The organism is Sorangium sp. So ce117, assembly GCF_051524395.1.
In the GTDB taxonomy this organism is placed as follows: Bacteria; Myxococcota_A; Polyangia; order Polyangiales; family Polyangiaceae; genus Sorangium; species Sorangium cellulosum_B.
Genome location: NZ_CP150309.1, coordinates 12103414 through 12218756 on the forward strand (window position 1 = coordinate 12103414; position 115343 = coordinate 12218756).

Sequence of the window (115343 nt, forward strand, 5' to 3'; positions counted from 1 at the left end):
ACGCGAGGGCGGCGCCCGCGCTTCGCCACGCGATCGGCGATCGGCGCGGTCATGCGGCCTCCAGGTCGGCCAGCGCCTTCGCGACGGCCGCGGCGGCGTCAGGGAAGGGCGCCAGCGCCTTCGAGATGGCGGCCTCGATGCGCTTCCACTTCGGCGAGTCGACGATGATGAGCTCGGACGCCGGCCCGATTTCGCCGGTGAACCTCCCGAGCAGCTCCAGGGCCCCCTTTGCGGCGACGATGAGCGACGCCCGGTCGCGCCAGCTCGCCTCCTCGTCTTCCACGGCCTCCCGGACCAGGAGCTCGACCTTCTCGACGAGCGACAGGCAGCGGGCCCGCGCGTTCGCCACGGCCTTGAGGTCCTCGTCGCTGCCTCCCGTGCGCCGCAGCGCGCCCTTCAGGCACCCCTCGGCGTGGAGGCGCACGGCCGCCGCATCGACGAGGTGATGGCGCCCGATGGTCTTCCACGTGTCGCCTGCGGCGACGGAGGCTTCGATGGCCGCCCGCTTGGCGTGAGCACAGATCGGGCAGGTGCCCGCCCCCGTCTTCGGGCGGGGAAGGAAGACTACGTTGGAGGCCTTCTCCCGGCCTGAAGGCGGAGCTGCCGGTGCAGCAGGGCTATCCGAGCATGACGGTGCCTCCTTGGTGCGATGGGCATCGTGTCGGCGCAGCGCCACCTTCGTGATGCCGAACCGCTGCGCGATCTTGATGACGTCCTCGCCAGCCTCGAGAGCAGCATCCACCGCCGCAAGCTTCTTGTGCTTGCAGACGACGCAGCTGCCGCTGTTCTGCGAGGAATCGGCCACACCCCAAGAAAAGCACGCCCCGCTATAACAGGTGTAATAGCCTTTCGGGACGGGGGGAGCGCCGAGTCGTAAGAGCCAGCCTTTAACACTTCGAAAGTTCCCGCACTGTTCGGAGGCGATTCGCGCGAAACACAGCGGCTCTGTGGCGTCAATATCCTGCGGAGCTACCGGAGCACAGCGGATATATGCGCGTCAATCGTAGGATTTGTGCTGGTGAACGCAGCGTGGAGGACACCGAAATGCCTGCCGCAGGTACGGGGAGAGGCAGCCCGCCGCAGGCGTGGTGGCCGGTCTACCTGGGATGGGCCCGTCGTGGCACGGAGCGGTATTGTCCTAGAGCTAGCGGCGTGTGGCGGCCATGGGGGTAGCTCGACTGGCGCCGAACTCCAGAGAGGGCCAAAAGGAGGGCGCTCTCGGGCGATGGTCCGCTTCGGGTGGGAGGTGCTCCTACCCCGCGGATGGCTGGCTGGGTGGGTCCGGTGGGGCGGGCAGGACTGCTCCCGTCCGTTGCTGCTGAAACAGGCGCACTCCGCGTGCACGCCCGCATATGCAACGCGCATAGCAAAAGACGTGCCGTGACGACTTGACAGCTTAAGCAATCAACGTACCATATAATATCTGCAGGAGACGGGACCGAGAGCGTCCCTCCGATCCCCTAGTGCTATCGGTCAGGAAATCCGCCCTGGGTGGATTGTTGTCCTGTGCCACAAAGATCGAATCGGCTGCGCTTGCGGGTACACATAAGATGCGCATAATACCCGTGTGCTGCTTGGAACTGCAGCGTGGAACTGCAGTTGAGTAGCACGATGTAAGCGACCGCACAGGAGAACCGACTTATGCGATCAAAGCTCCCAGCATGCCGGGGCCAGCCTCAACCTTACCGGCATATAACCACTACAATTTAAACTCCGGAGGGGCTCAGGCTGGTCAACAGGTTGACTGAGCACCTACACGGAGCAATCGGGAGCCATTCAATATGATGGCGCCTCTCGTTGCTCGTGTGTTGTCCTCCGCGAGTAGGCGGAGTGGCAATGCCCGAGCGGAACACTGGTGTTGATCGAAGGATTCGAGAGAACCGCGAGATTTACGGTGAGATGACCGGCACGGAGCTGCCTGCGCATTACGGGCTTGGGGCATTGCTTCTGCGCACTGCTTCTGGGTTTGGTGGCGCGTGCTTCGTTGGGGTCGTGTCGCTTGCTGTGATTGCTGCGTTCGGACTGATGGAGGTGCAGAATTACGCAGCGTATGCGACCGCCACGATCGTCAGCTTGAGCAGCCTGATCGCCATGGTCCTCACCCGAGGTAAGGATGCCGAGACCGGCAAGCAAAGAAGCCAAGGTCCGGCTCAACCTGGATCTGCCCGAGCGAGTCCGCGAAAGACTCGAGCGGGTTCGGGAACTGAGCGAGGCTGATAGCCTCACGGAAGTCATTCGGAGAGCGCTGTCGGTGTACGACGCGCTGCTCGTAACAACGCGTGAAGAGGGAGGTAAGGTAGTGCTCCGTAACGCGGACGGCACCGAACGAGAGCTGCTGATTTCGTAGATTCAGTGTACAAACATGGGCCTGTTCGCCCGGCAAACTTGCCGTGCAGCAGGCTCAGTTTGTTTTGTCCACGACCGAAGCCGTTGCCCGCCGGAAACCCGAGCAGCGTCCTCGTGCCGACGACGCGTGAGCAGAGCCTGGCGAGCTTGTTCCACGAGCGCGTCGGAGCGGGAAGCGGCCCCCGGCCTGGTGGGCGCCAGGAACTCGATCACCTCGCGCGGTTCGTCGACGCCGGTTGGCGAGAACTGCTGCCCACGCAGGGGGTGCAGGGGAGCGCAGGGGGGTACCGCGTCGCTTGGGCCGGAAATGTCAGGACTCTTTCCCGCGCGCGCCCGCGTATGTGACGCGCGTAACAAGAGACGTGCCATATGACATCTTCGGGCGTACCGGCCGGGAGACCCCCTGCATCCCCCTGCACCCCCTGCATGCCCCGCGATAAGCGGGCGAACTAGGGTACGATAATGTGGGCGGCGTCGTTCCTCAAGCTTTGTGGTTGCAACATCAAGGTTTGAGGTTATCCTGTCGGCCATGGATGCACCGGTGACCGCAAAGGCGGCCCTACTCCAAGCCCTCGTCTCGGGGCCCGGATACGGGCTCGACCTCATCGAGCGGGTGAAGAAGCAGACGAACGGCGGGCTCGTGCTCGGCCAGGGCAGCGTCTACCCGGCGCTACGAGAGCTCGAGCGTGATGGGCTCCTCGACAGCTACGAGTGTGAACCCGTCCCTGAGCGCGGGGGGCGACCACGCAGGTACTACAGGCTCAACGCTCTCGGGGCGAAGGCCGCGATGGAACAGCGCGAGGTTGTCTGGGGACTCTTCTCGCCGGTAGGGCAGGTGGGCCAATGAAGGTTCTAAAAAAGAAGACGGGCATTGGACGATCCATCTGTCTGGTGGAGCTCACGGTCGGTCGTGATCCAAAGGATGGTTCAAAACAGACGGTGTACCGGTGGCACAATGTCATGGACGGGACCCATAAGAACGGGCTCACGATAAAGCTGGGGGTGCACGCAGATGATGTCGGCCATTCTGAACACACTGAGACACTGGCTCGGGTTCACGATCAGCACCCCTGGATTGCGAGTTTGCCTGCTGAACGGGTCGCTCGTGCGCAGCGTGCGATGCTCTTGGTTGAGCGCGTGGTCGGCGTGGTCGCACTGTGTGTCCCGAGGCGAATCGTAAATGAAGAGATCGGTGACGCCTGTGAAGTCATCGCTGAGCACTTCAGGCGTTCGTCGGCTCTCTGGCCTGCGTATGTCAAGCTGGTGACGACCGTGTTCTGGATCGTGGCTCATGCTATCGGATATTTCACCTCCCAGTTGCGAGGTTCAAAGAGAGCCTCCGGGGAGTGAAGCCCGTGGATGATAAAGAGGCGGAGGGTGTCGATTGGGCGCTGGTGAGATCGCGGCTGTTAATAAAATCAAGGAACGAGATTCCGGGCGGTGAAGAGAACCGCCTAGTATCCTGTGGATGTTTCTTTATTCAATTTGCGCCTCACGTTGAGCTTAGGCCTGAGCTGATCGAGAAGGCCCGCGAGTTGGTAACAGCGGCTTCGAAGGAGTGGGAAGACCGCATCCGCGATAGGCCGCTGGTTCAGGCCCATGAAAAGTATTCGTGGGTTGCTAAGTTGCCTGTTGAACGTGCCGCCTCTGCTCAATCTGCAATAATCTTGATAGAGCGCACGTTTGCGGTGGTTTCGGTATGCGTCCCAAAACGTATCGCAGACGAGGAGATTGGGGACGCCTGTGAAATTGTTGTTGAGCACTTCAAGCGCTCATCTGCGCTCTGGCCTGCGTATTGGAAGCTGGTGACCGTCGTACTTTGGGTGATGGTCAATACCATTGGATACTGTTTCTTTCGGCTGCGAGGCTCAAGGAAAGCATCCGGAGAGTAGAACGTGGAGCGGCGACGTCTTGCTCATCCGTTTCCCCTGTTCGTGGCTACGACCTGCCACCTGTTCGCACCGGAGCGGGTCTTGGTGGGCGTAACCTCAAGCTTGTGCTGACCTACAACCCTCCCTCGCAGTTTCCCGAGCTCGAAGCCGAGGCGGCTCGCGTCTGGCATGCTGCCCGACCTCGTTCTCACCAGGAGCTCGATAGTCTCTCGCAGGTCGTCGTAGCCGTCCGGCGGGACGTGCTGCCCCCGGAGACGCTCGACCGGGTAGAGCGCTTGGAGGATCGTTTTCGCAGTCAACCCCGTCTTCTGAGCGTCGAGGCGAGGCAGATCCCGCAGGATGACGGCAAGCGCTAGCTTCTCGGGTTCTTCTCGCCCCTCAACGCTGGGCCGGGTGAGCATGGGGTCAGCACCACCGGCAAAGGCGATGGCGGCGGGAACGAGCTGAGACCACGGGCTGAAAGAGCCCCAGGGTTTGATGCCGCCCTGCGGGCAGCCGGCGACGAAGAAGGCGCGGAGGAGCGTCAGCGCGGCGGCGACGAGGCGCGTCCGTTCGGTGCGGACCCACCCGAGAAGGTCGGGGTGCATGAACTCGGCGCGGTCCTCCGGGTTCTCGAGGTCGCTTTCCAGCCGGGAGATGAGCACCCGGCGCGCGGTGTCGCCGGTCAGGGTGATGTTGTTCCCGGTCGCCACGATCACGGAGCGCCAGCGCAGGGTCGGGATCTCGCTCTTGCCCAGGATGCGGAGCTCCACGGTGTCCTCGGCGGTCAGGCAGCGGTCGAGCGGCCCGCCCCCAAACTGCCGGGTGATGTTGTCGAAGTTCACGAGCGCGGCCCCGCGCAGGGCGTAGGCTCCGAGGACCTTCTCTAGCTCGGCGTCGTCGACCGGGTAGTTCATCTTCGCCGTGGTCCGGCCGGTTGCGATGAGGGACACGACGTCGCTCTGGAGGGTCTTGCCGCTGCCCCTCGTGGATGCGTCGAACAGGAACGCCGGGACGGCTCCCCGGATCGCGGGCCTGGCGATGAGCGTGAGGATCGCGGCGATCGCCGTGTACCGGTGCTCCTCGGATTTGTAGGGGAAGTCGCAGAAGCACTCGGCGAGCTCGGCGAGAGCGCGCTTCGCGTCCTCCTGGGTCGGCGCCTCGGGCACCTCGGGGAACTCCGCGTTGGGCAGGTACAGGTAGCCCGTGGCATCGTCGTAGCCCGGCGAGGTGAGGACGGACCCGTCAGGGCGCAAGGCTGGCGTCTCGATGATGCCGACGATGTGCCTGATGCCGACCCACTCTCCCCGGTTCAAGATCGCGTGCACCACGGCGTCGCTGGGGATTGTGCGCACCCAGTCATCGGCCCGCTTGTCGAAGCGCTCCCAGCGTGCGGCGCGCGTGAGCCGCTCGCGAAGGGTAGCGAGGGCCAGCCGTCGGATCTGCGGCGAGCCCGAGAACTTCGAGGAGTCCTCCGCGTCCGCATGGGTGACGTGCACGAGAGCGCCGTCGCGCTGGTAGAGGTCTTCGTCCGCGCGGAGCGCCTCAATGCCGCGGTCGGCCAGCTCGTGGAGCTCAGGGCCAAGCCGAATGAGCGGACGCGGATCCTCGCTCGTCGGGGCAATGTGCAGGTTCCCGCGCCGGCCGTGGTCCTGCTCGTTCTGGATCGCGGCGCGTTCCTCCGCGAGGTACCTCTTCTCCGAGGTGCTCATGCCTGCTCGGGGCCCTTCTCGGCCGCCTTCTTGGCGAACCGGCACAGGATCATCTCGGCGACGCGCGCGGCCTTGGCGTGGTCGCCTGCCCAGATTGTCGGGACGCCGTAGTCGACGTGGAACGCGACGGCGGACGCCACGATCGCCTTGGGCAGCGCCCGCGAGCGGTACCGGTGCGCCGCGACGTCGAGCAGGGAAGCCTCGACGACGATCGCCCGCAGCTCGAACGCGCGGAGTTTGTCGAGTTCGCGGACGAAGCGGTCACGCTCGCGGGTGCAGCAGTTCACGAAGTCGCCGAGCTCCTTGCGCTCGATCCGGATGCGGTCCTCGAAGCCTTGGACCGAGTAGTCCCCGGCAGAGAGCGTCGCCCTGTTGACGCTCAGGCTGGCTGATGGTCCGCCGAGCAGGCCGCTTGATGGTCATCGCGGGCGTGCGCGGTTGCGGTCAAGGAGAGCGATGGCCATCGTTCGGACGCGCGCCACAGGGCAGCTCGCAATGGCCATCATGGTTGGTGGCCGTCGGCGCCGACGAGGTGTCCCTTCGCCAGCGCCGAGGGGGCGCCCGTCGTGTCGGTCAGCGTCAGCTACCGTCCGTCCCCAGGTCGCCGACGATGCGCGCCATCACGTCACGCTCGACGAGCTTCTTCTTCCGTCGCGCCGCCTCGCGCAGCGCGGCGGTGGCCATGCGGTCGATCTCGCGCAGGCTCGAGCCAGCCGCCTCGTGGAGCAGCGTCAGAGCGTCCGAGGTGAAGACATCGCGATCGGCGCCGGCGCGGCTCATCCGGAGCCGCACGTACTCTCCGGTATCGTCGGGGACCATCGCACCAATGGACAGACGGCGCTCGATGCGGGAATATAGCGAGCGGTTTTTGCGCAGCTCAAGCCGGTCTTGGAGGTCAGAGAGCCCTACCAGGATCAGCGACAACAGTGCGCGGCTGTCCCATTCGTAGGTGGGTGGGCGGCCGGCGCCGTGTCTGGCTTGCGCCAGATCGGTCTCCGGCCGCCCCCCTCCGAACCCGGCGTGCACCTTTCGTTATGCACCGGGCTCTCTATCGACGTTTGTAGCGAAGTACGGCGCGTGCATCCACCCCAGCTTGTATTGCTCAACAGTGAGCTGGGAGGTCTCGAAGAGGGTAACCTCTCCGTCCTTCCAGCGCACGCATCGGCCACCTGGCTTTCGCCAGCCGTAGCGTCTGGCGAGGCGCTTCAGGGAGAGCCGATGCTTCTTCGTGAGCCAGCGGGCGACCGTCCACCAGACATAGTGGTCGAGGAAGTTGAACACCTTCTTCGCACCCCAAGCATGCCGGTAGAAGTTCGCCCAGCCTCGCAGCATGGGGTTGAGCTTCCGGAGTTGCTTGCTCAACGACTGGTTCTTCGTGGAGTTCGAGAACAGCCGCTTCACGCGCTCCCGGAAGAGCTTGCTGCGTTCCTTCGGAACGAGGCTGGCGCTCACCATCCGGCGGTGGCCGGGATGTCGCCGTACCAGGATATGGTGGCCCAGGAAGCGCATGGGTCTCGTGACCGGGGTCACGAGCGTTTTCGCTTCCGACAGCTCCAATCCTAACTCGTTCTTCAGGAAGGCGGCCAGCGCAGACTTCTCCTCGTTTGCATATCGCTCGGCGTCCGCTTGTTGCTGCGGGCCGGGCGGTGCGCCGACGAGAAGGATGAAGTCATCCGCATACCGAATAGGGACGAACACCGGGAGACCGCGCCGCCTGTCGGTGGTACGTCTCTCGTTGGCCCGCCGTGTAATCGTCTCCGGATCGGTACGAAGCGTCGGCGTGCGGCGTGGCCACACGTGTCGCTCGTACCGTTCCTCGATCACGCTGAGCGCGATGTTCGCGAGGAGGGGAGACAGGATCCCTCCTTGCGGGGTGCCTGCCTCCGTCCGGGAGAATTGCTCCTCGGACAGGACGCCCGCCTTCAGGAAGGCGCTCACCAACCGATTCACCTTGAGATCGCCGATGCGCCGGCGCACCCGGTTCATCAGCGCGTGATGGTTGATGTTGTCGAAGCACCCCTTTATATCTCCCTCAATGGCCCATTGGTATGGAAGCCGATTCGCAGCCTTGCCCTGTTCGCGGATAGGCCGGGGACGCAGAAGCATCCGGAGATGCTCAAGCGCTCCATGGACGCCGCGCCCAGGGCGGAAGCCGTATGAGACGGGGAAGAAGTCCGCCTCAAAGATCGGCTCGAGGATGCTCTTCAACGCTGCCTGCACGACACGATCCTGGACGGTGGGGATGCCCAGCGGACGGTACTTACCAGGCTGACCTGTCTTCGGGATGAGCACCCGACGCACTGGACTCGGCCGGTAGGTTCGGCACCTCAACTCCTCCCGCAGTTTCTGCGCGAAGAGCTCCGCGCCGATGTCCCGGATGAGGCTCCCCATCGTGATTCCGTCTACGCCCGCCGTGCGGCTCCCACGGTTGCGAGCCACGCGGTGAAGGGCGCATCGCAACGTGCGAGGATCGACAATGAACCCCCACAGCTTGCGAAATACGTAATCCGGATCTTCGCTACTTCGCCGGTGTAGCTCACGTTGTACGCTCCGGAGCCAGTCCAAATCGGACTGAGATGCCGCATACACGGCTTTCCCCGGCGCAGCGTGAGCCGTCCCCATCGACTGCCCCCCTTCGCCTTGTACGCGGCTTTCCCGCGCTCCGACTACTACGGGGGCTCCGCCCCTCGTCCGAGACATGGCCGGACCTGTCGGCTTGCCAACGCTTGCGGCGCTGGCGCCCGGATCGAGGTTCCCGTGTTCACTGATACAACCCGTGGTGCGGTAGGTGGTCGGCTTTGCCCCTGGCAGCGCGGACCGGTCTCCCGTTCGAGGCTGGGAGCCGGCGTGCCCAGGCTGGGCACACCCAGTCGTTTTCAACTGACAACCAGGCTCTGGCTGCAAACCCGCGCGAGGCGGGGCATCCTTCCGTACAGAGGGTTCCAACACCGACTTCGATTTGCCTGAACGATCGTTCATGCGGCTCTCACCGTGGCACCTTCGGTCACCGGCCTCGGTCGCCAATGGCTCCCTGCGCCGGCTCTTCACGCCGCTCGGCTGTTGCAGGCCTCCGGTCCAGTCCCCGGAGACGTTCGCGGCGCCCTTCTTCACCCAGCTCGACCCAGGTGAGGGGGACCCCTTGTGGTCCCCGGTCGTATCAGCGCCTCACGGCGCACGTTCAACAAGATGTGGAGATGATCGAGCGTGTCTTGGTGGAGCAGGTGCGCTTCATCCAGCAGGAAAACCGGGTGGATGCGCTCGCGGCCGAGGGTCTCGATATGCGCGCTGACAGCGTAGAATACGGCCGCCGCGGTCGCAGCGGGGTTGAGGCCGAGGGCATGGCAGAGCTGGCGATAGAAGTCGCGGCGACCCAGCGTGGCGTTGTGGCAGTAGGTCAGCCGGAAGCCTGCCTGCGGCAATCGATGACGCACTGCCCGCAGCACACACGTCTTTCCGGCACCGGGCTCGCCGACCAGCAGCACTTGGGCGTGCTCGTGCACGGCCTCGCACACCTCCTCGACGAGCTGCTCCTTGGAGGGCGGCAGCCACAGGTCGCCGTCCTGGATCTCCTTGGAGAAGGGTGCGGCGGAGAGGGTGAAGAAGCGGACGTAGGACTCGCTCACGTCTCACCTCCGCGCTCGCTCGTGTCGGCACCAGTGCCCGTCGAGCGGCCGAGAGTCCACGCGGGGTTGAAGTCCACCGGGCGTGTCGGCTTGTCCACCGCAGGCCCGCCGCACGGCAGCCGCTTGCGCCGCGCGTTGCGCTGCGGGTCGACCGGATGCAGCACCAGGCGCTTGCCCTCGTGCTCGACCCACGGCGGCTCGTCGGGCGCGACGAAGCACCGGGCGACGGAGACGATCTGGCCAGCGAGGTAGCCTTGATCGAGCTGCCAGGCGACGCCGTCGACAGAGACGATGTTGTCGCCCGAGACGCGGCGCCGGGTGCGCTCGGTGAGCGCCACGCGCAGCGCCTTTTCGTCGACGCCGCCCTCGGCGGCCGGGCGGGCCGCATAGACCTTCGCTGGGGTCTGGCCGAGCAGGCCAGCGTGCGGCGCCGGGTGGTAACGCCTTTCGAGGAAGGCGCGGAGCGTCGTGTTGATGTCCACGAGCGACGCCACGGCGCCGAGGTACGTAAGGCACCCTTCGCGCAGCGTGCGCCAGAAACGCTCCATCTTGCCACGCGCCTCTGGGTCGTACGGTTTGGCGTGCAGGAGGGCGATGCCGAGCCGGGCGCACGCGGTTTTGAGGACGTCGCCGCGGTAAGTGGAGCCGTTGTCGAGATAGAGCGCGTCGGGCTTGCCGTGGCGGCGCAGGGCGTCGACGGTCATGGCGAGCATGTCGACCTCCTTCTCCGTCGTGTGCGCCTCGAGCGCCACGACGTAACGAGAGGCGTCGTCAAGCAGCCCGTGGATGCGGAGCGGCATCGCTTTGCCACCGACGGTGCAGCCAGTCACGTGGCAGACGTCGCCGTGCCAGAGCGCGCCGGGGCGCTCGGCTTGCCAGCGCAGCCGCGTCTTCGGCTCTCCCTCGGCGCGCGCGGCGCGGCGGCGAAGGCCGTGCGCCGCGTACAGTCGGCGTACGGTGGGCTCGGAGACCTGGGTTGCTTCGAGCCGCCCCTCGTCGACGAGCGTCTTGAGGATGAGCGGCACCGAGGCGTAGGGATGCTCGCGCCGGATGTCGAGCAGCAGCGTGCGCAGCTCCTCCGACAGGTCCTGCGCGAAGCCGCGATCGCTGCGCGGCTGCGGGCGCAGGCCGTCGAGGCCAGCGGAGCGATACGCATACAGCCAGCGCTCGAGCGTGGGCACCGAGTAGGTGCGCGTGCTGTGCGCGCCCGGCGGTCGAAACCGCTGCTCGCTGAGCGTGCGCAGCTCGGCGGCGAGCTGGCCGTGGGTGAGCACGCGGTGCATGAGAGGGCCGATGACCGTGGCGCGATAGAGCGCGACGGTCTCGGCGTGGTCGGCGGGGCCGAGGGCCATTCGGACAGGTCCTTTCTGCGCCTTGCTGGCGCGCGGTCCTTGTCCGGGATCGACGGCGTTTTCGGCAGGGATCCTCTCAGGTGGGCTGTACGAGGGGGTCTCCTCGGGGGCAAAGACCATCACGCCGCACGCGCGGCGCCGAAGAAGGCGCGCTGCTCGAGCGGCAGCGCCCGGGTCGTCGGGTCCGCGCTTGCCGCGAGCGATGTCGCGACGGCGGCTGCGCTCTTTCGGAGCGAGGCGGACGGGCCTGGGTCGGGGGCATCCGAAAACAGACGTCGCTGCGCGACATCGCGCGCCCACCGGCGCAGCGTGGCCCAGCCGGCGACGGCGCTGTCGCCGAGGATCTTCGCCGGGCCCACGCGCCGACGGACCTCGGCCGCCGTCGCGAGCACCAGGCCCCAGAGCGCGAGGGCGAAGCCGATCGCGGCGGCGCTGTACACGCGAAGGCCGAGCACTCCGCGAGGAACGACGAGGAGCACAGCGCCGCAATCGAGGCAGCGGTAGCGGCGGGCGGTCACCGAGAGCACCTCGGGGGGTTGGTCCGGGCTGGTGGGGCCCCAGACCTGCCGCTCACGCCTGCCGTGGCCTTGGAGCCGGATCGCGCCGCCCAGCGGACAACTCGCAGCGCCGCAGACGGGGCAGCGCGCAGGCCGCGCTTCGACGACCGTGGGCGGCTGCTGCTGCCAGCGCTTGATGTCGATGGCGCTCTGGATAACACTGCGACCGCTTCGATTCCTGGGCACAAGAACCGGAGCACGACGAGGAGGCTGTCCGCCAAGATCAGGTCTCCTCGTCGCCTATTTTGTGGCCGGCACCGCGCCGCTGCTCCGCTCCAGCGGCCGGCCTACCCCGTCGTGAGGCAGGCGTGGGAGCGACGAGGGGTGGTAATTTTCGACCGGTGAACGGAAGTGGGGCGCCCGCGCAGGAAGGGCTTCTTTGAGCCGACGTAACCGTGCTCAGAGGGAACAGAGATGAGAATCTTAAGAGTCTGGAGGTAATGCATCGTGCGCCGCGGCGCTCCGGAGTCGTCCTCCCGGGCTGCGTACGCGGAGCGAGCACTCTCCGTGATGGCCAGCCTCGTTGGGCAGAACCCCTCACCATCAACCAGCATGCTCGATGCGATGCGCTGCCGCATCAATGAGAGGGCGCGGTAATACCCAGTCCCGTAGGAGCGCTTCCTGCGCGAGGTCCTCGGCGTGTCGCGCGGGGACACCGACCCGCCTGACGAGGCGGCGGAAGCGCTCGAAGTGGGGGGGAGTTCGTGCTGGCTTGCCCACAGCTGGTAGCACCCCTGAGCTGGCCGGAAGGGTTCAAGAAAGAGAAGGATCGGTCAACTTTGGTAGGATAATGTGCGCTTTTGTGGAATGCGTACCTGGGCGGCTCCACTGCTCGGAGGGTCGACGGGCGTCGTTACGTCGTCGGGCCGATCTTTGCCTGGCAAAACGTTCATTCCCTTCGAATTTGTCGCCGTTGACGCCGCGCGCCGGGCGTAAGTACGTTCCGCGCATGCGTGACGTTGCGCCTTTGTTGTTGTTCTGCCTGATGCTTGGCGCCGCTGGTGTCTACACGAGCCCCGCCAGCGCCGAGGACATCTATTCGACGCTGGAGCGAAGCGGCAGCTCGACGGTGAAGGACCATGTTCGCCGTGCGCAGAGAGCCCGTGACGCAGGTCGGTGGACCGAGGCACACGCGGCCTACAATGCGGCGCTCGATGCGACAGACCCGGCGTCGAACACGGAGAAGGAGCGCGCGGAGCTAGCCGGAGAGCTCGGCCTGTGTGAGCTCGAGCTGCGCAAGTACCGTGATGCTGCCGAGCATCTCGCCTGGAGTCTCGAGCAGCGCAACGTCCTGCCCCTTGAACTACAGCTGCGGTTCGAGGCCGGGCAACGCAAGGCAGCGTCGCATGTCGCGACCCTCTACCTGTCTGTCGACCCACCGGACGCGGAGGTGCTCATCGACGGCAAGCCCATCAGCGCGCCTGCACGGACCTACAGGCTATTCTTGGAGCCCGGTCAGCACATGGTGCGGGCCCGGTTGGCGGGCCATGAGGAGGCGTTCGCATCGTTCGACGCGCAGGCCGGGAAGCCGACGACCATCTCGCTGCAGGTACCGCGCGCCGCAGCGCCGGGCACCCCTGCGAAGGGAACCTCAACCAAGAGCTCCGCGCGAGGAGCGCAGGCGTCGTCTTCCGTGGCGCCCTCCACCACCGCGTCGATGCTGCGCATCGGCGGCGCGGTCGTGGCGGGGGCAACCATGGCAGCCGGCGGCGGGTTGCTGATCTGGAGTGCTTACACCGAGGATGAGCTCCACGATCGAGCTACCGCGCTGCGTGGCGCAGACGAGGACGCAAGCCGATGTGCCCGCCCGAACGCACCGCGCGCGTGCTCGGAGCTGCGCGACCTGCAAGAGGAGCGTGATCTCCTGAAGAAAGCCGGCTGGGTGACCCTGGTGTCGGGCGGCGCGATCGGTGCGCTGACGCTCGTGTCTCTGCTCGTGGACCGAACCTCACCGTCCAGCGATGGGGTGCGTGTTGTGCCCACGGTGAGCGGGCAGCGCATGGGGCTTATGATGGCGGGTGTGTGGTGACGAACGTGGAGCTTCGGAGTATGGATATCTCATCGAAAGGTCGACGCGGGGTGGCTGTGGCCACCTTGGTGCCTATCGCGTTCGGGTTCGGAATCGCTTCTGTCGTGTACGGGTGTTCCTCCGGTCACGAGGATCCCATCTGTGTCGACGACCCCACGGTGGAGCCCCCGCAAGATGGGTGCGGCCTGTTCGTCAGCGCAAGTCTCGGCGACGACGCGAATCCAGGAACGCGCGCAGCACCCCTGAAAACACTGCGCAAGGCCCTCGAGCTCGTGGAGGCGGGCGGTCACCCCCACCATGTCTACGCTTGCGCTGAAACCTTCGACGAACGTATCTGGTTCTACGACACCAGCATCTGGGGCGGGTTCGACTGCACGAACGGCTGGCAGCACCTCGGTGCCGATGCGAAGACCGTCATCGCCCCGAAGCAGCCCGAGCGCGAAGTCGTGACGTTCGGAGGGCGGGGAATCACGCTCGCGAACCTGCGGATCGTGGCGCCCGATGGTAACGAGGTGGACCGAACAGCAGCGTGCTCGATCGGAATCGTCGCTGTGCGCGATGAGGCCGAGCTCAAGCTCGTTGCGAGCGAAGTCATTACAGGACGGGGCGCGATGCCGGGCGGCAACTCGATCGGGATCTACCTCTCCGCTGGCAGCGAGATCGAGGTGATCGACAGCCGCATCGTCGCAGGTGACGGAGCCGACGGTGAGCCCGGAGCTCCGGCGGAGGATGCAGCGGCGGCCGATGGGCGGCCTGGACACGCGGGAGCCGACGCGTGCACGGTCGATGACGTGCCTGCAACCCGAGAGGTCACAACGGAGTGTGACGACGAAACCTCGGTCAGCGGCCAAGGCGGCCCCGGTCTGCCCGATGAGGGCTTCAGCGCAGGTCATGGGGAGCCGCTGCCCGACCCGAACCCGACAGGCGCCGGTACCGGGGGCGTCGGTCAGCAGGGAAGCATGGCGTGCACCGACGGCCAGCGCGGCCTCGACGGTGCGGCGGGTGTGCACGGTGAGGGGGCAAGGCTTCCCGGCGTTGTGGGATGGGTCCGCTCGCTGGGCAAGGGTCAGGGCGGGACCCTCGGACGCCCGGGTCAGGGAGGCGGAGGTGGTGGCGGCTCGCGCGGCGGTGCGACCGCCTGTGGTGCCGGGCCGGTCGGGGGGGCGTTCGGCGGCTCGGGTGGTTCCGGCGGTTGTGGCGGCAAGCAGGGGACAGGCGGTTTCGCTGGAGGGGTGAGCGCTGGCATCGTCACAAGAGGTTCGAAGGTCACCATTCGCGGATCGACCCTTCAGACCGGCCGCGGTGGTCGGGGTGGCGCGGGAGGGGCGGGACTGCCAGGAGGAAGCGGAGCTCCCGGCGGTGAGGGAGGCGGAGGCGTGCCCGGGGCGCTCGCGGGATGCCGCGGAGGCGATGGCGGCAACGGGGGGCCCGGCGGTGGCGCAGGCGGCGGGCTCGGCGGTCATTCGGTAGCCATCGCGTACCTGGAGACCGCGGAGGTCACGCGCGAGAACGTCCAGGCGACGTTTCTCCTTGGAACTGCTGGGGAGGGAGGGGACGGCGGCGATCCGAATGTCACGGAGAGCAAGGGCAACGATGGCGTGGCGGCCGAGTTCCTGCCGTTTGCGGCCATTGATCCGAACGACCCAGACTCTCATGAGCTGCAGTAGGGGGCGCCATGTGGGATGAGATGACGAGATGGGAATCGGGCTTCCGCGCGCTGGGTGCCCGGCCTTTGCTGTTCGGAGTCGCTTTGTTCAACGGGGGTGCGGCGCTCGGATGCGGTAGCGAATCGGGGGTGTGGGAACGTTGCGAGGAGACCCTCACATGCGCGCCGGTGGAGTCCTGCAACGCGGATCCCGGCAACGCCGATCGTCCGGTCGACTGCGAGGGCGTTTATGTGGCAGACAAAGGCGATGATGTTTGGCCTGGCACGCCGAATCTGCCGGTAAAAACGTTTGCGCGGGCGTTCGAGCTTGCCCGCGAGCGTGGCATGCGGGTGTACGCATGCGCCGACACATTCTCTGTCGAAGTCCGTGTGCCGGCAGGAATGGACGTGTGGGGAGGTCTCGACTGCCGCGGTCTTCCAAGTCATTGGCCGTTGCATCCACTCGGCGAGCTCACCACGATCGCGCCAGGTCCGAACCTGATCCCGCTCACCGTCGTGGACCAGGCGGCGGAGCCCTCGCCCGAGGCCGACGTGATCACGGCGCTGACGAGAATCCGTATGATCGCACAAGATGCCACCGTGCCGGGCGGCTCCTCCATCGCCATGCGCGCCCTGCCGGGAGTGACGGTACAGCTGCGCTTGAGCGAGGTCGTAGCCGGGGACGGTGCAGATGGAGCTCCTGGCGCGGATGGAGGCGTCGATGCAGCACAAGAGGGGGCACCAGGGAACCCGGGAGCGATGGCGTGCTCTGCCGATACGGTGACGGGAGGGGCGCGAGTCACAAACTCGTGTGACGATGGCATCTCGTCGGGAGGGATGGGTGGTATCGGCACAAACGATGATGGTGGCAACGGGGAAAGTGGTTCCCCTCTGCCAATCACGAATCCGATGAGCCACGGTCTGGGTGGAACTGGGCAAGCCATCCTGTCCTGCACAGAGGGGAGGGGCGGGCTGGCGGGGGATGACGGCGCGAACGGGAACGGCGCATCAGGGCCGGGTCGGGTCACAGACACGGGGCTGGAAGGTGGCGCAGGCGAAGATGGTCAGGCAGGGAAGCACGGTTACGGGGGCGGCGGTGGAGGCGGCTCGCGTGGCGGCTCAGCGTACTGCGGCGCAGGAGCGGCACAGGGCGGCGCTTCTGGTGGTTCCGGCGGTGCTGGCGGCTGCGGCGGCAAGCCTGGGAGGGGCGGCGGCCCAGGCGGATCCAGCATCGGGATTCTGTCTTACCACGCCAGCGTCCGCGCAAGTAAAACCAGCATCATCACGGGTCGTGGCGGAAACGGTGGACGGGGCGGGGACGGCCAGTACGGCGGCGTGGGTGGGTACGGGGGCACCGGCGGAGGCAACAGGGCTGGATCGCAGCCAGGCTGCCGTGGCGGCGACGGCGGGAAGGGCGGCAACGGAGGCCGGGGCGGTGGAGGCCACGGAGGACACTCACTCGCGGTGGCACATACCGTCGATCAGGGCCCTGACGTCGAGCCCGACTCTCCGATCAAGTTCGGCATCCCTGGTGACGGCGGAGGTGCCGGCGATCTGAACGCGAACTCGGGCAAGCCCGGTTCCGCAGCCGTCTCGATGGGCTTCCTCGATTAGAGGCGCGACGCTCCTGAGGCGCCGGCCCGCCGGCCCGGTATCGTGATCTGCCCCATTGCCGACCTCGGGGGCAAGCGCCTCGTTGCCGCTGCCGTCCAGCCTGACCTGGCGCCGGCGTGGCGAGGCACCGTGGCGATCCGGCGCGGGCTCGTCCGGCGGACCGTCAGCACGCCGCGACACGGCGGTGCGGCGCCCAGAATGACGCACACGGAACGGGAGCGCCACACGGGTGACCCTAGGAATCAGGAGTTTTCTGACCATGTGCATGCGATGAGCGCACGATTGCGACGCTGGGTATCCGTGGTACCGATCCGCGCCAGGCGCGCGACCGCTCCGTCGGAGACGCGCGCAGCCAAGCAATCGACCAAGCGCCAGACCGCACAATAAATCGATAACCGCAGCAAACGTCCTCGCTGTGACAGTATCGCGCAGCAAGCCCTGCTGTCCCCACTGTGACGCTCTTCCTGCTGAGATTGATGCTGTCTAAGGCGTCTCATCAGGTGTAGCGTCGCTGGTGGAGGCGAGCTGTCCACCGTCGCCGCCTGACCTTTGCCAGCAGCCAGCATCGGGGGAAATCGATGGAACCTCACGAGACGGTTCTCCAACCGCATCATGGCGAGCTTGCCGCCCTGCGCGCTCGTGTGTCCAGGCTAGAGCAGATCGAGCGGGACCTGCGTGCCGAGCTCAGCCGTACAAACGCCGTGCTACAGGCAATTCCGTACCTGCTCTGCGTCCACGATCCGGTCGAGCAGCGCAAGCTCTACGAGAACCGCTCGCTGGCCGACGAGCTCGGATATGCGGCGGACGAAGCAGGCCTCGCGGGCCTCGATGCGTTCGTGACGCTCGCGCACCCCGACGACCAGACCCGGGCTCGCGAGCAGCTCGATCACGCCGGAGAGGGCCAGGCGAGCGACTCGGAGGAGCTCGCGTATCGGCTGCGCAAGGCCGACGGGTCGTGGTGCTGGGTCACGAGGCGCGAGATCGTCCTCGCGCGGGATGGCGCCGGCAAGCCGCGACAGGTCATGAGCGTAGTCCAGGACATCACAGGTCGAAGGGACATGGAGGTGGAGCAGCGCCGCCAGGCCGAAGAGCTCGGCGTGTCGAAGACATTGATTGACAATGCGCTAGATGGCATCACATTGACGTCCATGAGCGGGCAGGTCGTCTATGCCAACACCGCCTTCAAGGCGATGAGCGGCTTCGGCGACGGCGCGGTCGGCTGCGGGCTGACCGACTTCTATGCTCCCGAGAGCTTCCGCCGGCTCTCCAGCGAGGTCTTGCCGATCCTGATGAAGGACGGCGCATGGCGCGGCGTCCTCAAGATCCGGCGCCCCGACGGGAGCGAGTGGATGGGGCAGACCAGCGCCTTCGTGGTCATGGGCCCGGCGGGCGAGCCGACGGGCATGGCGGCGTTCTTCAGGGACATCACGGAGCAGCTCCGGTACGAGGAGGAGACGCTCGCCCAGATGCGGGTGATCCAGGCGCAGCAGGCGGCGCTCCGGGAGCTCGGCACGCCGCTCATCCCGATCGCCGACGGCGTGATCGCGATGCCCCTCATCGGGACGATCGACCGGGAGCGCGCGCAGCAGATCCTGGAGACGCTCCTGAACGCCCTCGGCGAGAAGCAAGCCGCGGTGGCGATACTCGATATCACCGGCGTGAAGGCCGTGGACGGAGAGGTGGCGGCCGCGCTCGTCCGCGTCGCGCAAGCGGCGAGGCTGCTCGGCGCCGACGTCGTGTTGTCAGGCGTCCGCCCCGTCGTCGCACAGGCGCTCGTCGATCTTGGCACCGAGCTCAGAGGGCTCGTCACCTGCGGCACCCTGCAAAGTGGTATTGCCTACGCGCTGAAGCGCAAGGCACGCTCGATGACCGTCTGAGCTCCCACGCATCGTCCTCTGCAGTTCAACGGGGGGGTTCGATCATGCGCGCTCACGCGACACAGGCACGTCTGTCCCACGCACCGGGGGAGCTCCCGCGCGAGCTCCCCGCGCTCGATCTCGCGACCGATCGCCCACGCCCGCCCGCGCCTTCGCCATCTCGCGCGTCGGCGTCGCGAGAGCTGCCGCCTCGGCTCGCCCTGGATCTCGACCGCGTGCGCCGGGGCTCGGGCGCGACGCTCTTCGTCACCCTGCTCTCTGCTTATGCGGCGCTGCTCTACCGCCATACCGTTCAGAGCGAGATCCTGATCGGGACACCCTGGCCTCGCCGCGGCGGCCCGTCGGGCTGGCGCGCGGCACCAGAGCCTCGCCATCCGCTCGTCCTTGGCGCTCGCATCGACGAGGAGCTCGGCTTTCGAGACCTCCTCGCGCAGATCGCCGCGCAGATCGCCTCGGCCGAGGCCCGCGGCCACGTGCCTCTGGACCAGCCGCTCGCGGGGCTCGAGGCGGCGGAGGACACAGGCGATCACCCGACGTTCCAGACCACCTTCGAGCTCGTGCGACCCGGGGATATCCTGCGGCGCGCCGCGATCAGGGCGGCTACAGCGGCGCGGCGCTCGTGCGCCCGCCCGGCCGCGCCGGTCGATCTGTCGCTGTCCGTCACGGCGCTGCAGCGAGGGCTCGTCGCGACGATGACGTACAGCACCGACGTGTTCGATCCCGGGACGATCGAGCGGATGCTGGACCAACTCGGCCTCCTGCTCGCGGGCGTCGCGGAGGACGCCGAGCGGCCGATCGCCGAGATTCCGCTGCTCACGCCGGAGGAGCGGCGCCGGATGACCGTCGTCTGGAACGCGACGCAGACCGCCTATCCGCGCGACGCGTCTGTTCATGCGCTCTTCGAGGAGCACGTCGCGCGGACGCCCGACGCCATCGCCGTCATCGAGGGCGACAAGGCGCTCACCTACCGCGAGCTGAACCGCCTCGCCAACCGGCTCGCTCATCGGATCTCCGCGCGCCGCGCCGGCCCCGACCTGCGCGTGGCCGTCCTCGTCGAGCGGTCGTCGCGCGCGCTCGCCGCTCTGCTCGGCGTCCTCAAGGCCGGCGGCGCCTACGTGCCCCTCGATCCGAGCGTGCCAGACGAGCGGCTGCGCTTCATGCTGGAGGACGCGGCGGTGGGCCTCGTCCTCGGGCAACGAGCGCTGGTGACACGGCTCGACTTCCGCGGGGACGTCATGTGCCTCGACGAGGACGACGGCGCGCCCGGCGACGACAGAAACCCTGCCATCCCTGCTGCCGCGACCGATCTCGCCTACGTGATGTTCACCTCGGGCTCGACCGGCCGGCCCAAGGGCGTGGCTGTCCCGCATCGAGGGGTCGTCCGCCTCGTAAGGGACACCGGGTATGTCGCGTTCGGGCCGTCGGATCGCGTGGCGCACGCCTCCAGCCTCTCCTTCGACGCGTCGACGCTCGAGATCTGGGGCGCGCTGCTCAACGGCGCTTGCCTCGTCATCGTGTCTCACGAGACGCTGCTGTCGCCGGAAGCGATGCCCGCGCTCCTCCGGCGCGAAGGCATCTCCGTCCTGTTCCTGACCACGGCGCTCTTCCACCACCTCGCGCGGGTGAGCGCAGACGCGTTTCAGGGGCTCTCCTACCTCGTCGTCGGCGGCGACGTGCTCAATCCGAAGCTGTCCAGAGAGGTGCTCCTGAAAGGCGCCCCGAAGCACCTCGTGAACGGCTACGGACCTACCGAGAACACGACGTTCTCCACGGCTCACCTCGTGCGCGCGGTCCCGGAGGGCGCCTCCCGCGTGCCGATCGGACGGCCCATCTCGAACACGCGCGCCTATGTCCTGGACCGCCGGCTCCAGCCGGTGCCGGTGGGCGTGCCCGGTGAGCTCTACGTCGCCGGCGACGGGCTGGCCCGAGGCTACCTGAACCGACCCGATCTGACCTCCGCGGCGTTCGTCCAGAACCCCTTGCCCGAGGAGCCGGGAGAGCGCCTGTACAAGACGGGCGATCAGGTCCGTTATCTGGCCGATGGGTCGCTCGATTTCCTTGGGCGGATCGACTGCCAGGTGAAGATCCGTGGTTTCCGCGTCGAGCTCGGGGAAATCGAGGCGGCGCTGTGCGCGTGCGCCTCCGTGCGCGAGGCCGTGGTCGTGCTCCACGAGCACGCGCCCGGCGACATGCGTCTCGTGGCGTACGTCGTCTCGGACTTCGGCCTGGGCGGCCCTCCGTCACGCCCCGCGGGCGCGGATCGATGGCAGGGAGCGGAGGCCGGCGTGGACAGCTGCGGCCCCCCGAGCAGCGGCCCGGCGTCCCGCGACCTGTCGAGGAGCCTGCGCCGGTCTCTGCAGGAGAAGCTGCCCGACTACATGATCCCGGCCGCGTTCGTCGTGGTCCCCTCGCTGCCGCTCGCCGCGACAGGGAAGGTCGATCGCCGGGCGCTGCCGCCGCCCGATGCCGGCCGGCTGCACACCGGAGAGCCGGAGAGCACTCGCTCTCCGATCGAGCGCCGGGTGGCCGAGATCTGGGCGTCCGTCCTCCATACCGACCGCCCGGAGGTGGACGATGACTTCTTCGAGCTCGGCGGAAACTCCCTGCTGGCGGCGCAGGTGCTCCTCCAGGTGCGGACGGTCTTCCACGTCGACGTGCCCGCGCGCCGGCTGTTCGAGTCACCCACCCTGGCGGGGCTCGCCCGCGCCGTCGAGGAGGCGCGGCGCTGGAAGGCGCGCGGCGCCGCGGCGTCGATGGGCGCTATCGACCTCCGCGCGGAGGCCGCCCTCGCTCCCGACATCCGCCCTTGCGGCGCGTTCGTCGACACGGGCGCTCCGCCTCGCCATGTCTTCCTCACCGGCGCCACGGGGTTCCTGGGCGCCTTTCTGGTGCGCGAGCTCCTCACGCAGACGCGCGCCACGATCCATTGCCTGGTCCGCGCTCCCGACGCCGCCGCAGGCCTGGCGAGGATCCGGCGGAGCCTTTCGGCCTATTCGCTCTGGGATCCCGCGGTGAGCGCGAGGATCGTCGCCGTGCCCGGCGACCTGAAGGAGCCGCTGCTCGGGCTCACCCCGGCTTGCTTCGAGGCGCTCGCGCAGCGCGTCGACGCGATCTACCACGCCGGCGCCGAGGTCAATTACATCAAGCCGTACGCGTCCCACAAGGCGGCGAACGTGCTTGGGACACAGGAGATCTTGCGGCTCGCTTGCCTGGGCCGGACGAAGCCCGTGCATCACGTCTCGACGATCGGGGTCATCGGCCAGATCGGCTATTTCACCGGCGCCCAGACCGTGCGGGAGAGCGACGATCTCGATCGCTGGGTGGACCACCTCCACACGGACATGGGGTATTCCCAGAGCAAGTGGGTCGCGGAGAAGCTCGTGTGGATCGCGCGCTCGCGCGGGGTGCCCGTCACCGTCTTCCGCCCCGGGTCCATCCTGGGTCACAGCCAGACGGGCGCCGCCAACGTGACCGACTTCGTGAGCAGGATGATCAAAGGCTGCGTCGAGATGCGCTGCGCCCCCGACCTCCCCGCGCAGAGCAAGGAACTCGTGACGGTCGACTACGCCAGCCGGGCGATCGTGCACCTGTCGTGCCTGCCAGGTTCGCTGGGGAAGGCGTTCCACCTGGTGCCCCCGCCGCGTCAGCGGCTCGATCTGAACGGCTTCTTCGATCTGCTCGTCTCCCGCGGCTATCCGCTGGCGCGGCTGTCGTACGCGCCATGGTGCGAGCAGCTGCTGGCGCGGATACGGCGATCGGTCGACAGCCCGTTCCTTCCCCTCCTGCCGATGCTGACCGAGAAGGTCCACGGCGACCTGACCCGATGGGAGCTGTACGCGCGGATGCCCGCCTTCGACTGCCAGAACACGATCGAGGGGCTGGCCGGCACGGCGATCGCGTGTCCCCCCATGAACGCCCGGCTGCTGGACACGCTCCTGGCGTATTACCTGCGCAGCGGGCACCTGCTCGCCCCGGCGCCGGCCGAGAGCGGCGTGCGCCTGGCCGCGCCGAGGGCCCGCAGCCCGCTGCGATGGCAAGACGTCGCGCGCCTGCCGCGGCGGGGCGCGACCGGCTGAGCGCGCCTCCCACGCGCGGCGCTACCCGCGATCCTCTTCCCGACGCACCTTCACCGCGCAGGCCTTGTACGACGGCTGCCGGGAGTACTGGTCGAAGGCCGGGAACGTCAGCTTGTTCGTGATCTCGTAGTGCATCGGCACGAAGATCTCCCCGGGCTTCACCGAGTTCGTGACGAACGCCCGCGCCTTGATCTCCGCGCGGCGGGACGCGATGACCACCCACTCGTTCATCTCGATACCGATCTTCTTCGCGTCGACAGGGCTCAGCTCGACGTAGATCTCCTTCGGATAGAGCCGCTGCAGCACCGCCGACTTCTTGGTCCGCGTCTGGGTGTGCCACTGGCTGGAGCTCCCTCGCCCCGTGAGCAGCGTGAACGGATACTGCTCGTCGGTCGGCTCCGGCAGCTGGCGGGGCGCCTGGAAAGCGAACTTCGCCCTCTGATCCGGGCGGTAGTACTGGCCGTCCTCGAACAGCCGCCGCTCGTTCGTCTCGAAGGTTGCCCCCTCGGGGTAGGGCCACTGGATGCCGCCGCGCTCGTCGAGCATCGTGTAGCCGTCGATGCCCGTGATGTCGCACGGCTGCCCCTTCGAGAGCCGCTTCATGATCTGGAAGACCGCCTCCGGGCTCTTCCACTCCTTGAGCAGCTCGCCGCAGCCCCAGTACTGGGCGACCAGCTGGAAGATGTGAAAGTCCGCCAGCGCCTGGCCCGGGGCCCGCGCGACCTTCTTGACGAGGCCGATGCGCCGCTCCGAGTTGATGAACGTGCCCTCCTTCTCGGCCCACGAGGCCGCCGGGAGGACGAGGTGGGCGCGCTCCGCCGTCTCCGTCGTCGTGTACATGTCCTGCACCACGAGGAACTCCAGGCGGCCGAGGAGCTCGTGCAGATCCTCCTGGTTGATCCAGGAGTGGGCCGGGTTCGTCGCGATGATCCAGAGGCCCTTGATCTTCCCCTTCAAGATGCCTTCGATGATCTGGTCGTAGGCCAGGCTGTTCCGGGTCGGGATGACCTCCTCCGGAACGCCGAGGATCCCGGCGATCTTCTTCCGGTGCTCCTCCTTCGTGAAGTCGTGGCCGGCGAACAGGCCCGTCGTGTTGCTGAACATCCGCGAGCCCATCGCGTTGCACTGGCCCGTGATGGAGTTCGCCCCGGTGCCGGGACGGCCGATGTTGCCCGTCATCAGCGCCAGGTTGATGAGCGACTGCGCGACCCGCACGCCCTCGTGGCTCTGGTTGACGCCCATGGTCCACCAGAACGACACCCGCTTCCCGTTATGGATCTTCTCCGCGAACGACGCGAGCTGCGCCTCGCTGAGCCCCGTCGCCTCGGAGACGCGCGCCGGCGTGAAATCCTCGACGTGCGCCTTGAACGCCTCGAAATCGACCGTGTGCGCCTCGATGTACGCCGGGTCGATCCACCCGCGCTGGATGAGGATGTGGGCGATTCCGTAGAACAGCGTCAGATCCGACTTCGGCGCGAGCGCGTAGTGCGCCGTCGCCGCCATCGCCGTCTCGGTCTTGCGCGGATCCACGACGAGGATCTCGGGGCGGTTCTTGTTCTTGCAGAGCCGCTCCCACATGATCGGGTGGGCGATGCAGAGGTTCGAGCCGACGAGCACCACGACGTCGGACTCCTCGAAATCGCGGTACGTGTAGGGCGGCGCGTCGAACCCGAACGCCTCCTTGTACGCGACAACCGACGTCGCCATGCACTGCCGGGTGTTGCCGTCCCCGTGCAACATGCCCATCCCGAACTTCGCGAGCGCCCCGAGGAAGGCCATCTCCTCGGTGACGATCTGCCCGGTGCTGATGAAGGCGACCGACTCCTTGCCGTGCGCCTCCTGGATCGCCTTGAACCGATCGACGAACGTGCGGAGCGCGACGTCCCACTCCACGCGCTCCAGCTTCCCGCGCGCGTTCCTGAGGAGCGGCGTTGTCGCGCGATCGGTCGCGCGGAGCGGCGTGAGCGCCTCCCAGCCCTTCGGGCACGCCATCCCGAGGTTCACGGGATAGTCCGTGTTGGGCGAGAGGTTGATCGCCTCTCCGTCCTTGAGGTGCACGTTCAGCCCGCACCCGGTCGAGCAGAACCCGCACACGACCGTCGTCGTCTGGTCGGGCTTGAGCCGCGCAGGCACCCTCCCGAGGCCGAACTCGCCGGGCGTGAGCAGCAGCTCGCGCGTCAGCGGCCCGTTGCGCTGCAAGAGGAGGTTGTCCGCCTGCTTGGGCGCCGGAGACGTCTTCTTTACATCGCTGGTCGTCATCAGGAGAGCCCTCCGGGCATCTTGGAGGCGGGCGCCGCTGCGAAGAAGAGGTACCGCTCGAGGAACTCGCCCGCGAGGCAGAACAGGAACGCCACGACCGCCATCGCCATCAGAACTTCAGAGCTCACGCCGCTGTTCGGCGCCGAGAAGAGGCTGAGCGCCGGCAGGACGATCCCGCCGAGCGCCCCGCAGGCGAAGCGCCAGCCCGTCGCGCCCTTCAGCTCCCCCGTCATCAGGATCGCGCTCCGCTTGAGCGTCGAGTGGCTCCGCTTCCGGAGGTGCCGGAACATCGACAGCTCCACGAGCAGCTTGAGCGCCGTCGTCACGCACAGGAACGCGCTCAGCGCGCGGAAGCCCCGGGTCAGGAGCAGCGCCGCGTGCTCGGCGCTCAGGAGCAGGCCGATCATCAGGACCGTCGAGCTCCCGAGGATGGCCGCCGTCGTCGCGAACTTGAAGCCCGTCAGCCCCCCGCGCCAGTGCTCCCGCTGCGTCGCGGCGTACACCATCACGGAGCAGAAGACCCCGAGGATCCCGCTCAGCGCGACCGCATACGAGAGCGGCGCCTGCAGGTGCTCGATGGGGGGCAGCGCCGAGAGCACAGGGAGCGCGGAGATCGACGGAAGCGCAGGCAGCCAGAAGGACGCCGCGTACAGCGTCGCGGCCCCGGCGAAGAGCGAGAACCCCAGGATCTCCCGGCTGAGCCACGATGTCTTGAGCCCCAGGAAGGCCCGGAACGCGAACTGCGGCCGGCCAAGGTGAAAGAGGCTCGCCTTCAGCGCGGCGATCCCGAAGATCAGCGCGAACGTGGCGCTGTGGCCGCCGAAATCCCGCGTCGCCTGCGCGCCGAGCAGCTCGTTGAGGGCGAGGCTCACGCAGAACGCGCCCACCGAGAGCTGCGTCAGCACCAGCATCGCGACGAGCGGAGGGTGGGAGTGCTCCCGGCTCACCTGGTAGAAGTCCGCGGGGAGCATGTTGCGCGGCAGCGACTTCTGCGTCTTGTAGCTCGTCGTCGGGATCGTGATCTCCGGCGCCGCCGCCCCCGGCAAGAACAGGCTCGTCTGGCTCTCTTGCACGGCCTGCTGCTGGTCGACCATCGTGATCCGGATGGCGCCGTTCGGGCACGACTGCACGCACGCCGGGGCCTCGTCGTTGGCCAGCCGATCGCTGCACATGTCGCACTTGCGCACGATCCCCCGCTCCGGGTTGAACTTCGGAGCGTCGTAGGGACACATCAGGATGCAGTACTGGCAGCCGATGCACTGGTCATCGAGGTGCTTGACGATGCCGGTGACCGGGTCCTTCTCGTAGGCCTTGACCGGGCACCCGGTCATGCACGCCGGGTCCAGGCAGTGGTGGCACGCCGTCGTCACGCTCTGCTGCGCCGGCGCCTGGGGCGTGCCGCCGTGGAGGAGCCCGACCGAGCGCCACACCTCGTTGTCGTCGAGGCCGTTCAGGCTGTGGCAGGCGGTGACGCACGCCTTGCAGGCCGTGCACGCGTCGAGGTCGACCTCGAAGCCGTACTGCTGCCCGGGCTTCGGCTTCTCGAGCGGGATCAGGTCGCGGTAGTACTTGGACTGCGCCGGGAGCGCGTGCTCCTCGTGCATCCTGGAGAACTTCTCGACCGCCGTGAGCTTCTGCTGGTCGGCCAGGAGCGAGTCCAGCAGGCTCTTGTTGTTGTCGTGGATCTTCGGCGTCGAGTTGACGATGGGTAAGCGAAAGTGAGTGTCCGAGACCTTAGCAACGCTCATCGAAATTCCCTGTCTACCCGGCGCGGAAGCCCAGCCCCGAGAACTCCAAGAGAGACACAGCGAACGGCGGCGCGTCCGCCGCACGGAAGCGCCTGGCGCTGGCTCGCCAGGTCATCCCGTCAGCTCGCCGCCGCGAGCGGCTCCGCCGCGGCCTGGATCTCGACCCGCCCGTTCCGGACGCGGGTGGGATACACGGGGATGAGCACGTTCGGGTCGTCCAGGCACTGACCCGACCGCAGATCGAAGTTCTGCTTGTAGATCGGAGAGGCGATCTTGGGGACGCCCCCCTTGTCCCCGACGATGCCGCGGGAGAGGACGAACGCCTTGCTGAACGGGTCGAAGTTGCTGATGGCGTAGATCTCCTCGCCCTCGCCGACCCGGACCACCGCGATCTGGCGCTTGCCGACGAGCGCGCAGACCCCCGTGTTCGGGATGATGTCCTCTACCCCGCAGACGTCGACCCAACCCTGGGCCGTTGTCTCGCTCCGAGGCGCCTTCGAAGTGTGCAGCTCGCTCATGACGGTTTCCCTCAGACAAGGCCCCTCGGCCCTGCCGTCAGATCATCTCCTCGACGACGTTCGACTTCTCCTGCCACGCCGCGGGGCGGTGCTGCGCGCGCTCGCTGACGAACACGATGCTCCGGTCGGGCTCGCCGACGTTCACGAACTGGCGGAACTGCTTGAGCTTCTCGGGGTCGTTGACCGCGGCCTTCCACTCGCACTCGTAGGTCGCGATGAGGTGGGCCATCTCCTTCTCCAGCTCCTCGCAGATGCCGAGCGAGTCCTCGATGATGACCTGGCGGAGGTAATCCATGCCGCCCTCGAGGTTGTTGAACCACACCGACGTGCGCTGGAGCCGGTCCGCCGTGCGGATGTAGAACATCAGGAACCGGTCGAGGTACTTGATGAGCGTCGCCTCGTCGAGATCCGAGGCGAAGAGCTGGGCGTGCTGCGGCTTCATCCCGCCGTTGCCGCAGAGGTAGAGGTTGTAGCCCTTCTCCGTCGCGATGATGCCGAAGTCCTTGCCCTGCGCCTCGGCGCACTCGCGCGCGCAGCCGGACACCGCGGACTTCAGCTTGTGGGGGCTGCGCAGCCCCTTGTAGCGGTTCTCGACCGCGACCGCGAAGCCCACCGAGTCCTGCACGCCGTAGCGGCACCAGGTGCTGCCCACGCACGACTTCACGGTGCGCAGCGCCTTGCCGTACGCGTGCCCCGACTCGAAGCCGGCGGCGATGAGCTCGCGCCAGATGTCGGGCAGCTGCTCCAGCCGCGCGCCGAACAGGTCCACGCGCTGGCCGCCGGTGATCTTCGAGTACAGGTTGTACTTCTTCGCGACCACCCCGAGGGCGATGAGCTGATCCGGCGTGATCTCGCCGCCCGCCACGCGCGGGACCACCGAGTAGGTGCCGTCCCGCTGGACGTTGGCCAGGTAGCGATCGTTCGTGTCCTGCAGCGGGAGGTGCTTCTTGCTCAGGATGTGCTCGTTCCACGTCGACGCGAGGATCGACGCCACCGCGGGCTTGCAGATCTCGCAGCCCTTGCCCTGGCCGTGGCGGGCGAGCAGGTCGTCGAACGTCTTGATCTGGTGGATCCGGACGAGGTGATAGAGCTCTTGACGCGAGTGGTTGAAGTGCTCGCAGATGTAGTTGTTGACCGCGACGCCGGCCTTCTTGAGCTCCTTCTTCAGGATGTCGGAGATCAGCGTCGTGCACGATCCGCAGCCCGTGCCGGCCTTGGTGTGCCCCTTGATGCCGGCGACCGTGACGTGCTTGTCGTCGCAGATGGCCGAGCAGATGGCCTTCTTCGTGACGTTCAGGCACGAGCAGATCATGGCGGTGTCGGGCAGCGCGTCGACGCCGAGGCCCGCCGGCTTCGCGCCGTCCCGCGCCGTGACGATGAGGTCCTCCGGGTGCGGCGGGAGGACGATCTTGTTCTGCACGAGCTGGAGCAGCTGGCCGTAGTTCGCGGCGTCGCCGACCAGGATGCCGCCGAGGAGGAGCTTGCCGTCCCCGCTGACGACGAGCTTCTTGTAGACGTTCGACGTCGCGTTCATGAAGCTGAGCACGCGCGCGCCCTGCTGCGTCGCGAACGCGTCGCCGAAGCTCGCGACGTCCACGCCCATCAGCTTGAGCTTCGTGCTCATGTCGAAGCCGCTGAAGGTCTCCTTCCCGCCGGTGATGGCGTCGACCGCCACCTTGGCCATGTGGTAGCCGGGCGCAACCAGGCCGTAGAGCTGGCTGTTGTAGCTGGCGCACTCGCCGATGGCGTAGATGTCCGGATCCGACGTCTGACAGCGCTCGTTGATGGCGACGCCGCCGCGGTTCCCGAGCGCGAGATCACACGCCCTCGCGAGCTCGTCCCTCGGGCGGATACCGGCCGAGAAGACGATCATGTCGGTCGAGAGCTCGCTCTGGTCGGCGAAGACCATCCTCGCCACGCGGCCGTGCTCCGCGACGATCTCCGTCGTCGACTTGCTCGTGTGCACGCTCACGCCGAGCGACTCGATCTTCGCCCGGAGGATCGCGCCGCCGGCGTCGTCGACCTGGAGGGCCATCAGGCGCGGCGCGAACTCCACGACGTGGACCTGGAGGCCCATGTTCTTGAGCGCGTTGGCCGCCTCCAGCCCGAGCAGGCCGCCGCCGATGACCGTGCCGACCTTCGCGACCTTGGCGTAGGCGTCCATGGCCTCGAGGTCGTCGATCGTGCGGTAGACGAAGCAGCCCTTCGCGTCTTTGCCCTTGATCGGCGGGACGAACGGATACGAGCCGGTGGCGAGGATGAGCTTGTCGTAATAGACCGTCTTCCCCTTCGCCGACGTCACCGCCTTCTTCCGCCGATCGATCGAGACGGCCTTGTCGTTGAGATGGACCTGAATGCCCGCCTCCTCGTAGAGGCCGGGCTTGACCATCGACAGATCCTCGGCTGATTTGCCGTTGAAGAAGGCGGACAGGTTCACCCGGTCGTAGGCGAGCCGCGGCTCCTCGCAGAAGGTCGTGACGTTCCACTCGCGCAGGAAGCCGCCGAGAACCATGTTCTCGATGAGCTTGTGCCCGACCATGCCGTTGCCGATGACGAGGAGGTCCTTCTTCTTGCTCATGAAACCCACCTTTGGACCCGGTGAGTCCTTCTCACCGTCACTGCCGCGCTGCCGTCCGAACCAGGCGTCAGCCACAGTCCCGGACCAAAAACTGTGTACTGTGGGCTCTGTTTCGCAACTGTTTCGCAGGAATAAATTGTCGGCCCGACGGCGCGCTGGGCCTCTTACACAATGGCCTCTGCCACCTCTGCCACCTCTGTTTCATGCATGTTTCGCGGCCTTTGACGGGCACAACAAGGCCCGGAGCGAGCCTGGACGCGACAGCGCCGATGAAAGGAAATGGGCGCAACGTTCAGAACTGGAAGAGCCTGTTTCAGCGATGTATCGCGCGCCTGGCGGGAGGCGCGGCTGCATTGCACTTCTGAAATGGAGCGGGCCGATCAGCCGCGCGGGGCGGCTTCGGCGAGCAAGGACAGGAGCTGCTCCGTCGCGACCGGCTTGGTGAGGTGCGCGTCGAAGCCGGCTTCGCGCGAGCGGCGGCGGTCCTGGTCTTGCCCGTAACCGGACAGGGCGGCGATGTAGGAGCGCGTGAGCTCGGGCTCGGCGCGCAGGCGCCGGACGACCTCGTAGCCGTCCATCCCGGGCAGGCCGATATCGAGCAGGACGAGATCGGGCTTCGACGCCCGCGCGGCCTCGAGCGCCGCCGGGCCGTCGTGGGCCATCGAGACGGCGTGGCCGTGGAGCTGGAGGACGCGCCGGAGGCCGTCGGCGGCGTCGACGTTGTCGTCGACGAGGAGGACGTGGAGGGGGCGCGTCCTGGGGCGCGGAGGGGCGGCTTCGGGCGCTTTCGGAGCGGGGGCTTCGGCGGGGGCGCTCGGCGCGCCGGCGAGCGGGAGCCAGACGCTGATGGCCGTCCCCTCGCCGGGGCCCCCGCTCAGCGCTTCGACGCGGCCGCCGTGCAGCTCGGCGAGCCGCTTGACCAGCGTGAGCCCGATCCCGAGGCCGCCCTGGGAGCGGTCCAGCGTGCGCCGGGCCTGCATGAACGGCTCGAAGACGCGCGGGAGCAGCTCGGCGGAGATGCCGACGCCGGTGTCGGTCACCCGGATCCGCGCGTCGCCGTCGACCGCGGCGCAGGCGAGCGAGACGCGGCCGCCGGGGTTCGTGTACTTGATCGCGTTGTTGAGGAGGTTCACGACGACCTGCTCGAGCCGGACGCGGTCGCCGTGCACGAAGACGCCCGGATCCACCGACAGGACGAGATCGTGCCCGCGCTGGACGAGCAGCGGGCGGACCGACTCGACAGCGGTCTCGACGACCGAGGCGACGTCGAGCCGCTCCCGCTTCAGGTCGATCTTGCCCCGCGTGATCCTGGAGACGTCGAGGAGATCGTCGACGAGCCGGACGATCGTCTTCACCTGCCGCTCGAGGGTCGCCAGGATCTGCCGGTCGTCGCGATCCACGCGCTCGCCGGCGCTCATCTGGGCGCTCATCTGCAGGAGCTCGAGGCCGGTGGTGATGGGCGCCAGCGGGTTGCGGAGCTCGTGCGACAGCATCGCGATGAACTCGTCCTTGCGCCGGTCCGCCTCGTGGGCCTCGCGGTAGAGCCGGGCGTTCTCGAGGGCGACGCGCCGCTCGCGCTCGACGAAGGCGGCGCGCTCCTCGTGCAGGCGGGCGCGCTCCATGGCCTGCGCGCACTGGCGCGACACCGCGACCAGGAACTCCTGCTCTTCCTGGTCGAACGGGCGCGGCTCCGCGAAGCTCAGCCCGAGCACGCCGATGGGCCGCTCCTGGGCCACGAGCGGGAGACAGCAGAGCGACACGGTCGCGCCGGACAGCACGGCGCTCGCGATGCGCGGGTAGCGGGCGGAGCACTCCTCGCGCGAGCGCAGCCAGACGGGCGCGCCGGTCCGCAGCGCGTCGGTGAGCGGGAGGGCGGCGTCGAGGGGCATCTGCCGGAAGCGCTCGACGGTCTCGCGCTCGTAGCCGACCTCCTTGAGGCACTGGAGCTCGTCGCCCGCCGTCACGACGATGGTCCCGGCGTACGCGCCCGCGGCGGCGACGCCGATGTCGACGACGACCTGCGCCACGGCCTCGCTGGTGAGCGCGTCGGCGAGCGCCGCGGTGATCCGCTGGAGGCCGGCCATGCGCTGCGCCGCGCGCTCGGCGGCCCGGCGCGCCTCCTGCTCGGCCAGGAAGCGCCGCCGCGCCTCGGACTCGGCGTCGCGGGCGATGTCGTAGAGGCGCACGCGCTGCAAGGCCACCTCGATGCGCTGCGAGAGCTCCTCGGCGAAGGCGAGATCGGCGGCGTCGCAGGTGCGATCCACCTCTGCGGACGCGAGCGTGAGCGCCGCGAGGACGCACCCGTCGCCGCGGATGGGCACGATCACCGCGGAGCGGCAGCCGAGCTCGCGCAGGGCGGCGAGGTGGTCCGCGCCGGCCAGCGCGTGGTCGGCGAGGTCGGGGAGGAGCCGGCCGTGGCCGCCGTGGAGCACCTCGTGCAACAGCGACGTCCGCGTCCCGGGCTCCGGCAGGGGGCGGCCGAGCCGAGCCAGCCGTGCTGCGAGCTCCGCCTTGGCCGGAACGGCGTGCGCGACGACCCGCGCGTGGACGGAGCCGTCCGGTTCGATCGTGTGGATGGTGCACAGATCGGCCACCGAGGTGACGGCGAGGGCCGCGACGCGCTGGAAGCCCGCGTCGCGGCCCTGCGCCGGATCGAGCGCGGCCGACGCGTCGGCCAGGAAGCGCCGCGCGTCCTCGGCGCGCTTCTGCTCGCTGACGTCCGAGACGAGCGCGAAGAAGCCGCGCACGTCGCCGCTCGCGCCGAGGTGGGGGATGTACTGGATGCGCACGTGGCGCCGGCCGCCCTTCCGGTAGGTGAGCCGCGACTCGAAGTCTTGCGGCCGTCCGGCGAGCACCGCGGTGATGTGCGGCTTCACGGTGGCGTAGGCGGCGTCGCCGATCACCTCACGGACCTGCCGGCCGACGATCGAGCCGCTGTCTTCGCCGAACCAGCGCTCGTAGGCCCGGTTGACGACGCCGTAGCGCTCGTCGCCGTCGATATACGAGATGAGCGCCGGCAGGGCGTCCAGCAAGCGCTGGAGCTGCTCGGCTTCCATCGTCACGCTCGGCTCGCCTGCGCTCATGAGGCCGCTCTCGTGCGCCGTGGCGGGGGCTTCCGGCCTACGCATGTGGGCGTAGGCATATCCGCAATCCTCGCTGGTCGCCACTCGCCGGTTCGCTGCGGTCCGGCTCGAGCGTGCTATGGTCGCCGCCGATGCGGATCCTCGTTGTCGGCGCGGGCGCGGTGGGCGGCTATTTCGGGGCGCGGCTCACGCTCGCCGGGGAAGACGTCACCTTCGTCGCGCGGGGCGCGCACGCCGAGGTGATGCGGTCCCGCGGGCTCATCGTCCGCACGCCGTCCGGCGAGCTGCGCACTCCCCCGCTCCGTGTCGCCCCGCTCGACGGGGCGCGCGGGCCGTTCGATCTCGCGCTCATCGCGGTGAAATCGCCGTCGCTCGCCGCGGTGAGCGCGAAGCTCGCCGGGCTGCTCGCCGCGGACGGCCTCGCCGCGCCCCTCCTGAACGGGCTCGACTCCGAGGACGTTGTCGCGCGCGACGTCGGCGCGCCGCGCGTGATCGCCGCGATCGCGTACATGTCCTCGGGCGTCGCCGGGCCTGGCGAGATCGAGACGCTCGCGCCGACGCGCGCCGGGCTCGCGCCCTACCGGCCCGGGCAGGAGGCGCGGGTCGAGGCGACCGCCGCGCTGCTCGAGCGCGCGGGCATTCCGGTCCGCCGCGGGGCGGACCACCGCGCCATGCTCTGGGAGAAGATGGTCTGGAACGCCCCCTTCAATGCGATCTGCGCGCTGACCGGCCAGCGCGCCGGCGTGGTGGCGGAGCGGATGGAGGACCTCACCCGGTCGGCGATGCTCGAGGTGATCGCGGTCGCGCGGGCGGAAGGGGCGGAGATCTCCGAGGCGACCGCGGACGCGATGCTCGCCCTCACGCGCTCCGAGTTCCCGCTCACCGAGCCCTCGATGCTGCAGGACGTGCGGGCCGGCCGCGCGACGGAGGTCGATATCCTCCAGGGCGCGGTGGTCGAGCGCGCGCGCCGGGCCGGGGTCGACACCCCGGTGCTGCGCACGCTCGCGACCCTCGTCCGCGGCCTGTCGCCGCGGGCGAGCGCGCCCTCCGCGGGCCGATAGACAGACGTCGCGCTCGCGACGGAGAGGGGAGGGCGACGGCGGCGCGCGCCGCTCCCTGGGCGCGTGGGAGCCCCGGGAAACGCGTCGTCGCGGCCGCCACCGCGGTGTCTCGGGTGCTTCGAAGAACGGGAGTTGAGCGCGAGGCGCTCATCTCACCTCCTGGAGTCGAGAGGAGAGGAGATGAGATGAGTGCCTGTCTTGAGACTCAGCGATCAGGCGCCGCCGGTGCCGCCCGCGCCGCCGGTGCCGCCCGCGCCGCCAGCGCCGCTGGTGCTGGCCGCGCTGCTGGTGCTGGCCGCGCTGCTGGTGCTGGCCGCGCTGCTGGTGCTGCCCGCGCCGCCGGTGCCGCCCGTGCCGTCGCTGCCGCCCGCGCCGCCGGTGCCGCCCGCGCCGCCGGTGCCGCCCGCGCCGCCGCTGCCGCCGGCGCCACCCGCGCCGCCGCCGCCGCCAGTGCCCTCGTTGCTCAGCGGGAACGCCGGGTCGAGGCAGAAGAAGCCCTCAGGCGTCTCGGCGCACTCGTCCGGTGCCTTGCAATCGCTGTTGTCCTCGCACGGCAGCTTCGTGAAGACGCAGAAGCCGTTGTCCGGGAAACCGATATTTTGGCAGCGGGCGTTCGGCAACAGGCAATCGTCGTGCGCCGTGCACGCCCTGGTGCAGGCGCCGAAGTCGCCGGCGCCGACGACCTCGTCGAACTGGTAGAGGCAGATACCGTTCTCGGACCCGCCGCAGTCGGACTCGAACGGATCGCCGCCGAAGCCGCAGAACTCGGTGCACGCGGTGACGCCGCCGGGGAAGCCCGCGCACCATCCGGCGCACGGGTCCTCGTCCGCGTCGCGGTCGCACGCGGTCCCCATCGGCAGGCCCTCGTGCGGCGTGTCGACGCACGCGTTCTGCCTGGGATCGCAGCTGCGGCCGGAGTCGGAGCACTGGGAGTCGGAGCCGCAGTTCGGCATGCAGACCGTCACGCCCTCCGCATCCTCACAGCGCAGATCTTCGCGGCCGTGGCACTTGAACGGGTCGAGTTCATCGTTGATGAACTCCAGCTCGGGCTCTCCGAAGACGCAGCCCAGGTAACAGATGCCCCCGAGGCAGGCGCTGCCCTCGCCTTCACAATCGCCGTCGTCGATGCACTCCATCGTGCAGTACCCGCCCGCAGGACCGGCCTCCCCGTCCGACTCCAGGGCGCACACGCCGTCCGGCCCGCAGTCGGCGTCGGCCGTGCAGCGGGTGCCGAGGAACTCGGCCCTGCTCCCGCCCCCGCTGGTGCTCGCTGCGACTCCCGATGACGAGCTCGTGGTCGAAGAGGAAGAGCCGCCGCCTGCGCCCCCGTCCGAATCGTCGTCCCCGCAACCGATGAAGCCTGCAGAGAAGGCGACCGAGGTGAGCAGGATCGCCGAAATGCGTTGCACTTTCATTACTGTCTCCCGAGCCAGGAGGCCCTGCCCACATCGGGCGCGCCTTCATGTGATTTCGGGACGGTAACGGAATCGGTGCGGCTCCGCCATACCGGACGGGCGGGGGCGCGCTCGATGTCACGCTCCGCGGAAAGCCCCCGTGGGAGCGGATGGCGCTCCAGGTGGGCCGGGATCAGGACGTCAGTGCGACGACTGATGGTCTATTTTTCAGGTGATACCCGACTGGACCGCTACGCGGATTTCGTGATTTTTGACACGTACCGTAGGGCCCTCGGGTCGGCGCCGGTGAGCGGCCAGCGATACCTTGGGTCGATCGCGGGCTCCCGCGCCAATCGCCGTCCGCAGGAATGCGACGCGCTTCTGGCCCGCGGCCACCAGGCCGGCCGGGATCACCGCGCGCGGCGCGGGCGCACAGGCTCGCGCCGCGCGGGCCCGCGCTCTGCGCCGGCGTCGCCGAGCGGCAGCGCGCGCTGCGCGCCGACGTCGTAGATCAGGTGGCCGGCGCCGTCGGGCCGGGCGGCGGGGTTCAGCGCGTGCTGGGCCTGCGCGCCGGGGCCGAGCAGGTGGACGACCGCGAGCCCGCGCGCGACGAGGGCGTCGGCGATGAGGCGGCGGTGACACCGCCACCAGAGCGTCTCGGCGCACAGGAGGGCCATTCGCCGTCCAGCGCGCGCTTCCGCCTCGAGCTCGGAGAGCGCGCGCTGGAACGCGGCGGTCTCCATGTGATCGGCGTAGGCCCGGAAGCTCGCGTTCTCCCAGGCGACGTGCGGCGAGTCGGCCCGCCCGGTCCGCCGCCCGCCGAGGGCGTCGCCGCGGAAGACGTAGGTCACCCCGAGCCGGGGCAGCGCCTCGGCGAGCGCGGCGCGGCCGAGGTGAGGGGAGCGGCTCGATCCCGGGAACCTCCGGACATCGACCAGCGTGTCGGCCGGCCCCTCGCCGAGCAGCTCGACGAGCTCCTCCACGCTGCGGGTGCCGTGGCCGACGGTGAAGACGGTGTCCACGGGGAAGAGCTTTGCGCCCCGGCGGCGCGCGGGCAACGCCGGGGGCGGGGCGCTCGCGCGCGCTACCCGATGGAACGCAGCAGATGATCGAGCGCCCGGCGCTCCTCCGCGTCGGTGACCGACCTCAGCGCCCGGTTCACCTCGCCGACGGCGGCCGCCGCCAGCAGCGCGACGGCCGCCGGGTCGGGTGCCCCGCGCGCGCGCAGCCACGCGAGCGCTTCGTGCTCGGTGTTGACGACGATGTGGCTCCGGCTCGCGTCGTAACGGATCGGCCGCCCTGAGCGGCCCTCGACGACGGCGCGCACCGGGGACCCCTCGAGGTTCATCCGGACGATGGCCTCGTGGAGCGCGGCCGCGAGCGGGCTCCCGGCGGCCGCCTCCTGCCCCTCGGGCGTGGCGCCGGGCTCCGGCCCCGCCTCGCCGCCGAGCAGGCCGAGCACGCTGCGCCACAGCGCGATCGCCCAGGCCCGCGCGCCGCTCGAGTCGGGCGGCGCCTCCGCGGCGGGCGCCTCCGCGCCGCCGGTGGCCGCGGGCGCCTCCGCGGCGGGCGCCTCCGCGCCGCCGGTGGCCGCGGGCGCCTCCGCGGCGGGCGCCTCCGCGCCGCGGGCGTCCGCGGCCGGGAGGCCCGTCCCGGAGGCGGGGCCGATCTCCTCCGCGATCGCCACGGCCGGGGCGGGCGTCGCCGCGAGGGCGCCGAGCTCGCGCAGCGCGCCGGGGGCGGCGCGGTGGCGCAGCACCTCGACGAGCGGCGAGCCGTCGTCGAGCAGCACGAACGGCGGCGAGCCGTCCGGGAAATCGCCGTCCGCGCTCCCCCGGCGATCGGTGATCCACAGGCAGCCGCTCGCCGCGAGCTCGGCGCGGACCGCCGCCGGGCCGACGCTCTCCCCGGAGGCGGTCCGCGCCGCGAGCTTGCCGCCGGAGAGGCGGCCGAGCAGGTGCAAGTTCCACAGGTACGGCGCCGCGGCCGCCTGATCCGAGAGCTCGGCCGCCATGGAGGCCGCGGCCTCCATGGCGAGCTCCGCGATGGCCTCCCAGCGCGCCTCGCGCGGCGGCCACACGAGGAGCCTCCCCTCGACCGGCGCGAGCGGGGCCACGCCGGTCGTCCCGGAGCCCACGCCCGTCCCGCAGCGCAGCGCGAGCGGGGTAAAGCCGCCGTCGCCGCCCTCGCCGAGGATCGCCGCGGAGGGCGCGGCGACGAGCACCTCGGGCGCGCGCGGCCACCGCGCGGGCAGCCACAGCGCGCCGGTCACGAACAGCGGCCGGGGCCAGGTGGTGGCGATGTCGATCCACCGCGTCGCGAGCGCGTCGCCGGGCGGCGCGAGCCGGGCGCGCAGCCACCTCGCGGCGGCGTCGCGCACCGCCTGCCGCAGCCTCGACGCGTCCCCGCGGCCCTTGAGCCCGTCGAAGGCGCGGTTCGGCTCGAGCGCGTCGTCGTTGATGGCCGCGCACAGGGGCCACCCGTCGCCGGCGTCGAGCGCGCAGAGCGGGCGGCGCCCCACGTGCACCGCGATGCCCGCCGCCCCGGCGTGCTCCGGGGCGAGCAGGCCGATCTCGCCGTGCGCGGGCGGCGCGCCCTCCTGCGCGCCGCCCGGCTGCTCGAAGGGCAGGATCGCGAAGCACGCCGCGCGCGCGGCCGCGTCGAGGCCGACGGCGGCGAGCGGCGGCGCCGTGAGGCGCTCCTCGGCCGCGCGATCGCGCGCGACCGCGTCGGTGAACTCGTTGACGATCACGGCGGTCGCGAGCTGCAGCCGCTCGGGCCTGCTCAGCGCGAGGACCGGCCGCTCGTAGCGCTGCTTCGGGTAGGGCGGCGGCGTCGAGGTGCACAGCCACTCGGCGCGCGGGTCGCGCCGGAGGTCGTCGAGCGAGAAGAGGTTCCCCTCGATGTCGTGGAAGAGCGGCGCGCGCGCCGCCTCCGCGACGACGCGCTTGCCCTGGGCCAGCGTCTTCAGGACGGCGCGGCGCGCGTGGCCCCGCGCGAACGGCGGCAGCTCGTCGAAGCGCGGCGCCAGCGCGATCAGGTGGCGGCCAGCGGCCTTCGCGAGGCGCGTCAGGATCGCGCGCAAGGCGTCCCTCGACGGGTCCGCCGCGCCGGCGCGCACGAGGAGGCGGAGCGGGATCGGCAGCTCCACCTCCACGCGCCGCTCCGCGCCGTCGGGGCCGACGAAGCGGGCGTCCGACACCGGCCCCTCGACGATCTCGATCTCGCCCTCGAGCCCCTGCACGCCGAGCGCGGCGGCGCTCACCCGCAGCAGCGGGTGCGAGGGCGCGCCCGGCAGCGCGAGCGGCGCGCGCGGCGGGACAGCGGCCCCGCGCGGGCCATGCTCCTGCAGCGCCTTGCCGGCGGACGCGCGGCGCTCCTGCTCGGCGGCGGCGCGCTGCCGCCGCGCCGGCACCCCGCTCTGCGCCAGCAGGGCGCGCCCGCCGGCCCACCGCATCAGGGCCGCGCGCTCTCGCGGGTTGCGGGCGACGAGGGGATGCCAGGAGAGGGTCTCGAAGCCGGGCGCCGCGTCGAGCACCGGGATCGGCGCGGGCGCCGGGTGCGTCGCGTCGAGGGTCTCGAGCGAGCACGCGACCTCCTGGCCGCGCGCGTCGAGCATCCCGAGCAGCGGCAGGCGCCGGATGCGGGCGGCGAGCTCGCTCCGGGCCGCCTCGAGGGGCGCGCTTCCGGGCGCCCGCGCGCGCGCCTGGAGCGCCTGCACGCTGTCGAGAAGGTAGACGCTCACGCGGGCGTCGGGCCTGCCGCGCGGATCGCCCCGCAGGCCGAGCCGCGCGCGCGCCGCGGCGTCGCCCTCCAGCGCGGCCACGAGCGCCTCGAGGAGCGCGCGCTCGACCGCGTGGACGGCGGCGTTGTTGCGTGGCGACAGGAGGCCGTCCCAGCCGCTGTTCGGCGCCGCCGTGTCGTCGTCGATCGCGATGGCGGCGGGGCTGAACAGCGGCGCGGCCTCCAGGGTGGCGAGGGGCCGCGACGCGTGGTGCCACACCTCCACCGTCGCGTCGCTCGGCGTGGCGAACGCGAGGAAGCCGGGGCCGCTGAGCTTGAGGACCGGCGCGCCGGCGGGGATCGCCCCGAGCCTCTCCAGGGACGCCGCGAGCGCGCGCCGCCGCGCCGGCCCTCGCACCGCGAGCTCGTCCTCGGTGAAGAGCCCCGGGCCGTAGGGGACGAGCTCGCGCTCCGGGAGCGCGGCGGCGAGCCAGTCGAGCTCGCGCTGCGAGACGGCGAGCACCATCCTCCGGTCGGCCGCGCGCCCCCGCGCCTCGGGCGGCGCCGTGCAGAGGCCGCGCGTCGTCCGGGAGAGCGCAGAGAGGCCGTTCACGCTCACGAACAACCCCGCCGTGAGCGTGGGCCAGATCTGCGCGTCCAGGAGGCCTTCGAAGCTCAAAGGCGCGAGGCCGTCGTCCGGGGCCGGCGCCGCGCCGCCTCCGCGCCCGGAGCCGCCGTCCCCGGCGCCGAGGCGCTGCGGCGCGCAGAACGCCGCGCCGATCGCGGCGCGCAGCGCGGGCCTCACGCGCGCGAGCTCGCTCTCGGGCGCAGGCGCGGGCGTCGTCGAGCGCGCGCCTGGCTGAGCGTCCCCCGGGCTGAAGAGCCGCTTCGCCTCGCGGTCGGCCGCGGCGAGCGCGACCTTCAGCGCGTGGCGGACGGCGCGCCAGAAGCGCGCGTCGCGCTCGACCCCGTCGTACGCGAACCGCGGCCGCACGCGCCCCTTCCACGCGAGCGCGATCTCGACGGGCAAGGGGACGGCGGCGGGATCGAGCTCCACGGTCTCGAGGTGCCGCCCGTCCACGAACACCCGGACCTCCGCGCCGCGCGGGGGCTCGCGGGCGTCGGCGAAGACCGCGAGCTCGCCGCGGAGGCCGGCGAGCGGCCCTTCGTTCACCTGGAAGGCGTCGCGGAACGCGTGCTCCGGGGAGGGCGGCACGACGGGATCGCCGGTCGCGTGCAGGAGGAACGCCCTGCGGCGCTCGGCGCCGAGCTTCACTTGTTCGATCATGGCCTCGGCGTCGGAGAGCGGGAGCCCAGCGAGCGCGCGCTCGACGAGGCCCCCCGGGCTCCAGACCACGTCGCCGGCCCAGGGGGCGAGCTCCTTCGGGAGCCTCGCGTCGCCGCGGAACAGGAAGAGCCGCGGCGCATCGTGCGCGTCGAGCGCCGCGAGCGACGTCGGCCGCCCCCGCCCGTCGCGGAGCAGAGGGAGCTCGCGCACGGCCTGCGCCTCGGCGGGCAGCTCGGCGCCCGCCCGCGCCGCCCCGGTCGCGACGCAGGCGAAGGCCGCGAGCGCGTCCGCGAGCCGGCCGCGGTCCTCGTCGACGACGACCGCGCCGTCGGGGACCGCGCCCTCGCCGCAGACGAGCGCGGCGAGGGCCTGGATGGCGTCGAGCAGCGCGCCGGCCGCCGCCTCGCGGAGCCGCGCGCGGAGGGGCGCGTCCTCGCGCACCGCCGAGCGCGACGCGTTGGTGGGCAGCGCGTCCGCGTCGACGACGACGCGGACCGGGAGCTCGACGCCCTGGTAGGGCTCCGAGGGGAACCGCGGGGCGAAGCTCCAGCGCTCGCGGACGAGCCGCACGCCGTGCTCGAGGTAGTCGACGGCGGGGAGGCCGGAGGGGAGGGGAGCGGGAATGGGCGCGGCGAGGGGGCGCGAGCGGGGCGCCGAGCTGGCCGGACCTCCTTCGGGCTCGGGGGGCGCGACGATCTCCAGCGCGGCGCGGCGCGCGCCGCGCACGTGGAAGGGCACGCGCACGAGCACCTGGAGATCGCTGCTCGGGAGAGCGCGGCGCAGCGGCTCGCCGGCGAGCGCGATCGGGATCGGGAAATCGCCGGTGGCCGCGGCGAGGTGCGCGAGCTCGGGCGGGCTATCGCCCGTGATGGCCCGGCGGAGCACCGACCAGCCGAGCCTCCGCCGCACCTCGATGCGCAGGCCGGCCGCGGGCATTCCGGGCGGCCTCGGGACCTCGTCGCAGGCGGGGCCGGCGGCCGGCGCGGGCGCCTCGGCGGGCGCCTCGATCAGGGCGGGCGTGAAGCGCACGCGCGTGCAGCTCGCGCCGCTGGCCTCGCTGGACGGCCCGGTCGTGAGCAGGTCGACGCGCGCCGGGCGCAGCCCGAGCGCCGCGTTCACGCCGAGCGCCAGCAGGCGGAGCCTCCGGGACGCGGCGTCGGGCGCGGCGTTGAGCACGTGGTCGAGGAGGCGCTCCAGGGCGGGCCCGTCGGGCGGCTCTCCGTCGAAGGTCACGACGACGTCGTCGGCGTCGTAGCGGAGATCGATCTGCGTCGCGCCCCCGGCCGCGGCGGCGCGGACGAGCTCGAGCAGGTAGAGGTCCAGGTCGACGAGCAGGTGCTCCCTGAGCTTCTGGACGGCGCGGCGGGCATCGACGCGGATCGCGCCGCGGGCGACGACCCGGCTCACCGCTGCGACCCCCTCGGCGCGGGGCGCGCGCCGCCTGCGGTCGCCCTCTCGCCGCGCGCCGCCCCAGCGCGCGGCGGCGGGCTCGCCGAGAGGTCGAGGAGCCGGTCGCTGTCGTCGGGATCGAGCGGCCCCTTGGCCTCGACGAGCAGCGCGCGGGCGAGCAGGTTGCCGGCGGTCACCGCGTCGACGGCGGCGCGCCTGCGCGCGAGGGCCACGGTGTCGCTCTCGACGTTGAGGTAGAGGGCGTGTCCTGGCGGGAAGCGCGCCGCGCGGCGCACGACCTCGCGCGCCGCGTGGCAGCTCTGCTCGGGCCCGGCGCGCTCCCCGCTCCCGGGCAGGAGGAACCCGCTGCGCTGGCGTAGGGCGCCCTCGACCTGGCAGAGGCTCACCCGGGCGACCCCGTGCCGGGCGCGCGCGAGCGCGTCGGCGATCACCTGGAGGAGCGCGGCGTCGGCCGCGCGGGCGCGTTTCGGCTCCTCGCGCTCCTCGCGGACGAGCAGGTAGGCGGCGTGCGCCTTCTCGACGCGCGCCGCCGGGAAGCACCGCTTCAGCAGCGTCCTGGTCGCGGGGTGGTTGCACAGCACGACGGGCAGCCCGCCGCGGGCCATGGCCGCGGTCAGCGCGTCGGATCGCCTGGCCACCAGCAGCGGCTCGCGCCCCGGCGCGAGCGCCCGGAGCCCCGCGCGGCTGCGGTCGCCGGCGACGGGGCTCGCGAGCGGGAACGGGATCTCGTCCGGATCGAGCGCGGTCGGCGGCGACAGCGCTGCCTCCAGCATCGCCGCGTAGGCGGCGGCGCCCTCGGCCTCGCCGGCGGCTGCCGCGGCCGCGGCCTCCGGGAGGCGGGCGGCGAGCTCGCGCCGGAGCGGACCTTTGACGAGCTCGCGCACGCGCGCGATCGCCTCCCAGAACGCGTCGTCGCGGCGCACGTTATCGCGGCTCAGGGTGTGCTGGAGGTGGGGGCTCATCACCTTAAACCGCACGCCCGAGAGCCCGCTGAAGAGCTCGTCCGCGGCCTCGAACAGGGTGAGCCCGCGGTTGTAGAAGCCGGCGAAGCTCTGGCCGTGCTCGACGGCGGGGTCCCCGCTCGTGGGCTGCGCGAGGTGCTGAGCGCCGGCGGAGGGACCGACAACGACGGTGGTCTCTTCCTCGACGGCGGTCACGGAGACGGGCGCTGCGATGGAGAGCGGCGCGTCGATGCGCAGGGCGCCCGTCCGGGAGCCCCCCTCGTGGTCTGCGATGCTGAGGGTGATCTCGCGGTCGGCGTGGCGGCACCACCGGCGGAGCGCGGCGTGCGCGCGGCGCGCGTGCTCGACGAACGCTTCCCGGTCGAGCCGCTGGAGCAGGGTCACGCGCGTGCCGCTGCCCTGGCGCGGGCCGGCGTCCTCGAGCTCGTAGCTCGTGTCGCTGTGCAGCCGGAGGAGCCATGCCTGTCCGTCGCACCACGTCTCCACGTCGACCTGCTCCGGCTGGAGGGCGAACACGGAGACGAAGCCGACGCCGTATTTCCCGATCTTCGTCGCGTCGCCTTCCTTCGACGAGCTGAAGAGGGTGAGCAGCGGGCCCTCGATGTCCTCGCGGCTCATGCCGCACCCGTCGTCGGTGACCGAGGTCGCGCACGCGCCGGGCAGCGTCTCGACGCGCACGTCGATCTTCCGCGCGCCGGCGTCCATGCCGTTCTGCACGAGCTCCCGCAGGAAGGCGTACGGGTCGGCGAACTGCTGCACCATGTCGGCGACCGGGCCTGGGGGCGGCGGCGGGGGCGCGGCGCGGTCCTCGCGAGAGGAGCGGTAGGGTGCCATGCGTCCTGCGAGGTTATCACACGGCGGGAGCCGCGGTTGGAAGGGTGCTTGCGGGGCTGGAGGGGTGGAGTCTGTGGGAGCGGAGACCGGCCCTATGGCAAGCGCAGGTGCGACAGGTGCAGAGCTCGACGTGGAGAGAGCGGGGGAGACTCTCCGTCAGGACATGAGGCCGAGTACGAAGAGGGCGTCGGACCAGAGCGGCCAGAGCGTGCGGAAGGGGTGGGTGACCAGCATCAGGCCGCCGTTCGGAAGGCGCCGGACGTAGTGGGGCGAGTGGCGCTCGATGAACCGGACGTGTCTCCCCGTGGCGACCTGCACCTCGTAGGAGGCCTCGCCCTCCCTGGGCTCTTCGATGATCTCCTGGACGAGCTCGCGCGCGCGAGGCTCGACGGCGCGCCATGCTTCGTCCGGCACCGCCGAGGCTTCGAGCGCGCCGACCAGCGTGGCCGGCGGCATGGAGAGCGCCGCGAGCACTTGTTCGCGCGTGAGATCCTCGTCACCTACGAGGCGGGCGCGTGGGACGCGCCGAATGGCGTCCGGGCGGGTCGGCCGCTCGGCCCGCGATCGGGACGCATCGCGGTCGAGGTCGTCGTGCTCGTCGACGCGCTCGACGGTGCTTGCGACCCCGACGCGCGCCCCTCTGGGAGCCGCTTCGACGCGCGCACGCAGCGCGTCCAGGGACAAGCCCGCGGCGCGCCGCACGATGTCGCCGTCGTGGATGTGCACCCACGACAGGGCGAGATCCCGCGCGATGCTCGCGGCATCGGCGTGGTAGGTCGCACACGCCTCGACGGGCGCGGGCCAGCTGGAGACGGCCGCGCACGAGCCGGTCGTCACGCGGGGACGCGCGTCCGGCGCGCACAGGCCGAGCAGGATCTCCTCCATGTCCTGCTCGAACTGCATCGAGATCATCGCCGCCTCGGCCTCCACGGAGCGCGCCTCGTTGCCGATGGCGATCTCGAGGCAATACGGGTAGAGCCCCTTCCACTCGTAGGTGTGTATGCGCAGAGGGCCGCTGGCCCACCGGCGTTCGTGTTCTTCACCATAGCAGTCCAGGCTCAGACCATACCTGGCCAGCCATCTCCACTTCGTGCCGAAATCCACACATATCTGCGAGCGTGCCTTGAAGGCGGGACGTGTCGCCGCGATGACCTCGTCGAGGGGAACCCTGCTGCGCCACAGGTGTTCGGAGGATCCAGGCGTGGAGAGGCTGACATCGCAGAGTCCCCCCGGGTAGACGAGCGCGGAGAGGGCCGCCGCGAAGGCGTCGAACCGGTCCGCCTCGTCGCACCACGCATAGAAATCGGGTCCCCGTTCACTCCGCGCTTGATTCATAGACCGACGCATCGAGAGCACCTACCTGACTTCCAGAGCTCCGACCACCGCTCTTCACACGTCGCGCCGCGAGACCACGCCGCGCGTCTCTTGCCGCGAAGAATAGTACAAGCTCAGCGCGTGGAGCATGTCACGATGAGAGGCCCGCCCGTGTACCGCCGAGCCAGCAGGCACAAGGCAGCCGCTCCCCGTGAGAAATTTCGGCACAACAACGCAATGCTTCCGCACGAACCCGGTGATCCGGTTCTGCGCCTTGAGGAACGCGTTCGTCTCCGCCAGCGACACGCCCATCCGGTCGCGCAGCGCGATCTCCAGCGCCGCGCTGTTGGCTCGCCACGCCTGCACGTTCGCCACGAAGTCCGCCCGCGCGACGACCACCCCGCCGCCTGAGGATTGATCACATTTCCCCCTTAATTTTCGCTGTGTTGGCGAGGGCGGCGTTCCAGCCCGTCTCCAGCATGAGCAAGGTTTGCATTCCGCGTGCGAGCGTCAGCCAGCCGGGGGGACCGTTGCGCTTGAGGTGTCCACCAAGACCGGCAACGGCGTAGAGCGCATCGACTACCGTCGCCCCCTGAGCCGGCAGCTTCTTGGGCTGGTGCTGGTGCAGCAGCTTCAGCTGCGTGGGGTTCAGGGCTCGTTCCGCGGGCGCGTTGGGCTCAAGGCGTGACAGAGAGCGCAGCAGCAGCATCTGCCACGCGATCGGGGCGAACAGCGCCATCGCGTTCGTCAGGCTCCGGAAGCTCTCGAGCTGGCGCGTCTCGAGGGCGCAGCCGGTCTTGAGCGCCTTGAAGAACTCCTCGATGAGCCACCGTGCCCGGTAATGGTCGACGATCGCTGCGATCTGGTCGGGCGTGTCGACGGGCTCGTTGGTCGCCAGCACCCACGCGACCGGCTCTTCGCCCGCTGGCGTGTCGATCTCCTGCACCAACACGACGTTGACCGCGAGCTCTTCGGCCAGCTCGGGCAGGTAGTAGGGACGGCGCAGCGCCACGCGCCGAGCGCCGACGCCCAGCGTGGCGCTCCGCTCCGAGCGCGCGGGGTGCGCGCGCTTGCTCGCAGGTACCGGTCCGGCGCGGCGTTGGGTGAGCACAACCTCGCGACTGAGCCGGATCGGCAGCTCGACCAGCGCCTCGCTCAGCCGCAGCGGAGCGCTGTCGTCGAGCGATTCCTCTTCGTCCTCGGCCAGCTCCGACACGTTCCGATCGCGCGCCATGCGCACGACGAAGCGGTGGCCCTGCTCGACCATGGCGCACAGAAGCGGGTAGGCGTCGGCCTCGCGGTCCATGACGTGCAGCAGCGACGTGCGGTCGCCCACGGCCTGCTCGGCCGCCTCTACCTGCCGCAGCCAGCGCGTCGACTCCTTGTCGGTCACGCGCGCATAGTCGCTGCCCGTCCTGTTCTTCTTGCGTGGGCTCTTGGAGAGGGCGGAGGCTTTGCGGGCCCAGCAGGCAAGGCCCAGCAATCCGAGCGGCTGGTTGATCGCGTCGGTGGCCACGGCGAGCGTCGCGTGCGCCAAAAAGCCCTGCGTGTCCTTGCCGTTGAGCGGACCGAGCCCTTTGCGTGCTCCGTCGCCGTCGAAGGCGACCGCGGTGGTGTCATGCACCGCGCGAACCGTGTCGTGACCGGCCATGCGCTCGAGGGTCTGCTCGCTGTGGGCTTGCACCAGCGCACCATACGACACGCGCTTGTTGCCAAGGAGCCGGTAGAAGCCCTCCAGCTCTGCCTCTGTCTTCAGCGAGTCCGGGAAGCTCTCGCCCGGCGCGACGCTCAGCCGCGCCACCACAGCCCGGACCCGCTGATGCAGGCGCGCATCGCCCAGCTGCACCGTCTCGAACTCGCGAACGATCGAAGGCGTCGTTTCCGGCACATCGGGATTTCCCATGACATTTCAGACGCTTGGCGCGTCCGAAACGGATCAAAAAATGTGCGGGATCCTCAGACCCCGCCGCTCACGTCGGCCTCCAGCGCCGCGATCACCGCGTCCGCGTACGCCGCGTACGGGTCCCTCCCCTCGTCGAACGCTCCGTCCACCTCCGAGATGTCCGGCACCTCGACCCACGGCACCTCGCTCTCCCCGAGCGCATACGCCTGCGGATCATCTGGATTCCACCCCTCGGTGTTGGTCGTCGATGACGAGGGTTCTGAAACGGCGGAGGACGGCTCCGAGAGAGCGGATGCCCACCCCCGGCCCGTGCTCGGCGCTCCGCGCCTGCGCGCGGTCCGCCCCTCCCAAATCGCGCGCTTCGCGCGCTCAGGGAGGGGTGCGCCGTCCCGCAACTCCAGGTGGAGACCTGAGAGGGAGAGCAGGCGGGCAACTCGCGTCAGGACGTGATGCCCAGCAAGAAGAGGGCGTCGGCCCAGAGCGGCCAGAGCGTGCGGTACGGGTGCGTCGCCAGCACCACGCCGCCGCTCGGGAGGCGACGCACGTGGTAGGGAGCATGGCGCTCGATGAACTGGACGTGCTTGCGCGACGTCACGTCCACCTCGCACGTCGGCGCGCCCTCCTTCGTCGCTGCGATGGTCTCAAGGGTGGCCGATTCGACGGTGCGCCATTCCTCATCCGCCACCGCGGACGCTTCGAGTGCGTCGAGCAGCGCAGCCGGTGACTCCGTGAGCGCCTTGAGGACCGCTTCGCGCGAAAGCTCAGCGCCGTCCTCAACAACGACGCGCGCTCCGCGCGGCGCGGCGTCGACGCGCGCGTGCAACACGTCCGTTGGCATTCCCGCGGAATGTGCGACTTTGTCACCATCCCGCAGGTTTACCCACGTAAGGGCGAGATCGTGTGCAACCAACGCCGCGTTGGTGTGATAGGTCGCGCACGCCTTGGTGGGCGGGCCCCAAGTCGCGAATTCCGTCCAGGCGCCGGCCGTCACGCGCGCACGCGCATCCGGCGCGCAGAGGCGGACCATAAGATCTTCGAGATCCTGCTGGACCTGCATCGCCAGGATCGCCGCCTCGACCTCGACAGAGCGGGTACCGCCGAGGGCGATGCGAAGGCTCCAGGGAAGTAGATCGCTGCGATCGCCGGGGCGTGCGCATAGAGGACCGGAGGGATACCGGCGCTCCCACTCTTCGCCATTGCATTCGACAGCGAGTTCGATTGCGCTGCCGGAGTTCAGCTTCACGCCGAAGGATGCGAAGACATGCGTCCCTGCGGTGAATCCTGCGCGCACCGCCGCGACCGTCTCGCTGAGGGTGACCGTATCGCGCCATCGCCAGGTGCTATCGGGATGGTCGATGGACTCGATGTGGAAGCCGCACGTCCCCCCCGGGATGAGGAGAGCAGACAGAGCCGCCGCGAGCGCGTCGACCCTGTCCGTCTCGTCACACCACGCATAGAGCCAGGGACCTGATACGCTCATAACTGGATCACCATGACCAGGTTCCTAAAGCCTTCAAGCTTGATGCGCTTACCCGTGAGCGCGTCGACCAGATAGCCGTCCTTGACGATCTTATTCTCGTTCTTGAGCGGCGCACCCTTGGGGATGATGAACTCGATCCGCTCGACGTCGCTGGCGAGTCCTTCTTTGCTCAGTTTCTTCATCGCGTTCTCCAGCTGCGTGAGTGCGTGGTCGATGTCGACCTTCCCGGTGGCACGCTCAATATCCTTCACCTCCGTCAGGGCCAGCTTGTTTCCCTTGGTCACGGTGAGGAAGTCGGGAGCCCTTCCCAAGGCCGTATTTGGCGGGGACTCCTTCGGTATGTCCAGCACCCGGCGCACTCCGTCGTCGCCGACGCCAATCAGCGCCCGCCCGTCGTCCAGCATGAACTTTGCCGCCTTCTTCTCCATCGCGTCGAGCGGCTTGCTCGTGACTGCCCCACGCAGCGTCTTGTACCAGGTGCGCCGCGGTGCGCGCAGGGCCGTGGCGAGCTCCTCGCCAAACTGCGCGATCTCCTCGGCAACCCGGATCGCATCCGGTGTCAGCCCGCCGGCGCGACTGACCGCGCGCCACATCGGCCCGACCGCACCGAGCCCGAACCCCACCCCCGAGAAGATCCGCTCCTCGGTGCTGAGCTCCTGCCCCGACGGCAAGCACCACGCCTTGCCCGTCACGGCCTCGCACAGGTCGAGCGCCGGCCCCACCACCGGCACGAAGCCCACGCCGATGCGCGTCGTCGCGTGCACCAGCGTCTGCATCACCTCCGCGTACGCCCCGAACCCTTCGGCGACGGTCGACATCGCCCCCGCGAACGCGCTGATCGTCTGGTAGAGCTGCGTCTGCTCCAGGTCGAGCCCGTCCCCCGTCCACTGGTTCAGGCTATCCTTCATCTGGTCGGCGAGCGCGTCGAACCGCGGCTTCAGCACCGTGTCGACCTGCGCCCGCAGGTCCGCCGGCACCGGCGTGTCCACGAACCAGTCCGACGCATCCATGAACTGCCGCACGAACCCGGTGATCCGGTTCTGCGCCTTCAGGAACGCGTTGGTCTCCGCGAGCGACACGCCCATCCGGTCGCGCAGCGCGATCTCCAGCGCCGCGCTGTTCGCCCGCCACGCCCGCACGTTCGCCACGAAGTCCGCCCGTGCGACCACCACGTCGCCGCTCACGTCCTTCTCCAGCGCCGCGATCACGCCGTCCGCATACGCCGCATACGGGTCCCTCCCCTCCTCGAACGCTCCCTCTACCTCGGCGATGTCCGGCACCTCGACCCACGGCACCTCGCTCTCGCCGAGCGCGTACGCCCACGGGTCGTCCGGGTTCCATCCCTCGGCGCGCGCGTCCTGCGTCGCGAGGTCCGCCACCTCGTCGGCCTGCGCGCCGAACTCGTCCATCAGCCGCCCGAGCTCGTCCTCCAGGTCGCTGACGCTCTTCTTCAGGTCGTCGACGAGCTGCTCCATCGCCGCCCGCGTCTCCGCGTCGACAACGTCCTTGTACCGGTCGAGGATCGCGTCGAGGTCGGTCCGCGAGATCTCGTCCAGCGGCCGGTTCACCAGGTCGTGCAGCTCCAGATCGAGCTGCCGCAGCAGGTCCATCCGTGCCCTCAGGTCGGCGACCCTGGCGGCGTTCCGGAGGATCGCCTCCATCAGCTTGCCGAGCGCGACCTCCAGCTCCGCGATGTCGCGCGCGAGCGCGGGGTTGATCTCCGCGAGGCCGAGGTCGGCCACGGTGCTGCCCTCGAAGCCGGTCCCATCGCGGCGGATGTCGAAGAGCGGCTTGTTGAGCCCGAGCGGCTCGGAGACGAGGTGCACCACGTCGTGCGCGTGGGTACACCAGTCGCTGCCGTTCGCGGTGTGGACTCCGAAGTAGAACGCGTTGGTACCCGTGCGGAGCAGCACCGAGTCGAACCCCGCCTCGAGCGTGTTGCTCAGCGAGCCGTCGCCTTCGACCTGCAGCGCGCCCGGGATCCCGTAGGTGGGCAGGGGCGTCTGGTTCACCTCGAACATGGCGTCGCCGTGAGGACCTGCCTTCGTGACCCCCCTACCGCCGCGCCCCGCGACAGGGCAGGCTGATCTCGGCATCACGCGGCGTTACACTCCCGGTCAAAGTCGCACAGGCAAGCGAGTTCATCCATGGAATCCAGCCCGAACAGCGATCTCTATGTTGCCGTTATACTCTACGAGTCTTGGTCACCGGACCCATCGTACACACCCATGTACGAAGAGTGCTTCGCGCTGGTGCGCGCCGAAAGTGAGGAGCAGGCACGCGCGCGCGCCGAGCAACACAGCCGTGCGCATGAAACGTGCTTCAAGAATGTTCTAGGGCAGGAGATTCACTGGAAGCTGAAGCACGTTGTGGATGTAAGCCGTGTTCTTTCGGACACTCTTGATGACGGCGCTGACATCTACGCGCGGCACTTCAAGAGCTATGAGGCTTACCACGCGTTCGAGCCGTTGCTCGGCGGCAGGTTCGACTGACAGATGAATTGGAAGGGGGTGGAGCGCGCGCAGGGCCGTCATTGTCGGGATTGTGCTCTCAAGCCTATTTGGGATTCTTGCGCCGATTCCGCCCTTGTTTGGTCCCTCGCTCGCGCTGGCTCAGAGCTGCGACACGAACGAAAACCTCGACGATATTGCGATGTTGTTCATCGGCGGGTGTTGCAAGGGATCCATTCTTCGTGAGTTCCCAGGCCAGCTGCTGTGGACAACGATCCGAGAGATCCGACGTGGAACAACATCGGACCACAAGAAGGCTTGGAAGCTGCTGAACGACCGTCGTTTCAGGAGGTAGCTTGAGGGGCGAAGGCTAGCGCACCGAAGCGTCGCCGATCACCGGTGCGACCAGGACGACCGCAGCCACGGCGGCAGGCGCCCACGACAGGGAGATAGTGTGGTGACCTTATTCAGGAAACCTCCGAGAACCTGCCGGCGCCGGACGTGATCGCCGGAGAGATCGTGGAGGACCTGGGGTCCGCGCTCGAGCACCGCACCTCTCACCACGTCTCCCGCTCCGGTCCACGCAAGCGGCGCCTTCCCGTCCTCGGCCCACCTCGCCGTAGCTCATTCAGCGGCGAGCCGGCTCACCGTCTTGCCGCGCAGCGCTCGCCACGCTAGCGCTAGCGCCCCCACGTCGTGGCGCGTTTCTCCCGGCTCAATCGCATGACGGCCTCCAGGGAGCTCTTTCGCAGCCTGCTCCGTTCACGATACACTTATCCTTCTCTGCTCTCTGAGGAGTCGTGAGACTGATGGAATCTGCCCCCAGTGTGTTGCTCGGTGAGCTCTTCGCCCGCTCTCCCGATCTGCTCTTCATCGCCTCGGCCGACGGAGCGCTGCTCCACGGGAGCGGCGGACTCCGCGAGGCGCTGGGCCCCGGGATCGACGGGGGCGCGCGCCTCGCGGATCTCGCGCACCCGGACGATCGCGCCGCGCTCTCGGCGGCCTGGTCGTCGCTCCTTCAGAGGGACGAGCCCGTCTCGTTCAGCGTGCGCCTGCGCGACGGCGGCGGCGCCTACCGGCCGCTGTCGTGCAGCGCCAGCCGATCGTCCGACCGGAGCGCCGTCCTCGGCTCGCTCCGCCCGGCGCCCGCGGCCGCGCCCGCGCCGTTGGCCGTCGCGACCCCGATGGCCGACGACGAGCTGAACACGCTCCGGCTCAAGGCACGCATCCTCGACGGCCTCGTCGAGCACGTGGATCCCATGACGATATGGGCGCTCGACCGCGACGGGATCTACGTCTATCACGACGGCAAGTCGGTCACGAAGGCCGGGATGAAGCGGGGGCAGCACGTCGGGCACAGCGTGTACGACCTCTATGCGGCCACCCCGGAGATCGAGGCCGACATGCGGCAATGGTACGACGGCCAGGTACGCCGCGGTCGCGGCGAGGCGCACGGCGCCGACTGGGACACCTGGCTCATCCCGCTCCGCAGCGAGCCCGGCGGCGGCATCGACGGCGTGCTCGGGGTCTCGCTCGACGTGTCGGAGTCCAGGCTCGTCGAGAAGGAGCTGCGCATCCAGCTCGACCAGATCGCGGCGCAGCAGAAGGTGATCCGCGATCTCTCGACGCCGATCATCGAGGTCTGGGACGGCGTGCTCACGCTCCCCATGGTCGGCACGGTCGACAGCGTCCGCACGGCCGAGGTCATGGACAGCCTGCTCGCGCAGATCGTCGAGAAGCGGGCGCGCTTCGCCATCCTCGACCTCACCGGCGTCGAGGTCGTCGACACCAGGGTCGCGAGCCACCTCATCCAGCTCATCACCGCCATCCGCCTCCTCGGCGCGGACGGCATCGTCGCCGGCATCAAGCCGACGGTCGCCCAGACCATGGTCGCGCTGGGCCTCGACCTCACCCAGCTCAACACGCAACGCAACCTGCGCGCCGCCCTCAACTACGCCATCCGGGCCATGACAGGCGCCCAGGGTGCCTCCTCCGCCTCGGGCCCCGCGCCCGGCAAGAAGCCAGCTCCCTGAGCGGCGTCATCGAGGCGGCTCACTCGTCCACGAGATCGAAGACGATGCCTCCCTGCGTCTTGATCCGGTGAGTCGACCGGTTCGCGCTGTTGACCGGAGAGGGCGTCAGCGGGTTGGGCGCGGCGCCCACGATGACCGGCCGATCCGGGTCGCCGTTCACGAAGGCGATGAGCACCTCGGTCCCCGGCTTGAGCGGGAAATGCGTGCCGTAGTTCGCTCCAGCGTGGTTCTGGAGCATGCGCACCGGCCTGGACGACACGCCGCCGGCCGCCCCCGTATCGAACAGGAACCGGATCATGTACCTGCCCTGATCGTCGATCTGCGCGTCGTTGCCCCCGCCCCCCGGCCCGGCGTCGACGATCCCCGTGACGACGCCGCTGATCCGGGGCGCCTTCGTGACGCGCGGCGGCCGGTACGTGTTCTTGCCCGGGATCGCGCGGAAGGTGTTCACGTAGCGCCGCGGCTCGTCGCCGCCGCCCTGGCCGCCGGCCGCCTGTGACGCGCGGTGCTCCACCTCGACGACGAGCAGATCGAGCGACTCCAGGCTCGGGTGCCCTTCCAGCACCGATCGCCCGCCCGCGGTGATCGCGCACACCGAGCTCCTGCCCGCATACACGAGCTGCGTCGCCTGCCGCTCCTCGGCCCGGACCTGCGCCAGCGCCTTCCCCTCCGCCGGCGTCTTGTAATGGCCGCCATACTCGACGACGCCGCCCGCATACCCGGTCGAGAGGACGTGCTCCGACGTCAGATCGAGCATCGGTTGCCGGTAGTTGTAGTCGCGGGCCACATACACGCTCGGCACGAGCCGCGATCTCGCCTCGATCTCGAAGACGTCCCGCGTCTCGCCCCGCTCGCGGAAATGGACGGACTCGGCGCCGGCCGCGGGGTTGAACCCGGCGCCGTCGGTGAAGACCATCGTGTCCTGCCCGTCCTGGTGCTCGAAGAAGAAGCTGATCCCGGCGTGCTCGGCCAGGCGGCTGATGAAGGCGAGATCGGTCTCCTGGTACTGCACCGTGAACTCCCGCGGCGGGTAGGTGCCCGAGAGCCTGAGCTCCACGTCGCTCCCGCTCAGGCCCACGAGCTCGAGCTTCTGCTTGATGAGGTCCGGCACCGCCTTGTTCATCGAGATCTCGGTGGTCTCGACCAGCGTCAGCCGGAAGGCGCGCGGGACGATGTGCAGCCGGTACGCGCGGTAATCGCGCAGGTTCCCGAGGAGGTCGTGGACCTCCGCGATCATCCCGTGGACGCGCCGCTGCTCGACCCCGTCCTGCTCGAAGACGATCGCGACGCTCTCGCCCGTGAAGGTCTGTCCGTCGACCCCGGCGTCGCTCGGACAGGCCACCTCGACCTCGAACGTGAAGAGCTGAGAGATCGCCTCGCGCCCGGACAGCCTGTTCACCTGGAGGAGGTCGGACGAGAAGCCGGAGAGCTCTAGTCGAATGTCTAGTGAATCGGATCGGGTGGTCATCGTCGCAGCTCCATCCTTCGTGCCGTGGGAGAAGATCTCCTGCCTTGGGGCGCGTCGCGCGCGGGCGCCCCTCGCGCTCGTCGAGGTGGGCTCGGCGAGCTACCGTTTGCGCGAGCTACCGTTTGCGATCGAAGCGTTCGTAAAGGCTCCTCCTCAATGAGGGGGAAGGGGTCGGCAGCGCCGGGCGCTCCGGCGGTGGAGGCGGCGGCCGTCGGGGCGGCGGGGCCGGCGGCGGCTCGTCCGGCTCGGGGGAGCGCGCCGGCGAGGCGCTGAGCACCGGCCTCGGCGGGGGCTCCAGCAGCGCGGGCTCCGGCTCCGGAGGCGGCGCGGCCGGCTCCAGCTCCGGAAGCGGCGCGACGGCGGTCTCCGCCGCTTCCGCGCGAGCAGGCGTGATCGCAGGCGAGGCCGCGAGCGCGCCATCCTCGGAGGCGCGGGAGGGGCCGGGCGCGCCGGCGGCCGGCGCCCAGTCGTCGTCCAGCGAGAGGGCGAGCGTGCCAGAGCCCGCGCGCTCCTCCGCCGCGGCCGGCCCCCGGGCGATCATCGAGGCAGGCAGCGCCGCGCCCGGGGGCGCCGGCTGGAACGGGAGCGCCGGCTGGTCCGTCGCCTCGGCGTCCTGCTCGGGCATCAGGGCCAGCGTCGTGGCGGGAGACCCCTCCAGGCCTTCTTCCACCGAGGAGATCGAGAGGGTCCCGGTGTCGATCCGCGGCCCGGGCGCGCCCGCGGCCGGCCCGGCGACGTCGCCGGGCGCCGACCCGGGGCGGAACGGCGTCGCCGCCGCCGAGGCCAGGGCAGCCGCCGCCACGCCGACGTCCGCGAGGCTCAGCGTGCGCGCCCCGGCGCCCGGATCAGCCTGGGTCTCCCCCAGGCCGCCGTCGTGGTCGTGGTCGACGCCGCGCGCGGCGCCCTGCTCCGCGGGCAGCTCGGGCCACTCGAGCGGCTCGCCGGGGAGCTCGACCCCCGCCACGAGGGTGGCCGCCGCGAGCGCGGCCTCGTCGGGGACGACCAGGCTGCCCCGGAAGACGAGGGTGCAGCGCTGCTCGTCGCCGTCGATGCGCAGCGTGTCCGCGTTCAGCTCGAGCGGGTGGCCCTCGCTCACGCCGAAGGCGGAGAGGCCGTGGACGCGCGCCCGGCCGCGCGCCTCGGGCAGCCGCGTCCGGAGCCGCGGCAGCGTGGGGTGGAGCCCGTGGAGCTCGATCCACTCGCCGCCGCGCAGGTAACGCGTCCGCTGATCGGGGGGCGCCGCCTGGTAATAGGCCCACTCGAAGGGATCGGGGATCTCGGCGATGGCGGCGTCGAGCGCCTTGCGGGGCGTGGCTCCGAGCAGCCGCCTGCGCGCGGGCCAGGCGCGCGCGATGGGCCCGAAGCCGGCCGCGCGCGCAGGCTGGAGGGGATCGACGATGTTCGCCTCGGGCTCGGACGCGTCGCTCGTCGCCTGTACGCCGAGGAAGTTCTCCTGGTCGTTCTCGCCGCGGAGCGCCCGCTCGTACACGAGCGGCATCCGCTGGAACCCGGCCCTGTCCTTGACCAGGAGCTCCTTGTCGAGGACGGGCCCGTCCTCATCGGAGATCGTGAGTCGCACGGGCAAGGCGTGCACGGGCGCGCCGGGCGGCGGCGCGTGGGCGTGGCCGGTAAAGAGCACGTCGGCGCGCTCCAGGTGCGGCGCCAGATCGCTCGTGAGCCGGACGCTCCGCCCAGGGTTGTTGCCGTGATGGACCTCCCCCTGGACGACCTGCTGCGGCTCGACCCTGGCCATCTCCGCGTCCACCGCGAAGGCGAAGGTGGCCTTGACGATCACGGTGATGTGGAGCTCGCCCCGGCTGCGCCACGCGACGGCGGCGGCGGCTGCTCCGTTCAGCGGCGTGACCCTCACGGGCCCGGTCGCGCCGTTCGTCCCACGCGTCATCGCGCTCTTCGCCGCGCCCTTCTCCGCGCCCTTCTCCGCACCGTTCGCCATTCCGCGGCGTTATAGCACGGCTCTCGTCACGAACTTGCCGCCGCACTGCGCCCATGCCACCCACGGCGATCATGAAGCCGGCTGGAAACGCTCGTGCGCTGGGATCGGCGCTCGCCCTCCTCGTCATGATTGCCTCGTTCGGCTGCGACACGGTGGCGACGCTCGTCGCGCCCGCGGTGCCGGTGGTCATCGAGAAGGCGACCGCGCCCGGGGAGCCCGCCGCGCCCGAGGATCCCGCCGCGCCCGAGGCGCCCGAGAGCCGGAAGTGCTGCTTCCGGAGCGGCGAGGGCGCCGCGAAGGTGTGCGAGAGCCAGGAGCGCTGCTGCTCCGGCAGGTACGACCGCAGCGCGTGCGAGGACTCGGGCGGTCTCTGGTTCAACAGCGCCGACGGCTGCGCCGGCGCCTGCTGAGCGTCTGGCTCGTTCCGCCGGCGTAGGAAAGGGTGTGCGCGAGCTCGACACCGACGCCCTGCTCCGGCTCGTCCAGCGGGCCACGGGCCATGTCCCGTCGTCGATGGTCCCGCTGCGCGGGGGCGTGTCGTGCCGGCGCTATCTGCGCGTCGTGACGCCGGCCGGGACGGCGGTCGCGATGTTCGCGCCGAGCCCGGGGGCCGACGGCGTCGCGGTCGGCGCCGCTCCCCCGCGGTGGCCGTTTCTCGAGGTGCACGCGCTCCTCCGGGAGCGCGGCGTCCGGGTGCCGGCGCTGCTCGCCGAGGACTGCGAGCACGGCCTGCTCCTCCTGGAGGATCTCGGGGACGCGACGCTCTCGGCCTTCGTCGAGCGCGCGCCCGCCCGCCGCGCCGAGGTCTACGCGCTGGCCACGCGCGATCTCGCCCGGGCGCAGCGGGCGCTCGCCGCGCTCCCGAGCGGCTCGATCGTCGACTCGTGCGCGCTCGACGAGACGCTCCTGCGCTGGGAGCTCGACCATTTCCGCGCGTGGGCGCTCGACGCGCGCGGGCTCCGGCTGGGCGACGCCGCGCGGGCCGAGCTCGACGCCGTCTCGGAGCGCCTCGCCCGGCGCATCGCCGCGTGGCCGCGGGGCTTCGTTCACCGCGATTACCAGAGCCAGAACCTCATGGTCGTGGACGCGGCAGGCGGGGGCCTCGAGATCGCCTGGCTCGACTTCCAGGACGCCCTGCTCGGCCCGCGCGCCTACGATCTCGCGACGCTCCTCAATGACAGCGCGCAGGACCTGGATCGCTCCTTCGTCGAGGCCCGGCTGGACGACTACGCCGCCGCCGCCTCGCTCGACAGGCCGGCGCGCGACGCGCTTGGCCGGGAGTTCGAGGTGCTCACGGTCCAGCGCAAGCTGAAGGACGCCGGCCGTTTCGTCTTTCTCGACCGCATCGGCGTGGATCCTACGTACCTGCGCTATGTCGAGCCCGCGCTCGCGAGGGCGCGCGCCGCGCTCGCGAGGATGGGCGACGACGAGGACATGCGGGTGCTGGCGCGGCTCATCGCTCAGGCGTGAGAGAATTGAACGCAAAGGCGCAAAGACGCAAAGACGCAAAAAAGACGAGAGAAAAAGGGGGAATGTGGCCCTCGAATGCCATGTCGACGACCGTGGCCATCTCGTGGCGCTCAACCCCGTCTCTTTTTTGCGCCTTTGCGTCTTTGCGCCTTTGCGTTTGAATCTGACATGCCCGGTCGTCGGCCGGCCGGATCTCGGCCTCGGTGCGGCTCAGAGCTCCGACTGCTCCAGAAAGCGCTGGAGGAACGTGACGGCGGCTTGCTCTCCAGCCTCCGGGAAGCCCCCGAACATCGCGAACTGGTGCCATACCCAGCCGGCGTTCAGATAGGTATCCTTCTCGCTCGCCTCGAGCGAGGAGCACACGTGATCCCAGCGCGGGTTCGCCCCGGGGAGATAGCCGCTCTTGTCGGGCGGCAGGCGGGTCAGGCGCGCTTCCCTGGAGGGGCCGGGGAGCCTCTGCTGGAGCGCCGCGTTCGCGTCGAGCTGGTGGCCGCCGGTCATCCGCAGGCGGCGCGAGGCGTCGCCGCCGAGCCAGCGCACGAGCAAGGCCTCGTTCTTGGCGATGCCGCGGGCGTCGAACGCGAACACCTCGCTCACGCAATCCTTGTTGGCCGCGAGCGCCTGCCACAGGGCCAGTCCGCCGGCGCTGAAGCCCGCGAGCCCGAGCTTGCCGAGCCGCGGCCCGCCCTGCCCCGTACCGATCTTCTGCGCGCCGCAGAGGAAGCGGAGCGCCGCCTCGGCGAGGCCGGGCAGGCTCGCGGTCGTGGCGGCGCCGAAGCTCGCCCCGCTCGGCCACGGGTGCAGCATGACCGCCGCCCTGCCGCTCGCGGCGAGCGCCTCCTCGAAGCCGCAACGGACATAGACCCAGCGGGACTGGTCGCGCGGATCGCGCTCGAACACGTCGCGCGCCCAGAACGACGCGCCGGGAGACGGGTCGGGCGTGAGCAGGTATCGATTCAGCCCGAACATCTCGTGGCGCTGGTCGACCCGGGTATACGGGTACCCTTCCGGCCGGTAGAACACGAGGGCCGAGATCCCATCGTCCGGCGGGGCCTTGCAGGCCTCCGGGATGCTCGCGAACCAGATCTTCGGATCCCCCGCGGTGGCGCCGAGGGCCACGAGCTCGGTCCCGGGCCGGTGCTCGCGCCGGTACTCGTCCGCATACCCGGCGTAGGCCATCCAGAACGGGGTGATATCGACGAAATCCGTCCTGATCTGGGCGAGCGCGAGGCCGGGCGCCGATTGCACGTCGACGAGCGGGTGAGCCTGCCCGAGCGCCGGGTCAGGGGCGGGGCTGAGCGCCGTCCCGCCGCTCGCCACGTCGAACGCCTGGTCGACCGACAGGACCTCTTCCTCCAGGGCGGGGACGTCCTCGAAGGCGTCGAACGCCGCCGAGAAGCGCGCGCTGAGCGCGACGCGCGACGCCCCGGCGGGGATCACGAACTCGCGCCGCCCAGGGCTCGAGCCGGCGAGCGGCAGCGGCGCGTCGTCGGCCGTCGCCTGCACGTCGGCGAGCGCGTCGGGCAGAAGCGGGCTTCCCGCATTGCGCCAGGTGACCCGGAGCTTCAGCGCCATGCGGCGCCCCGGACCGGAGGGCGCGCCCGGCGAGAAGGGTGCGCGGCGGCGTGGAGGGGGTCGGCCGGGCCATTGCCGGCGAAGGGGGAGCGCTGCGGGGCAGAGGGCACGGGGCGCCCACGGTACCAGAGGGCGCGGCCCGCGGGCGAGCTCGACCGGGCGCGGAGGCCGCGCCGGGCGCCTCGACAAGGGCTCTTCCCGTGTCGTTCGGCCGATCCTACGGGCCGGCGCGCCGCGCCGCCTGGGGCTGTGTCGCCTCCTCGGCTGGCGCGGCGCCAATCGACTGGAGCTCAGCGGTTGCCGTTCGCGCAGTACCCGAACTCGACGTTCGTTCCAGGCCTGATCTTGGCGTTCCAGCTCACGCCGGTGAACACGAAGTCGGTGCCTTGCTTGACGGCGTTGGTGTTCCAGAAGTCACGGAGCGTCGCGCCGTTCGACGGCACGTAGAGCTTCCACGTGGTCTCGCCGCTGTCGGTCTTCGTCAGCTTGACGTTGTTGCAGTAGCCGCCCGTCCACGTCGAGTTGGGGGTGATGCTGACGGTGATGTTGCCGCCCTCCACACGCACGCCGGTCCCGGGGTTGCCCCCGCCGCTGCCGCCGCTGCCGGTGCTGCTGGAGCTGGAGCTGGAGCTGGAGCTGCTGCTCGACGAGGACGTGGTGGTGCCGCCGCCGCCGCCACCACTGCCGGAGGTGCTGGAGCTGCTGGAGCTGGAGCTGGAGCTGCTGGAGGTGGAGCTGCTGGAGCTGGAGCTGGAGCTGCTGCTGCCCTTCACCCGCGCGATGAAGCTGTCATAGCCGGCGACGTCGCCCGTCTGAGAGAGCATGACGATCGCGACGCCCATGTCGACGGCCTTGGCGACGTTGCTCTCGTTGAGCCAGGTGGAGTCGACGTTGATCGGGCCGCCGCCGAACGTGTACGCGTCCACGATGACGAGCGGCAGGCTGAGCGCGGTGGTGATCTCCTTGTAGGTGAAGTTGTCGATCTTGCCGGTGGTGAACGGGAATTGCTTGCCCGTGAGGCCGACGTACTTGACCACGCTGCGATCCCAGCCGTCGTAGAAGTCGCCGACCGACGACGCCCACTTGGTGGCCGACGGGCTGAACCACGGGCTGAAGTCGATGACCACCTTGCACGAGGGGCAACCCGCCTTGATGGCGCCGAGGATCTGGTTGATGAAGCTGTCGGACTCCGTCTCCGTGAGCGCGTTCTGCTGCGCCGTCTGCGAGAACTGGTACCAGTCCGGCTCGATGTGGATCAGCGCCTCGCGCCCACCGAGGGCCCCGTTGATCCCTGCCGCCGCCTTCTGGTAGGCGCTCGCCATCGAGGCGATGTTGGCGCGCACGTACGCCGCGCCCCTCTGGCACAGCGGTGCGCCGCTGTTGCCGTCGCAGTCGTTCTCGGACCCGAGCCCCTTCTTCGTCATGTCCGTGGCGATGTAGCCGAAGAAGTAGGGGGTCTTCCCCGCGTTGACGATCTGCGTAAGCTTGGTCTTATGGGTGCTGGTGAAGCCGCCTGATTGCAGCCAGTCGCCCACGGCGACAACATCGACGTTGGCGGGTCCGGACTGGGGCGGCGACCAGGTCTGGCTCCACTGCGGAGCGACGCCGAAGCGCATCTGCGATGCCGCCGCGGCCGCCGCTGCCTCATCGGCGAAAATCTCGTCCTCTTCAAAGGCGCTGGAACCATCGTCCGCGACAACGATGCACCCGCCGACAGCGGCGAGCAGGCACAGAGCTGCCCCAGCACCGAAAAGCGAACCCTTGATCTTCGTCATTGTCAATCTCCAAGTGACCGAGCGGCTCCGCGCCGCATCGGATTTTTCCGCTCCCGAGTGCCAGCATCGGCTTGGCACGGGGCGCTTGTTGAAAGGAAGGTCCGGAGAGCGTTGCAACGGCCGGGCCATCGTCTCTCCAGAGAGGAGAACGCCGGTTCACGGGCACATTCCGACGGTGCCTGTCCGCGAGAGATGGAGAGTGGGCCGATGGAGTGGATCACCGAACCGGGGCACGGATGATCCACCGCGAACGCCCTGATTTCTCGGTGCGGGACGCTGGCAAGCGGGTAGTCTGCGCCCGATGAACCAGGACCGTGGAGTGGAGCGATGAGCGCGCCCGCGCTCATCGAGATCGAGGACGCCGAGGTCTTCCGCGGCGACACGCGCGTCTTCGAGGGGCTGTCGCTGCGCATCGAGCAGGGCGAGAACGCCGCGATCCTCGGGCCCAACGGCGCCGGGAAGTCGACCTTGCTGCGGCTGCTCTCACGGGAAATCTATCCGGTCCACCGCGAGAGCTCGCATGTGCGGATACTCGGTCGCGAAAGGTGGGAGGTGTCCGCACTGCGGCGCAGGCTTGGGCTCGTGTCGTACGAGCTGCAGATGGCCTATCCCCGGGGTGTGCGGGGCTCCGACGTGGTGCTCTCCGGCTTCTTCGCGAGCGCCGGGCTGCACGAGCACGAGCCGGCGACGGCCGCGCAGCGCCGGCGCGCCGAGGAGGTGCTCCGCGATCTCGGCGTCGCGCACCTCGGCGACAAGCCCATCGCGGAGATGTCGGCCGGCGAGCAGCGGCGCTGTCTGCTCGGGCGCGCCCTTGTGCACGACCCGGAGGCGCTGGTGTTCGACGAGCCGACGACGAGCCTCGATCTGAAGGCCGCGTTCGAGCTCATCGATCTGCTCAGGCGCCTCGCGCGACAGGGCAAGACGCTGATCCTGGTGACGCACCATGTGCAGGAGATCCCGCCGGAGATCGGGCGGGTCGTCCTGCTGCGGAGTGGCCGCGTCTTCGCCGATGGCCCGAAGCGCGCGGTGCTGACCGACGACAACCTGTCTCGCCTGTTCGACGTGCCGCTCACCGTGGTCGAGCGCGACGGGTTCTTTCAGGTATTTCCCCGGTCTCTTTGAGACACGGAGTCTCGGCGTCGCGTCTCACCCGCTTCGCCGGACGGGAAAGGTTCGTTCTCTGCAGTGGAGAGCTCATAAAACGGTGGGCTCCCAGCGCATAGGCGTTAACGAAGCTTTGCGCCCCGTTCTCCCATCATCCGAACGTTTACGTGGTCGTGGTCGTGGTCGTGGTCGTTCACGGCTTACCGTTGACGACCACGACCACGACCACGTTCACGACCACGTAAACGTTCACGTTCACGTTCACGACCACGTAAACGTTCACGGTCACATTGGTGACCGGTGGAGGGGGCGGGCAGCCCTGCGAGGCCCGCCACCCCGCGCGCTACCCGATCTCCACCTTGCTCCACATGTCCCGCCTCATCCGCTCCTTCCGCCGGTCGGTCCGGGTCACGAGCCGGGCGGCTCCCCAGGCGGCGAGCAGCTGGCCCTCCTGGCCGAGGCCGGGCAGCACGCTCCGGCCGACGAGCAGAGTGCGCTCGATCGGCCCGCGGATCGGCTCGCCCGCGAGCCCGAGGTAGCCGGGCGGGTCGACCTCGAGCTGCCGCACCATCGGCTCGGCGCCCGGGGCCGCGCCCTTCAGCGCGGCGCGCTCGATGAGGCGGCGGCGCTGGCCGTCGTAGAGCCACACGGGCAGCCCGTCGTGCACCGAGTCGACGAGCACGAGGTGGCGCTCGAGAAAGGGGAGCTCGGCCGTGAGCGCGTCGAGCACCGCCTGGCGCGCCTCGAGCAGCGACAGCGGGCCCCGATCGGGGAGCAGGATCTCCGCCACGAGCAGCGTGTCGGTCGAGGGAGCCGGCAGATCGCAGCGCTGGAGGTGGACCACGGGGCGCCCAGGTCCGGTCGGCCGCGTCTGCCGCGGCGAGCTCGGACGGCCCCCGGAGGCGCCGTCGCTCGACACGCGCGGCGGCGCGGGCGAGCGGCCCGCCGACGCGGACGGGAAGGGGAACAGCAGCGCCTCGGGGCCGAGCGGCTCGGGCAAACCCTCGCGGCGCACGATGAGCGACACGACGAAGCGGCCGACCGACGAGGTGATCCGCGGCCACTCGCGCAGCGCGCGCTTGTGGATGCCCTCGCCGCCCGAGAGGCTCGCGAGCGTCTCGCCGTCCATGTCGGTGATGACGAAGCTGCTGCCGTTCGGGTGATCGTCGCCGTCGAGCATGACCCCCGCGGCGGTGCCGCGGCGGACGTGGACCGACGCCGCGCGCTCGTCGAGCAGGCAGCGGCCGCCGTGGGCGAGGATGCGCTCGACGAGGAACTCCTCGATCTCCTCCTCGCCGCGCGGCAGCATCATCAGCCCGCGCGTCCACGCCCCGTGCAGGCGCGCGACCGCGAAGGGAGGCGGGAGCGCCGAGAGGTCCGTGGCGAAGAGGACGGACTGCGTGACGATCGAGCGGAACAGGTGGCCGCGCGGGAACTCGACGAGCAGGTCGGCGTCGGGCTCGGCGCGCGCGTACGGGAGCATGCCGGCGTAACGCGCGGTCTCGCGCCGCTCCCAGAAGGTGCCCGGCGGCCAGAGGGCGTCGTGCGAGAAGGCGTCGTCCGCGGCGCCGTTGACGTGGGCGAGCTCGGCGTAGAGCTCGTCGACGACCCGCCGGAGCTCGGGGAACTCGCGGTCGATCTCGCGGCCGAAGAGGACCATGTCGGGCGGCACGTCGAGGCGCCGGCGCGGCGCGACGGCCTGCAGCATGGGCATGGCCGGGACGATGCGGCGCTTCCAGGTCTGCGACTGGGCGAGCTCGACGAGGAAGCGGCGCCACGCGGGCGAGGGCTCGGCGAGCATCGTGAAGGCGCGCCGGCGGAGGACGTGCTGGTCGAGGCGGTAGGTGGGCGGGCGCTCGCCGTGCCCGACGACCATCACGGTGAAGTCGCGGCGCGCGAGGAGCGCCGCGGCCGTGAGCGCGCCGATGGACCGGCCCAGGACGATGACGTCGTAGTGCTTGTGGATCACGCCCCTTCCCCGACTTCTCCGACTTCCCTGACCTCCCCGGCGCTTCCCCGCGCAGGGCCGCCCTGGGCGAGCCCGAGCGCGGTCTCGACGCCGGCGAGCGTCGCGCGCGCTCGCCCGCCCGGCACGTCAGGCGGCGCGATCTGGAGGCGCCCCTCGGCGATCCACGAGAGCGCGCGGATGAGCAGGGCGTGCTCCTGGACGAGGATGCGCGCGGCGAGCGCGTCGCGGTCGTCCCCGTCGAGCACGGGGACGGCGGCCTGCGCGAGGATGGGCCCGGTGTCGGTGCCGGCGTCCACGAGGTGGACGGTGCAGCCGGTGACGCGCACGCCGTGATCGAGCGCCTGTTGCTGGGCGTCGACGCCGGGGAAGGAGGGCAGGAGCGACGGGTGGATGTTCACGACCCGGTGCGGGAAGGCGTCGAGGAAGGTCGTCGTGAGCAGGCGCATGAAGCCCGCGAGGACGACCCAGGTCGCGCCCGCCTCGCGGAGGGCGTCGACGACGGCGGCGTCGAAGCTGTCGCGATTGGTGAAGTCCCGGTGCGCGATGACGCGCGTGGGGACCCCGGCGCGCTCGGCGCGCGCGAGGCCCTCCACGTCGGGCCGGTTGGACAGGACGAGCCGCACGCGGGCGTCGAGGTGGCCGGCGGCGATCGCGTCCAGGATCGCCTGGAGGTTCGAGCCGCGGCCGGAGATGAGGACGCCGAGATCGAGGGGGGGCATGGGGGGCAGATACTACGGCGGAGGCGGGCGCGGGAGAGATCCGGGGCGGAAGCGGCCGCCCGGGTCCGGCGACCGCGCCGCGGGGCCCGTTTCCATGGCCGCCGAGCGCGCGCCGCGTGACGCGCCGGGCCATCGCGCGAGCAGGCCGGGCCCGAGGGCTCGGGTGGGACGGCGGGCGTGGAGCCGCCGCGTCGCCTCGGCCGCCCGAGCTCGGCCTCGCGACCTGCGCCCCTCGACACTCCGTTGTTCGCGAAGACTTCGGCGTTGTCTGGAGAGCGATGCTTCCGGGACATGGGCGACGCCTCGGACAGGACCTGCTTTCTCAAAGGGATCATAGGGGATTTCGAGTCAGCTAACGAGTGGGTGCACGCTTATATCTCGGGTGGGCGATGGTACCTCCACGGAAACAACACGCACGGAAGCGCCCGCGCCTTGGCCACCTGCGTCTCTTCGACCCTCGGCAGAACGGCCGAAGTTTCGTGGTCGCAAGGCGAGGCCAACGTCGATCTCGGGTCGGAAATAGGGTTCATCGTCCTTCCGCGGGCGTGCTTCCTCACACGGGTGGGCGGAGATTTCAACGGCATGAGCGAGAGCGTGTCGGTGTCTCGGGCTTCCGGCCGCTGGTGGCTGGGCGGCTCCTCCAGCAGCACGGGGGTACACGCCAGGGCGCGCTGCATCACCGTCTCAGCGATGTCCACTCAAGCGACGCTCGCGCACCAGTTCGGTGTTCCTGGAGAAGGCGTCCCGATCTACACGACGATGACGTCGGGCGACTTCGACACCCAATGCATGCTGACGGGGGTCGCCGGCGAGTTCAGCAGCGATAACCAGAATGATCACAGCATCATCGTCTGGCGGCTCCCGGAGGTGCAGGACCAAATTTTGAGCGTATGGACGACGAGGAGCCGGATCCAAGGCCGCGCGAGCTGCGTCAAGTAGGGCTTACCGAGCTCCCTTGCGGCTTGCGCGCGCGATGCGCGTGCTTCCGCTCACGGACGGTGTCGTTGAAGTGCTGCATGCCGTGGCGCAGGCCATCCGGCATCGCGTGGCGCGTCTCGCCCCGTGCGGCGCCCCGTGAGGTCCGGCGACCTACCAATGCCGCGCCGCTCGGGGTAGGGTGGCGCCGCCACGATGTCGGAACGCCCGCCCCAGCCGCCCCTTACCGCCGACGAGGCCGCGAAGCACCGGGCGAGGTCCTACCTCGGGCAGGTGATCTCGAAGCGCTACCGCATCGACGAGGTCATCGCGATGGGCGGCATGGGCGCGGTCTACCGCGGCGAGCACGTGCACATGCACAAGCGCGTCGCGATCAAGATCCTGCACCCGGACACCGAGCGGCTCCCCGAGCTCGTGCAGCGCTTCGAGCGCGAGGCCATCGCCGGCGCCCACATCCAGCACCGGAACGTCGCGACCGCGACCGATTTCGGCGAGGCGGAGGACGGCTCGTTCTTCCTGGTCCTCGAGTACGTGCGCGGCACGACGCTCCACGAGATCATCCGGCGGGGGCCGGTGCCCGCCGCGCGCGCCGCCCTGATCGCCAGGCAGCTCGCGGCCGCGCTCGACGCGACCCACGCGATGGGCATCGTCCACCGCGATGTGAAGCCGCGCAACGTGATGGTCGTCGAGCCGCAGGGTGACCTCGTGAAGCTCATCGACTTCGGCCTCGCGAAGGTGAGCGTCGATCAGCTGCGCCGGTCCGGCGCGTCGCCGGAGTCCGCGCGGGCGGGGGCGGACTCGCTCCCGGTCCGGCTCACAACGGCCGGCGTGATCTTCGGGACCATCGCCTACCTCGCCCCGGAGTCGGCGCTCGGGATGGACTTCGTCGACGAGCGCGCGGATCTCTACGCTTTGGGCCTGATCCTCTACGAGATGCTGGCCGGCAAGCACCCGTTCCTCGCCAAGGATCCGGTCGAGCTCTTCAACCAGCAGCGGAGCGCGCCCGTGCCGGCGATCGCCGCGCACTCGCCCGGCGTCGTGGCCCCGCCTGCCCTCGAGGCGGTCGTGCGGCTCCTCCTCGAGAAGAATCCGCGCGCCCGCTTCGGGACCGCGGAGGAGCTGATCGCGGCGCTCGACGACGCGTGCGCCGCGTCGGGGATCGTGGTGCACGAGCCGCGGGCGGAGATGTCGTCGAGGGGGGAGATGTCATCGAGGGGGGAGATGACGTCGGTGCCCGCGATCGCGGACGCGGCGCGCGTGCCGAGCAACCGGCCGCCCGTGCCCAGAGCGCCGTCGGGCGCGCCCGACGCGAGCGCCGGCGGCTCTTCGGCGATCCTCCTCGGCGATTCGTGCCTGGTCTCGCTGGAGGACGTCGCGGACGCGCTGGCGCCGGCCGGGAGCGGCGCGGGCGCGCCGGAGGCAGAGCGAGCGCGCGCGTCGAGCGAGCCGGGGGAGGGCCGCGCGGACAGCGTGGAGCTGGCGGGGATGACGGCGCCCGTGGAGCCGGCGGGGGCGGCCTCGGAGCCGCCGGAGGGCGACGAAGACGACGAGGACGCCCTCAGCCACTCCCGGCCGACGCCGGTGCGCAACACGCCGACCCTCGTCGCCGAGCTGACGCGCGACTCGCGCCCGACGACGGTGGGCGGCGCGGCGTTCATGGCGCAGGTCGCCTTCGCGCAGGAAGTTGCCAGGGCCGACGCTGCCGCCGCGGCGGACGACTCGAGCGTGCCGGAGGACGCGCGCCCGACGACGGTAGGCGGCGCGGCGCTCATCGCCCAGGCGGCTTTCGCTCGCGAAGCAGCCGGCGGTGGCGCTTCTTCCGAGACCGATGACCCGCGGCCGCCGCGCGACTCGTGGCAGCTGCTCGATGCGGCGGCGCCGTCGCAGGAGCCGGCGACACCGGAGGAGCCGGCGCTGCCGGCCTCGACGGCTCCATCGCCTGGGGAGGCAGCGCGGTCCGCCGAAGCGCCTGTGGCGACGGCGGCAACGGGACTCAGCTCCCTACGGCTGTCGCTGGATGATCTCTTGTCGTCGCCGGGTCAGGCGGAGCGTCGTCCGGTAGAGCCCTCGGCGAAGAAGCCGTCGCCGTCGGGCGTGGAGGAGCGATCGTCGCCTGAAGCGGAGCAGGCGCCATCGAATCCGCCGTCGTCGGCTGGGGCGGAGAGTTCGCCATCGAATCCGCCGTCGTCGGCTGGGGCGGAGAGTTCGCCATCGAAGCCGCCGTCAGCGGAGCGTGCGTCATCGAAGCCGCCGTCGTCGGCCGCGGCGGAGCGTGCGTCATCGAAGCCGCCGTCGTCGGCTGGGGCGGAGAGTTCGCCATCGAAGCCGCCGTCAGCGGAGCGTGCGTCATCGAAGCCGCCGTCCACGTCCGCTGTGGAGCCAGCGTCCGTCGCGAAGCCGGCGTCGTCGAGGCCGCCGTCGTCGCCTGAAGCGGAGCAGGCGCCATCGAAGCCGCCGTCGTCGCCTGCGGCGGAGCGGGTGCCATCGAAACCGCCGTCGTCGCCTGCGGCGGAGCGTGCGCCATCGGAGCCGCTGTCCGCGTCCGCTGTGGAGCCGGCATCCGTCGCCAAGCCGCCGTCGTCGAAGCCGCCGTCCGGGGCCGACGCGGAGCCGGCGTCATCGCCATCGCCCGCGCCGTCCGTGAAGGCGCAGCCGCCGCAGAACGAGCCGGCTCCCGTGGCGTCCGCGTCCCCGCCGCCGGACGAGCCGCCCGCAGAGGATGAGGCGCCCGTCTCGGAGCCGACGTCCGAGCGGATGAGCGGCTCGCGGCCAGCCTTCGCCCCGACGCTGCTGCGGGAGCTGGAGGCCGCCGAGGCAGAGCGCGTCGCCCGCGAGCGCGAGGAAGAGGCCAAGCGGAAGCTCGCCGAGGAGGAAGAGCGCGCCGCGCGCGAGCGCGAGGAGAAGGCCAGGCGAAAGCGCGAAGCGCGGGAGGCTCGCGCGTCGCGGCTGGGCCCCGAAGGCCTCGGCGGCCGCGTGGGCCGGCTGGCCCCGTACCTGGGCGGCGGCATCCTCGCGGCGGCCGTGATCGCGGCGCTCGCCGGCGGTGGGCGCGCGCCGCCCGAGCCGGAGCCCCAGCTCAGCTCCGCGAGGCCCCCGGCGAGCGCGCTCGCCACGAGCGAGCCGGCCCCGGCCGACGCCGTCCCCGAGGCACCCGCGCCCACGGCGCCGGCGCCCGAGGCCGCTGCGCCGGCGGCGCCCGACGCGCCGGCCGAACCCCCGCCCGATGAAGCGGCCCGGAAGGCGCTCACCGACGCTGTCAGGGCGCGCCGGTGGGTGAAGGCCGCCGACGCGATCCAACAGCTCGCGGAGCGCGATCCGACGGCGCTCCGCGAGCGCGCGCTCGCGATCGCGGCGCGCAACGTCGCCATCGCCATCGCGAAGACGGGCGAGGAGCACGCCGACAAGGTCTTCACGGCGCTCTCGAGCCGCTTCGGGACGCCGGGCATCGACGTGCTCTACGAGATCGTCGAGACCCGCGGCCGCTCCACGCCGGCCACCCGGGCCGCGAAGCTGCTCCGCGATCCGGAGATCGCGGCCCGCGGGACCCCCGCGGTCCGGATCTCCTTCGAGCTGCGCGACGCCACGTGCGGCGAGAAGCTCCCGTTCCTCGAGCGCGCCGTCTCCGATGGCGACCAGCGCACCCTCGTCGTGCTCGAGACGACGGTGAGGCCCTGTTACAAGAAGAGCCGGGCGATCGACGACGCGATCAAGAACCTGCGATCGCGGCTCGAAGGCGGCTGAGCTCGCGCCGCGCGGCCCGCGCGGTGCCTCGGCACATCCCGTCCCGCGCGCCGCGCATCGCCCTCGCCGTCGCCGGCCCGCTCATCCGAACAGCACGCGCTCCTCGAACGGCACGTCGCCGACCGACACCACCTCGCCGAGCACCCAGGCCTGCTCGCCGCTCTTGGCGAACGCCTCGATGGCCCGGTCCGCGGCGCCCTTCTCCACGACCGCGACCAGCCCGACGCCGAGGTTGAACGTGCGCCGCATCTCGGCCTCCTCCACGGGGCCGCCGCGCTGGAGCACCTGGAACACCGCCGGACGCTGGTAGGAGCGGAGGTCGAGCCGCGCGCCCAGCCCGTCCGGCAGCACGCGCGGCAGGTTCCCCGGCAGGCCGCCGCCCGTGATGTGCGACAGCCCCCGGACCGCATCGCCGCAGGCCGCGAGGAGCGCCGTGATCGCGCGGGCGTAGATCCGGGTCGGCGTCAGCAGCGCCTCCCCCACGGTGCCGCCGAGGTCGGCCACGCGGTCGCTCATCGTGAGCCCCATCTCCTTCTCGAGCACGCGCCGCGCGAGCGAGAAGCCGTTCGAGTGCAGCCCGCTCGACGCCACGCCGATGACCGCATCGCCGGCCGCGATCCGCTTGCCGTCGAGGATGCGCGACCGCTCGACGACGCCCACGGCGAACCCGGCGAGGTCGTACTCGCCGTCCGCGTACATGCCCGGCAGCTCGGCCGTCTCGCCGCCGATCAGCGCGCAGCCGGCCTGCTTGCAGCCCTCGGCGATGCCGCGGACCACGGCCTCGCCCACGTCGACGTCGAGCTTGCCCGTCGCGAAGTAGTCGAGGAAGAACAGCGGCCGCGCGCCCACGGTCAGCACGTCGTTCACGCACATCGCGACGAGATCGATGCCCACCGTGTCGTGGACGCCCGTCGCGAACGCCACCTTCAGCTTGGTGCCGACCCCGTCCGTGCCGCTGACCAGCACCGGCTCGGACAGCCCGCCCGGCAGCGCGCACAGCCCGGCGAAGCCGCCCACGTCGGCGAGCACCTCGGGGATGCGCGTCGGCTTCGCGAGCCGCTTGATGCGCTCGACGAGCGCGTCCCCTGCATCGATATCGACCCCGGCTTCCCGGTACGTGACGCTCATGGCAGGCGCATCCCACACCTCGGCGGCAAAGGGAAGCGGGCTCGCTCTCCGGCTCCGGCCTCCGGGCGGCTCCGGGGGCGGCGGGCGGCCGGGCTCCCCGTGCCGCGGGGGCCGCCGCCGGCAGACGCGCCACCGCTTGGCCGGGCGAGCGCTCGTGCTTCCCCCGACGTCCAGCGAAAGCCCGCTCTACCAGCGCACGACGAGCGGCACTCCTGCGGGGAACTGGTGAGACTGCCCTTCGTGACCGTGATCCCACTCCAGCTCGAGAGAGCAGGTCGCCCCACGATCGATCGAGAGCATGCCCTGCTCCACGAACCAACGCACGCCCGACGAGAGCGGCGGGCTCTCCGCTGGCAGTTGCAGCCGTACACGCGTCAGCGTCCGGCGCGCGCCACGATGCGATCGCGACTCGATCGGGGTGGTCCGCCTGAGGGTCTGGGGCGCCACGAAGATCATGGGCTCCGCCAGGGACCCTCGCGGCGTCACGATGGGCATGCTCATGCCCGTCGGCATGTATTTCGGCTTGTAGTCCCAGGTCTCGAAGGGCCAGTCCCCGGCGCCTCCGGCATCGATGGTCCTGAAACAGACGCCAAACGGGCATGCGCCGGTCTCGGCCCAATGAATGCGTTCGTGCAGCCCCAGCGGTCGAACGATATCGGTCTGCAGCTCCTCCAGATCATGGACGCCGAGTACCTCGAAGAACGCGTTCTCGAAGGCCGCGCACGCGTTCGCGGTCCCCTGACCCTCATGCACCGCGTGGCGGCTGAAGTTCAGGCCGAACTCGGCGAGCATCCGCTCGACGATGCCCACGTCGGGTGTCGCAAGGAATACATGATCGACTTCCCAGCCCATCGACCGCCTCCGGCGAGTGGAGCCGGCGTCCCTCGCCCGCACGACACTGTAGCGTGAAGAGCGACGCCATATCAACAGCACCACACCCGAGCAGGCTGTGCCGCGAGCGGGACAGCCGGCGGGTTTGCAACCCGTCGCGTACGCCTGACGTTGCTTCGGGGTATGCTGCCGCGGCCATGCATCGTGGCTCGCGCGAAGGAAACCCCATGAGAGCCGGCGTCTCGGTCACCCTCCTTGTCTCCTCTTCCTTCCTCGCCGCCTGCTCTGGCGGCGGCTCATCGGCCGGAGACGGCGGGACCGGAGGCACGGCCGGATCCGGTGGCGCCGCGGGGACAGGCGCTGCCGGCACGGGCGCCGCCGGCGCGACGGGGACGGGCAGCTCGGCAGGCGTCGGCGGCGCGGGCCCGGGCGAGCCGATCGATCTCTGCGCGGGCCTCGTGCAGGACAAGGAAGCGCGCCCGATGACCGAGCTCGCCAGGCCGGCGCTCGGCGAGGCCGTCACCGACGCCGAGTTCGGCACCACGATCCGCCGGATCACGGCGGTCGCGCCGGGCAGCGGGAACGACCCGGTCATCAAGCCGATGTACTCGACCATATCGGCGTGGAACGCGGACGAGTCGAGGCTCATCCTCTTCTCGGTCGCGGCCGGCGAGCACCAGCTCTACGACGGCAAGACGTACCAGTTCATCGAGGCGCTCGACATCTCGCCGGCGGACATCGAGCAGGTGTACTGGCACACCTCCGATCCCGACGTCCTGTTCTACGTCGACGGCAAGGACTTCATCCGTTACCACGTCGGCGCCGCGACGAAGGAGGTCGTGACGACGTTCGACTTCTGCTCGGGCGGCGCGAGCGCGGGCAGCGACCCGCTGTTCATGTCGTGGGATTCGAACCGCATCGGCCTCACGTGCGATGATCAGGTGTTCATCTACGACGTCGGCCAGAATACGGTGCTCGCCAGGAAGGCGCTCGACGAGAACCCCGCCCAGGTCGCGCCGAGCGGGACGCTCGCGTTCCTGAGCGACAGCGGCGGCGTGACCGATCCGCAGCTGAACGTGGTGCGTACGCTGGACCTGCTGGAGCCGTACGGCCACGCGTCGCTGAGCATGGTGAACGGTCACGACACCTGGAACGGGGCTGTCTACGATCCCGGTCCCGGCGGCAATGACGACATCGGGCTCCTTGTCACATGGGATCTCGCGGAAGGCACCTCGAAGGTGGTCATCGGCCCGGAGACGGGGTGGCCCTATCCCCCGACAGGGCACATCTCGGGGATGGCGTACAAGCAGCCGGGGTGGGTGTTCGTCTCGTCGATCGGCGATGCGTCGGGCAGAGGGGTGCTCGACATGGAGAATCTGGTCGCCGACACGAGCACGGGCAAGGTCTGCCGGATTGGCCGCCACCGGAGCTGGGGCAAGGAGAACACCCACCTCGCCGAGCCGTACTGGGCCGAGCCGCACACCGTGCCGAGCCCCAGCGGCACGCGCGCCGTGTTCGGGAGCGACTGGGGCAACGGGGATACCGTCGACGCCTACGTGATCGAGCTGCCCAGCTACACGCCGTGATCACGGGACGCGACGGGCCGCGCTGGCCTGCCGGAGGTGCTCCCGGTCCTGCCGCTGCCGCCGATCGCGCCCCCGCTCCCGCCGCCGCCGGCGCACGAGTCCGAGGGTGAGAAATCCGAGCCGCGCAAGGCAATGAAGACGCCGGAGGGATGTGCGGCGTCGAGCCAGCCGTTCGCCCTTGTCTTGCGCGTCGCGACCGACATTCTACGCGCCCATGTCCGCCACGCCCGACCCCGCTCCGCCCCTGGTCCTCGTCGCCGCCGCCGTCATCATCGAGCGCGGCCGCGTCCTGCTCACGCAGCGCAAGGCGGGCGTGCACCTCGAGGGCGCGTGGGAGTTCCCCGGCGGCAAGGTCGAGGCCGACGAGGATCCGCGGGACGCCCTGATCCGCGAGCTGCGCGAGGAGATCGGCGTCGAGGCCCGGGTCGGCGACATCGTCGAGGTGACCTACCACCGCTATCCGAAGAGGCCGGTGCTCCTCCTCTTCTACGCCGCCGCCCTCGCCGAGGGCTCGCCCGCGCCCGCCGCGCTCGACGTCGCCGACGTGCGCTGGGCCGAGGCGGCCGATCTCCGGGACGAGCTCTTCCCGCCCGCCGACGTCGCGGTCCTCGCCAAGGTGCGCGCGCGGCTCGCGGCGACGTAGCCAGTCGTGGAACGGTGTCTCCCGCCTGAGCGCTGGTAGACGGCGCTCCGCGAGGCTCGGGTGGCCTCCGGGATGAGGGGATAGCGAGCCCCGCCGTCGGGGCTCACAAGGCAGGGGGGCACGCCTCGCCGCGGACGTCGCCGATGAGGCTCGCGAGCCGCTGGGCAGGCAGCTCGCCGACGGCGCGCTCCACCTCCTGCCCGGCGGCGTCGACGCTGAGGAACGTCGGCACGAAGCGCACGCCGTAGCGGGCGGCGAGGGCCCGCCCGCGCGGATCGTCGACCTGGATGCGCAGGACGGTGCCGTCCTCCCTGGCGCAGCGCGCCTCGAGCTCCTTCACGAGCGGCGCCATGCGCTCGCACACCGCGCAGTGCGCGCTCTCGAACTCGAGCAGCCGAGGCATCCCCTCGGGCAGCGCGACGTCGCCCTGCGCCACCGCGCCCTCCGGGGCCGCGCACGCGCCGGCGGGGCCGCTCTCGCAGGGCGCGCCCGCGTCCACGGCGGCCGCGGGCGCCGGCGAGAGGGCGTCCAGGCGGCCGTCGGCGACGGCGATCCCGGCGGCCACGAGCAGCGCCCCCGTGAGGCGCTGGAGGGCCGGCGTGGCCGGCATCAGGCGGCGCGCGAGCGCGACGGCCGCCGGCCCGACGAAGGCCGCGGCGACGAGCGGCGCGGCGAGGCCCGCGGCGTAAGCGCCGAGCTGGATCGCGCCGGTGAGCGGGCTCGCGCCCGCGCTGGCCGCGTAGGTCAACGCGGCGCCGAGCACCGGGCCGACGCACGGCGTCCACCCCGCCGCGAAGGCGATCCCGAAGAGCATGCCCCCCCAGAAGCCGCCTGCGCCCGGGAGGCGGGAGAGGAGCGGGCGCGCCTCGCGCTCGAGCCACGGCAGGCGCAGCACGCCCAGGAGCTTCGCGCCGAAGAGCGCCAGGAGCACGCCGGACGCGACGGTGAACGCGCGCCGGTGGGGCGCGAGGACCGCGGCGATCGCCGAGGCGCCGGCGCCCAGCGCGACGAGCACGATCGCGAGGCCGATCGCGAAGCCGACACCGGCGAGGCGCACGCCGCGCCTCGCCGCCGCCGGATCCGGACCGCCGAGCGCCCCGGCGCCGCCGAGGGCCGACAGGTAGACGGGGAGCATGGGGAGCACGCAGGGCGACGCGAACGTCAGGAGCCCCGCGCCGAAGAGCGCCAGCAATGAACCGATCGTCATGGGTCCTCGCGATCGGCGGGATCAGCGCCCGAAGAGCGCCGGCGCGAGCGCCGCTGTGTCCACTTCAGCCACCGCGAGCACCGGCTGCTCCACGCTCCTCGCGCAGATCGCGTTGCCGAGCGGCCCCCGGGTGCACCCCACGCCGCGCCCCGCGAGCGCGCGCGCCGCCGTCGCGGCGCCCGACCCGGGCGGCGGCACGAACACCGTGAGCGGCTTGTCCCCGCTCTCGTACATGAGCGCCGCCGTGCGCGTGCCGCCGATCTGGCAGAGGCGCGCCCCGAGCAGCCTGGCGCCGGACACCGCCGGGACGGTCACCGCGTAGCCGAGCTCCCTCTCGAGCCACCCGGCGACGGCGTCCGGATCGGAGGACTCGAGGTCGCACGGGCGCTCTCGCGCGAAGCCGCGCACGTGGTGGCTCACGAGCTCGTCGGCCATCGCCGCGCTCACGCCCCGGCCCGGGCTGCCGACGAGCAGCGCGGCGGCCGCCGCGGCCGCGCCGAGGGCGGCCGTGATCGCCCAGGGGCCGCGGCGCCGCGCGCGCGCGTTCCGCGCCGCGGCCTCCGCCCGATCGCGCAGGCGCTCCGGGACCTCCCCGTCCGCCTTCGCGACGAGCGCGCGCCGCACGCCGCCGAGGACCTCCGCGGCGCGCCGGCAGGGCGCGCAGCCGGCGACGTGCGTCTGGATCCGCGCCGCGTCTTCGGGCGTCACCTCGCCGTCGTGCCACGCCGAAATGTTCTCGAACCACTCGCGGTTGCACCCTGCCATGACGTCTCCTCGCATCGTTCGGAGAGGCCCTCGACGAGCGCGAGCCGCGCCCTCGAGAGCCGTGATCGCACCGTGCCCACCGGGCACGCCTGGAGATCGGCGATCTCCTCGTAGGAGAGCTCCTCGACCTCCCGCAGGAGCAGCGCCTCGCGCCACTCCGGGGCCAGGCGCGCGAGCGCGCGCTCGACCTCGTCGGCGAAGCCGCGCTCGAGCAGCTCCGCCTCCAGATTGCCCTGCGGCTCCGGCACCGACTCGGCGCCCCGGCCGCCCTCGATCACCTCGAGCCGCTGCCGCGCGCCGCGCGTCGCGTTGAGCAGCACCGATCGCTCGATGCGGAGCAGCCACGCGCGCATGCGATCCTCGTCCCGCAGGTCGGCGTGCCGCTCGATCGCGCGCACGATCGTCGCCTGCGCCAGATCCTCGGCGTCCTGCTCCGAGCGCGTCAGGCGGCGCGCCGCGCGCAGGAGGCACGGGAGCTCGGCGAGGAGGCGATCGAGGAACGAGGTGTGGGGAAACGTGCGCATGGGCCGGGCCGGGAGGAGGAGAGCCGACGCTGCCTCGTTCCCCGGACCATTTCAGGACACGGCGAGCCCCGAGAAAAGTTCCTGACGCGCGGGATCTCGACTGCAATGTGGTCCAGAACGCATCAACGCCGGCGGGCGACGCAGGGGAGGGGCTCCCGCGGCGCGCGGGAGCCGGTGTTCAGGACGAGCGGGGCTACGGGCGGCTAGGGCGCGCCCGCGTGCGTCAGCGTCTCCCAGCCGACGTGGTTGCCGACCCGGGTGGAAGCGCTGCTCATCGCCCTGACGCGCGTGATGAGCTCCTCGGTCTTCGGCATGCTGATCCCGCGCCGGTTGCGGAACTCGTTGTACCCGATCTCCCAGCCCATGACCGCCGAGCCGCCGCCGGCGGCCTCGGCGAAGCTGCTGCACGGCCAGTTTCGCGCCGGCATCCAGCCCGCGGGCGTCACCTTCACGCCGACCCGATTGCCCTGTCGGTGAGCATCGCGTCCCGCGTCCGATCGGTGAAGACCGCGGCCCCATGATCGGCGGCGTTCACCGTTCACCGCCGGCCCCCACGCCGATCTGGGCCACGCTCGCCTCCGCGGCGTAGACGTTACGCCCGCCGAAAAGTCGAAGGCCCGAGGGCTGCCACCCTCGGGCCTTCTGGAGCTCCGCGTTGCCGGAGTCCCCCACCTTCATCACAAGCCGGGCTCCAGGTCCAGAAAGCGGCGTCATGGAGCCCGTTGCCTTCGTCCGCCTACCGCCTCGCCCACTGCGCCCGCTGCCGCGTCCAGCTTCGCCTCTGCCGTCGCTGCGATCGCGGCCAGCGCCTCTGCCCCGACTGCCGCCCGCTCCAGCGTCGTGAGTCGCTCCGCCGCGCCGGCGCGGCCTACCAGACCCGGCATCGCGCTCGCCGCCTCCATGCCGCTCGCCAGGCCCGGTATCTGGACCGGCAGCGGGACAAGTTCTCCGCGCAGAAAGTGACGCATCACAGGGTGACACAAGCCGCGGCCGCGTCGATGTCCCAGCTCGCGCCGGAGATCACCCCCGGCCGAAAGGACAACGATGACGATTGGATCCGAGATGTCGGCCGCTGCTCGCTCTGCGGAGCGCGGCTTCCGCCCTGGGCCCTGCGCGAGCGGCGCGCTCGGTCAGCTGTTCACCGACGCGCTCCCCGCGTCCCACGAAGCCCTCCGCGGTGACGGGAGGCGGCGGTGATCGCGAAAGAGAAGGAGGCCGAGGTGCTGCGCCTCTACCACGGTGAGAAGTGGCCCGTGGGCACCATTGCCGCTCAGCTCGGGCTGCACCACACCACCGTTCAGCGCGTGCTCGGGCAAGCGGGCGTCGACCCGAAGGTCGTCGCGCCGCGCCCGTCGATGGTCGACCCGTTCGTGCCCTTCATCGTCGAGCAGCTCGGCAAGTATCCCTCGCTGCGCTCGAGTCGCCTCTTCGGCATGCTCAAGGAGCGCGGCTATCCGGGCGGTCCCGATCATCTGCGCAGGGTGATCGGTCGTCTCCGCCCCAAGAAGCCGGCGGAAGCCTTCCAGCGGCTCCGTACGCTGCCCGGCGAGCAAGCGCAGGTCGACTGGGCGCACTTCGGCAAGCTGGCTGTCGGCCGGGCGCTGCGCCCGCTCTGGGCGTTCGTCATGGTGCTCAGCTACTCGCGGCGGATCTTCCTGCGCTTCTTCCCCAGCGCAGCGATGCCCTTCTTCGTTCGCGGGCACGTCGAGGCGTTCGCCGACATCGACGGCGTCCCGCGCGTGCTGCTCTACGACAACCTCAAGAGCGCTGTCGTGGAGCGTCACGGCGACGCGATCCGGTTTCACCCCATGCTCCTGGCTCTGTCGGCGCACTACCGCTTCGAGCCGCGCCCCGTCGCCGTCGCTCGCGGCAACGAGAAGGGCCGCGTCGAGCGCGCCATCCGCTACGTCCGCGAGGCATTCTTCGAGGCCCGGACCTATACCGATCTCGGCGACCTCAACCGACAAGCGACCGAGTGGACCAGCTCCGCAGCGCTCGATCGCTCCTGGGTCGAGGACCGCGCCCGCACCGTGCGGCAGGCCTTCGACGACGAGAGCCGCGTGCTGCTCGGGCACCCCGACACGCCGTTTCCAGCCCATGAGCGCGTCGAGGTCGAGATCGGAAAGACCCCCTACGCGCGTTTCGATCTCAACGACTATTCTGTTCCCCACGACCGGACGAGCCGCACGCTCGTCGTCCTCGCCGACCTCGAACAGGTGCGCATCGCTGACGGCAACGAGATCGTCGCGACCCATGTCCGCTCGTGGGACCGCGGCCAGCAGATCGAGCAACCCGAGCACATCCAGCGCCTGGTCGACGAGAAGCGCCGCGCCCGGGAGCATCGCGGCCTCGATCGCCTCGCCCGCGCCGCCCACAGCAGCCAGGCATTCCTGCGCATCCTCGCCGAGCGCGGAGACAACGTCGGCAGCGCCATCGCCCGGCTTCTGCACCTGCTCGACGCCGTCGGCGCCGCCGAGCTCGAAGAGGCGCTCGTCGAGGTGCTCGAGCGCGACACCATTCACGTCGGCGCCGTGCGCCAGGTGATCGACCGCCGCCGCTCCGAGCGCCACCTGCCGCCTCCAGTCTCGATCCCCGTCACGCGCGGCCAGCACGCCGCCCTCGTCGTCACGCCGCATTCGCTCGCCACCTACGACGCCCTGAAGAAGGACCCGACGCCATGACCGATCTAACGCCCACCGAGACCAAGGCCCGCCTGAAAAACCTCGGCCTGTTTGGCCTGCTCGCCTGCTGGGAGGAGCTCGCCGACAAGCCCTGGCTTCGCGAGGTGCTCGCCATCGAGGAGCGCGAACGCCAAAAACGCAGCCTCGATCGCCGCCTCAAAAACTCCCGCGTAGCCGCCTTCAAGCCCATGGCGGACTTCGACTGGTCCTGGCCCAAGAAAATCGACCGCGAGGCCGTCGACGACCTCTTCGCTCCCGGCTTCCTCGCCACCGGCCACAACGCCGTGCTCGTCGGCCCCAACGGCGTCGGCAAGACCATGATCCTCAAGAACGTCGCCCACCAGGCCGTCGTCCGCGGTCACACGGTCCGCTTCTCGACCGCGAGCGACATGCTTGCCGACCTCGCCGCGCAGGAGTCCTCGGCCGCGCTCGCGCGCCGGCTGCACCGCTACACGGTTCCCGCCCTTCTTTGCATCGATGAAGTCGGCTATCTCTCCTACGATGGCCGCTACGCCGACCTGCTATTCGAGGTCGTCACCCGTCGCTACGACGCGCAGAAGCCGATCCTGCTCAGTACGAACAAGGCCTTCTCCGACTGGGGCCAGGTCTTCCCGCACGCCGCCTGCGTCGTCACGCTCGTCGACCGGCTCGTGCACCGCGCCGAGGTGATCGAGATCGAGGCCGAGAGCTACCGGCTCAAGGAAGCCAAGGAGCTGAGCGCCTCCCGCATCAAGCAGCGCCGCGCCAAGAAGCACTGAGCGGCCTCTTCACCGGTGAACTTCACCGGCGTCGGGTGCGGGTTTCACCGGCACCGGGCGCGGATTTCACCGGTAAACTTCACCGAATCTCCGCGGATCGCCGCGATCATCAACATGCCCGTGTTGTCGAGGTATTGCAGCGCGTAATCGGCGTTCAGCTCGAGCGCCTCCCGCAGGCGGTTCTCGTCATGAACCGGGTCGTCGCCGTAGGCGCTGCGCGCATCGCCTTGGATGCGAAGGGTCTCTGCCATGTTCGCCAGCGAGCTCACGCCCATCTGCATGTGCCCGAGGTCGCGGCAGGTCTCCTGCTCCAGGCCGGCGATGTAGCGCGTCGGGTTGCTCCAGATCCCCGCGAGAGCGCCCTTCGCGTCGTCGGTGTAGCGCGGCCGGCCCTGATAGATGGGATAGAGCGGCTGGCGGCCGTCGCTCGGCATGTAGATCATGGCCTTGCTGGAGTGCTCCACCTGGCTCACGACGTACTCGTACTTCTCGCGATCGTTCGTGAAGATCGCGATGCCGAGCGCCGTCTCGTTCATCACGGAGGTCCGGTTCCCGCCGCCCGTCCAGCCGTCTTTCACCAGGTCCCAGTAGACGGTCCTGAAGTGGTTCTCTTGCAGCGCCGTGTCTTCGGCCGTCCAGCCGCCGTACGTGTAACGCAAGATCTCCGCGGCCCGCAGGAAGTTGGTGCCTGCCCAGCCAGCGGTGAAGTTGCCGTTGGCGTAAACCTGAACGTTGTTGTCCGGGAAGCGGGGCTGATCGAACAGGATGGCGGTCAGCGTGCGCGCCCAGGCGTCGAGGATGCGCCGCGCGTTCTCGGCATACTGTGCGTCGCCGCTGTAATACCAGAGCAGCGCCTGCGTATAGGCGGCGTTCGCGTCGTTGACGATCTCGCTGCAGCCCGCTTGCTCGTAGCCCAACTCGATGGCTTTTTGCTTCGAGCCGGGCGTGGAGCACTTCACGATCGGCACCGGGCTGGCGACGTAGTCCCGCTTCGCGTGCCTCGAGCCCCTGGCGAGCTGGTACTCCTTGGTCCAGGGCTGCGCACCTCCGCCGATCTTCGTCTTGACGAAATCCAGCTGTCCCTTGCTGACCAGGATACCCGGATGGACGAAGGCGCTGGCGGGGGCCGCGCTGGCGGAGATCTGGAGCTCCGTCACGCCGGCGTAGTCGTTCACGGTGTTCCCGTCGACCGTGAGGCGGACGTACCGCGCGTCGACGGCCTGGAACTCGACCGGCTGGAGCGAGGTGTTGGGCAGGCTCTTCCCCGCGAAGATCGGAGAGAAATCTTGGCCGTACGTGGAGGTCGAGAGCGCGTAGTCGTACACGCGTCCATCGACTCCGCCGTTGTACCAACCGAGAGAGACGCTGCAGATGCGCTGGGTCGCGCCCAGGTCTACCGTCACGTAGGCGCCCTTGCCGCGGCCCGACCAGCGGGTGGCCAGGTCGCCGTCGGCGGCGTTCGCCGCCGGATTCTCGGCCTGCGCGACGCTGGCGACGAGGCTCGACGGCGTGAGGCGAACCGTGCAACCCGGCGCAGAGAGCGACGATGATTGCTCGCCGCCGACTTCATCGCTGCCTGTCACAGAGCCCTCGCCAGCGCCTGTGTCGGCGCCTACGACGCAGCCCGCGAGAACAGCCGTGAGGGCGACACACATTGTGGGAACGGCAGTGCGTAAGTTCAAGGTATTCTCCTTTCGGTGGATCATTGTACCGACCTCAAGGCAGTGTGCGCGATGATGCCACCAAGTAAGATCGAAGCTCTCAAGGAGATGAGATACGGTATTTACCGGCGATGTCAAGCCCGTGCTGGGGAGCCTGCTCCTGGTCGACAGCTCATTGACTTGCTTGTCTGGCCGCCCTCCTGGAAAGAGGATGTCTGTCAGCGTCTTGTCTGCTGACCGAATGGGCTGTTGTCAATTCACGGCTGGCGATCGACGTTCCCCGATGAGCGTTTGCCTCGCGAGGGAGCTCAGCGGGTTGCCACCCTCACGCTGGCGTCGTTCCCATCGGGCAGGGGGTCCAGCGGGCTCGGGGGCTGTCGCGCCGAACAATCGCGAGGGCCTCCGCGCATCGATGCTTGAGCGGACGACCGTCAGCTCGCCGCGCCAGGTGCGTACATCTCGCCGTCGCGCTCAGCCGGTGATGCCGGGCCGTCTGGCGGAGAAGGGCGACAGATCCACCGGCGGCTCCTCTCCGGCGATCAGCGCCGCCACGATCTTCGCGGTCACCGGGGCGAGCAGCACGCCGTTGCGGAAGTGCCCTGTCGCGAAGAGCAGATTCGCGATCTCCCCCTCGCCGAGGATCGGCAGCGCGTCCTTCGGGTGGGGCCGGAGGCCGGCCCACGTCCTGCCGATCGGCGCGTCGCCGAGCGCGGGCGCGAGCCGGAGCGCCGCGGTCAGGAGGTCGCGCACGGCGCGCGACGTCACCGCGGTGACGTAGCCGGCGAACTCCACGGTCGCGCCGACGAGCACGCGCCCGTCGTCGCGCGGCGACAGGTAGCACCCGGGCCCGTAGACCACCTGCGAGAGCACCGGCGACGCCGGCGTGAGCTCGACGATCTGCCCGCGCACCGGGCGCACCGCCGAGGGGGCGAGGCCCGACGCGTCGAGCAGGGACGACCAGCTCCCGGCGGCGAGCACCGTCCAGCCGGCCTCGACCTTCGTGCCGTCCTCGAGCTGCGCGCCGCGCGCGTGCTCCCGCTCGACCACGATGCGCCGGACGGTCGCGCCGGTGCTGAACCGCACGCCCGCGCGCTCCGCCGCGATGCGCAGCGCGCGCATGAGCGACGGCGGATCGATGCGCGCCTCGTCGGCGAGCCACGCGCCGCCGGCGACCTCGTCGCAGAGCGCCGGCGCGCGCGCGCGGGCCCCGTCGCCGTCGCAGAGCTCCACGGCGAGGCCGGCTTCCCGCTGCCACGCGAGCTCGCGCGCGATCTCCTCGCGTCCTTCGGCGGTGAACGCCACGCGCAGGGCGCCGCTCTGCCGGTACCCGACGTCGATCCCCGTCGCCTCGACGAGCGACGCGGCGAGCTCCGCGTAGAGGGCGCGGCTCGCGAGGCAGAGCCGCGCGAGGGGGCCGTCGCCCGAGGCCTCGAGCTGGGGGCCGATGATCCCCGCCGCCGCCCACGAAGCGCCCTCGCCCTGGTTGCGCTCGAGGACGCGGACAGACAGCCCGCGCCGCGCCAGGGCCAGCGCCGAGGCGCACCCGGCCACGCCGCCGCCGATCACCACCACGTCGCTCATCGGCGCGTGCATAGCACGCCGGGCGCCGAGGGGGGCTGTGCGCCGGAGCGCTGCGGGGGCTGGCGCGCGCCGGGAGGAGCGACGCGACGCATTGCCCGTTCACCTCGTCCGCGGCTTCCGTGAGGGGAGGCCGGCCCCGGCCAGCGGCCGCTGCTGCCGCGCGTGGAAGAGGCGCAGCAGCCAGAGGTCACCGTCGGGGTCGGAGGCGTCCACGAGATACCAGACGACGTAGGGGAGCTTGCGCAGGAGGAGCCTGCGGACGACGGCGCGGTCCTCGTCGTCCTTTGCCTCGGCGGGACCGATCCCAGGGAAGCGGGCGAGGAGCTCGATGGCCTCGTCGAGGCCGGTCCGCAGGCGCTCAACCTGCTCGAGCCCGCGGTTCTCATTGAGCCAGCGCACCTGATCGCGGAGGTCGCGGGCGAACTCCCGGCGGAAGCGGACGCGGCGGCCCACGCGGCGCCCTGGCCTAGCGGGCGCGGCGACGAGGGGCGTCACGGAGCGCCTCGTGCGCTTCGTCGAAGATGGAGTCGATCTCCTGGCGCGCGGCCTCGTCGTGGTCTCCCGCTTTCATCCGCTCCCAGACCGCCCAGACCTGGGCTCGCTGCCACTCCTCGGCCCGGCTGAGCTGCTCCACGTCGTCGATCTCCTGGACGCGCTCGCTGAGGAGCGCGCGGATCGCGGGCGAGAGCTTGAGGCCGCGCTTCTTCGCCTCGGCCTGGACCCGCTCCCGGAGCTCGGCCGGGAGCACCACGCTGACGGGTCCGCTGTCCTCGTCCGGGCCTCGTCCCGCCGGACCGCGTTCCTCATCCCGGCCACGCTTCGCCGTTCCCGTCCCTCTCATCGGTGCTCCTCGTGGAGACAGGATAGTGAAATCCACTATAGCGTGCAACCGGGCGGTCGGGCCGCTGCTGGGGAGACGTCGGAGATCTCTGAAGAGCGCCGAGCGCTGGCCAGCTCCGTCGGCCGGTGATGGCCGGACTTCCGCTCCGCGTCAGGGTCAGGTCGGCGCGGGTGAGCATGGATCCATCGCCCCAGGCCTTCGCCCACGCGTTCCGGCACTCGCCGGCACCGGAAGGGCGTGGGAGAGGCGCTGCCGCCTGCCGGCAGGGGTGAGGGGAAGGGCTGCGGACGCCCGGCAGGGGTGAGGGGAAGGGCTGCGGACGTCCGGCAGGAGCAGGGGGAAGCGCTGCGGAGACCCGGCAGGAGCAGGGGGAAGCGCTGCGGAGACCCGGCAGGAGTAGGGGGAAGCGCTGCGGAGACCCGGCAGGGGCAGGGGTTGCTCGAGGGGACGTCGCGCCGGAGGCCGTGAGTAAGATCTTTGCGCCGCCTGCGCTCGAGACGGAGGGTACGTTGTACGAGCTGCTCATGCAGGGGCCTAACAGGGGTGATGGAGATGGCGCCGACTCAGGGGTTTCGGCAGGCGTCATGCAGAGAGAAAATAAAGACGGTCAGAACGGCCGACTGTGAGAGAGCGACATGGAGAACACTGCGAGATGATTCGCAGTGAATGATCATGGACGTCAAGGCTTCGGCTGGTCGAAGTGCGGTGTGACGTCGGCTGTTGCAACTGGGCTCTCTGCGAGGACCACCAGGTCTGTAGCACCCCATCGCGAAGCCGAGCCGCGCCTTCGTGCACGCTACCGTGCCAGCCCTCGACCGACCGGATACCGCGCGACAACCAGCATCAACTTCCAACGTGGGACCAGGGGCGAGGTTGTCCCACCGCCGTGCAAGGGCACATTGACAAGCAGCGGCGTCCCCGTCGAGAATGAACGTGGCGAATGGGACGCCGTAGCCCTCGATCCTTCCCTCGCGTCCGCCTTCCACGGACACGCGGACGGCGTGGTGGATCGGCCGGTGCGACTGCGCTAGCGATCTTGATCGCGATCGGGTTGGGGCTTTACGCGCTGCTCGCGATCGTTTCCGCCCTGGCCGCGGTCCTCGCGACGCCGTACCCGTGGATCGCGCTCGGGTTCGTCGGCGTGGGCTATGTCGTATACCGCGAGCGTCTCCCGCCCTCCGGGCAGGGCGCGTCGCGGAGCGGACACCCTCTCGTGGTGCTCCTGGTGTTCATCGCGCTGACCGGTGTCCTTGCGCTGCTCCTGTACGCGCTCGTCATGGTCCTGACGTTCCCGGCCGTCTGGATCTTCCTCGGCGTCGCGGGCGTTGCCTACGCCATCTACCGGATAGCTCGGCGGATATGGCGCGAGCGCCTGGAGGTGCTGTTCCTCGATACCATCGCCGCACTCCACGCATCGGATCCCAGGGCCGCCGAGCTGCTCAACACGCTGGAGGACCGCGGACGGGACGATGCCGACGCGTGGTTGCTCCTCGCAGCCCACGCCGCGTGCCGCGCGCGTTACCAGGACGCCCTCGCGGCCTTGGAAAGGGCCGTCGCGCGGGTCGCGAGCATCGGCCGGCTCTCGTCGGGCATGGCGCTGGCCTTTCCTGGGCTGCCTGCGCCGTTGCCGTTTCGCCAAGAGGGCGGGGGAGCTGGCAGCATCGAGGTCGCGCGAGCCCAGATTCATGTGCTCGACGGGCGTCCGCGTCAGGCCGTAGCCGATTTCAAGCTCTCCGCGTCGGATCCTGCCTTCCCGCTGGGCGCTTCCGCGCTGGCGGACGCACAGGTCGCACTGGGCGAGATCGAACATGCAGCGATGGCGCTGAGGCAGGCTGCGGACGCGCCGGTCTGTGCTCCCGAGCTGTCGCGCAGTCTGCGCTACAAGCTGGCGCGGTTGCTGGAAGACAACGAGTGTCGCTCTGCCGCCATCGTCGAGTACCAGGCGTTGATCGCTCAGGGTGGTCTGGAGGACGCGGCCGACCGTATTTCGGCGCTGCAGGCCGAGGTCGAGGAGGAGCGACGCCACGAGGAGGAGGCGCGGAGACGGCAGGAAGAAGCGCAGCAGCGAGAAGCATTGAAGGTCGCGATCGCCCACGCTGAGAAGCTCGGTGCGGCGGGCCAGCACGGCCTCGCGGCGGGGGGGCTCCGCCATGCGCTGAAGCTTTCCATGGACGAGGAGACCGCGCGCGCGGTCCGCTACAAGCTGGCGATCGCCCTGGAGGACGCCGGTACGCCGATGCAGGCCGACCAAGAGTACGAGGCGCTCGGCGAATACGAGGACGCACCGGCGCGCCGGGAGGCGATCCGTGCCAGAGAGCAGGCGCGCCGGCAGGCGATGCTTGCCGAGGAGGAGGAGCGCCGCCAGCGGGCGCTGCGGGCGCAGGAAAAGGAAACGCTGGATGAGGCGCTCGCAAAGCTCGAGGCCGCGAAGGGGCCCGCGGGGCGCAGGAGTGCCGTGCGGTTCGGCCTCGAACGGCTAACGCTGCAGGATCTGCGCGATCGGCTCCTTCTGGAGGCTTCCCAGATCGAGGTCGATGCCGTCCTGGAGAAGGTGGATGGGCTCAAGACCGCAGCCGCGAAGCGCCGCCATCTGCTCGCAGCGCTCGATGCCGTCCGCTCCGACGAGGTCCCAGACGAGCTGCAAGCGCAGCAGATTCGGTGGATCGAGGAGGCGCTCGCGGCGCTGGAGACGTGACGGTGGTCGATCAGGATCCGCCCAGCTCGCGGCTCGGCCCGAGTCCGGTGCCAACCCTGGAAGGGCTCTTCCCGCGGCCTCATCCGTCGAGCGAGACGCTCTTCAAGCTGGGTGCTGCGGCGATGGTGCTCGGACCCCTCCTTGGCGTGCCTGCGATCCTGCTCGGACGGCTCGTGCTCCGGGAGATCGTCAGCTCGGAGGGGCGATACACGGGTGACGCGAGGGCCAGGCTCGGCGTCGCCCTCGGGTGGGCCGGAACCCAGGTCTACACGCTGCTGTTGCTTTACGTGATTGGCGCCACCTCCGAGCCTGTGGCGCTCGTCGTGCTCGGGGCAGGGATCATCGCTGGCCTGACGGTCGCGATCGGTGCCTCCACCGCGGCTGCACCGTTGCCGTTCGCGGCTGCTGCGCTGGCGTCGCGCCGGGCGCCGTGGGTGGTCTACCCCGCGGTGGCCGGCCTGCTGAGCGTGGGCCTCGCGGGCTTCATCACGAAGCGCAGCGCCGACGAGCGCGTCCGTCGGGAGGCGCTTGCCGCCTGCGAGCAGGCACGCCGCAGCGCGAACGAGGCGCTCGAGGCTGCGAGCTTCGACCGGGCCAGGTCGCAGCTCCAGGAGGCGCGGAGCACCTGCGTCGGGGTGGCGTTGCTGGAGGTTACGCGTACGGAGACCGAGGTCGACGGGAGAGAGCGCGAGGCCATCCAGCGGCGTGACGAGGAGGAAGCCGCCCGAAAGGCGCAACGGCGCGCCGAGGAGGAGCGGGAGCGGGGGGCGAGGGAGCTGAGAGCCGCTGCCCGCTTCAAGCACGTCGCCCCGGAGATCGCGCGGGACCTGCAGGTCGCCTCCGCCAGGGCAACGCTACGACGGTGGGAGGATGCTCAAGCTGCGTTGAGCCGCGTGGAGCTCGCGCTGAACGAGTTCCGGGGCACCGACGTACAGCAGGCAGAACCGTGTGCAGCGCTCCTCGCGCGGGTCGCGCGATTGCGGCCGGATGTCGACGCGGGTGTGGAGGAGATCCGGCAGCGGCGGGAGGCGGAAGAGAGGCGGCGGCGGGAGCTCCAAGAGGCCGCGGAGGAAAGGCGGCGGCTGATGAAAGAGGCGGCCGAGGAGCGGCGACAGGCGAGCCTCCGGGTGCAGTGCTGCGACGGCACGCTCTCGCCGAGCTGCCTCTGCGCCCGCTCCTCGTATCGTGGCTGCTGCTCATATCACGGAGGTGTCTGCGGCTGCGAGGAGTGATCGTCCTGGCACGACCGGCCCGCATGTCGCGAGGTGTGATGTACACGATGGCGCTGCAAAGCCGCGCGCTATCGTCCGGTTCGACGAAGCGCCTCGCCGTGCACGCGGAGAGCGAGTTCTCACACAGCCACCATGCGCGTCGCGACGCGTCGTAACGGCAAGGAGAGCAGGGCCGCACGGATGTCGGCCCAGCTCGCCGACAGGTCGAGCGTCCGGACGGAGATGCGGATGTCTCCCAGCGAAAGTGTCTCCGATAGCCCGCGTCCGACGCTCGCGTACAGCAGGATGCTGTCCACATTGATCGATCCGGGCTCCCGCTCGCGGGTGTTCTTCACGTAGGCGAAGAGCTGGTACAGATGATCCGATCTCAGCTTGAGCCGCGCGCTGTCTGCGAGCTCCCTGAATGGCCGCCTCACGAACTTGGTCTCGATGATGGTGCACTGCCCGGGCCAGCGGACCGACACGTCGGTGATCATCCGCGGCAGAAGCTGGAGCGCCGTGCGCTCTCCTGAAGCGCTGGCCCAGCTCGGGCACTCGCGGGTGACGCGAGCGCCGTCCAGATGGTGCTGTAGGAAGCCGCGTACGAACGCCTCGAACAGGTGCGCCATCTGCTCGTCGTCACGGGTGAAGTCCCGGAGTCGAGCTCCGTCCCCTTGCTTGTCCGGGAGAAAATTTGCGAGCACGAGCTGGCATATGTCGAGCAGCATCCCGTAGAGGCGATACCCGCGGGGAACGTGGGCTCGCCGCAGGAGGTCCGCGCGGAGCTCGACGTCTGCGACGTCCTCCATGCGGAAGCACGCGGCGCGCAGCGCGAGGGAGAGCTCGCGCTTGATGTTGCGGCACGTGCTGAGCAAACGGGCTGCTGCCTTGACGACGCGGTTCTCGATGACGTCGTACGATAGCTCGTCGAAGCGGCAGCCCACGCGCCCTCGCGACCGCAGCGCGCCGCTGACCGTGCGCGTGACGTCGACGGCACCACGCGGCCGCCGTACATCCTCCGCGCGTTCGAGGTACGCGCGGTAGGGCCCACGCCGGAGCAGCGCGCTGAGCCCGTCCGCGAGTAGCCGCGCGAGGAGATCTGCTGGCGTGTCCGCTTCGATCGCGCCGACCTCGGAGACGGCCGAGAGCTCGAGGAACCCCGACGCGTAGGCGAGCAGCGTGTACACGTTCCGGATCGGAATATCCACGGTGTCAGCGCTCATCGTCGTACATGAGGGCGAGCGCCTCTGTGGCGCGCTCGGGCGCGTCGAACCAGTACTCTTCGAGCAGCGGTTGGATCTCTGTTTCGACGATCTGCCCATACCAGTCCTCGACAGGAGCGCGCCCCGCCGGAACCTGGCAGAAGTAGCTGTGGCCGATGCAGAAGCCCTGGCCGAGCTGCGGATCGCCCCTGATCATCTCGTTGAGCAGCTTGATGCGCGCCCGGATCCGCCCGACGAGCGCCTCTGGCACGTGCATTCGCGAGAGCTCCGTGGCGAACGCGTCGGTCTCGAAGCTCGGCGCGACCGAGACGAACGCGAAGCGGCGCCGGAGGGCGTAATCCACTAAGGCGAGCGAGCGGTCCGCTGTATTCATGGTGCCGATGATGTGCAAGTTCGGGGGGACGTAGAATCGCTCTTCGTCCTCGGTCGAGTACGAGAGCGTCGTCGCCCACTCCTGGCCACGCTTGTCGGCCTCGATGAGCATCATCAGGTCGCCCAGGATCTTGCTCAAGTTGCCGCGGTTGATTTCGTCGATGATGAGCACGTAGGAGTTGTCGAGATCCTGCAAAGCGCGGTTGCAGATCCGGAGGAACGGGCCATCGCGCCGCACGAAGCCTTCCTCGGTCGGGCAGTAGCCGCGGACGAAGTCCTCGTAGGCGTACGACTGGTGGAACTGCACCATGTCGATGCGCTCAGGAGCCTTCTCGCCGAGAAGCAGGTACGCGAGCCGCTTCGCCACAAACGTCTTCCCCACCCCGGGCGGCCCTTGCAGGATGAGGTTCTTCTTGTTCCGCAGGAGCCCGAGCATCCGTTCGATCTGGATGCGCCCCAGGAAGAGGTCACGGCACGCCTCGTCGAGCGTGTACGATTTTGTCGGCTCCGGAGGCTCGGGGCCGTTGCTGCCGCGGACCCCGAGCGCGTCCTCGATTTGCGCCACGAGCTGCGGGTATTTGCCAATGTCGGTCAGCATCTTCGTTACCAGCGGTTTGTCGCGTACGCGCCAGGCGCCGGACTTGAGCCACTTCACGGTGCGTACGTGCTTGTATTCGGAGCGCTTGGGATCGAAGCGATAGTCCGAGTCGATGATGCCGTAGCCGACGATGTGGTGGATGCCTCGCTTCGCGACGACGGCGTCACCGATCTGCATCTTGTGCGCGAACTCGTAGCAGGCCAGCGCGTCGTTCGTCGGGATACTACCGTCGTTTCGACCCTCGGCGAGCTTCCTCCGGATCACGTCGACGTCGGCGTACCGTCTCAGGTCGCCCAGGGAATCCACACCGATCGCTGCGATGGATTCCTTCTTGAAGTCCTCCCAGAGGCGCGCGCCCTTTCCGGGCGCCAGCAGCCAGACGCGGCGCTCTGTGCCGCCCTCTGTCGTGGCGGGCGCGGCGATCACGCTCTCCTCATGGGCGCCCTCACCCTCACCGCCCTCGACGCGCTTGCAGAGCTGCTCGAGGCGCCAGGCGTCGATGTCGAGTGCCTTCGCGAGCTCCAGGAAAACGCGCCGGAAACGGGTGTACTGGTCTGCGATGCCCGCTTCCTCGCCGAGGAGGCCCGCCGCGACGAACGCGGAGCGCGCGGACTTGTAATAGACGGGCCACTCCTGAGGGGCCTGGATATGCCACCAGAAGGGCACGAAGAAGGGTACCCGCGACGTGTCGGTCCTGATCGCCGTCGTGACATTGGTGGTCTCCAGCGCCGCGAGGTAATCGAGGAACTCCCGGAGCTGCCGCGCGGCCGCAGGCTCGTCGGCAGGGACACGGAGCGCGGCCTTGAGCTTCGCCGCAAGCGTGGCGTGATCGGGCACGTGCTTGACCAGCTTGTTCAGCACCATGCCACCACCGAACCCGCCGAGTCCGAAGGTGCTCCATTCGGTGCGGCTTCGCCGATCGAATTCCGACCGGAAGCGTTCGAGCTCCGTGCTGCCTGCGAGGAAGCCGTCGAGCAGCTCCCGGATCTGCGGCACGACTTCTTTGCGCTGCTCCTCGAGAGCCTTCATTGCCTGGAGCCATGCGCCGTCGCGCTGCGCCTGTTGGAGATACGCTTGCCAGGATGCAATCGCCTTCCTCGATATCTCGGTCATGCTCGTCTGCGCCGGCGTACTTTCATCGCGGGCAGCCTCCAGCCTCGGAGGTTAAGGCAAATTCGGTCAGCGCGGAAGAAGCAGGATGAGTTGCCGGGTGAACCGCGGGATGGTCCAGACTGGCGCACTCTGCTGTGTGAACCGCGGAGAGCTTTCGATGCTAGAGCGTAGCGATCCTCTCGGCCCCGATTGCGTGCGCTTTCGCCACACGCTCGCGAAGTCTATCGCCCGATCGGAACGCGGTCGCCTGCGGATGACGCTGGAGAGTTTCCTCGATGGCTTCGGCTGTGCACGCGGGCGCCTACGCACGCCAGGGCTCGCTGGCGTCGGTGCTCGAGAGCCTTCGCAGCTTGGAGCTACGAGCACAGGCTTAAAGCAGCTCTCAAGACCATACCCCCTCAAGTCCTGTATAGCTCCGTCAGGCAGCGCGGGGATCGTCGAGAAGACAGGCCGCTCGACGCCTTCGCGCGTGCCGGCGTGGCGTCAGCGCGCAACGACGGTTACTCCGACGCACCACCGCCGGTCTCCTTGGCTGCCGTTGCAGGTCCGGGCGCCTTCTCCACGGCCCCAGATCCCGCGGTTCCTTGTGCGGTGACGGTGTCGGGTGTCGCACCCTCCGCCGGCATCGCAGCAGCCTCCGGCGCTGCGATGTCCGTCGCCTTCGCCTCCGGCGCCTTTGCCGCGGCCTCCGTCGCTTGCTCCGCCGCGCCCGTGTCCGGCGCTTTCGCGTCCGGCGCCTTGGCAGCAGCCTTCGGCGCCTTTGCGGCCTTGGGAGCCGCGCCCTCGGTCGCCTTCGCCGCGGCCTCCGTAGCCTCCGTCGCCGCGGCCTCCGCCGGCTTCGCCGCGCCCTCCGCCGGCTTCGCCGCGCCCTCCGGCGCCGCGCCCTCTGCCGCCTTCGCCGGGGCCGCCTTCGCCTTCTTCTCCTTCGCGGCCTTCGCCTCGAGCGCGCCCGCCGCGATCGGCTCGCGCTTGCCGTGGCCGACCGCGCGCGGATCGCCGTACGGGAACGCCGCGCTGCCGCTCGCGTCGATCGGCTTGCGCGGGGCCTCCGGATCCGTCGCCGGGCTCGGCGGCGGCGCGATCGGCCGCGGCGCGCGCAGCCGGTTGCCAGGGCCGGCCTGGGTCCACACCTGCACGTCGCCGAGCACGCGCGTCCTGTTCGCCATCCGCCGCTGGCCCCGCGCGCCGAGCAGCTTCTCCAGGAACGTCGGGGGCGACGTCGCGCCAGGCTCCCCCTTCACCCAGCACGTGTAATCGCCGATGCCGGTGCCCCGGAACGCCTCGCGGCAGACCGCTATCCCGAGCTCGGCAGCGATGTCGCTGAGGAGACGACCCGGCGCGGCCTCGACCGTCCTGTGCTCGTTGACGAAGGTGACCTTGGGCATCGGTGGGCAGGGAGCGTCCTGCTCCCCTGCCGCGAGCGCGTCAAGAAGCGCGGCGCGCGTCCCTCGCGTCCCGCACGCGGTGCAGCACCCGCGCGATGCCGAACAGGTTCCAGCCCGCGAAGCCCACGAACAGCGCGACGAGCGCGACCGCCCAGCGCGACGCGCGCGGCGAGCTGCCGTCGATGAGCAGCCAGGCGTCGTCCGTCACGGCCATCCCCGCCTGCTCCTCCACCTCGGCGGCCAGCCGCGCGTGCCGGATGCCCGCGCTCTTGAACGGCACGAGCCGCCCGGCGAACGTGCTCGGAGGGACGAAGCGCGGGCCCTCGAAGCCCTCCGGCACCCGGATCTCCACCCACAGCGCCGGGTTTCCCGCCACCGGCGCCAGCCTGAACGAGTCGCCCTCCGCGGCGCGCCCGTACCGGATCGCGCCGCGCGTCCCGAGCAGGCCTCCGGCCCGCACGTAACGGTTCGCGAGGTCCGCCTGCGGCCGCAGCGACGCGAGCTCTCCCACGTCCGCCGGCTGGCCCGGCGACAGCGCGTAACGGGCCTCCCCGAGGAGCGCGACGGCCATCCACAGCGCGGCGATCGCGGTCGCCGCCATCAGCGCCACCGTGACCGTGCGCTCCTGCTTCGGCGGCGAGGGCAGCGCGAGCAGCTCCGGATCGGGCCCCGCCACGTCGAGGCCATCGCCGCCCGGGCCGCGCGGGCCGGACGTCATGGATTCCAGGGTCGAGGTCGGGTCGGTGGGCACGCTTCGTCGAGTATATAGCCGGAGCGCCGGCCGCGGTGCACCGCCGTCTCGCCGGTCCTCGGACGAGGGGAGGAGCGGGCTCGGGCGTGGCGGACCTGGGCGCGCAGGACGTCGGGCGCGGCGCGCGAGACACGGGCGAACGACACGCTCCCCGCGTGCGTCTGCGGGCTCAGCACCAGCACACCGGGTTGCCCGTGGCCACCGAGGCCTCGAAGACCCGGCGCAGGGAGCCGAGGATCTGCTCGAAATCGGCGATGCCCAGCGCGCGCTGCGCCACGTGGAAGGAGCGCGGATACGCGGAGCGGACGCGCCCCCTGTCGTCCTGCATTCGACCGTCGGGCCAGGGAATGCACCTGCCGGGAACGGCGACCCTGGACTCGAAGTCGCGTCCCGTGTCGAGGTCCCGGAGCAGCACGCGGCCGCCCTCGTGGGCCTCGGTGCGCTCGGGCTCCAGCAGGATCTGCTCGACGCGCAGGGCGCGGAACAGCTCGCGGGGCGGCGCTCCGCGGCTCCGCACGAAGAAGCCATTCGCGTCGAAGCCGAGGTTGAGCTGCTCCGAGCCGCTCAAGACGAAGATGCCTTCGTACTGCGGAATGAAGTCATAGAGCTCATCACCGGTCCCGGAATCGACAAGGAAGGCCGAGCGGACGGAGGCGACGAGCTCGGCGAACCGCGCGAGCTCTCCCAGCGCGCGCGCGCTGGCTTCGGCCGGCATCATGCCGCCGTTCGCCGCCGGCAGCTCGGCCTGCAGCGTCGGGAAGCGCTGCCAGCCGATCCGATCGAGCGCCGCCTGGAACGCCCTGAGACCTGCCCAGTTCGAGATCCACTCGGAGGCGAGCCACATGCTTGGGTGCGGGCAGCAGTCCTCCATCCATGCGTAGAACGCGTCGTGCGCGTCCTGACGCTCCTCTGGGAGCGTCAGGCAAAGCTGCCCGTCGTCATCGAACCCCACGTGCTCCGCGTGCGGGGGCGGCGTCCGCGTCGTCCCGTCGAGCCAGCATCTGCACATCACGGTCGCGTCCAGGCCCATTCGTGCGCCTCTTGCGTAGCTCGCGGCAGCCGGCGGGATCCCCGCCGCGCGAGCGTCCGTCGGCGGGGCGCCGAGTCTAGCCCGTGCCTTCGCCCATCAGGCACCGCGAGACGCGATCGCCGGGCCGGCGCCCGAACACGCCCCGGGGGGGCGGCGCGGGCGGTACCCCCAAAGGGCCGGCATGGGCATGGAGGCGCCGCGCGCACCGTCGAGCGGCCCACCGTCCTCGCAGGCCGCCCCTGAGCTCGCCGCGCGCTCGCCCGGCCGCGGTACAGGGGGCCGCGTCACGCGCTTGCCCGCGCGCGGCGCCTTGCCTAGCCTAGCCGCGATGCCCTCGAAGAACGACAGCTCCATCGTGTGCCCGTCGTGCGGCGCGAACAACGCCTCCGTGACGGCGAGCGGGCGCTGCATCGCGTGCGGCGCCAGGATGGGCTCGCTCGCGCCTTTCCGCGACTCCGAGCTCGACCGCAACCGCCGCTACCAGCAGGAGGGCTTCTCGATCCTCTGGTGCCTCATCGCCCTCGTCCTGCAGAGCGTGCTCACCGCGGCCCTCGTCGGCGGCCTCCCCATGATCGTTCAGCAGCTCGACTTCGAGGGGTCGAACGGGATGATCGTCGCCATCCCCGTCTGGTTCATCGGCGGCGTCCTCCTCGGCATGATCTCGCCCGGAAAGACGTTCCTCGAGCCGGTCGTCGCGTCGTTCCTCGTCGCGATCCCGACCGTCTTCTACCTCCTGCACAGCCAGACCGTCCGGACGATGCCGCTGTTCATGTACGTGATCATGGCGCTCATCGGCGTGCTCTTCACGCTGATCGGCTCCTACCTCGGCGAGCGCATCCAGATGGGCCCGCCCGCGAAGACAGCCGACTGAGGGCGCCCACCATGACGACGAGGCCCGGCGCGACGGGCAGCGCAGGGGCGGCCGGCGCAGCAGGGGCGGCGAAGGCGGCAGGGACGGCGGGCGCAGCAGGGACGGCCGTCCGGCGGATCGCCGCAGCGAAGCGGATCGCCGCGACGCTCGCCGCTGTCGCCATGGTCCAGCTGGCGCCCGGGTGCGGCCGATCGGCCGAGCAGCAGGAGGCGGACGCGCTCCTGCATGCGATCGACGTCCTCCGCGACGCCCCGAGCGAGCCGCGCGAAGCGCGGGAGGCGCTGCTCGCGGAGCTCGAGCGCCAGCCCGCATCGACGCCGCCCGCCGCGAGCGCCAAGGACACGTGCGCGCGGGCCTACCGCCTGCTGCTCGACGCCACGGCCGCCGAGGCGCGCGTCCGCGCCCTGCTCGAGGCGCCCGACGGGGCCGCAGGGCCCGGCGCGCTGGCGGATCTCGTCGCGGCGGACGCCAAGGTCAAGGAGAGCGCCGAGGTCATGCCGAGGTGCGCCGAGGCGCTCGCGATCCTCCGCCGCTCGGGCCGGCGCGAGATGTGACGGCCCGCGCCGTCCGCGCCCGCATCGTCCGCGCCCGCGCCGGCGGCGTCCGCGCCGGCCGAGGCGCCCGCGCCGCGCGCCCCCGGGGAGGGGCGCCGGCCGCGCCCGCGCAGCGCGTCGCGCGGCGTTGAAGAGGGCAAGGGGATCCGCGCTCGCGGTCCCCTGTGCTAAGACCCGCCCTGCCATGTTCGACACGCTGACACGGGGCTTTCGTCAGGCCAGAAACCGCCTCGCCGGGCTCACGGAGCTCACCGCGGGCAACATCGACGTCGCGCTCCGCGAGGTAAGGCTCAGCCTGCTCGAGGCCGACGTCGAGATCGGGGTCGTCAAGGCGTTCCTTGCCCGGGTCAAGGAGGCCGCGGTCGGCCGCACCCTGGAGACGCGCGTGAAGCACGCCGGCGAGGTCCACCAGGTCTCGGCGAGCGACCACTTCATCAAGATCTGCCACGACGAGCTCGAGGCGATGATGACCCACGAGGGCGACGAGATCGCCTGGGCCGACAGCGGGCCCACGGGCATCATGATGGTCGGCCTCCAGGGCTCCGGGAAGACGACGAGCTGCGCGAAGCTCTCGCGCTACCTCGAGAAGCAGGGGAAGAAGCCGCTGCTCGTCGCGGCCGACATGCAGCGCCCCGCGGCCGTCGAGCAGCTCAAGGTCCTCGGCGAGTCGCTCAAGATCCCCGTGTTCAACGTCCCGGGCGAGTCGCCGGTCGCCATCTGCGCCGCGGCCCGCGGCGAGGCGAAGCGGCTCGGCCGCGACGTCATCATCTACGACACCGCCGGCCGCCTCGCGATCGACGAGCCGCTCATGCAGGAGCTCGCGCAGATCAAGGACGCGACGAAGCCGGAGAACATCTTCCTCGTGGTCGACGCGATGATCGGCCAGGACGCCGTGAAGACGGCGCGCGGCTTCAACGAGCGGCTGTCGATCGGCGGCGTCGTGCTGACGAAGCTCGACGGCGACGCCCGCGGCGGCGCGGCGCTCAGCATCAAGGAGGTGACGGGCGCGCCCGTCCTCTTCACCGGCCTCGGCGAGACGACGGACAAGTTCGAGCCGTTCCGCGCCGACGGCATGGCGAGCCGCATCCTCGGCATGGGCGACGTCGTCGGCCTCATGCAGGACTTCGAGGAGGTCGTCGACCAGAAGAAGGCCGAGAAGGACGCCGCGCGGATGCTCCAGGGCGACTTCACGCTCGAGGACTTCCTCGATCAGGTGCGGATGATCCAGAAGATGGGGTCGTTGAAGGATCTCGTCGACAAGCTGCCCCTCGGCGGCATGTTCCCGGGCGGCCTGCCCCAGGACGTGAACCTCGACGACCGGGAGCTCGTCCGCATCGAGGCGATCATCCAGTCGATGACCCGCCTCGAGAAGAGCGACCCGTACGCGCTGGTCCGCGAGCCGAAGCGGGTGGAGCGCATCGCGAAGGGCTCGGGCTCGAAGCCCGAGGCGGTGAGCGAGCTCGTCCAGAAGTTCCTGTTCATGCGCCAGATGATGAGCGGCCTCGGCCAGAACATGGGCCTCATGGGCAAGATCCCCGGCATGAAGCAGATGGCCATGGCCAAGAACATGCGGGAGATGCAGAAGCAGATGATGGCCGGCGGCGGCATGCCCGGGATGCCCGGGATGGGGATGCCGGGCATGGGCTTTCCGGGCATGGGCTTCCCCGGGATGGGGATGCCGGGCATGGGCGGCTTCCCGGGCGCCGGCGCCGGGGGCCCGAACATGACGAAGATGAAGACGCTCAGCGCCTCCGAGCGCAACGCGAAGAAGGCGCAGCGCAAGCGCGAGCGCGACGCCCGCAAGAAGGGGCGCAAGTAGCGGCGGCCGCGTGCGCGGGCCCTGCTGCCGGCGGCGCGTTATTGACAGCGCGCACGGCGCGCACGCTCGCGCGCGGGCGCTCGCGCTTGTCGCTGTGGCCTTCGCCGCCGCGTGCTCCCGGGGCGGCGGGGGCGAGCAGGAGGCGGCGCCGTCCGGGGCGACGGGTCGCGCGCCGGCGAGCAGCGGCGCGGGGGCCGGACAGAGCCAGAGACGACCGCCTGCCGTCGTGAAAGAGCTCTCGGTGCGCAAGCTCGCGCCCGGCGCGGCGATCGCCATCGACGGCCGCCTCGACGAGCCGGCGTGGCAGGCGGCGGCGGCGACAGGCCCGTTCGTCAACGTGGGCACGGGCCGCGAGGATCGGTCGCTGCCGACGCAGGGCGAGGCGCGGCTGCTCTGGGACGACGGGTTTCTCTACGTCGGATTCGACGTCCGCGACACGACGATCACCGGCGGGTTCCCCGAGGGCGCGCGCGACCCGCACCTCTGGGAGCGGGACACCGTCGAGGTGATGATCGACCCCGACGGCGACGGGGACAACAAGGACTATTACGAGATCCAGATCAACCCTCAGAACCTCGTCTTCGACTCGCAGTTCGACGACTACAACGCTCCAAGGGGCGGCCCGAGCGGGCCTTTCGGCCATGAGGCGTGGAGCGCGGGCCTCGCGAGCGCGGTCGCGCTGAGAGGGACGCTCGACGACGGCTCGGACGAGGACGTGGGGTACGTTGTCGAGGCGAAGATCCCGTGGAGCTCGTTCGCGAAGGCGAAGGCGGCACCGCCGTCGCCTGGGGACGCGTGGCGGATGAACTTCTACGCCATGCAGGACAACGGCGGGGCGGCGTGGTCGCCGATCCTTGGCGAGGGGAACTTCCACCGGGCGCGGCGGTTCGGTCGGGTCCGGTTCGTCGCGGCCGAAGGTGACGCGGGCGGCGTGGGGGCGCCCGCGCGTGACGCGGGCCCGGCGCCCGCGACGGCGCCCTCCGCGTCGGCCGGTCCGAAGCCGGGCGACCGGGCCGAACCGCCGGACCGCTGAGCCGTGCGTCCGACGTTTCGAGCAGCAGAACAGCGAACCTCGTTGCGACGCGAGCCCTCCGTGGAAAGGGAAACAGAGGATGTTCACGAAGCTCGGACTCCGGAACTTCAAGTCCTGGCGTGGCGCACATGCGTTCGACCTCAGGCCGCTCACGCTGGTGCTCGGCGTCAACTCGGCCGGCAAGACGAGCCTGCTCCAGCCGCTCTTGCTCCTGAAGCAAACCATCGAGTCGCCCGACCGGCTCCTGGCGCTCAACCTGGGCGGGCAGCCCGGTGAGATGCTGGACCTCGGCAGGCTCTCCGACGTCGTCTCCGGGGGCGACGTGCGCGCCGGGCTCGGCTTCCGCCTGACGTTCGGCCCCGTGAGCATCGGGAAGGGGGCCGCGCCGCGCACGCTCGGCTCCGTGGACTACGAGGTGGAGGTTGGCGCCGCCGAGGAGGAGAGTCCCTACGTGGAGCGGCTCTCGTACGCCACCGCCGAGGGCGCCTACGCCGTCGCGCGCCAGCGAGACGGCGCCTACGCGCTCTCCGCGCCGGGCGGCCCTTTGCCCGACGACCGGCGAGCTCGGCGGACCTACGAGCCCGAGCGCTCCGTCGGCTTCTCGGCCGATGCGGTCGCCGCCCTCGGCGCCGCGGGGGCGGACGCGCAGGATCTCGCGCTCGCGCTGACGCGGGAGCTCCAGCGGCTCGCCTACATCGGGCCCCACCGGAGCGTGCCCACGCGCCACTACGCCTGGACGGGGCGCTCGATAGGACAGCTCGGCTCGAGCGGCGAGCACGCGATCCCGGCGCTGATCGCGAGCCTCGTCGGCCGCCACGCCGACGGGTCCGAGCGGGGCCGCCTCGTCGAGCAGGTCTCCGCGGGGCTCGCGCGGCTCGGGGTCGCGGACAGGATGGAGATCGAGCGCCAGGCGACGACGTTCTTTCAGGTCATGATCACCTTCCAGGGTCACCGGACGAACCTGCTCGACGTCGGCTTCGGGGTCTCCCAGGTCCTGCCCGTTGTCACCGCGGCGTACTTCGCGCCCGAGGGCTCGACGGTGATCATGTCGGAGCCCGAGCTCCACCTGCACCCGCTGGCGCAATCCGCGCTCGGCGATCTGCTCGTCGAGGCCGTGCGAGAGCGCGGGGTGCAGCTCCTCGTGGAGACGCACTCGGAGCACCTCTTCCGGCGGATCCAGACGCTGATGGCCGAGGAGCGCATCACGCCGGACGAGTGCGCCATGTACTTTGCCCGGTGCAATGGAGGGGATTCGGTGCTCGAGCCGCTCGAGGTGAACGGGTACGGGCGGGTCGCGAACTGGCCCGACAAATTCTTCGGTGACACGGTGGGCGAGGTCGAGCGACAGATGGAGCGGATGCTCGACCGCATGGAGAAGGACGAGCAACGTGGCTGATCATGTCGTCGACACCAACGTGCTCATCGTCGCGAGCGCCGCCGATCCTGCCTCGCCGTTCAAGGACACCCACGTCCCGACGAGCGAGCGGAGGATCGTCTTCGCGTGGCTCAAGGATTTTCGCGCCGATGACGGGCGCCGCCTGATCATCGACAGGGCCCGCGGCATCCTGCGCGAGTACAGGAAGAAGCTGACGGCCCAGGACTACGGCATCGTCGTGGCGATGGAGAAGCTCCGGACGGCGGAGTTCGTCTCCGTGCAGTACGACGGCGAGTATGCCGTCGTGCCCGAGCGGCTCGCTCGCTTCGACAACTCCGACAAGAAGCTCGTGGCGGCGCACCTCGCGCACCGGGCGGACGGCGGTCAAAGCACCATCGTCAACGCGTGCGACACGGACTGGCACGAGCACGAAGAGGCGCTCTCCGCAGAAGGGGTGATCGTGGAGCAGCTCCTCCCGGCGTGGTGCCAGAGAGAGTTCTGGCGCAAGAACCCCGAGAGGATGCCTCCCGGGGCCGGCGATCGAGAACAGGACCGAGCCGGCCCCCCCGACCACGGCGCCATGCGCTAAGCTCCGCGCCCTGTGCCCGTCCTCACCGCTCACGATCTCCACAAATCCTTCGGTCCGCAGACCATCCTCGACGGCGTCTCGGTCAACATCCGCACGGGCGAGCGCGTGGGCCTCGTCGGCGTCAACGGCTCCGGCAAGAGCACGCTCGCCCGCATCCTCGCCGGGGTCGAGCAGGCCGACAGCGGCACCATCGCGCGGCGCCGCGGCGCGGAGATCGGCGTCCTCTCGCAGGATCCGGTCTTCGAGCCGACCGACACCGCGCGCGACGTCGTGCTCGCCGGGCTCTCCGCCTGGCACGCCGCCAAGGCCCGCCACGACGAGGTGAGCCGGGCGCTCGCGGCCGGCTCGGGGGACGCCGAGGCGCTGCTCGCCGCGCAGGCCGAGGCCGGGGCCGACGTCGAGCGGCTCGGCGGGTGGGACATGATGCATCAGGTCGACTCCATCATCGGCCACGTCGGCGTCACCCGGCCCGACGCGCCCATGAGCGTGCTCAGCGGCGGCGACCGCAGGCGCGTCGCGCTCGCCCGTCTCCTCGTGTCGCGGCCCGCCCTCGCCGTGCTCGACGAGCCCAGCAACCACCTCGACGTCGAGACCGTCGAGTGGCTCGAGCGCTACCTCGTCGAGGAGCACCCCGGCGCCCTCCTCCTCATCACCCACGACCGCTACCTGCTCGACCGCGTCGCGGAGCGCACGCTCGAGATCGACAAGGGCAAGGTCTACAGCTACGACGGCGGTTACGAGGAGTACCTCGAGCAGAAGTCCGAGCGCCTCGCGCTCGAGGCGCGGACCGAGTCGAACCGGCAGAACTTCCTGCGCACCGAGCTCGAGTGGCTCCGGCGGCAGCCGAAGGCGCGCACGGGCAAGCAGAAGGCCCGCATCCAGCGCGCCGAGACGACCAAGAGCGCGCCGCCGCCCAAGGCGGAGCGGACCGCGCAGCTCTCGGTGGAGTCGGTGCGCACCGGCAAGACCATCCTCGAGCTGAAGAAGCTCGGCCTCTCGCTCGACGGCCAATGGCTCGTGCGCGGCCTCGACTTCACCCTGACCAAGGGCGAGCGCGTCGGCATCGTCGGCCGCAACGGCACGGGCAAGACCACGATGCTCCGCGCGATCCTCGGCCAGCTCGGCGCCGAGGGCGACAGCGCGGCCCCCGACGGGCCCCGCATGGAAGGCGAGGTCGTGCTCGGGAAGAACTCGAGCGTCGCCTACTTCGACCAGCACAGGAGCGGGCTCGACCTCGACAAATCGATCTTCGAGAACATCGCGGGCTCGCACACGCGCGTCGAGGTGGGCGGCAGGTCCATGGACGTGCGCAGCTACCTGGAGCGGTTCCTGTTCGATCCGAACAAGGCGCGGCAGCCGGTGGGCTCGCTCTCCGGCGGCGAGCGGGCGCGGGTCGCCCTGGCGAAGATGCTCACCCAGAGCGTCAACGTGATCATCCTCGACGAGCCCACGAACGATCTCGACGTGATGACCCTCGCCGCGCTCGAGGAGATGCTCATCGAGCTCGAGGGCTCGGCGCTCGTCGTGACCCACGACCGCTGGTTCCTGAACCGGGTGGCGACCTCGATCCTCGCGTTCGAGGGCGACGGCCGGGTCGTGCGGTACGCGGGCAACTACGACGCCTACCGCGAGCAACGCGCGAACGCCGCGCTCGAGACGGAGGCCGAGGCGCGGGCCGCGAAGGCCCAGGCGGCGGAGGCCCGGTCGGCGGCGGCGCCGGCGAAGGCCGCCGCGAAGGCAGGCGACAAGCCGAAGCTCACGTTCGCGGAGCGGACGGAGCTCGACGGCATCGTGGGGCGGATCGACGTGGCCGAGCAGAAGGTCGCCGAGCTCGAGGCCAAGCTCGCCGACCCGACGCTCTACGCGAACCGCGGCGCGGACGTGGCGGGGCTGCTCTCGGAGCTCGAGCGCGCCAAGCAGGACGCCGCGCGCCTGGTCAGCCGCTGGGAGGAGCTCGAGACGAAGCGCGAGGCCGCCGGCAAGGCGTGACCGGGCGCGACGGAGCGCGAGGCGGGCGGCAATCGGTCCAGGGGCGCAGGGGCGCAGGGGCGACCTGCCTCGCACGACGACCTTGTCGGCGCGGCGCCGCCCGGCGACCATGGCCGCATGATGACCGTGTTCGAGGTGCACCTCGCCGAGGGATCCGACGGCGCCGGCCTGCTCAGCGACGAGGTCCTGAGCGAGACAGGCGCGCAGGTGATGACGCTCCAGGAAGCGGCGCTGGTCGGCTTCCAGGGCGTCCAGGGGCTCGACGGCTCCGGCAACGTCCGGCTCATCGCCGTGCGCGCGCGCGACGCCGCCTGGATCCACCGCTGCCTGGAGACCCACGGGGCCGTCACCGCGTTCCGGGCTCACCAGGTCGACTGAGCCGCATCGCCCCCGCTGCTCGACCGACCCCCGCGCCGCCCTGGCGCGGCGTCCCCCCGCGCGCGCCTTGTCCGGAATGCCGTGGATGCCAGTCCGGCCGCCAGGCGCAGAGAACAATGAAGGCCCGACAAGCCCGCTGAAGCAGGCGAAGCTCGCCTCCACGAACATCGATGAGATCCGGTGTCCCTGACAACTCCCTCGGTTGTTGGCATCTTTCGTGGGAATTGAACAGGGAGACGGGGAGACGGGGAGATTCGTGAGATTTCACTCCCCGTCTCCCCGCCTCCCTGTGAATTTTTCCGAATAATTCGGGGGGATGCTCAGGTGTCCATCACCACGCATGGAACGCCTCGCGCGCCGCCTTCGCGCGTCCCTGGCCCGCATGAGGCGCGTTCTACTGTATCTCGTATCACTAGAAAGTTGGCGTGTGGTTGCACTGTCTACCGGCGATGGTAACAACACCGCATGTCTCACTCCTCTCTACGTAGTCATACGCTCCTGGCGTTGTTCGCGGTCTCCGCGTTCGCGCCGGGTTGCGGCTCGGATCGGCCGCAAGCGGGCGATACCAGGCCGCCGGGCTCCGAGCCCGGTCAGGGGACGCCCTTCGAGAACCCCGGCGGGATGTGGATGCCGGAGCAGATGCGGCAGCACAAGGACCAGCTCAAGGCGCTCGGGCTCGAGATCGATCCCGAGTCGCTCGCCGATCCCACGGCGTCCCCGCTCGGCGCGGTGGTGAGCCTGGGCGGCTGCTCGGCCTCGTTCGTCTCGCCCGATGGGCTCATCGCCACGAACCATCACTGTTCGACCAGGGCGCTCCAGTACAACTCCACCCCCGAGCAAGACCTCCTGACGAACGGCTACCTCGCGAAATCCCGCGCCGAGGAGCGATGGGCCGGCCACACCGCGCGCGTGCTCGTGACCCGCGCGTTCCGCGACGTCACCGCCGAGGTGCGGCGCGGCATCGAGGCGATCCAGGGCGATCTCGAGCGCTACGAGGAGATCGAGAAGCGCAAGAAGCAGCTCGTGACCGCGTGCGAGGAGGGGCGCCCCGAGATCCGCTGCTCCATCGCCGAGTATTTCGGCGGTGGCCAGGTCTCGTTGATCGAGCAGCTGGAGATCAAGGACGTTCGCATCGTCTATGTCCCGCAGGAGGCGATCGGCAACTTCGGCGGGGACATCGACAACTGGCGCTGGCCGCGCCACACAGGCGATTTCGCCTTCTTCAGGGCCTATGTCGGCAAGGACAACCGGCCGGCGGCCCACGCCGAGGACAACGTGCCTTACCGGCCGGCGCACCACCTGAAGCTCGCGTCGTCGCCGCTCCGCCAGGGCGACCTGGTGATGGTCGCCGGCTACCCCGGCACGACGAACCGGCTCCGGACTGCGGCAGAGGTCGAGTCCGCGGTCTCATGGCTGTACCCGAAGCGGGTGTCGTTCTACGAGGAGTCGATCGCCCTCCTGGAGGAGCTCGGCAAGAACGACCCGGCCCTGCGGATCAAGGCGGAGCCGACCATCCAGGGCTACGCCAACTACCTGCTCAAGACGCGCGGCCTGCTCGACGGGCTGGTCCAGGGTGGCCTGGCCAAGGAGAAGGCCAAGCAGGAGGGCGACCTCAAGGCCTGGATCGACGCCGACCCCGAGCGCAAGGCGGCCTACGGCGGCGCGATCGAGCAGATCGCCGCGCTGCACGCCGGACAGCGGGCGACGCGCGACCATGACGCGGCCGTGTCGGAGATCGTCTCGTCGGCGAGGCTCCTCGACGCCGCGGTCACCCTCGTGCGCATGGTGGAGGAGCGGCCGAAGGCCGACGCCGAGCGCGAGGCCGAGTACCAGCAGCGCAACTGGGAGCGCCTCGAGCAGGCGCAGGCGTCGCTGCAGAAGTCGTACGACCGCGCGATCGATCGGAGCACCTTCAAGCTGGCCACGCGGCGCGCGCTGCAGCTCGATCCGAAGGACAGGCCCGCGCTGCTCGAGGCCCTCGCGGGCGGGCAGGCGCAGACGGAGGCGGGCATCGCCGCGGCGATCGACGCGCTCTACGAGAAGACGGCGCTCGAGGACGCGGCGACCCGGATCCAGCTGCTCAAGACGGCGACGCTCGAGGAGCTCCGGGCGAGCCGGGATCCGATGATCCGCCTGGCGCTCGAGCTCGCGCCTGTCGACAAGGCCATCGAGGCGCGCGACAAGGCCTACGCCGGGGCGATGGCCCTCGTGAAGCCGCGCTTCGTCGAGGCGCTCCGCGCGCACCGGGGCGGCCTCCTGGCGCCCGACGCGAACGGCACGCTCCGCGTCACGTACGGCACCGTGCGGGGGTACCGCCCGGAGGCCGACAAGGCGGTGGTTCGCCCGTTCACCACCCTCAGCGAGGTCGTGAAGAAGAGCACCGGCGAGGCGCCGTTCAACACCCCGACGACCCTGCTCGAGGCCGCGCGCGAGGAGCGGTTTGGCCCGTACGTGGACAAGGACCTCGGCGAGGTGCCGGTCTGCTTCCTGAGCGATCTCGACATCACGAACGGCAACTCCGGCTCTGCCACGCTGAACGCGCGCGGCGAGCTCGTGGGCCTCGCCTTCGACGGCAACTACGAGGCGATGGCGTCCGACTGGCTGTTCATGCCGTCGATCACCCGGACCATCCACGTCGATCACCGCTACATGGAGTGGGTGATGGACGCGGTGTCGGGCGCGGACGCCGTGCTGAAGGAGATGGGCGGCAAGCCGGCCATCGACTGAGCGCGACGCAACCCTAAAAGCACGATCACAAGGACGCCGGCGCGGGTCACGCGCCGGCGTCGTCGGACGACACCCGCACCTCTCCCTCGGCCACCGTCCAGAGGATCGACGTGCAGCTCCGCCCGAACGCCCTGTCGTGCGTGACGAGGAGCAGCGCGCCCGGGTAATCGGCGAGGGCGCGCTCCAGCCGCTCGATCGAGGGCAGGTCGAGGTGGTTGGTCGGCTCGTCCAGCACGAGCGCCCACGCGTGTTGCCCGAGGCCCAGCGCGATCATCAGCTTGCGCGCCTCGCCGGGCGACGGCCGCGCCGACCCGAGCAGCGGCCCCGGCTCCACCCCGAGCGCGGCCACCAGCGACATCACCCGCCCGCGCTCCTCCGGAGGGAGGCGCCGCGCCCTCGTGAGGAGGGCCTGCTGCTCTGCCTCGCCGAGCTCCTGCGGCACATAAAGCACCTTGTCCGCCGGCACGCGCGCGCCCGCGAGCAGCGCGTTCACCAGCGTTGTCTTGCCAGCGCCGTTCGGGCCCGCGATCCGGATGCGGTCCTCGCGGCCGACCGCGAGCCGCACGTCCCGCAGCAGCATCCGCCCCTCGCTCTCGCCGCCGGCGTGGATCCGGGGCGCGTCGAGCACGAAGAGCCACGGCGCGGGCGATCGCTCGTAATCGACGAACACGCTGCGGCCCACCGCCTTCTCGAGCTCGAGCTCTCCGGCCTCGGCCGACACCTTCTCGAGCTTGCGCCGGGTCACGCCGACGTTGCGCGACAGCCGCGCTTCGGCCGAGGACACGCGGAAGTCCGCGAGCAGGCCCCGGGCGTCGCTGTCCCGCGGGCCCTTCATCCGCCGCTTCGTGCTCCGGTCCGCGTCGGCCGAGGCCTGCGCCCGCCGCTCGTCGCCGAGGCGGCGGCGGAGCTGCCGCTCCTCGGCGCGCAGCCGCTGGTGCGCCTCCTCGCGCCCGCGCGCCTCGGCCTCCCAGAGCGCTTTTGCCGCGCTGTACCCGCCGGGATAGAGCCTCGCCGCGGCCCGCTCGACCCGGATCGTGCCGGTGGTCAGCGCGTCGAGGAGCTCGCGATCGTGCGAGACGCACGCCCCGATCCCCTGGAACCCCGCGAGCGCGCCGGCGAGCAGCGCCCGCGCGTCCGCGTCGATGTGGTTCGTCGGCTCGTCGAGCAGGAGCAGGTCCGGCGCCGCGGCGAGCGCCGCGCCGATCTGCCACCGCTTGCGCTCGCCGGGCGACAGCGTGGCCCAGCGCCCGAGCTGCGCCGGATCCAGCAAGAGCTCGCCGCGCAACCTGCGCGCGGCGCCGTCCTCGGCGTCGGCCAGCGCATGGATGGCCGCGTCGGCGTGCTCCACGGCCTGCGGGCAAACCGCGACGGTCGCGCCCCGCGGATCGAGCCGCAAGCTCCCCGCCTCGGGCGCGAGCTCGCCGGCGAAGAGCCGGAGGAGCGTCGTCTTGCCGGCGCCGTTCGGCCCGACGAGCCCGTACCACCCCGGGGTCAGGCACAGATCGACGTCTGCGAGGATCGTGGACGCGTCGGAATAAGAGAAGGAGAGGCGCTGTGCGCGCAACAACGACATAGGAGCTCCTGAATCATGAGGGCCACATGGCCCGGTCACGGGACGGGCAGGCTGCCTCGCGCGGCCAGGGAGCACGGATGCCACCTGTCGCGCTCGCGACCTGCGACGGAGACCGATTCAGGAGCTGATCTTCACCGGAGCACTCTCCTCTTGCGTCAGCCGCGTTCTCTAACAGACGGCCAAGGCCCACGCAACCGCGGCTCCGTGGTCGTGGTCGTGGTCGTGGTCGTGGTCGTAGTCGTGGTCGTCATGCCCTCTCGGCGCGCTCACGCGGCCAGGAAGCCGCCGTCGACCGGAATCGCGCCGCCGGTCACATAGCCCGCGCCCTCGGAGCACAGCCACAGCGCGGCGCCGGCGATCTCGTCCTCGGTGGCCATCCGCGCCATCGGATGCTGCGCCACCAGCGCCTGGACCAGCTCGGGCGCGAACGCCTCGGCCTGTTGCATGGCGGGCGTGCGGGTGACGCCGGCGCAGAGGGCGTTCACGCGGACACCGAGCGGCGCCACCTCGATCGCCACCGAGCGCGTCATCCCGAGGACCGCGTGCTTGGACGCGACGTAGGCGTGGTGCGCCGGCTTCCCGGCGACGCCGTAGATGGAGCTCATGTTGACGATGGCGCCCCCGCCCGACGCCAGCATGGCTGGGATCTCGTGCCGCATGGCCAGCCAGATCCCGCGGGCGTTGGTCGCCATGACGTCGTCCCACACCGCCTGATCGGCCTGCTCGAGGCGGGCCATGTCGCCCCCGACGCCCGCGCAGTTCGCCGCGAAATCGAGCCGCTCGAAGCGCCTCATCGTCTCTTCCACGGCGCGCCTCATCGAGGCGTCGTCCCGCACGTCGGTCTGGACGAACAGCGCCGGCGCGCCCTCTCGCTCGAGCGCGGCGCAGGCCCGCTGTCCCGCGTCGCCGTCGCGCGCGGCGATGGCGACGCGCGCCCCTCCTCGCGCGAACGCGCGCGCGGTCGCGAGGCCGATGCCCGAGGTGCCCCCGGTGACGAGGGCGACCCGTCCGGCGAAGTCGTAGGTGATCATGAAGCTCCCTTTCTGGTGGAATCACGCAGTGCTCGCGCCAAGGCCGCGCTGGATGAACTGGACCGCCTGCTGGGCGAGGCGACGGCGGCGCTTCGGGCCGAGCTGCTTTCGCAGCGCGTCGGAGGCCAGCACGTCGTGGAGCTCGGCCCCGAGCTCCTGCAGCACCGCCTCGGTCAGCCCGGGGCCGATGACGGCGGCGACCAGCCGGGTCGCCACCTCGAGGCTCGTGTCGGTGGAACGGACGGCGCCGCTCGCGATGCCCTCCTCGAGCAGGGCCCGGAGCTCCGCGGCGCCGGCCTCGCAGATGGCCTTGTGGAGGCCGCGGACCTCGACCGTCGCGCTCGGGTCGGCGGCCGCGGCCGACAGGCGGGCGAGGCGCGGGTGCTCCACGAGGAACGCCATGCCGCGCTCGATGTGGACCTCCAGGCGAGCCCAGAAGTCGCCCTCCAGACACGCGGCGCCGAGGAACGCGCGCTTCTGTCGCGGCACCTCCTCGGTCAGGAGCCACCGGTAGAGATCGAGCTTGTCCTCGAAGTACTGATAGAAGCTCCCCTTGGGGATGCGCGCGCGGCGCGCGATCTGCGAGAGCGAGGCCTCGGCGTACGGGCGATCCGCGAACTCGGCGATCGCCTCGCGCACGAGGCGGTCCCGCCGCTCCTCGGGCAACCCAAAGAACGTGCTCTTCGGCATGCGACCGGTCAGTCATATGACCGATCGGTCGCATCGTCAAGGCGGGGCGGGCGCGCGCCCCCGGCCCCTGTTCAGTGGTTCAGCACTGAGCATGCCCTGAGCACGACGAAGGAGATCCCTGAGCGCAGCCCGGGAGTGCCCAGAGCGTGACCCCCATCCCAAACGGGCCTCGTCCCAAACGCGCCTTCGGCGTGGGTCGGCGCACCTCCGGAGGAGGTGCGGTTCCAGGGAGAGGCCCCCTCTTTCGAGGTCACGAGATCGAGCCGAGCGTGACATCGAGCGACCCGCGTCATGGCCGGCGATGCTAGGAACCGTGACAGCGCTCCGCTCGAGCGAGGCGTTCATCTTGCATAGCGGGCCAGCGCACTCTCGTGCGGCCGTGCATTCCTGCAATGCACGTCACATCGATGGCGAAAACCTTCGCCGTCAGCATTCCAGGCCGACGCCGCGGGCGTTCGCGCCGGCGCACGCCTGCAGCGTTCTCGTCTCCGCGGCTCGCTCCATCCGGAGCGCAGCGCGGGCGGCTCCGGGTCACGCGCCATGCCTTCACGGATGAAACGCGAGTCGACTGCATCTTGCATCGCTGCACAGCCGCTCGCGATAGACGACGTCGATCACCCAGAGATCATTGCGCTCATCTATCGCAACGCATCTCTATCAGAGGACCATCGAGGTGTCGCTCGGGGGCGGTAGATGTTCTCGGCGCCTGCTGGAGCGGCAGGGCCGCAGACGCTGAAATGTATTTTTATTCACGCGGCATCTCGTGGCGGCTCGGCCATCGTATTGAAGTGTTGGAAGATTCGTTGTCCGCGGTGTTTCGATCACGACGAGGTCGTCGTGTGAAGTCCGCAAATAAGAATACAGTTGCGCATTCGTCCGCATGGTATAGGATGCTGTCATCAGATGGAGGAGCACCCACGAACCATCGGACCCCTGCAGCCATGAAGAGAGCCTAGCGGCTCTCTCGCTTGCTCTGGTCTCATGATGCACCGGGAGATGCCCTGGAAGCAGTTCAGGCGCTCGTGAGTCGCATGCTCGCATCCTGGCGAGCGCAGCGATGACCGAGGAGTGCAGCCGTGTCGTGCGGAGGCCGAGCGTTGGCTCGGACCGCGCGGCGGCTGTTCAGCGCCCTGCTCGCGGGAGAAGCGCCCAGGTGACCACGCGCTGGAGCATCGCGGAAACGCGGCTTGCGGGTTCCGTTTCGTCCTCCTTTCAGCGCTAGGGGCCAGCTGCCTCAGGGCAGCACCGAATCGACGCCGTCGCGTCGCCCAGCGCGTCATCTGAGGCAGCACCCCACTCCAGGCTTATCGACGTGTGCCGCCATGGCGTTGCGGCTGCGTCCTGCCTTCGCCACAGGAAGAGCGCAATGACTCGACTTAATCTGTTCGCCCCCGAGGTCCGAGAGAACCCGTACCCCTTCTACGCGGCGCTGCGCCGCGAGTCGCCCGTGTGCCAGGTGGACCCCAACGGGATGTGGGTGGTCACCCGGTATGATGACATCGTGGCGGCGTTCAAGAACACGCAGGTGTTCTCGTCCGCGGGGCTGCGCGTCGCGGCCGAGCCCCCCCACCTCCAGCGTCATAACCCCTTGTCCGACTCTCTGATCCTGGCCGATCCGCCACGACACAGCCAATTACGCAACCTGATCGGCCGCGCCTTCACCGCGAGCACGGTCGGCTCGCTGGAGCCGCAGATGCGCGCTAAGGCGGCGCAGCTCGTCGACGAGATGGCGCAGCGCCGCACCGTCGAATTTATGGCTGATTTTGCACATCGAGCGCAGCTGAATGTCCTCGTCCGGCTGCTCGGGTTCGAGCCCGCTCTTCAGGACAGTTTTCAGCGCTGGACCACGGACATTCTCAGCATCGCCGCCATCCCGCCGGACGACCAGGCGCGGCTTGGAGAGGTGCGAAGCACCATCGATGAGATGGAGCGATACATGAAAGACCTGCTGGCGAGCCGCCGCCGCCAGCCGGGCGACGATCTGGTGAGCGATCTGCTCCGATCTCGCGTGAACGACAGCGTGCTCACGGACGAAGATTTGATGGGATTTCTGTTCCTTCTCTTCGTGGCGGGGCTCGAGACGGCGGTGACGCTGATGACCCACATGGCATTGATCCTCGCACGGCTACCGGCCTGGATGGATCGATTGCGGGCGGAGCCTGCGCATGTACCACATTTTATTGAGGAATTATTGCGTTTCGAGCCTCCCGTGCACGCCACGATGCGCCTTACCCTCACCGAGACGGAGCTGGCTGGCGTGAGGCTGCCGGCCCATGCGGTAGTGGCGTTGCTCGTGGGATCGGGGCTGCGCGACGAGGCAAAGTTCCACGACCCCGACCGCTTCCATCCGGAGCGGCGCGTGCAAGCCAACCTGGCCTTCGGCCACGGTGCCCACTTCTGCATCGGCGCCTTGCTCGCCCGAGCGCAGGCCCGGGTGGTGCTGGAGGAGCTTCTTCCCCGCTGCCACCGCCTCCAGCTCCGCGCCGAGCGGCTCGCTTGGAACGTCTCCCTCAACACCCGCTGCCCGCTGGCGCTGCCGATCGAGGTGACTCCCGCATGATGAATTCACCGCACGTTCACGGCCCATCCTTCGGAACATTCGCGAACTCCGCATCGCGTCGCAGCGAGCACCTACGCCAGGACGCGGTCGGCGCTGCGTCCGGGCTCGGTGAGCGCGTTCCAGGCCCAGGCCGCGCGGTGTCCCAGCACGGTGAAATTCACACGCCAACACCTTTTCGCAATAATCCCGGGGCGCCGCGACGCGCGCTCGGTGTCACGAGAAGAAGGGTCACGGTTTGCGATGGATTCCATGATGTCGCCAGATCGAAAGAGCATCGTCGTAAGTAAGCACGAGGCAGATCACTTCCAGTATCCGTTCGCTGCGTCTTGTCATCCCGAGGTTGAGGTCGCCGGACGTCGCACGTTACAGTGGGTTCGCCGGCTGCGGCTGGCGCCGGGTGAGCGTGCGCTCTCCCGCATCAAGGCAGCCAACGTCGCACATCTGGCGGCGTGGGTTTTCCCCTCGGCGAGCGCACAGACCCTTCAGATCGCGTCTGATTTCACAGCCGTTCTGTTTCTGCTGGACGACGCTTACGACGAGGGCAAGCTCAGCGCGGATCCTCAGGGTGTCGCGAAGCTCAACGAGAGATACCTGGGCGAGCTCTTCGGGTATGTCGAAGCGGACATGGGCGATCCGGTGACCCGCGGGCTGCTCGACATCCGTGACAGAATCAGGGACGGAAATCCTCACTTCTTCCTGAACCGCTGGTTATCGCACTTTCAGTATTACTTCGAGGCCAACCTCTGGGAGGCGAACAACCGGATGCGCCAGCGGGTCCCCGGTCTCGAAGAGTACATCATGATGAGACGCTACAGCGGAGCGGTCTATCCTTATTGTGACTTGCTCGAGCTGTTGCTCGAGCATCCTCTGCCGCTGGAGCTCGTTCAGCATCCGCTGCTTCAGAGGGTGCGTGAGATATGCAACGATATCCTCTGCTGGACCAATGATTACTTTTCGCTCGAGAAGGAGCTGAGATCGAGGGAGGTTCACAACCTGCTCGTCGTCCTCCGGGACAGCGAGCGACTCACGCTGGCAGAAGCCGTCGCACGACTCAGGCGCATGCACGACGACCGGATTGCCGATTATCAGCAGGTCAAGGAGAAGGTGCTCTCAGCCTGGCCAACCAGCGGGATCCGCGAGTACCTCGACGCGATCGAGGCCATGATCGCCGGCCATCAGTGCTGGGCGCTCGCGGCGCTCCGCTACTCCGAGCTGGGGGACGACGTCGCCTACGCCGGGTGATGAGGGCGCGCGCTGCGGAACCCGCGCGCCACGGGACGAGCGACGGGCCGGGGGGGGCGCCAGCACCAACGTTCAGCTATGACTGGGAGATGGGACGTTCAGGCGTGCAACCGGGCGGCCGTGCGCCTCATGGCATAAGCGATGCCCGCCTTGAGATTGGACCGCGTTTCCAGGGAGCCGAGATCCACGCCGAGGTCGACCAGGCTTTGCGCCACTGCAGGCCGGAGACCGGTCAGGATCGCCTTACTCCCGAGCAGGCCCACCGCCTGGGCCAGGCTCATCAGCCTGCTCGCCACGCTCGTGTCGACGCTCTTGACCCCCGTGACGTCGACGATCACGACCTTCGCAGAGCTGGCGGCCACGCCGTGCATGGCTGTCTCGATCATCTGCGCGGCCCGCTTGTCGTCGATGCTCCCGATGATCGGCATCACCATGATCTCATCGGTGATCGGGATGAACGGCGTCGACAGCTCGAACAGGCGATCTCGTTGGGTCTGGATGATCGCTTCCTGCATCTGGACGCGCTCCTCCTGCAGGCGCTCGCGCTCGGCCAGCTCCACCTGCAGCCGGTCGTTGACGGCGCTCAGCTGCTCATTGGATACCCGGAGCTCCTCGGTGCGCGCGGCGACCTCCTTCTCTAGCACCTCGTACAGCGTCGCGTTCTCGATGGAGATCGCGATCTGCGACGAGAGGATCCCCAGGAGCTCGAGCCGATCTCTTGTGAAGACGCCAGTCGACAGGTTGTTCTCGAGATAGAGCACGCCGACCAACCTACCCTGGCGCAGGATGGGCGCGCACATCACCGATTTCGGCTGCTTCTCTCGGATATATGGGTCGGCCGAGAACCTGGCTTCGCCCGCTGCGTTGTCCAGCAGAACGCTCTTCAGCGTGCGCTGTACGTAGCTCAGGACCGACAGCGGGGCTCTGCTGAACGAATCCATGGGAGCGCGCTTCAGCACGTGGGCTTGCTTCGGCGCGACGCTTCCTTCCGCCTCGACGAAGAGCGAGTCGCCGCGCATGAGGGCCAGCACGCCGGATTGCGCGCCGACGTTCTCGAGGACGATCGTCATGAGATGCTCCAGCAGCCTCTCCAAGACGATCTCGCTCGCCAGCGCCTGCGACGCCTTGACGACGGTGAGCAGGTCGAGGACCGCTCCGTCGTGACTGGACGTCACCGTCACGGACGCCGACTGCTCGGGCTTCCCCTCGAAGATGAGATGAGGAAACTTGGAAACAAGGCTCTGGCACTTCGCGTCGGCGCCCCAGAGCGCGTAACCCCTGTAGGCCATGGTCATGTAGTGCTGAGCGATCTCGTGCCGACCGATCTGCCGGTAGAACGATGACGCCAGCTCGCATGCCATCGCCTCGTGCTGCATGTAGCCGTGCTTCCGGGCGCCCTCGATCGCCCGGTCGTAGAGGTCCATCGCCTCGACCACCGCGCACTTCACGCGCGCTAGCTCTGCGCTCACGAGATCGTACCTGTGCCGGTTGTTCTCCGGGGCGGAGCGCGCCCAAGCCTCAAGCGCCCGCTGACCTGCGCCGATCTTAGCAAGCGCGGCGTCTCGCTCGCTATCCGCCATGCGATCGAGGTCGGCGAGGAGCGCGAGCGAGCAGAAAAAATTGTGCTCGACGACGATGGCCATGCCCCCGACCGCATCCTGGAATTCCTCGGCGGCGCGCAGGTAAGAACAGGCTTGCTTCGCGTAGCCAAAGTAATACAGCTGCATGCCCTTCGCCAGGTACAGTGAGAACATGGAGGTCCTGCTCTGTCCCAGGCACGGGATCATCGTGGTCTCGTCGAAGCTGCTCCCGACGAGCATCTGCTTGTCCTCGGATGGGTCGCGCAGGCTCCTCACGAGCTGCTTCCAGATGCTACACAGGTACAGCGTGTACTGATTGTTCAGCTTCAGCGACAGGAGGACGGAGTGCTGCATCCGCAGCTCGGTCGTAGCGAGCTCCTCTCCCACGAGCAACGAGTGCAACGAATGATGAATCGAGGCGTGCAACGCATACTCGACCTCACCGGTGTCCAGGCCAACCTGCACGGCGTGAAGCATCGGCCCGAGCGTCTCTCGCAGGTGCCGCTTCCAGTGGTAGATGAGGACATGCACGGTGGCATGGACCCTGGATTCCAGCTCGACCGCGTGGAATTGGCGGGTGAGGTCGATCGCCAGCTCACCGAGCGCGAAGGCGTCGTCGGTTCTGTTCATCAAGCACTGAACAACGCCGTAGACCAGGTAAGCGAACGCGGCGAGCGGCGAGTTGCCGTGCCGCGTGTTGATGTCGATCATCGTGAATGCGATCACCGGTAGCAACGCCGGTTTGGCGAGGTACACGGCCGGGATGACAGATGACATGATACGAATCGCCGCTTGCATCCGCTCGTCTGTCATCGAGGGAAGCTGCGCCAGCTGAGCTGCGTCCTGGCTTGGAGGCGGTACTTCGCGCAATGGAACCTCGAGCATGGCGAGCACGCTCATCGCCAGCTCGATGGCATCGTTCATCCGGTTCTGTGAGATGCAGAACTGGATGCGCATCTCATAGACCCGGATTTTCTCCAGGACGTCCCGCGCATGGTCGATGACGATCTGCGCGCACGCTTCCGCGCGATCGAAGTTGACCGCCAGGCACTCGAGCTCGACAAGGTCGGTGTATACCGCGAGCGACAGCTCGTGGTCTGTGTTCCAGCAGTCGTCGGGCAGGAACGCCGCTGCGGCGCGGAGGCATTGCACCCCGGGACCATAGGCGGTCGAGCGCCTGGCCTTCTGGCCGGCCCTCAGGTTGAGCTTCACCGCCTCGTGGCGCTCGTGCCTGTCCACGATCATGTCGGCGCCCATGTTGAGGTGCATCACGACGTCGTAAATCCGTCCGTCGAGC

At 70.1% G+C, this 115343-nt stretch carries 82 protein-coding genes and 1 pseudogene (2 of these 83 only partly in view); 33 read left to right on the forward strand and 50 right to left on the reverse strand.

Annotated elements, in window-relative coordinates:
- Together WMF46_RS45420 and WMF46_RS45425 are read right to left on the reverse strand one after the other, a co-directional pair.
- Window positions 1–53, reverse strand: partial view of a hypothetical protein gene (locus WMF46_RS45420; protein ID WP_437982938.1) — the 5' portion only. Its footprint begins 1513 nt before the window's first position; the window shows 53 of its 1566 coding nt (coding positions 1–53); its start codon is at window positions 51–53; its stop codon lies off the left edge, out of view.
- On the reverse strand, window positions 50–805 hold the full coding sequence (locus WMF46_RS45425) for a hypothetical protein (RefSeq protein WP_437982939.1): 756 nt from the start codon (window positions 803–805) through the stop codon (window positions 50–52). Before WMF46_RS45425 ends, WMF46_RS45420 begins: the two co-directional genes overlap by 4 nt.
- 2070 nt (window positions 806–2875) lie before the next feature.
- Between WMF46_RS45425 and WMF46_RS45430 the strand changes: the two genes are divergently transcribed.
- From WMF46_RS45430 to WMF46_RS45440, 3 genes are read left to right on the forward strand one after another with little or no spacing between them, the layout of a single operon-like run.
- Entirely contained in the window at window positions 2876–3193 is a 318-nt protein-coding gene (locus WMF46_RS45430; RefSeq protein ID WP_437982940.1) for a PadR family transcriptional regulator, read from the forward strand.
- Entirely contained in the window at window positions 3190–3696 is a 507-nt protein-coding gene (locus WMF46_RS45435; RefSeq protein WP_437982941.1) for a hypothetical protein, read from the forward strand. Before WMF46_RS45430 ends, WMF46_RS45435 begins: the two co-directional genes overlap by 4 nt.
- Window positions 3693–4238 (forward strand): hypothetical protein, encoded by a 546-nt coding sequence (locus tag WMF46_RS45440; protein WP_437982942.1) that lies wholly within the window; start codon window positions 3693–3695, stop codon window positions 4236–4238. Before WMF46_RS45435 ends, WMF46_RS45440 begins: the two co-directional genes overlap by 4 nt.
- Before the next feature lie 23 nt (window positions 4239–4261).
- Here WMF46_RS45440 and WMF46_RS45445 read toward each other — a convergent pair whose 3' ends face one another.
- The 7 genes from WMF46_RS45445 to WMF46_RS45475 all read right to left on the reverse strand — a co-directional run bounded on the left by WMF46_RS45445 (window position 4262) and on the right by WMF46_RS45475 (window position 11647).
- Window positions 4262–5929 (reverse strand): hypothetical protein, encoded by a 1668-nt coding sequence (locus tag WMF46_RS45445; RefSeq protein ID WP_437982943.1) that lies wholly within the window; start codon window positions 5927–5929, stop codon window positions 4262–4264.
- Window positions 5926–6336 carry an ERCC4 domain-containing protein gene (locus WMF46_RS45450; RefSeq protein WP_437988007.1) on the reverse strand — a complete coding sequence of 137 codons (411 nt, stop codon included), beginning with the start codon at window positions 6334–6336 and terminating at the stop codon, window positions 5926–5928. The genes WMF46_RS45445 and WMF46_RS45450 overlap by 4 nt, the downstream gene beginning before the upstream one ends.
- A gap of 172 nt (window positions 6337–6508) precedes the next feature.
- Window positions 6509–6955 carry a hypothetical protein gene (locus WMF46_RS45455; RefSeq protein ID WP_437982944.1) on the reverse strand — a complete coding sequence of 149 codons (447 nt, stop codon included), beginning with the start codon at window positions 6953–6955 and terminating at the stop codon, window positions 6509–6511.
- 6 nt (window positions 6956–6961) lie between these two features.
- The gene (gene ltrA, locus WMF46_RS45460; protein ID WP_437982945.1) at window positions 6962–8551 is read right to left on the reverse strand and encodes a group II intron reverse transcriptase/maturase; all 1590 of its coding nucleotides are present in this window, start codon (window positions 8549–8551) and stop codon (window positions 6962–6964) included.
- A gap of 485 nt (window positions 8552–9036) precedes the next feature.
- Complete coding sequence (locus tag WMF46_RS45465) at window positions 9037–9552, reverse strand: AAA family ATPase (RefSeq protein WP_437982946.1); 516 nt, start codon at window positions 9550–9552, stop codon at window positions 9037–9039.
- Window positions 9549–10904 carry a DDE-type integrase/transposase/recombinase gene (locus WMF46_RS45470; RefSeq protein WP_437982947.1) on the reverse strand — a complete coding sequence of 452 codons (1356 nt, stop codon included), beginning with the start codon at window positions 10902–10904 and terminating at the stop codon, window positions 9549–9551. The genes WMF46_RS45465 and WMF46_RS45470 overlap by 4 nt, the downstream gene beginning before the upstream one ends.
- A gap of 119 nt (window positions 10905–11023) precedes the next feature.
- The gene (locus tag WMF46_RS45475) at window positions 11024–11647 is read right to left on the reverse strand and encodes a hypothetical protein (RefSeq protein WP_437982051.1); all 624 of its coding nucleotides are present in this window, start codon (window positions 11645–11647) and stop codon (window positions 11024–11026) included.
- 763 nt (window positions 11648–12410) lie between these two features.
- On the opposite strand from WMF46_RS45475, the gene WMF46_RS45480 reads away from it, so the two are divergent.
- From WMF46_RS45480 to WMF46_RS45500, 5 genes are all read left to right on the forward strand, one after another.
- Entirely contained in the window at window positions 12411–13490 is a 1080-nt protein-coding gene (locus tag WMF46_RS45480) for a hypothetical protein (protein WP_437982948.1), read from the forward strand.
- A 20-nt stretch (window positions 13491–13510) separates the two neighbouring features.
- Window positions 13511–15157 carry a hypothetical protein gene (locus WMF46_RS45485; RefSeq protein WP_437982949.1) on the forward strand — a complete coding sequence of 549 codons (1647 nt, stop codon included), beginning with the start codon at window positions 13511–13513 and terminating at the stop codon, window positions 15155–15157.
- Between the two features lie 1442 nt (window positions 15158–16599).
- Window positions 16600–16749: a hypothetical protein gene (locus WMF46_RS45490; RefSeq protein WP_437982950.1), complete on the forward strand. Its 150-nt coding sequence runs from the start codon at window positions 16600–16602 to the stop codon at window positions 16747–16749.
- 701 nt (window positions 16750–17450) lie between these two features.
- Window positions 17451–18626 carry a PAS domain S-box protein gene (locus WMF46_RS45495; protein ID WP_437982951.1) on the forward strand — a complete coding sequence of 392 codons (1176 nt, stop codon included), beginning with the start codon at window positions 17451–17453 and terminating at the stop codon, window positions 18624–18626.
- Window positions 18627–18670: 44 nt separating this feature from the next.
- On the forward strand, window positions 18671–22702 hold the full coding sequence (locus tag WMF46_RS45500; RefSeq protein WP_437982952.1) for a non-ribosomal peptide synthetase: 4032 nt from the start codon (window positions 18671–18673) through the stop codon (window positions 22700–22702).
- A 21-nt stretch (window positions 22703–22723) separates the two neighbouring features.
- Here WMF46_RS45500 and WMF46_RS45505 read toward each other — a convergent pair whose 3' ends face one another.
- The 5 genes from WMF46_RS45505 to WMF46_RS45525 form a co-directional block, all read right to left on the reverse strand.
- Complete coding sequence (locus WMF46_RS45505) at window positions 22724–24961, reverse strand: molybdopterin oxidoreductase family protein (protein WP_437982953.1); 2238 nt, start codon at window positions 24959–24961, stop codon at window positions 22724–22726.
- A complete protein-coding gene (locus tag WMF46_RS45510; RefSeq protein ID WP_437982954.1) occupies window positions 24961–26709 on the reverse strand; it encodes a DmsC/YnfH family molybdoenzyme membrane anchor subunit in 1749 nt (582 codons plus the stop codon). Before WMF46_RS45510 ends, WMF46_RS45505 begins: the two co-directional genes overlap by 1 nt.
- A 119-nt stretch (window positions 26710–26828) precedes the next feature.
- The gene (gene nirD / locus WMF46_RS45515; RefSeq protein ID WP_437547362.1) at window positions 26829–27227 is read right to left on the reverse strand and encodes a nitrite reductase small subunit NirD; all 399 of its coding nucleotides are present in this window, start codon (window positions 27225–27227) and stop codon (window positions 26829–26831) included.
- Between the two features lie 37 nt (window positions 27228–27264).
- The gene (nirB, locus tag WMF46_RS45520; RefSeq protein WP_437982955.1) at window positions 27265–29805 is read right to left on the reverse strand and encodes a nitrite reductase large subunit NirB; all 2541 of its coding nucleotides are present in this window, start codon (window positions 29803–29805) and stop codon (window positions 27265–27267) included.
- A 380-nt stretch (window positions 29806–30185) separates the two neighbouring features.
- Window positions 30186–32933: an ATP-binding protein gene (locus tag WMF46_RS45525; RefSeq protein ID WP_437982956.1), complete on the reverse strand. Its 2748-nt coding sequence runs from the start codon at window positions 32931–32933 to the stop codon at window positions 30186–30188.
- An 86-nt stretch (window positions 32934–33019) separates the two neighbouring features.
- On the opposite strand from WMF46_RS45525, the gene WMF46_RS45530 reads away from it, so the two are divergent.
- Window positions 33020–33949, forward strand: a complete 930-nt coding sequence (locus WMF46_RS45530; protein ID WP_437982957.1) for a ketopantoate reductase family protein — start codon at window positions 33020–33022, stop codon at window positions 33947–33949.
- Between the two features lie 212 nt (window positions 33950–34161).
- Here the strand turns inward: WMF46_RS45530 and WMF46_RS45535 are convergent, their stop codons facing one another.
- The 10 genes and pseudogenes from WMF46_RS45535 to WMF46_RS45580 all read right to left on the reverse strand — a co-directional run bounded on the left by WMF46_RS45535 (window position 34162) and on the right by WMF46_RS45580 (window position 50278).
- Window positions 34162–35364 carry a hypothetical protein gene (locus tag WMF46_RS45535; protein WP_437982958.1) on the reverse strand — a complete coding sequence of 401 codons (1203 nt, stop codon included), beginning with the start codon at window positions 35362–35364 and terminating at the stop codon, window positions 34162–34164.
- Between the two features lie 389 nt (window positions 35365–35753).
- A complete protein-coding gene (locus tag WMF46_RS45540) occupies window positions 35754–36365 on the reverse strand; it encodes a DUF488 domain-containing protein (protein WP_437982959.1) in 612 nt (203 codons plus the stop codon).
- A 62-nt stretch (window positions 36366–36427) separates the two neighbouring features.
- Complete coding sequence (locus WMF46_RS45545; RefSeq protein WP_437982960.1) at window positions 36428–41761, reverse strand: hypothetical protein; 5334 nt, start codon at window positions 41759–41761, stop codon at window positions 36428–36430.
- On the reverse strand, window positions 41758–43560 hold the full coding sequence (locus WMF46_RS45550; RefSeq protein WP_437982961.1) for an ATP-binding protein: 1803 nt from the start codon (window positions 43558–43560) through the stop codon (window positions 41758–41760). Before WMF46_RS45550 ends, WMF46_RS45545 begins: the two co-directional genes overlap by 4 nt.
- 156 nt (window positions 43561–43716) lie before the next feature.
- Entirely contained in the window at window positions 43717–44895 is a 1179-nt protein-coding gene (locus WMF46_RS45555; RefSeq protein WP_437982962.1) for a hypothetical protein, read from the reverse strand.
- Between the two features lie 54 nt (window positions 44896–44949).
- Window positions 44950–45273 (reverse strand): hypothetical protein, encoded by a 324-nt coding sequence (locus WMF46_RS45560; protein WP_437982963.1) that lies wholly within the window; start codon window positions 45271–45273, stop codon window positions 44950–44952.
- A 19-nt stretch (window positions 45274–45292) separates the two neighbouring features.
- The gene (locus WMF46_RS45565; RefSeq protein ID WP_437979672.1) at window positions 45293–46777 is read right to left on the reverse strand and encodes an IS4 family transposase; all 1485 of its coding nucleotides are present in this window, start codon (window positions 46775–46777) and stop codon (window positions 45293–45295) included.
- A 56-nt stretch (window positions 46778–46833) separates the two neighbouring features.
- Window positions 46834–47202 (reverse strand): annotated as a pseudogene (locus WMF46_RS45570) (hypothetical protein); the annotation flags it as partial.
- Window positions 47203–47216: 14 nt separating this feature from the next.
- The gene (locus WMF46_RS45575) at window positions 47217–48257 is read right to left on the reverse strand and encodes a hypothetical protein (RefSeq protein WP_437982964.1); all 1041 of its coding nucleotides are present in this window, start codon (window positions 48255–48257) and stop codon (window positions 47217–47219) included.
- Window positions 48254–50278 carry a hypothetical protein gene (locus WMF46_RS45580; RefSeq protein WP_437982965.1) on the reverse strand — a complete coding sequence of 675 codons (2025 nt, stop codon included), beginning with the start codon at window positions 50276–50278 and terminating at the stop codon, window positions 48254–48256. Before WMF46_RS45580 ends, WMF46_RS45575 begins: the two co-directional genes overlap by 4 nt.
- A 126-nt stretch (window positions 50279–50404) precedes the next feature.
- Between WMF46_RS45580 and WMF46_RS45585 the strand changes: the two genes are divergently transcribed.
- Both WMF46_RS45585 and WMF46_RS45590 read left to right on the forward strand, forming a co-directional pair.
- On the forward strand, window positions 50405–50749 hold the full coding sequence (locus tag WMF46_RS45585; protein ID WP_437982966.1) for a DUF4288 domain-containing protein: 345 nt from the start codon (window positions 50405–50407) through the stop codon (window positions 50747–50749).
- A 767-nt stretch (window positions 50750–51516) separates the two neighbouring features.
- Window positions 51517–52740, forward strand: a complete 1224-nt coding sequence (locus tag WMF46_RS45590) for an STAS domain-containing protein (RefSeq protein WP_437982967.1) — start codon at window positions 51517–51519, stop codon at window positions 52738–52740.
- 19 nt (window positions 52741–52759) lie between these two features.
- On the opposite strand, the gene WMF46_RS45595 is transcribed toward WMF46_RS45590, so the two are convergent.
- Both WMF46_RS45595 and WMF46_RS45600 read right to left on the reverse strand, forming a co-directional pair.
- Window positions 52760–54208 (reverse strand): type VI secretion system Vgr family protein, encoded by a 1449-nt coding sequence (locus tag WMF46_RS45595; protein WP_437982968.1) that lies wholly within the window; start codon window positions 54206–54208, stop codon window positions 52760–52762.
- Between the two features lie 115 nt (window positions 54209–54323).
- Window positions 54324–56162 carry a DUF2169 family type VI secretion system accessory protein gene (locus WMF46_RS45600; RefSeq protein ID WP_437982969.1) on the reverse strand — a complete coding sequence of 613 codons (1839 nt, stop codon included), beginning with the start codon at window positions 56160–56162 and terminating at the stop codon, window positions 54324–54326.
- A 71-nt stretch (window positions 56163–56233) separates the two neighbouring features.
- Here WMF46_RS45600 and WMF46_RS45605 point away from each other — a divergent pair, with 71 nt between their 5' ends.
- Both WMF46_RS45605 and WMF46_RS45610 read left to right on the forward strand, forming a co-directional pair.
- A complete protein-coding gene (locus WMF46_RS45605; RefSeq protein WP_437547384.1) occupies window positions 56234–56572 on the forward strand; it encodes a hypothetical protein in 339 nt (112 codons plus the stop codon).
- 34 nt (window positions 56573–56606) lie between these two features.
- Window positions 56607–57632, forward strand: a complete 1026-nt coding sequence (locus WMF46_RS45610) for an aminoglycoside phosphotransferase family protein (RefSeq protein ID WP_437982970.1) — start codon at window positions 56607–56609, stop codon at window positions 57630–57632.
- 210 nt (window positions 57633–57842) lie between these two features.
- Here the strand turns inward: WMF46_RS45610 and WMF46_RS45615 are convergent, their stop codons facing one another.
- Together WMF46_RS45615 and WMF46_RS45620 are read right to left on the reverse strand one after the other, a co-directional pair.
- Window positions 57843–59207, reverse strand: a complete 1365-nt coding sequence (locus WMF46_RS45615) for a hypothetical protein (protein ID WP_437982971.1) — start codon at window positions 59205–59207, stop codon at window positions 57843–57845.
- Between the two features lie 290 nt (window positions 59208–59497).
- Window positions 59498–60982: a cellulose binding domain-containing protein gene (locus tag WMF46_RS45620; RefSeq protein WP_437982972.1), complete on the reverse strand. Its 1485-nt coding sequence runs from the start codon at window positions 60980–60982 to the stop codon at window positions 59498–59500.
- 327 nt (window positions 60983–61309) lie between these two features.
- Here WMF46_RS45620 and WMF46_RS45625 point away from each other — a divergent pair, with 327 nt between their 5' ends.
- Window positions 61310–62104 (forward strand): ABC transporter ATP-binding protein, encoded by a 795-nt coding sequence (locus WMF46_RS45625; RefSeq protein ID WP_437982973.1) that lies wholly within the window; start codon window positions 61310–61312, stop codon window positions 62102–62104.
- Between the two features lie 325 nt (window positions 62105–62429).
- Here WMF46_RS45625 and WMF46_RS45630 read toward each other — a convergent pair whose 3' ends face one another.
- Window positions 62430–64055, reverse strand: a complete 1626-nt coding sequence (locus tag WMF46_RS45630; RefSeq protein WP_437982974.1) for an NAD(P)-binding protein — start codon at window positions 64053–64055, stop codon at window positions 62430–62432.
- On the reverse strand, window positions 64052–64774 hold the full coding sequence (gene purN / locus WMF46_RS45635; protein WP_437982975.1) for a phosphoribosylglycinamide formyltransferase: 723 nt from the start codon (window positions 64772–64774) through the stop codon (window positions 64052–64054). The genes WMF46_RS45630 and purN overlap by 4 nt, the downstream gene beginning before the upstream one ends.
- Window positions 64775–65065: 291 nt before the next feature.
- Here purN and WMF46_RS45640 point away from each other — a divergent pair, with 291 nt between their 5' ends.
- Both WMF46_RS45640 and WMF46_RS45645 read left to right on the forward strand, forming a co-directional pair.
- Entirely contained in the window at window positions 65066–65713 is a 648-nt protein-coding gene (locus WMF46_RS45640; protein WP_437982976.1) for a hypothetical protein, read from the forward strand.
- Window positions 65714–65905: 192 nt separating this feature from the next.
- Window positions 65906–69451, forward strand: coding sequence for a protein kinase domain-containing protein (locus tag WMF46_RS45645; protein ID WP_437982977.1), 3546 nt, complete (start codon window positions 65906–65908; stop codon window positions 69449–69451).
- A gap of 81 nt (window positions 69452–69532) precedes the next feature.
- Here the strand turns inward: WMF46_RS45645 and purM are convergent, their stop codons facing one another.
- Both purM and WMF46_RS45655 read right to left on the reverse strand, forming a co-directional pair.
- The gene (gene purM / locus WMF46_RS45650) at window positions 69533–70579 is read right to left on the reverse strand and encodes a phosphoribosylformylglycinamidine cyclo-ligase (protein WP_437547396.1); all 1047 of its coding nucleotides are present in this window, start codon (window positions 70577–70579) and stop codon (window positions 69533–69535) included.
- Window positions 70580–70765: 186 nt separating this feature from the next.
- Complete coding sequence (locus tag WMF46_RS45655; protein WP_437982978.1) at window positions 70766–71431, reverse strand: VOC family protein; 666 nt, start codon at window positions 71429–71431, stop codon at window positions 70766–70768.
- Between the two features lie 206 nt (window positions 71432–71637).
- Here WMF46_RS45655 and WMF46_RS45660 point away from each other — a divergent pair, with 206 nt between their 5' ends.
- Both WMF46_RS45660 and WMF46_RS45665 read left to right on the forward strand, forming a co-directional pair.
- Window positions 71638–72996 (forward strand): hypothetical protein, encoded by a 1359-nt coding sequence (locus WMF46_RS45660; RefSeq protein ID WP_437982979.1) that lies wholly within the window; start codon window positions 71638–71640, stop codon window positions 72994–72996.
- A gap of 214 nt (window positions 72997–73210) precedes the next feature.
- Complete coding sequence (locus WMF46_RS45665) at window positions 73211–73639, forward strand: (deoxy)nucleoside triphosphate pyrophosphohydrolase (protein WP_437982980.1); 429 nt, start codon at window positions 73211–73213, stop codon at window positions 73637–73639.
- A 103-nt stretch (window positions 73640–73742) separates the two neighbouring features.
- On the opposite strand, the gene WMF46_RS45670 is transcribed toward WMF46_RS45665, so the two are convergent.
- From WMF46_RS45670 to WMF46_RS45690, 5 genes are all read right to left on the reverse strand, one after another.
- The gene (locus WMF46_RS45670; protein ID WP_437982981.1) at window positions 73743–74846 is read right to left on the reverse strand and encodes a cytochrome c biogenesis protein/redoxin; all 1104 of its coding nucleotides are present in this window, start codon (window positions 74844–74846) and stop codon (window positions 73743–73745) included.
- Window positions 74847–74867: 21 nt separating this feature from the next.
- The gene (locus WMF46_RS45675; protein WP_437982982.1) at window positions 74868–75611 is read right to left on the reverse strand and encodes a zf-HC2 domain-containing protein; all 744 of its coding nucleotides are present in this window, start codon (window positions 75609–75611) and stop codon (window positions 74868–74870) included.
- A complete protein-coding gene (locus WMF46_RS45680) occupies window positions 75551–76135 on the reverse strand; it encodes an RNA polymerase sigma factor (RefSeq protein ID WP_437982983.1) in 585 nt (194 codons plus the stop codon). The genes WMF46_RS45675 and WMF46_RS45680 overlap by 61 nt, the downstream gene beginning before the upstream one ends.
- A gap of 203 nt (window positions 76136–76338) precedes the next feature.
- The gene (locus WMF46_RS45685) at window positions 76339–76587 is read right to left on the reverse strand and encodes a hypothetical protein (RefSeq protein ID WP_437982984.1); all 249 of its coding nucleotides are present in this window, start codon (window positions 76585–76587) and stop codon (window positions 76339–76341) included.
- A 79-nt stretch (window positions 76588–76666) separates the two neighbouring features.
- Complete coding sequence (locus WMF46_RS45690; protein ID WP_437982930.1) at window positions 76667–76849, reverse strand: hypothetical protein; 183 nt, start codon at window positions 76847–76849, stop codon at window positions 76667–76669.
- A 479-nt stretch (window positions 76850–77328) separates the two neighbouring features.
- On the opposite strand from WMF46_RS45690, the gene istA reads away from it, so the two are divergent.
- Together istA and WMF46_RS45700 are read left to right on the forward strand one after the other, a co-directional pair.
- Window positions 77329–78816, forward strand: a complete 1488-nt coding sequence (gene istA, locus WMF46_RS45695; RefSeq protein ID WP_437982931.1) for an IS21 family transposase — start codon at window positions 77329–77331, stop codon at window positions 78814–78816.
- Window positions 78813–79574 (forward strand): ATP-binding protein, encoded by a 762-nt coding sequence (locus WMF46_RS45700; protein ID WP_437982932.1) that lies wholly within the window; start codon window positions 78813–78815, stop codon window positions 79572–79574. The genes istA and WMF46_RS45700 overlap by 4 nt, the downstream gene beginning before the upstream one ends.
- 44 nt (window positions 79575–79618) lie before the next feature.
- On the opposite strand, the gene WMF46_RS45705 is transcribed toward WMF46_RS45700, so the two are convergent.
- From WMF46_RS45705 to WMF46_RS45720, 4 genes are all read right to left on the reverse strand, one after another.
- Window positions 79619–81280, reverse strand: a complete 1662-nt coding sequence (locus WMF46_RS45705) for a discoidin domain-containing protein (RefSeq protein ID WP_437982985.1) — start codon at window positions 81278–81280, stop codon at window positions 79619–79621.
- A gap of 426 nt (window positions 81281–81706) precedes the next feature.
- Complete coding sequence (gene thiO, locus WMF46_RS45710; protein WP_437982986.1) at window positions 81707–82816, reverse strand: glycine oxidase ThiO; 1110 nt, start codon at window positions 82814–82816, stop codon at window positions 81707–81709.
- A gap of 99 nt (window positions 82817–82915) precedes the next feature.
- A complete protein-coding gene (locus WMF46_RS45715; RefSeq protein ID WP_437982987.1) occupies window positions 82916–83311 on the reverse strand; it encodes a type II toxin-antitoxin system RelE/ParE family toxin in 396 nt (131 codons plus the stop codon).
- Window positions 83283–83657: a hypothetical protein gene (locus tag WMF46_RS45720; protein ID WP_437982988.1), complete on the reverse strand. Its 375-nt coding sequence runs from the start codon at window positions 83655–83657 to the stop codon at window positions 83283–83285. Before WMF46_RS45720 ends, WMF46_RS45715 begins: the two co-directional genes overlap by 29 nt.
- A gap of 1036 nt (window positions 83658–84693) precedes the next feature.
- Between WMF46_RS45720 and WMF46_RS45725 the strand changes: the two genes are divergently transcribed.
- Both WMF46_RS45725 and WMF46_RS45730 read left to right on the forward strand, forming a co-directional pair.
- Window positions 84694–86352 carry a hypothetical protein gene (locus WMF46_RS45725; RefSeq protein ID WP_437982989.1) on the forward strand — a complete coding sequence of 553 codons (1659 nt, stop codon included), beginning with the start codon at window positions 84694–84696 and terminating at the stop codon, window positions 86350–86352.
- Window positions 86349–87584, forward strand: a complete 1236-nt coding sequence (locus WMF46_RS45730; protein WP_437982990.1) for a hypothetical protein — start codon at window positions 86349–86351, stop codon at window positions 87582–87584. Before WMF46_RS45725 ends, WMF46_RS45730 begins: the two co-directional genes overlap by 4 nt.
- A gap of 119 nt (window positions 87585–87703) precedes the next feature.
- Here the strand turns inward: WMF46_RS45730 and WMF46_RS45735 are convergent, their stop codons facing one another.
- The 5 genes from WMF46_RS45735 to WMF46_RS45755 form a co-directional block, all read right to left on the reverse strand.
- Window positions 87704–88771: a 5-methylcytosine restriction system specificity protein McrC gene (locus WMF46_RS45735; RefSeq protein WP_437982991.1), complete on the reverse strand. Its 1068-nt coding sequence runs from the start codon at window positions 88769–88771 to the stop codon at window positions 87704–87706.
- A 4-nt stretch (window positions 88772–88775) separates the two neighbouring features.
- Window positions 88776–90869 carry an AAA family ATPase gene (locus WMF46_RS45740; RefSeq protein ID WP_437982992.1) on the reverse strand — a complete coding sequence of 698 codons (2094 nt, stop codon included), beginning with the start codon at window positions 90867–90869 and terminating at the stop codon, window positions 88776–88778.
- Between the two features lie 500 nt (window positions 90870–91369).
- On the reverse strand, window positions 91370–92254 hold the full coding sequence (locus WMF46_RS45745) for a hypothetical protein (RefSeq protein WP_437982993.1): 885 nt from the start codon (window positions 92252–92254) through the stop codon (window positions 91370–91372).
- 40 nt (window positions 92255–92294) lie between these two features.
- Window positions 92295–93005: a hypothetical protein gene (locus tag WMF46_RS45750; protein WP_437982994.1), complete on the reverse strand. Its 711-nt coding sequence runs from the start codon at window positions 93003–93005 to the stop codon at window positions 92295–92297.
- Between the two features lie 169 nt (window positions 93006–93174).
- Complete coding sequence (locus WMF46_RS45755; RefSeq protein ID WP_437982995.1) at window positions 93175–94035, reverse strand: hypothetical protein; 861 nt, start codon at window positions 94033–94035, stop codon at window positions 93175–93177.
- Window positions 94036–94363: 328 nt separating this feature from the next.
- Between WMF46_RS45755 and WMF46_RS45760 the strand changes: the two genes are divergently transcribed.
- The 9 genes from WMF46_RS45760 to WMF46_RS45800 all read left to right on the forward strand — a co-directional run bounded on the left by WMF46_RS45760 (window position 94364) and on the right by WMF46_RS45800 (window position 105370).
- Window positions 94364–94906: a hypothetical protein gene (locus tag WMF46_RS45760; protein WP_437982996.1), complete on the forward strand. Its 543-nt coding sequence runs from the start codon at window positions 94364–94366 to the stop codon at window positions 94904–94906.
- An 11-nt stretch (window positions 94907–94917) separates the two neighbouring features.
- Entirely contained in the window at window positions 94918–95460 is a 543-nt protein-coding gene (locus tag WMF46_RS45765; RefSeq protein WP_437982997.1) for a hypothetical protein, read from the forward strand.
- A 184-nt stretch (window positions 95461–95644) separates the two neighbouring features.
- A complete protein-coding gene (gene ffh / locus WMF46_RS45770; RefSeq protein WP_437982998.1) occupies window positions 95645–97279 on the forward strand; it encodes a signal recognition particle protein in 1635 nt (544 codons plus the stop codon).
- A 226-nt stretch (window positions 97280–97505) separates the two neighbouring features.
- Window positions 97506–98312, forward strand: coding sequence for a carbohydrate-binding family 9-like protein (locus WMF46_RS45775; protein WP_437982999.1), 807 nt, complete (start codon window positions 97506–97508; stop codon window positions 98310–98312).
- 79 nt (window positions 98313–98391) lie between these two features.
- The gene (locus WMF46_RS45780; protein ID WP_437983000.1) at window positions 98392–99708 is read left to right on the forward strand and encodes a DUF3696 domain-containing protein; all 1317 of its coding nucleotides are present in this window, start codon (window positions 98392–98394) and stop codon (window positions 99706–99708) included.
- Window positions 99701–100276 (forward strand): hypothetical protein, encoded by a 576-nt coding sequence (locus WMF46_RS45785; protein ID WP_437983001.1) that lies wholly within the window; start codon window positions 99701–99703, stop codon window positions 100274–100276. The genes WMF46_RS45780 and WMF46_RS45785 overlap by 8 nt, the downstream gene beginning before the upstream one ends.
- Window positions 100277–100288: 12 nt before the next feature.
- A complete protein-coding gene (locus WMF46_RS45790; RefSeq protein WP_437983002.1) occupies window positions 100289–102265 on the forward strand; it encodes an ABC-F family ATP-binding cassette domain-containing protein in 1977 nt (658 codons plus the stop codon).
- Window positions 102266–102382: 117 nt separating this feature from the next.
- Window positions 102383–102643, forward strand: coding sequence for a hypothetical protein (locus WMF46_RS45795; RefSeq protein ID WP_437983003.1), 261 nt, complete (start codon window positions 102383–102385; stop codon window positions 102641–102643).
- A 465-nt stretch (window positions 102644–103108) separates the two neighbouring features.
- Entirely contained in the window at window positions 103109–105370 is a 2262-nt protein-coding gene (locus WMF46_RS45800; RefSeq protein WP_437983004.1) for a S46 family peptidase, read from the forward strand.
- Between the two features lie 46 nt (window positions 105371–105416).
- Here the strand turns inward: WMF46_RS45800 and WMF46_RS45805 are convergent, their stop codons facing one another.
- The 3 genes from WMF46_RS45805 to WMF46_RS45815 form a co-directional block, all read right to left on the reverse strand.
- On the reverse strand, window positions 105417–106943 hold the full coding sequence (locus tag WMF46_RS45805) for an ATP-binding cassette domain-containing protein (protein ID WP_437983005.1): 1527 nt from the start codon (window positions 106941–106943) through the stop codon (window positions 105417–105419).
- A gap of 266 nt (window positions 106944–107209) precedes the next feature.
- Window positions 107210–107974, reverse strand: coding sequence for an SDR family NAD(P)-dependent oxidoreductase (locus tag WMF46_RS45810; protein WP_437983006.1), 765 nt, complete (start codon window positions 107972–107974; stop codon window positions 107210–107212).
- A gap of 21 nt (window positions 107975–107995) precedes the next feature.
- Window positions 107996–108664: a TetR/AcrR family transcriptional regulator gene (locus WMF46_RS45815; protein ID WP_437983007.1), complete on the reverse strand. Its 669-nt coding sequence runs from the start codon at window positions 108662–108664 to the stop codon at window positions 107996–107998.
- Between the two features lie 1366 nt (window positions 108665–110030).
- Between WMF46_RS45815 and WMF46_RS45820 the strand changes: the two genes are divergently transcribed.
- Both WMF46_RS45820 and WMF46_RS45825 read left to right on the forward strand, forming a co-directional pair.
- Entirely contained in the window at window positions 110031–111224 is a 1194-nt protein-coding gene (locus tag WMF46_RS45820; protein WP_437983008.1) for a cytochrome P450, read from the forward strand.
- 240 nt (window positions 111225–111464) lie between these two features.
- A complete protein-coding gene (locus tag WMF46_RS45825) occupies window positions 111465–112466 on the forward strand; it encodes a terpene synthase family protein (protein WP_437983009.1) in 1002 nt (333 codons plus the stop codon).
- A 98-nt stretch (window positions 112467–112564) separates the two neighbouring features.
- On the opposite strand, the gene WMF46_RS45830 is transcribed toward WMF46_RS45825, so the two are convergent.
- On the reverse strand, window positions 112565–115343 hold the 3' portion of the coding sequence (locus tag WMF46_RS45830) for an AAA family ATPase (protein WP_437983010.1). The gene runs 2186 nt beyond the window's last position; 2779 of the gene's 4965 nt are visible here — the last part of the coding sequence; the start codon falls outside the window, past its right edge — the gene reads right to left on this strand; its stop codon occupies window positions 112565–112567.

Bases quoted from the DNA above. Each gene is read 5' to 3' on its own strand.
- WMF46_RS45430 (WP_437982940.1), top strand. From the start codon at position 2,876: ATGGATGCACCGGTGACCGCAAAGGCGGCCCTACTCCAAGCCCTCGTC.
- WMF46_RS45435 (WP_437982941.1), top strand. From the start codon at position 3,190: ATGAAGGTTCTAAAAAAGAAGACGGGCATTGGACGATCCATCTGTCTG.
- WMF46_RS45445 (WP_437982943.1), bottom strand. From the start codon at position 5,929: ATGAGCACCTCGGAGAAGAGGTACCTCGCGGAGGAACGCGCCGCGATC.
- ltrA (WP_437982945.1), bottom strand. From the start codon at position 8,551: ATGGGGACGGCTCACGCTGCGCCGGGGAAAGCCGTGTATGCGGCATCT.
- WMF46_RS45470 (WP_437982947.1), bottom strand. From the start codon at position 10,904: ATGGCCCTCGGCCCCGCCGACCACGCCGAGACCGTCGCGCTCTATCGC.
- WMF46_RS45480 (WP_437982948.1), top strand. From the start codon at position 12,411: ATGCGTGACGTTGCGCCTTTGTTGTTGTTCTGCCTGATGCTTGGCGCC.
- WMF46_RS45485 (WP_437982949.1), top strand. From the start codon at position 13,511: ATGGATATCTCATCGAAAGGTCGACGCGGGGTGGCTGTGGCCACCTTG.
- WMF46_RS45500 (WP_437982952.1), top strand. From the start codon at position 18,671: ATGCGCGCTCACGCGACACAGGCACGTCTGTCCCACGCACCGGGGGAG.
- WMF46_RS45505 (WP_437982953.1), bottom strand. From the start codon at position 24,961: ATGACGACCAGCGATGTAAAGAAGACGTCTCCGGCGCCCAAGCAGGCG.
- WMF46_RS45510 (WP_437982954.1), bottom strand. From the start codon at position 26,709: ATGAGCGTTGCTAAGGTCTCGGACACTCACTTTCGCTTACCCATCGTC.
- nirD (WP_437547362.1), bottom strand. From the start codon at position 27,227: ATGAGCGAGCTGCACACTTCGAAGGCGCCTCGGAGCGAGACAACGGCC.
- nirB (WP_437982955.1), bottom strand. From the start codon at position 29,805: ATGAGCAAGAAGAAGGACCTCCTCGTCATCGGCAACGGCATGGTCGGG.
- WMF46_RS45525 (WP_437982956.1), bottom strand. From the start codon at position 32,933: ATGCGTAGGCCGGAAGCCCCCGCCACGGCGCACGAGAGCGGCCTCATG.
- WMF46_RS45530 (WP_437982957.1), top strand. From the start codon at position 33,020: ATGCGGATCCTCGTTGTCGGCGCGGGCGCGGTGGGCGGCTATTTCGGG.
- WMF46_RS45535 (WP_437982958.1), bottom strand. From the start codon at position 35,364: ATGAAAGTGCAACGCATTTCGGCGATCCTGCTCACCTCGGTCGCCTTC.
- WMF46_RS45550 (WP_437982961.1), bottom strand. From the start codon at position 43,560: ATGGCACCCTACCGCTCCTCTCGCGAGGACCGCGCCGCGCCCCCGCCG.
- WMF46_RS45555 (WP_437982962.1), bottom strand. From the start codon at position 44,895: ATGAATCAAGCGCGGAGTGAACGGGGACCCGATTTCTATGCGTGGTGC.
- WMF46_RS45565 (WP_437979672.1), bottom strand. From the start codon at position 46,777: ATGGGAAATCCCGATGTGCCGGAAACGACGCCTTCGATCGTTCGCGAG.
- WMF46_RS45575 (WP_437982964.1), bottom strand. From the start codon at position 48,257: ATGAGCGTATCAGGTCCCTGGCTCTATGCGTGGTGTGACGAGACGGAC.
- WMF46_RS45580 (WP_437982965.1), bottom strand. From the start codon at position 50,278: ATGTTCGAGGTGAACCAGACGCCCCTGCCCACCTACGGGATCCCGGGC.
- WMF46_RS45585 (WP_437982966.1), top strand. From the start codon at position 50,405: ATGGAATCCAGCCCGAACAGCGATCTCTATGTTGCCGTTATACTCTAC.
- WMF46_RS45590 (WP_437982967.1), top strand. From the start codon at position 51,517: ATGGAATCTGCCCCCAGTGTGTTGCTCGGTGAGCTCTTCGCCCGCTCT.
- WMF46_RS45595 (WP_437982968.1), bottom strand. From the start codon at position 54,208: ATGACCACCCGATCCGATTCACTAGACATTCGACTAGAGCTCTCCGGC.
- WMF46_RS45600 (WP_437982969.1), bottom strand. From the start codon at position 56,162: ATGGCGAACGGTGCGGAGAAGGGCGCGGAGAAGGGCGCGGCGAAGAGC.
- WMF46_RS45605 (WP_437547384.1), top strand. From the start codon at position 56,234: ATGAAGCCGGCTGGAAACGCTCGTGCGCTGGGATCGGCGCTCGCCCTC.
- WMF46_RS45615 (WP_437982971.1), bottom strand. From the start codon at position 59,207: ATGGCGCTGAAGCTCCGGGTCACCTGGCGCAATGCGGGAAGCCCGCTT.
- WMF46_RS45620 (WP_437982972.1), bottom strand. From the start codon at position 60,982: ATGACGAAGATCAAGGGTTCGCTTTTCGGTGCTGGGGCAGCTCTGTGC.
- WMF46_RS45625 (WP_437982973.1), top strand. From the start codon at position 61,310: ATGAGCGCGCCCGCGCTCATCGAGATCGAGGACGCCGAGGTCTTCCGC.
- purN (WP_437982975.1), bottom strand. From the start codon at position 64,774: ATGCCCCCCCTCGATCTCGGCGTCCTCATCTCCGGCCGCGGCTCGAAC.
- WMF46_RS45640 (WP_437982976.1), top strand. From the start codon at position 65,066: ATGGGCGACGCCTCGGACAGGACCTGCTTTCTCAAAGGGATCATAGGG.
- WMF46_RS45645 (WP_437982977.1), top strand. From the start codon at position 65,906: ATGTCGGAACGCCCGCCCCAGCCGCCCCTTACCGCCGACGAGGCCGCG.
- purM (WP_437547396.1), bottom strand. From the start codon at position 70,579: ATGAGCGTCACGTACCGGGAAGCCGGGGTCGATATCGATGCAGGGGAC.
- WMF46_RS45655 (WP_437982978.1), bottom strand. From the start codon at position 71,431: ATGGGCTGGGAAGTCGATCATGTATTCCTTGCGACACCCGACGTGGGC.
- WMF46_RS45660 (WP_437982979.1), top strand. From the start codon at position 71,638: ATGAGAGCCGGCGTCTCGGTCACCCTCCTTGTCTCCTCTTCCTTCCTC.
- WMF46_RS45665 (WP_437982980.1), top strand. From the start codon at position 73,211: ATGTCCGCCACGCCCGACCCCGCTCCGCCCCTGGTCCTCGTCGCCGCC.
- WMF46_RS45670 (WP_437982981.1), bottom strand. From the start codon at position 74,846: ATGACGATCGGTTCATTGCTGGCGCTCTTCGGCGCGGGGCTCCTGACG.
- WMF46_RS45675 (WP_437982982.1), bottom strand. From the start codon at position 75,611: ATGGCAGGGTGCAACCGCGAGTGGTTCGAGAACATTTCGGCGTGGCAC.
- WMF46_RS45680 (WP_437982983.1), bottom strand. From the start codon at position 76,135: ATGCGCACGTTTCCCCACACCTCGTTCCTCGATCGCCTCCTCGCCGAG.
- WMF46_RS45690 (WP_437982930.1), bottom strand. From the start codon at position 76,849: ATGACGCCGCTTTCTGGACCTGGAGCCCGGCTTGTGATGAAGGTGGGG.
- WMF46_RS45700 (WP_437982932.1), top strand. From the start codon at position 78,813: ATGACCGATCTAACGCCCACCGAGACCAAGGCCCGCCTGAAAAACCTC.
- WMF46_RS45705 (WP_437982985.1), bottom strand. From the start codon at position 81,280: ATGATCCACCGAAAGGAGAATACCTTGAACTTACGCACTGCCGTTCCC.
- thiO (WP_437982986.1), bottom strand. From the start codon at position 82,816: ATGAGCGACGTGGTGGTGATCGGCGGCGGCGTGGCCGGGTGCGCCTCG.
- WMF46_RS45720 (WP_437982988.1), bottom strand. From the start codon at position 83,657: ATGAGAGGGACGGGAACGGCGAAGCGTGGCCGGGATGAGGAACGCGGT.
- WMF46_RS45740 (WP_437982992.1), bottom strand. From the start codon at position 90,869: ATGACCGAGATATCGAGGAAGGCGATTGCATCCTGGCAAGCGTATCTC.
- WMF46_RS45745 (WP_437982993.1), bottom strand. From the start codon at position 92,254: ATGCCCAAGGTCACCTTCGTCAACGAGCACAGGACGGTCGAGGCCGCG.
- WMF46_RS45755 (WP_437982995.1), bottom strand. From the start codon at position 94,035: ATGGGCCTGGACGCGACCGTGATGTGCAGATGCTGGCTCGACGGGACG.
- WMF46_RS45760 (WP_437982996.1), top strand. From the start codon at position 94,364: ATGCCCTCGAAGAACGACAGCTCCATCGTGTGCCCGTCGTGCGGCGCG.
- WMF46_RS45765 (WP_437982997.1), top strand. From the start codon at position 94,918: ATGACGACGAGGCCCGGCGCGACGGGCAGCGCAGGGGCGGCCGGCGCA.
- ffh (WP_437982998.1), top strand. From the start codon at position 95,645: ATGTTCGACACGCTGACACGGGGCTTTCGTCAGGCCAGAAACCGCCTC.
- WMF46_RS45780 (WP_437983000.1), top strand. From the start codon at position 98,392: ATGTTCACGAAGCTCGGACTCCGGAACTTCAAGTCCTGGCGTGGCGCA.
- WMF46_RS45795 (WP_437983003.1), top strand. From the start codon at position 102,383: ATGATGACCGTGTTCGAGGTGCACCTCGCCGAGGGATCCGACGGCGCC.
- WMF46_RS45800 (WP_437983004.1), top strand. From the start codon at position 103,109: ATGTCTCACTCCTCTCTACGTAGTCATACGCTCCTGGCGTTGTTCGCG.
- WMF46_RS45805 (WP_437983005.1), bottom strand. From the start codon at position 106,943: ATGTCGTTGTTGCGCGCACAGCGCCTCTCCTTCTCTTATTCCGACGCG.
- WMF46_RS45810 (WP_437983006.1), bottom strand. From the start codon at position 107,974: ATGATCACCTACGACTTCGCCGGACGGGTCGCCCTCGTCACCGGGGGC.
- WMF46_RS45815 (WP_437983007.1), bottom strand. From the start codon at position 108,664: ATGCCGAAGAGCACGTTCTTTGGGTTGCCCGAGGAGCGGCGGGACCGC.
- WMF46_RS45820 (WP_437983008.1), top strand. From the start codon at position 110,031: ATGACTCGACTTAATCTGTTCGCCCCCGAGGTCCGAGAGAACCCGTAC.
- WMF46_RS45825 (WP_437983009.1), top strand. From the start codon at position 111,465: ATGGATTCCATGATGTCGCCAGATCGAAAGAGCATCGTCGTAAGTAAG.